The 109,741-nt window shown below is 43.6% G+C and carries 134 protein-coding genes, 7 tRNA genes and 3 pseudogenes (2 of these 144 only partly in view); 98 read left to right on the forward strand and 46 right to left on the reverse strand.

The genetic code is table 11. The features are described from left to right. From WDV75_RS14780 to glnB, 5 genes are all read left to right on the forward strand, one after another. Positions 1–328: the 3' end of a sensor histidine kinase gene (locus WDV75_RS14780; protein ID WP_273559426.1), read on the forward strand. The gene continues 1,112 nt to the left of window position 1, outside the view; only the last 328 of its 1,440 coding nucleotides appear in the window; its start codon lies off the left edge, out of view; its stop codon occupies positions 326–328. A 5-nt stretch (positions 329–333) separates the two neighbouring features. Further along, a complete protein-coding gene (qseG, locus tag WDV75_RS14785; protein WP_273559428.1) occupies positions 334–1,206 on the forward strand; it encodes a two-component system QseEF-associated lipoprotein QseG in 873 nt (290 codons plus the stop codon). A gap of 2 nt (positions 1,207–1,208) precedes the next feature. Next, on the forward strand, positions 1,209–2,546 hold the full coding sequence (gene glrR, locus WDV75_RS14790) for a two-component system response regulator GlrR (protein ID WP_273559430.1): 1,338 nt from the start codon (positions 1,209–1,211) through the stop codon (positions 2,544–2,546). 107 nt (positions 2,547–2,653) lie between these two features. Then, complete coding sequence (locus WDV75_RS14795) at positions 2,654–4,276, forward strand: NAD+ synthase (RefSeq protein ID WP_273559432.1); 1,623 nt, start codon at positions 2,654–2,656, stop codon at positions 4,274–4,276. A 15-nt stretch (positions 4,277–4,291) separates the two neighbouring features. Continuing rightward, complete coding sequence (glnB, locus tag WDV75_RS14800) at positions 4,292–4,630, forward strand: nitrogen regulatory protein P-II (RefSeq protein WP_010847155.1); 339 nt, start codon at positions 4,292–4,294, stop codon at positions 4,628–4,630. Between the two features lie 109 nt (positions 4,631–4,739). Here the strand turns inward: glnB and WDV75_RS14805 are convergent, their stop codons facing one another. Beyond that, positions 4,740–5,492 carry a M48 family metalloprotease gene (locus tag WDV75_RS14805; RefSeq protein WP_273559438.1) on the reverse strand — a complete coding sequence of 251 codons (753 nt, stop codon included), beginning with the start codon at positions 5,490–5,492 and terminating at the stop codon, positions 4,740–4,742. A gap of 439 nt (positions 5,493–5,931) precedes the next feature. Further along, on the reverse strand, positions 5,932–7,122 hold the full coding sequence (gene hmpA, locus WDV75_RS14810; protein WP_273559440.1) for an NO-inducible flavohemoprotein: 1,191 nt from the start codon (positions 7,120–7,122) through the stop codon (positions 5,932–5,934). A gap of 360 nt (positions 7,123–7,482) precedes the next feature. Between hmpA and glyA the strand changes: the two genes are divergently transcribed. Together glyA and WDV75_RS14820 are read left to right on the forward strand one after the other, a co-directional pair. Further along, complete coding sequence (gene glyA, locus WDV75_RS14815; RefSeq protein WP_273559442.1) at positions 7,483–8,736, forward strand: serine hydroxymethyltransferase; 1,254 nt, start codon at positions 7,483–7,485, stop codon at positions 8,734–8,736. Positions 8,737–8,822: 86 nt separating this feature from the next. After that, positions 8,823–10,064 (forward strand): 3-phenylpropionate MFS transporter, encoded by a 1,242-nt coding sequence (locus WDV75_RS14820; protein ID WP_273559444.1) that lies wholly within the window; start codon positions 8,823–8,825, stop codon positions 10,062–10,064. Between the two features lie 62 nt (positions 10,065–10,126). On the opposite strand, the gene suhB is transcribed toward WDV75_RS14820, so the two are convergent. Next, positions 10,127–10,930, reverse strand: coding sequence for an inositol-1-monophosphatase (suhB, locus tag WDV75_RS14825; protein ID WP_273559446.1), 804 nt, complete (start codon positions 10,928–10,930; stop codon positions 10,127–10,129). A gap of 125 nt (positions 10,931–11,055) precedes the next feature. Between suhB and trmJ the strand changes: the two genes are divergently transcribed. The 20 genes from trmJ to der all read left to right on the forward strand — a co-directional run bounded on the left by trmJ (position 11,056) and on the right by der (position 30,177). Continuing rightward, entirely contained in the window at positions 11,056–11,787 is a 732-nt protein-coding gene (gene trmJ / locus WDV75_RS14830) for a tRNA (cytosine(32)/uridine(32)-2'-O)-methyltransferase TrmJ (protein WP_273559448.1), read from the forward strand. Positions 11,788–12,116: 329 nt separating this feature from the next. Next, a complete protein-coding gene (gene iscR, locus WDV75_RS14835) occupies positions 12,117–12,617 on the forward strand; it encodes a Fe-S cluster assembly transcriptional regulator IscR (RefSeq protein WP_099132109.1) in 501 nt (166 codons plus the stop codon). Positions 12,618–12,680: 63 nt separating this feature from the next. Next, positions 12,681–13,895, forward strand: a complete 1,215-nt coding sequence (locus tag WDV75_RS14840; protein ID WP_189759905.1) for an IscS subfamily cysteine desulfurase — start codon at positions 12,681–12,683, stop codon at positions 13,893–13,895. A 24-nt stretch (positions 13,896–13,919) separates the two neighbouring features. Beyond that, on the forward strand, positions 13,920–14,306 hold the full coding sequence (gene iscU, locus WDV75_RS14845; protein WP_074019771.1) for a Fe-S cluster assembly scaffold IscU: 387 nt from the start codon (positions 13,920–13,922) through the stop codon (positions 14,304–14,306). Positions 14,307–14,383: 77 nt separating this feature from the next. Next, positions 14,384–14,707 carry an iron-sulfur cluster assembly protein IscA gene (iscA, locus tag WDV75_RS14850; RefSeq protein ID WP_273559450.1) on the forward strand — a complete coding sequence of 108 codons (324 nt, stop codon included), beginning with the start codon at positions 14,384–14,386 and terminating at the stop codon, positions 14,705–14,707. Positions 14,708–14,749: 42 nt separating this feature from the next. Then, a complete protein-coding gene (hscB, locus tag WDV75_RS14855; RefSeq protein ID WP_273559452.1) occupies positions 14,750–15,271 on the forward strand; it encodes a co-chaperone HscB in 522 nt (173 codons plus the stop codon). A gap of 66 nt (positions 15,272–15,337) precedes the next feature. Continuing rightward, a complete protein-coding gene (hscA, locus tag WDV75_RS14860) occupies positions 15,338–17,185 on the forward strand; it encodes a Fe-S protein assembly chaperone HscA (protein WP_273559454.1) in 1,848 nt (615 codons plus the stop codon). A 3-nt stretch (positions 17,186–17,188) separates the two neighbouring features. After that, the gene (fdx, locus tag WDV75_RS14865; protein WP_074023187.1) at positions 17,189–17,524 is read left to right on the forward strand and encodes an ISC system 2Fe-2S type ferredoxin; all 336 of its coding nucleotides are present in this window, start codon (positions 17,189–17,191) and stop codon (positions 17,522–17,524) included. A gap of 14 nt (positions 17,525–17,538) precedes the next feature. Continuing rightward, entirely contained in the window at positions 17,539–17,733 is a 195-nt protein-coding gene (gene iscX, locus WDV75_RS14870; protein WP_273559457.1) for a Fe-S cluster assembly protein IscX, read from the forward strand. A 130-nt stretch (positions 17,734–17,863) separates the two neighbouring features. After that, positions 17,864–19,159 (forward strand): aminopeptidase PepB, encoded by a 1,296-nt coding sequence (gene pepB / locus WDV75_RS14875; protein WP_273559459.1) that lies wholly within the window; start codon positions 17,864–17,866, stop codon positions 19,157–19,159. Positions 19,160–19,260: 101 nt separating this feature from the next. Further along, positions 19,261–19,689, forward strand: a complete 429-nt coding sequence (locus WDV75_RS14880; protein ID WP_273559461.1) for an enhanced serine sensitivity protein SseB C-terminal domain-containing protein — start codon at positions 19,261–19,263, stop codon at positions 19,687–19,689. A gap of 863 nt (positions 19,690–20,552) precedes the next feature. Beyond that, positions 20,553–20,981, forward strand: coding sequence for a nucleoside-diphosphate kinase (gene ndk / locus WDV75_RS14885; protein WP_273559463.1), 429 nt, complete (start codon positions 20,553–20,555; stop codon positions 20,979–20,981). A gap of 220 nt (positions 20,982–21,201) precedes the next feature. Continuing rightward, positions 21,202–22,380 carry a bifunctional tRNA (adenosine(37)-C2)-methyltransferase TrmG/ribosomal RNA large subunit methyltransferase RlmN gene (locus WDV75_RS14890; protein ID WP_273559465.1) on the forward strand — a complete coding sequence of 393 codons (1,179 nt, stop codon included), beginning with the start codon at positions 21,202–21,204 and terminating at the stop codon, positions 22,378–22,380. A 128-nt stretch (positions 22,381–22,508) separates the two neighbouring features. Continuing rightward, positions 22,509–22,880 carry a fimbrial assembly protein gene (locus WDV75_RS14895; protein ID WP_273559466.1) on the forward strand — a complete coding sequence of 124 codons (372 nt, stop codon included), beginning with the start codon at positions 22,509–22,511 and terminating at the stop codon, positions 22,878–22,880. Between the two features lie 116 nt (positions 22,881–22,996). After that, positions 22,997–24,013 (forward strand): cytoskeleton protein RodZ, encoded by a 1,017-nt coding sequence (rodZ, locus tag WDV75_RS14900; RefSeq protein ID WP_273559525.1) that lies wholly within the window; start codon positions 22,997–22,999, stop codon positions 24,011–24,013. Between the two features lie 91 nt (positions 24,014–24,104). Continuing rightward, positions 24,105–25,226, forward strand: a complete 1,122-nt coding sequence (ispG, locus tag WDV75_RS14905) for a flavodoxin-dependent (E)-4-hydroxy-3-methylbut-2-enyl-diphosphate synthase (RefSeq protein ID WP_273559468.1) — start codon at positions 24,105–24,107, stop codon at positions 25,224–25,226. 206 nt (positions 25,227–25,432) lie between these two features. After that, entirely contained in the window at positions 25,433–26,710 is a 1,278-nt protein-coding gene (gene hisS / locus WDV75_RS14910) for a histidine--tRNA ligase (protein ID WP_273559470.1), read from the forward strand. A gap of 14 nt (positions 26,711–26,724) precedes the next feature. Beyond that, positions 26,725–27,345 carry a YfgM family protein gene (locus tag WDV75_RS14915; RefSeq protein WP_273559472.1) on the forward strand — a complete coding sequence of 207 codons (621 nt, stop codon included), beginning with the start codon at positions 26,725–26,727 and terminating at the stop codon, positions 27,343–27,345. A gap of 16 nt (positions 27,346–27,361) precedes the next feature. Next, positions 27,362–28,534, forward strand: a complete 1,173-nt coding sequence (gene bamB / locus WDV75_RS14920) for an outer membrane protein assembly factor BamB (protein WP_273559474.1) — start codon at positions 27,362–27,364, stop codon at positions 28,532–28,534. A gap of 149 nt (positions 28,535–28,683) precedes the next feature. After that, a complete protein-coding gene (der, locus tag WDV75_RS14925) occupies positions 28,684–30,177 on the forward strand; it encodes a ribosome biogenesis GTPase Der (protein WP_273559476.1) in 1,494 nt (497 codons plus the stop codon). 308 nt (positions 30,178–30,485) lie between these two features. On the opposite strand, the gene WDV75_RS14930 is transcribed toward der, so the two are convergent. The 11 genes and pseudogenes from WDV75_RS14930 to WDV75_RS14980 all read right to left on the reverse strand — a co-directional run. Next, on the reverse strand, positions 30,486–31,946 hold the full coding sequence (locus tag WDV75_RS14930; protein ID WP_273559478.1) for an amidase: 1,461 nt from the start codon (positions 31,944–31,946) through the stop codon (positions 30,486–30,488). 257 nt (positions 31,947–32,203) lie between these two features. Beyond that, entirely contained in the window at positions 32,204–32,425 is a 222-nt protein-coding gene (locus WDV75_RS14935) for a protealysin propeptide domain-containing protein (RefSeq protein ID WP_273559480.1), read from the reverse strand. A 329-nt stretch (positions 32,426–32,754) separates the two neighbouring features. Beyond that, on the reverse strand, positions 32,755–33,813 hold the full coding sequence (locus WDV75_RS14940; RefSeq protein WP_273559481.1) for a M4 family metallopeptidase: 1,059 nt from the start codon (positions 33,811–33,813) through the stop codon (positions 32,755–32,757). Positions 33,814–34,046: 233 nt separating this feature from the next. Then, positions 34,047–35,117, reverse strand: a complete 1,071-nt coding sequence (locus tag WDV75_RS14945) for a M4 family metallopeptidase (protein ID WP_273559483.1) — start codon at positions 35,115–35,117, stop codon at positions 34,047–34,049. 248 nt (positions 35,118–35,365) lie between these two features. Then, a complete protein-coding gene (hemF, locus tag WDV75_RS14950; RefSeq protein ID WP_273559485.1) occupies positions 35,366–36,274 on the reverse strand; it encodes an oxygen-dependent coproporphyrinogen oxidase in 909 nt (302 codons plus the stop codon). Between the two features lie 382 nt (positions 36,275–36,656). Beyond that, a complete protein-coding gene (locus tag WDV75_RS14955; RefSeq protein ID WP_273559487.1) occupies positions 36,657–37,052 on the reverse strand; it encodes a DUF1240 domain-containing protein in 396 nt (131 codons plus the stop codon). After that, positions 37,049–37,300, reverse strand: a complete 252-nt coding sequence (locus tag WDV75_RS14960) for a hypothetical protein (RefSeq protein ID WP_273559489.1) — start codon at positions 37,298–37,300, stop codon at positions 37,049–37,051. The genes WDV75_RS14955 and WDV75_RS14960 overlap by 4 nt, the downstream gene beginning before the upstream one ends. A 141-nt stretch (positions 37,301–37,441) precedes the next feature. After that, on the reverse strand, positions 37,442–37,837 hold the full coding sequence (locus WDV75_RS14965; protein WP_273559491.1) for a DUF1240 domain-containing protein: 396 nt from the start codon (positions 37,835–37,837) through the stop codon (positions 37,442–37,444). A gap of 166 nt (positions 37,838–38,003) precedes the next feature. After that, positions 38,004–38,402: a hypothetical protein gene (locus tag WDV75_RS14970; RefSeq protein ID WP_273559493.1), complete on the reverse strand. Its 399-nt coding sequence runs from the start codon at positions 38,400–38,402 to the stop codon at positions 38,004–38,006. A gap of 1 nt (position 38,403) precedes the next feature. Next, positions 38,404–39,579 carry a hypothetical protein gene (locus WDV75_RS14975; protein ID WP_273559495.1) on the reverse strand — a complete coding sequence of 392 codons (1,176 nt, stop codon included), beginning with the start codon at positions 39,577–39,579 and terminating at the stop codon, positions 38,404–38,406. Positions 39,580–39,868: 289 nt separating this feature from the next. Beyond that, a pseudogene (locus WDV75_RS14980) lies at positions 39,869–40,327 on the reverse strand (Hcp family type VI secretion system effector); the annotation flags it as partial. 1,113 nt (positions 40,328–41,440) lie between these two features. On the opposite strand from WDV75_RS14980, the gene WDV75_RS14985 reads away from it, so the two are divergent. Beyond that, positions 41,441–41,863 (forward strand): GNAT family acetyltransferase, encoded by a 423-nt coding sequence (locus WDV75_RS14985; RefSeq protein ID WP_074019750.1) that lies wholly within the window; start codon positions 41,441–41,443, stop codon positions 41,861–41,863. Between the two features lie 197 nt (positions 41,864–42,060). Here the strand turns inward: WDV75_RS14985 and WDV75_RS14990 are convergent, their stop codons facing one another. Continuing rightward, positions 42,061–42,303: a hypothetical protein gene (locus tag WDV75_RS14990; RefSeq protein ID WP_273559497.1), complete on the reverse strand. Its 243-nt coding sequence runs from the start codon at positions 42,301–42,303 to the stop codon at positions 42,061–42,063. A gap of 391 nt (positions 42,304–42,694) precedes the next feature. On the opposite strand from WDV75_RS14990, the gene WDV75_RS14995 reads away from it, so the two are divergent. The 6 genes from WDV75_RS14995 (at position 42,695) to cysM (ending at position 48,343) form a co-directional block, all read left to right on the forward strand. Continuing rightward, complete coding sequence (locus WDV75_RS14995) at positions 42,695–43,270, forward strand: RpoE-regulated lipoprotein (protein ID WP_273559498.1); 576 nt, start codon at positions 42,695–42,697, stop codon at positions 43,268–43,270. A 255-nt stretch (positions 43,271–43,525) separates the two neighbouring features. Then, positions 43,526–44,563 carry a sulfate ABC transporter substrate-binding protein gene (locus tag WDV75_RS15000; protein WP_273559499.1) on the forward strand — a complete coding sequence of 346 codons (1,038 nt, stop codon included), beginning with the start codon at positions 43,526–43,528 and terminating at the stop codon, positions 44,561–44,563. Further along, a complete protein-coding gene (gene cysT, locus WDV75_RS15005; protein ID WP_420497516.1) occupies positions 44,563–45,393 on the forward strand; it encodes a sulfate/thiosulfate ABC transporter permease CysT in 831 nt (276 codons plus the stop codon). Before WDV75_RS15000 ends, cysT begins: the two co-directional genes overlap by 1 nt. Then, entirely contained in the window at positions 45,393–46,226 is an 834-nt protein-coding gene (gene cysW, locus WDV75_RS15010; RefSeq protein ID WP_273559501.1) for a sulfate/thiosulfate ABC transporter permease CysW, read from the forward strand. Before cysT ends, cysW begins: the two co-directional genes overlap by 1 nt. A gap of 14 nt (positions 46,227–46,240) precedes the next feature. Continuing rightward, positions 46,241–47,329 (forward strand): sulfate/thiosulfate ABC transporter ATP-binding protein CysA, encoded by a 1,089-nt coding sequence (cysA, locus tag WDV75_RS15015; protein ID WP_273559503.1) that lies wholly within the window; start codon positions 46,241–46,243, stop codon positions 47,327–47,329. Between the two features lie 132 nt (positions 47,330–47,461). Beyond that, positions 47,462–48,343: a cysteine synthase CysM gene (gene cysM, locus WDV75_RS15020; protein ID WP_273559505.1), complete on the forward strand. Its 882-nt coding sequence runs from the start codon at positions 47,462–47,464 to the stop codon at positions 48,341–48,343. 148 nt (positions 48,344–48,491) lie between these two features. Here cysM and crr read toward each other — a convergent pair whose 3' ends face one another. The 5 genes from crr to cysZ all read right to left on the reverse strand — a co-directional run bounded on the left by crr (position 48,492) and on the right by cysZ (position 53,862). Further along, on the reverse strand, positions 48,492–49,001 hold the full coding sequence (gene crr / locus WDV75_RS15025) for a PTS glucose transporter subunit IIA (protein WP_047767273.1): 510 nt from the start codon (positions 48,999–49,001) through the stop codon (positions 48,492–48,494). A gap of 45 nt (positions 49,002–49,046) precedes the next feature. Beyond that, positions 49,047–50,774, reverse strand: coding sequence for a phosphoenolpyruvate-protein phosphotransferase PtsI (ptsI, locus tag WDV75_RS15030; RefSeq protein WP_273559509.1), 1,728 nt, complete (start codon positions 50,772–50,774; stop codon positions 49,047–49,049). A gap of 124 nt (positions 50,775–50,898) precedes the next feature. Beyond that, complete coding sequence (gene ptsH, locus WDV75_RS15035; protein ID WP_099116595.1) at positions 50,899–51,156, reverse strand: phosphocarrier protein Hpr; 258 nt, start codon at positions 51,154–51,156, stop codon at positions 50,899–50,901. A gap of 442 nt (positions 51,157–51,598) precedes the next feature. Next, positions 51,599–52,552, reverse strand: coding sequence for a cysteine synthase A (gene cysK, locus WDV75_RS15040; protein ID WP_273559510.1), 954 nt, complete (start codon positions 52,550–52,552; stop codon positions 51,599–51,601). 533 nt (positions 52,553–53,085) lie between these two features. Then, a complete protein-coding gene (gene cysZ / locus WDV75_RS15045; RefSeq protein ID WP_273559512.1) occupies positions 53,086–53,862 on the reverse strand; it encodes a sulfate transporter CysZ in 777 nt (258 codons plus the stop codon). 220 nt (positions 53,863–54,082) lie between these two features. On the opposite strand from cysZ, the gene zipA reads away from it, so the two are divergent. The 5 genes and pseudogenes from zipA to WDV75_RS15070 all read left to right on the forward strand — a co-directional run bounded on the left by zipA (position 54,083) and on the right by WDV75_RS15070 (position 59,690). After that, positions 54,083–55,018: a cell division protein ZipA gene (gene zipA, locus WDV75_RS15050; RefSeq protein ID WP_273559514.1), complete on the forward strand. Its 936-nt coding sequence runs from the start codon at positions 54,083–54,085 to the stop codon at positions 55,016–55,018. Between the two features lie 63 nt (positions 55,019–55,081). Further along, entirely contained in the window at positions 55,082–57,100 is a 2,019-nt protein-coding gene (ligA, locus tag WDV75_RS15055) for an NAD-dependent DNA ligase LigA (RefSeq protein WP_273559516.1), read from the forward strand. Between the two features lie 170 nt (positions 57,101–57,270). Then, entirely contained in the window at positions 57,271–58,467 is a 1,197-nt protein-coding gene (locus WDV75_RS15060; RefSeq protein WP_273559518.1) for a NupC/NupG family nucleoside CNT transporter, read from the forward strand. 97 nt (positions 58,468–58,564) lie between these two features. Further along, positions 58,565–58,780 carry a DUF3820 family protein gene (locus tag WDV75_RS15065; protein ID WP_189760475.1) on the forward strand — a complete coding sequence of 72 codons (216 nt, stop codon included), beginning with the start codon at positions 58,565–58,567 and terminating at the stop codon, positions 58,778–58,780. A 155-nt stretch (positions 58,781–58,935) separates the two neighbouring features. Beyond that, a pseudogene (locus tag WDV75_RS15070) lies at positions 58,936–59,690 on the forward strand (SDR family NAD(P)-dependent oxidoreductase). A gap of 127 nt (positions 59,691–59,817) precedes the next feature. On the opposite strand, the gene WDV75_RS15075 reads toward WDV75_RS15070, so the two are convergent. From WDV75_RS15075 to gltX, 3 genes are all read right to left on the reverse strand, one after another. Continuing rightward, positions 59,818–59,893 (reverse strand) — tRNA-Ala (locus tag WDV75_RS15075). 67 nt (positions 59,894–59,960) lie between these two features. Further along, positions 59,961–60,036 (reverse strand) — tRNA-Ala (locus tag WDV75_RS15080). Positions 60,037–60,237: 201 nt separating this feature from the next. Then, positions 60,238–61,653 (reverse strand): glutamate--tRNA ligase, encoded by a 1,416-nt coding sequence (gltX, locus tag WDV75_RS15085; RefSeq protein WP_273559520.1) that lies wholly within the window; start codon positions 61,651–61,653, stop codon positions 60,238–60,240. A 270-nt stretch (positions 61,654–61,923) separates the two neighbouring features. On the opposite strand from gltX, the gene WDV75_RS15090 reads away from it, so the two are divergent. The 5 genes from WDV75_RS15090 to WDV75_RS15110 all read left to right on the forward strand — a co-directional run bounded on the left by WDV75_RS15090 (position 61,924) and on the right by WDV75_RS15110 (position 62,458). Next, positions 61,924–61,999 (forward strand) — tRNA-Val (locus tag WDV75_RS15090). Between the two features lie 34 nt (positions 62,000–62,033). After that, positions 62,034–62,109 (forward strand) — tRNA-Val (locus WDV75_RS15095). A gap of 45 nt (positions 62,110–62,154) precedes the next feature. Continuing rightward, positions 62,155–62,230 (forward strand) — tRNA-Val (locus WDV75_RS15100). Positions 62,231–62,276: 46 nt separating this feature from the next. Next, positions 62,277–62,352 (forward strand) — tRNA-Lys (locus WDV75_RS15105). Positions 62,353–62,382: 30 nt separating this feature from the next. After that, positions 62,383–62,458, forward strand: a tRNA-Lys gene (locus WDV75_RS15110). 14 nt (positions 62,459–62,472) lie between these two features. On the opposite strand, the gene WDV75_RS15115 is transcribed toward WDV75_RS15110, so the two are convergent. From WDV75_RS15115 to WDV75_RS15180, 14 genes and pseudogenes are all read right to left on the reverse strand, one after another. Then, on the reverse strand, positions 62,473–63,630 hold the full coding sequence (locus tag WDV75_RS15115; RefSeq protein ID WP_273559530.1) for a site-specific integrase: 1,158 nt from the start codon (positions 63,628–63,630) through the stop codon (positions 62,473–62,475). Beyond that, positions 63,513–63,860: a helix-turn-helix domain-containing protein gene (locus WDV75_RS15120; protein ID WP_273559521.1), complete on the reverse strand. Its 348-nt coding sequence runs from the start codon at positions 63,858–63,860 to the stop codon at positions 63,513–63,515. The genes WDV75_RS15115 and WDV75_RS15120 overlap by 118 nt, the downstream gene beginning before the upstream one ends. A 292-nt stretch (positions 63,861–64,152) precedes the next feature. Further along, positions 64,153–64,794, reverse strand: a complete 642-nt coding sequence (locus WDV75_RS15125) for an MT-A70 family methyltransferase (protein ID WP_338860052.1) — start codon at positions 64,792–64,794, stop codon at positions 64,153–64,155. Next, on the reverse strand, positions 64,791–65,009 hold the full coding sequence (locus WDV75_RS15130; protein WP_273572400.1) for a hypothetical protein: 219 nt from the start codon (positions 65,007–65,009) through the stop codon (positions 64,791–64,793). The genes WDV75_RS15125 and WDV75_RS15130 overlap by 4 nt, the downstream gene beginning before the upstream one ends. A gap of 107 nt (positions 65,010–65,116) precedes the next feature. Then, complete coding sequence (locus WDV75_RS15135; protein WP_273572399.1) at positions 65,117–65,485, reverse strand: hypothetical protein; 369 nt, start codon at positions 65,483–65,485, stop codon at positions 65,117–65,119. Continuing rightward, complete coding sequence (locus tag WDV75_RS15140) at positions 65,478–66,038, reverse strand: hypothetical protein (RefSeq protein WP_338860025.1); 561 nt, start codon at positions 66,036–66,038, stop codon at positions 65,478–65,480. The genes WDV75_RS15135 and WDV75_RS15140 overlap by 8 nt, the downstream gene beginning before the upstream one ends. Then, the gene (locus WDV75_RS15145) at positions 66,038–66,367 is read right to left on the reverse strand and encodes a zinc-finger-containing protein (RefSeq protein ID WP_338860054.1); all 330 of its coding nucleotides are present in this window, start codon (positions 66,365–66,367) and stop codon (positions 66,038–66,040) included. The genes WDV75_RS15140 and WDV75_RS15145 overlap by 1 nt, the downstream gene beginning before the upstream one ends. Before the next feature lie 98 nt (positions 66,368–66,465). After that, a pseudogene (locus tag WDV75_RS15150) lies at positions 66,466–66,921 on the reverse strand (SAM-dependent methyltransferase); the annotation flags it as partial. Positions 66,922–67,190: 269 nt separating this feature from the next. Further along, positions 67,191–68,264: an AAA family ATPase gene (locus WDV75_RS15155; RefSeq protein ID WP_338860056.1), complete on the reverse strand. Its 1,074-nt coding sequence runs from the start codon at positions 68,262–68,264 to the stop codon at positions 67,191–67,193. Continuing rightward, positions 68,261–68,533 (reverse strand): hypothetical protein, encoded by a 273-nt coding sequence (locus tag WDV75_RS15160; protein ID WP_273572356.1) that lies wholly within the window; start codon positions 68,531–68,533, stop codon positions 68,261–68,263. Before WDV75_RS15160 ends, WDV75_RS15155 begins: the two co-directional genes overlap by 4 nt. Further along, positions 68,530–68,946 (reverse strand): hypothetical protein, encoded by a 417-nt coding sequence (locus tag WDV75_RS15165; protein ID WP_273572355.1) that lies wholly within the window; start codon positions 68,944–68,946, stop codon positions 68,530–68,532. The genes WDV75_RS15160 and WDV75_RS15165 overlap by 4 nt, the downstream gene beginning before the upstream one ends. A gap of 48 nt (positions 68,947–68,994) precedes the next feature. Beyond that, positions 68,995–69,396, reverse strand: coding sequence for a hypothetical protein (locus WDV75_RS15170; RefSeq protein ID WP_273572354.1), 402 nt, complete (start codon positions 69,394–69,396; stop codon positions 68,995–68,997). A 3-nt stretch (positions 69,397–69,399) separates the two neighbouring features. Beyond that, positions 69,400–69,615 carry a hypothetical protein gene (locus WDV75_RS15175; RefSeq protein WP_273572353.1) on the reverse strand — a complete coding sequence of 72 codons (216 nt, stop codon included), beginning with the start codon at positions 69,613–69,615 and terminating at the stop codon, positions 69,400–69,402. A gap of 350 nt (positions 69,616–69,965) precedes the next feature. Further along, entirely contained in the window at positions 69,966–70,208 is a 243-nt protein-coding gene (locus tag WDV75_RS15180; RefSeq protein ID WP_338860022.1) for a hypothetical protein, read from the reverse strand. A gap of 129 nt (positions 70,209–70,337) precedes the next feature. On the opposite strand from WDV75_RS15180, the gene ghoS reads away from it, so the two are divergent. Beyond that, positions 70,338–70,622, forward strand: coding sequence for a type V toxin-antitoxin system endoribonuclease antitoxin GhoS (ghoS, locus tag WDV75_RS15185; RefSeq protein WP_337927194.1), 285 nt, complete (start codon positions 70,338–70,340; stop codon positions 70,620–70,622). Here the strand turns inward: ghoS and WDV75_RS15190 are convergent. Then, positions 70,619–70,828 carry a hypothetical protein gene (locus WDV75_RS15190; protein ID WP_273572387.1) on the reverse strand — a complete coding sequence of 70 codons (210 nt, stop codon included), beginning with the start codon at positions 70,826–70,828 and terminating at the stop codon, positions 70,619–70,621. The two genes, ghoS and WDV75_RS15190, sit on opposite strands and share 4 nt — an antisense overlap. 148 nt (positions 70,829–70,976) lie before the next feature. Here WDV75_RS15190 and WDV75_RS15195 point away from each other — a divergent pair, with 148 nt between their 5' ends. Then, on the forward strand, positions 70,977–71,480 hold the full coding sequence (locus tag WDV75_RS15195) for a hypothetical protein (RefSeq protein ID WP_273572386.1): 504 nt from the start codon (positions 70,977–70,979) through the stop codon (positions 71,478–71,480). A 159-nt stretch (positions 71,481–71,639) separates the two neighbouring features. Continuing rightward, entirely contained in the window at positions 71,640–72,050 is a 411-nt protein-coding gene (locus tag WDV75_RS15200) for a hypothetical protein (protein WP_338860021.1), read from the forward strand. A gap of 64 nt (positions 72,051–72,114) precedes the next feature. Here WDV75_RS15200 and WDV75_RS15205 read toward each other — a convergent pair whose 3' ends face one another. Both WDV75_RS15205 and WDV75_RS15210 read right to left on the reverse strand, forming a co-directional pair. After that, the gene (locus WDV75_RS15205) at positions 72,115–72,426 is read right to left on the reverse strand and encodes a hypothetical protein (RefSeq protein WP_338860060.1); all 312 of its coding nucleotides are present in this window, start codon (positions 72,424–72,426) and stop codon (positions 72,115–72,117) included. Positions 72,427–72,766: 340 nt separating this feature from the next. Beyond that, on the reverse strand, positions 72,767–73,420 hold the full coding sequence (locus tag WDV75_RS15210) for a S24 family peptidase (RefSeq protein ID WP_273572081.1): 654 nt from the start codon (positions 73,418–73,420) through the stop codon (positions 72,767–72,769). A gap of 83 nt (positions 73,421–73,503) precedes the next feature. Here WDV75_RS15210 and WDV75_RS15215 point away from each other — a divergent pair, with 83 nt between their 5' ends. Continuing rightward, positions 73,504–73,689 carry a Cro/CI family transcriptional regulator gene (locus WDV75_RS15215; protein ID WP_273572083.1) on the forward strand — a complete coding sequence of 62 codons (186 nt, stop codon included), beginning with the start codon at positions 73,504–73,506 and terminating at the stop codon, positions 73,687–73,689. 208 nt (positions 73,690–73,897) lie between these two features. On the opposite strand, the gene WDV75_RS15220 is transcribed toward WDV75_RS15215, so the two are convergent. Further along, a complete protein-coding gene (locus WDV75_RS15220) occupies positions 73,898–74,197 on the reverse strand; it encodes a hypothetical protein (RefSeq protein ID WP_273572085.1) in 300 nt (99 codons plus the stop codon). A gap of 189 nt (positions 74,198–74,386) precedes the next feature. On the opposite strand from WDV75_RS15220, the gene WDV75_RS15225 reads away from it, so the two are divergent. The 17 genes from WDV75_RS15225 to WDV75_RS15305 all read left to right on the forward strand — a co-directional run bounded on the left by WDV75_RS15225 (position 74,387) and on the right by WDV75_RS15305 (position 83,365). Further along, the gene (locus WDV75_RS15225; protein ID WP_273572087.1) at positions 74,387–74,554 is read left to right on the forward strand and encodes a hypothetical protein; all 168 of its coding nucleotides are present in this window, start codon (positions 74,387–74,389) and stop codon (positions 74,552–74,554) included. After that, positions 74,547–75,623 carry a replication protein gene (locus tag WDV75_RS15230; protein ID WP_273572089.1) on the forward strand — a complete coding sequence of 359 codons (1,077 nt, stop codon included), beginning with the start codon at positions 74,547–74,549 and terminating at the stop codon, positions 75,621–75,623. The genes WDV75_RS15225 and WDV75_RS15230 overlap by 8 nt, the downstream gene beginning before the upstream one ends. 1 nt (position 75,624) lies before the next feature. After that, on the forward strand, positions 75,625–76,998 hold the full coding sequence (locus tag WDV75_RS15235) for a replicative DNA helicase (RefSeq protein WP_273572091.1): 1,374 nt from the start codon (positions 75,625–75,627) through the stop codon (positions 76,996–76,998). A gap of 108 nt (positions 76,999–77,106) precedes the next feature. After that, positions 77,107–77,469, forward strand: a complete 363-nt coding sequence (locus WDV75_RS15240) for a hypothetical protein (protein ID WP_273572093.1) — start codon at positions 77,107–77,109, stop codon at positions 77,467–77,469. 243 nt (positions 77,470–77,712) lie between these two features. Then, a complete protein-coding gene (locus WDV75_RS15245) occupies positions 77,713–78,048 on the forward strand; it encodes a hypothetical protein (RefSeq protein ID WP_273572094.1) in 336 nt (111 codons plus the stop codon). Then, complete coding sequence (locus WDV75_RS15250) at positions 78,048–78,506, forward strand: phage protein NinX family protein (RefSeq protein ID WP_273572096.1); 459 nt, start codon at positions 78,048–78,050, stop codon at positions 78,504–78,506. Before WDV75_RS15245 ends, WDV75_RS15250 begins: the two co-directional genes overlap by 1 nt. Continuing rightward, a complete protein-coding gene (locus tag WDV75_RS15255; RefSeq protein ID WP_273572098.1) occupies positions 78,503–78,718 on the forward strand; it encodes a Lar family restriction alleviation protein in 216 nt (71 codons plus the stop codon). Before WDV75_RS15250 ends, WDV75_RS15255 begins: the two co-directional genes overlap by 4 nt. Beyond that, on the forward strand, positions 78,696–78,935 hold the full coding sequence (locus tag WDV75_RS15260) for a hypothetical protein (RefSeq protein ID WP_273572100.1): 240 nt from the start codon (positions 78,696–78,698) through the stop codon (positions 78,933–78,935). The genes WDV75_RS15255 and WDV75_RS15260 overlap by 23 nt, the downstream gene beginning before the upstream one ends. A 12-nt stretch (positions 78,936–78,947) precedes the next feature. After that, entirely contained in the window at positions 78,948–79,391 is a 444-nt protein-coding gene (locus tag WDV75_RS15265; RefSeq protein ID WP_273572101.1) for a hypothetical protein, read from the forward strand. Beyond that, the gene (locus WDV75_RS15270) at positions 79,388–79,636 is read left to right on the forward strand and encodes a hypothetical protein (protein WP_338860066.1); all 249 of its coding nucleotides are present in this window, start codon (positions 79,388–79,390) and stop codon (positions 79,634–79,636) included. The genes WDV75_RS15265 and WDV75_RS15270 overlap by 4 nt, the downstream gene beginning before the upstream one ends. Beyond that, complete coding sequence (locus WDV75_RS15275) at positions 79,608–80,204, forward strand: recombination protein NinG (RefSeq protein WP_338860067.1); 597 nt, start codon at positions 79,608–79,610, stop codon at positions 80,202–80,204. The genes WDV75_RS15270 and WDV75_RS15275 overlap by 29 nt, the downstream gene beginning before the upstream one ends. Beyond that, on the forward strand, positions 80,201–80,392 hold the full coding sequence (locus tag WDV75_RS15280; RefSeq protein ID WP_273572405.1) for a hypothetical protein: 192 nt from the start codon (positions 80,201–80,203) through the stop codon (positions 80,390–80,392). Before WDV75_RS15275 ends, WDV75_RS15280 begins: the two co-directional genes overlap by 4 nt. Then, positions 80,389–80,880 carry an antiterminator Q family protein gene (locus WDV75_RS15285; protein WP_273572406.1) on the forward strand — a complete coding sequence of 164 codons (492 nt, stop codon included), beginning with the start codon at positions 80,389–80,391 and terminating at the stop codon, positions 80,878–80,880. Before WDV75_RS15280 ends, WDV75_RS15285 begins: the two co-directional genes overlap by 4 nt. Before the next feature lie 508 nt (positions 80,881–81,388). After that, entirely contained in the window at positions 81,389–82,288 is a 900-nt protein-coding gene (locus WDV75_RS15290) for a hypothetical protein (protein WP_338860070.1), read from the forward strand. Beyond that, positions 82,285–82,548, forward strand: a complete 264-nt coding sequence (locus tag WDV75_RS15295; RefSeq protein WP_273572361.1) for a hypothetical protein — start codon at positions 82,285–82,287, stop codon at positions 82,546–82,548. The genes WDV75_RS15290 and WDV75_RS15295 overlap by 4 nt, the downstream gene beginning before the upstream one ends. Then, complete coding sequence (locus WDV75_RS15300) at positions 82,541–82,957, forward strand: hypothetical protein (RefSeq protein ID WP_338860073.1); 417 nt, start codon at positions 82,541–82,543, stop codon at positions 82,955–82,957. The genes WDV75_RS15295 and WDV75_RS15300 overlap by 8 nt, the downstream gene beginning before the upstream one ends. A gap of 228 nt (positions 82,958–83,185) precedes the next feature. After that, the gene (locus WDV75_RS15305; RefSeq protein ID WP_273572363.1) at positions 83,186–83,365 is read left to right on the forward strand and encodes an Rrf2 family transcriptional regulator; all 180 of its coding nucleotides are present in this window, start codon (positions 83,186–83,188) and stop codon (positions 83,363–83,365) included. On the opposite strand, the gene WDV75_RS15310 is transcribed toward WDV75_RS15305, so the two are convergent. Next, positions 83,342–83,611 (reverse strand): DUF1883 domain-containing protein, encoded by a 270-nt coding sequence (locus WDV75_RS15310; protein ID WP_337927192.1) that lies wholly within the window; start codon positions 83,609–83,611, stop codon positions 83,342–83,344. The genes WDV75_RS15305 and WDV75_RS15310 overlap by 24 nt on opposite strands. Before the next feature lie 161 nt (positions 83,612–83,772). Between WDV75_RS15310 and WDV75_RS15315 the strand changes: the two genes are divergently transcribed. Genes WDV75_RS15315 through WDV75_RS15325 form a run of 3 tightly spaced genes read left to right on the forward strand, consistent with a single transcriptional unit; the run spans position 83,773 to position 84,949 of the window. After that, complete coding sequence (locus WDV75_RS15315; RefSeq protein WP_422399054.1) at positions 83,773–84,093, forward strand: phage holin, lambda family; 321 nt, start codon at positions 83,773–83,775, stop codon at positions 84,091–84,093. After that, positions 84,093–84,497, forward strand: coding sequence for a structural protein (locus WDV75_RS15320; RefSeq protein ID WP_273572336.1), 405 nt, complete (start codon positions 84,093–84,095; stop codon positions 84,495–84,497). Before WDV75_RS15315 ends, WDV75_RS15320 begins: the two co-directional genes overlap by 1 nt. Continuing rightward, a complete protein-coding gene (locus WDV75_RS15325; RefSeq protein ID WP_273572337.1) occupies positions 84,494–84,949 on the forward strand; it encodes a lysis protein in 456 nt (151 codons plus the stop codon). Before WDV75_RS15320 ends, WDV75_RS15325 begins: the two co-directional genes overlap by 4 nt. A 68-nt stretch (positions 84,950–85,017) precedes the next feature. On the opposite strand, the gene WDV75_RS22175 is transcribed toward WDV75_RS15325, so the two are convergent. Next, a complete protein-coding gene (locus WDV75_RS22175) occupies positions 85,018–85,224 on the reverse strand; it encodes an ECs_2282 family putative zinc-binding protein (protein ID WP_420497575.1) in 207 nt (68 codons plus the stop codon). Positions 85,225–85,568: 344 nt separating this feature from the next. On the opposite strand from WDV75_RS22175, the gene WDV75_RS15335 reads away from it, so the two are divergent. The 22 genes from WDV75_RS15335 (at position 85,569) to WDV75_RS15440 (ending at position 102,181) form a co-directional block, all read left to right on the forward strand. After that, a complete protein-coding gene (locus tag WDV75_RS15335) occupies positions 85,569–86,156 on the forward strand; it encodes a BRO-N domain-containing protein (RefSeq protein WP_273572339.1) in 588 nt (195 codons plus the stop codon). Continuing rightward, positions 86,153–86,353 carry a hypothetical protein gene (locus tag WDV75_RS15340; protein WP_338860076.1) on the forward strand — a complete coding sequence of 67 codons (201 nt, stop codon included), beginning with the start codon at positions 86,153–86,155 and terminating at the stop codon, positions 86,351–86,353. The genes WDV75_RS15335 and WDV75_RS15340 overlap by 4 nt, the downstream gene beginning before the upstream one ends. A 137-nt stretch (positions 86,354–86,490) precedes the next feature. After that, positions 86,491–87,150 (forward strand): hypothetical protein, encoded by a 660-nt coding sequence (locus WDV75_RS15345; RefSeq protein ID WP_273572404.1) that lies wholly within the window; start codon positions 86,491–86,493, stop codon positions 87,148–87,150. A gap of 212 nt (positions 87,151–87,362) precedes the next feature. Next, a complete protein-coding gene (locus WDV75_RS15350) occupies positions 87,363–87,794 on the forward strand; it encodes a hypothetical protein (protein ID WP_338860079.1) in 432 nt (143 codons plus the stop codon). A 237-nt stretch (positions 87,795–88,031) separates the two neighbouring features. Next, the gene (locus tag WDV75_RS15355) at positions 88,032–88,214 is read left to right on the forward strand and encodes a hypothetical protein (protein ID WP_273572376.1); all 183 of its coding nucleotides are present in this window, start codon (positions 88,032–88,034) and stop codon (positions 88,212–88,214) included. 123 nt (positions 88,215–88,337) lie between these two features. Beyond that, complete coding sequence (locus tag WDV75_RS15360; RefSeq protein ID WP_338803588.1) at positions 88,338–88,928, forward strand: RNA polymerase subunit sigma-70; 591 nt, start codon at positions 88,338–88,340, stop codon at positions 88,926–88,928. Next, entirely contained in the window at positions 88,894–90,873 is a 1,980-nt protein-coding gene (locus WDV75_RS15365; RefSeq protein ID WP_337927184.1) for a phage terminase large subunit family protein, read from the forward strand. The genes WDV75_RS15360 and WDV75_RS15365 overlap by 35 nt, the downstream gene beginning before the upstream one ends. A gap of 7 nt (positions 90,874–90,880) precedes the next feature. After that, entirely contained in the window at positions 90,881–91,135 is a 255-nt protein-coding gene (gpW, locus tag WDV75_RS15370) for a gpW family head-tail joining protein (protein ID WP_273571858.1), read from the forward strand. Next, positions 91,135–92,778 carry a phage portal protein gene (locus WDV75_RS15375; protein WP_420497559.1) on the forward strand — a complete coding sequence of 548 codons (1,644 nt, stop codon included), beginning with the start codon at positions 91,135–91,137 and terminating at the stop codon, positions 92,776–92,778. Before gpW ends, WDV75_RS15375 begins: the two co-directional genes overlap by 1 nt. Continuing rightward, on the forward strand, positions 92,775–93,626 hold the full coding sequence (locus WDV75_RS15380) for a S49 family peptidase (protein ID WP_273571859.1): 852 nt from the start codon (positions 92,775–92,777) through the stop codon (positions 93,624–93,626). Before WDV75_RS15375 ends, WDV75_RS15380 begins: the two co-directional genes overlap by 4 nt. Before the next feature lie 2 nt (positions 93,627–93,628). Then, positions 93,629–94,201, forward strand: coding sequence for a hypothetical protein (locus tag WDV75_RS15385; RefSeq protein WP_273571860.1), 573 nt, complete (start codon positions 93,629–93,631; stop codon positions 94,199–94,201). Beyond that, positions 94,201–94,593: a head decoration protein gene (locus tag WDV75_RS15390; protein ID WP_273571861.1), complete on the forward strand. Its 393-nt coding sequence runs from the start codon at positions 94,201–94,203 to the stop codon at positions 94,591–94,593. The genes WDV75_RS15385 and WDV75_RS15390 overlap by 1 nt, the downstream gene beginning before the upstream one ends. A gap of 68 nt (positions 94,594–94,661) precedes the next feature. Next, positions 94,662–95,708: a major capsid protein gene (locus WDV75_RS15395; RefSeq protein ID WP_273571862.1), complete on the forward strand. Its 1,047-nt coding sequence runs from the start codon at positions 94,662–94,664 to the stop codon at positions 95,706–95,708. Between the two features lies 1 nt (position 95,709). Beyond that, positions 95,710–96,036 carry a hypothetical protein gene (locus WDV75_RS15400; RefSeq protein WP_273571863.1) on the forward strand — a complete coding sequence of 109 codons (327 nt, stop codon included), beginning with the start codon at positions 95,710–95,712 and terminating at the stop codon, positions 96,034–96,036. Beyond that, on the forward strand, positions 96,036–96,371 hold the full coding sequence (locus WDV75_RS15405) for a head-tail joining protein (RefSeq protein ID WP_273571864.1): 336 nt from the start codon (positions 96,036–96,038) through the stop codon (positions 96,369–96,371). Before WDV75_RS15400 ends, WDV75_RS15405 begins: the two co-directional genes overlap by 1 nt. Continuing rightward, positions 96,368–96,907, forward strand: a complete 540-nt coding sequence (locus WDV75_RS15410; protein WP_273571865.1) for an ATP-binding protein — start codon at positions 96,368–96,370, stop codon at positions 96,905–96,907. Before WDV75_RS15405 ends, WDV75_RS15410 begins: the two co-directional genes overlap by 4 nt. A gap of 4 nt (positions 96,908–96,911) precedes the next feature. After that, the gene (locus WDV75_RS15415) at positions 96,912–97,100 is read left to right on the forward strand and encodes a DUF2635 domain-containing protein (protein WP_273571866.1); all 189 of its coding nucleotides are present in this window, start codon (positions 96,912–96,914) and stop codon (positions 97,098–97,100) included. Then, the gene (locus WDV75_RS15420) at positions 97,100–98,590 is read left to right on the forward strand and encodes a phage tail sheath subtilisin-like domain-containing protein (RefSeq protein ID WP_273571867.1); all 1,491 of its coding nucleotides are present in this window, start codon (positions 97,100–97,102) and stop codon (positions 98,588–98,590) included. Before WDV75_RS15415 ends, WDV75_RS15420 begins: the two co-directional genes overlap by 1 nt. Positions 98,591–98,597: 7 nt before the next feature. Further along, positions 98,598–98,966 carry a phage tail tube protein gene (locus WDV75_RS15425; protein ID WP_273571868.1) on the forward strand — a complete coding sequence of 123 codons (369 nt, stop codon included), beginning with the start codon at positions 98,598–98,600 and terminating at the stop codon, positions 98,964–98,966. An 8-nt stretch (positions 98,967–98,974) separates the two neighbouring features. Beyond that, on the forward strand, positions 98,975–99,271 hold the full coding sequence (locus WDV75_RS15430) for a phage tail assembly protein (protein ID WP_338860086.1): 297 nt from the start codon (positions 98,975–98,977) through the stop codon (positions 99,269–99,271). A 117-nt stretch (positions 99,272–99,388) separates the two neighbouring features. Continuing rightward, positions 99,389–101,395 carry a hypothetical protein gene (locus tag WDV75_RS15435; RefSeq protein ID WP_273572208.1) on the forward strand — a complete coding sequence of 669 codons (2,007 nt, stop codon included), beginning with the start codon at positions 99,389–99,391 and terminating at the stop codon, positions 101,393–101,395. Between the two features lie 300 nt (positions 101,396–101,695). After that, positions 101,696–102,181, forward strand: a complete 486-nt coding sequence (locus WDV75_RS15440; RefSeq protein WP_273572210.1) for a hypothetical protein — start codon at positions 101,696–101,698, stop codon at positions 102,179–102,181. 59 nt (positions 102,182–102,240) lie between these two features. On the opposite strand, the gene WDV75_RS15445 is transcribed toward WDV75_RS15440, so the two are convergent. Further along, the gene (locus WDV75_RS15445; RefSeq protein ID WP_273572212.1) at positions 102,241–103,002 is read right to left on the reverse strand and encodes a BRO-N domain-containing protein; all 762 of its coding nucleotides are present in this window, start codon (positions 103,000–103,002) and stop codon (positions 102,241–102,243) included. 166 nt (positions 103,003–103,168) lie between these two features. Here WDV75_RS15445 and WDV75_RS15450 point away from each other — a divergent pair, with 166 nt between their 5' ends. Further along, a complete protein-coding gene (locus tag WDV75_RS15450) occupies positions 103,169–103,549 on the forward strand; it encodes a helix-turn-helix domain-containing protein (protein WP_273572214.1) in 381 nt (126 codons plus the stop codon). A 15-nt stretch (positions 103,550–103,564) separates the two neighbouring features. On the opposite strand, the gene WDV75_RS15455 is transcribed toward WDV75_RS15450, so the two are convergent. Then, the gene (locus WDV75_RS15455; protein ID WP_273572216.1) at positions 103,565–103,939 is read right to left on the reverse strand and encodes a helix-turn-helix domain-containing protein; all 375 of its coding nucleotides are present in this window, start codon (positions 103,937–103,939) and stop codon (positions 103,565–103,567) included. 3 nt (positions 103,940–103,942) lie between these two features. Continuing rightward, positions 103,943–104,245: a type II toxin-antitoxin system HigB family toxin gene (locus tag WDV75_RS15460; RefSeq protein ID WP_273572218.1), complete on the reverse strand. Its 303-nt coding sequence runs from the start codon at positions 104,243–104,245 to the stop codon at positions 103,943–103,945. Between the two features lie 66 nt (positions 104,246–104,311). Here WDV75_RS15460 and WDV75_RS15465 point away from each other — a divergent pair, with 66 nt between their 5' ends. The 7 genes in view from WDV75_RS15465 to WDV75_RS15495 are tightly spaced (at most 49 nt apart) and all read left to right on the forward strand, a layout consistent with a single transcriptional unit that may run on beyond the window. Further along, positions 104,312–105,721, forward strand: coding sequence for a DNA circularization protein (locus tag WDV75_RS15465; protein WP_338860091.1), 1,410 nt, complete (start codon positions 104,312–104,314; stop codon positions 105,719–105,721). Beyond that, positions 105,718–106,824, forward strand: coding sequence for a phage baseplate assembly protein (locus WDV75_RS15470; protein ID WP_273572226.1), 1,107 nt, complete (start codon positions 105,718–105,720; stop codon positions 106,822–106,824). Before WDV75_RS15465 ends, WDV75_RS15470 begins: the two co-directional genes overlap by 4 nt. Further along, positions 106,811–107,395: a phage baseplate assembly protein domain-containing protein gene (locus tag WDV75_RS15475; RefSeq protein ID WP_273572228.1), complete on the forward strand. Its 585-nt coding sequence runs from the start codon at positions 106,811–106,813 to the stop codon at positions 107,393–107,395. The genes WDV75_RS15470 and WDV75_RS15475 overlap by 14 nt, the downstream gene beginning before the upstream one ends. Then, positions 107,392–107,838 (forward strand): phage GP46 family protein, encoded by a 447-nt coding sequence (locus tag WDV75_RS15480; protein ID WP_273572230.1) that lies wholly within the window; start codon positions 107,392–107,394, stop codon positions 107,836–107,838. Before WDV75_RS15475 ends, WDV75_RS15480 begins: the two co-directional genes overlap by 4 nt. Continuing rightward, complete coding sequence (locus WDV75_RS15485) at positions 107,828–108,967, forward strand: baseplate J/gp47 family protein (protein ID WP_273572232.1); 1,140 nt, start codon at positions 107,828–107,830, stop codon at positions 108,965–108,967. The genes WDV75_RS15480 and WDV75_RS15485 overlap by 11 nt, the downstream gene beginning before the upstream one ends. Beyond that, on the forward strand, positions 108,964–109,560 hold the full coding sequence (locus WDV75_RS15490; RefSeq protein ID WP_273572234.1) for a YmfQ family protein: 597 nt from the start codon (positions 108,964–108,966) through the stop codon (positions 109,558–109,560). Before WDV75_RS15485 ends, WDV75_RS15490 begins: the two co-directional genes overlap by 4 nt. Before the next feature lie 49 nt (positions 109,561–109,609). Then, positions 109,610–109,741: the 5' portion of a hypothetical protein gene (locus tag WDV75_RS15495; protein WP_338860094.1), read on the forward strand. 1,035 nt of this gene lie beyond the right edge of the window; the window shows 132 of its 1,167 coding nt (coding positions 1–132); the start codon lies at positions 109,610–109,612; its stop codon lies beyond the right edge, outside the window.

The raw sequence follows: 109,741 nt of genomic DNA on the forward strand, positions 1-109,741 counted from the left end.
GGTGATTGATAATCTCTATTCCAATGCAGTGCACTATGGCGCTGAATCCGGTAACATTTGGATCGCGAGTCGGCAAGTGGGGAAAAACCTTCAAATTGACATTGCCAATACAGGAACGCCTATCCCAGAGTTAGAGAAAAGTATGATCTTCGAGCCATTTTACCAAGGAAAACTGCAACGAAAAGGCGCAGTTAAAGGAAGCGGTCTTGGTTTGAGTATCGCGCAAGATTGCATTAAACAAATGCAGGGGGCGCTTTGCCTGGTAGAATCCGAATTTGCTGATGTATGTTTTCGAATTGAACTGCCATTAACCGCAGAGAATGACTAAATAATATGTATAACAGGTTTACTTACCGCTTTATGACGGAGACGGAACAGCAAAATATTGTGACTAACCCAATGAAAAAAATGGTGGTCAGGCCATCTATCTTGGTACGTGCTTCGGCCCTGCGCTTGCGGGCGATATTGCTATTGTGCGTTCCCTATTTGCTGGCAGGATGCGTTAAAACGAGTGGTTCAGACAATTTGACAACCCTGGCGCAGTCTATCCTGCCAGAACAAAATGTTACCGATTATCGTCTTAAGGATTGTGATGTAATCTGGGATATCACAAAGCCTGCGGCGATGGAAAACGGACTTTATTGGTTGAGATTTATCGATTGTACGGATCGGTTGACTTCGTCAGAAGCTCGTGAGACGGCGAAACGGTTTGCTCCAGAGACGCCGACTGATTGGCAGCAAGTGCTTAAGCAAAGTATTTTAATTGGCAGGGCGACTTCTGTATTAGCTGAACGCCGGAAAACGGTGGAAAACTTTAATCAGTATAGTGCACAATTTCCTATCGGTTTACGGCCATTACTTCAACTGTGGCGTGAGCAGCAATATCTGAAAATTAATCTTGCTGAAGAAAGAGCCAAATTCCAGCGCTTCCAGTTTGACAGTGATAACAAAATTGATCGTCTGAAAGAAACACGAGCACGTTTAGAATATGAGCTTCATTCAATGTCCCGCAAACTCGAAAATTTAACCGATATTGAACGCCAACTTTCCTCCCGTAAACAAGAACAAAGTAGCGTTGCTACTCCTAATACGAACACGTCACCGGATAATAAAGCAGAACTGAAAGAGAAACCCGCCACAAACGCGGATACTAAAGCGGAAGCCAATCCTTCAGAAGAAAAATTAGAAGAAAAAGGAGCTGAATAATAATGACAGTACGCAATTCCGCCCATCTTCTTTTAGTTGATGATGATCCCGGCTTGTTAAAACTATTGGGAATGCGTTTGACCAGTGAAGGCTTTCGTGTCACGACCGCAGAGAGTGGTCATGAAGCGTTACGCATACTGGCGAGAGAAAAAGTAGATTTAGTGATCAGTGACTTACGCATGGATGAAATGGATGGTATGGCACTGTTTGCTGAGATCCAGAAACAGCATCCCGGTATGCCGGTCATTATTCTGACTGCGCATGGTTCTATTCCTGATGCGGTGGCAGCAACGCAGCAAGGTGTATTTAGTTTTCTGACCAAGCCTGTTGATCGTGACGCACTTTATAAAGCGATTGATGATGCGCTGGAACTCTCAACGCCAGCCATTGATGGGCAATGGAGCGAGAAAATTGTTACCCGAAGCCCTTTGATGTTGCGTTTGCTGGAACAGGCAAAGATGGTGGCTCAATCCGATGTGAGTGTTCTGATTAATGGGCAAAGCGGAACCGGTAAAGAGGTATTGGCGCAAGCTATTCATCGGGCAAGTCCCAGAGCGAAGAAGCCTTTTATTGCTATTAACTGTGGCGCCTTACCTGAGCAATTACTTGAATCTGAATTATTTGGTCATGCCAAAGGCGCGTTTACAGGCGCGGTCAGCAGTCGGGAAGGGTTATTTTTAGCGGCGCAAGGAGGAACATTATTCCTTGATGAAATCGGCGATATGCCGATGGCGTTGCAAGTTAAACTTTTGCGAGTGCTACAGGAGCGCAAGATCCGTCCATTGGGGAGTAATCGGGATATCGACATTGATGTCAGAATTATTTCGGCAACCCACCGTGATCTGCCTAAGGCCATGCAACGTAATGAGTTTCGGGAAGATCTCTATTATCGATTGAACGTTGTTAATTTGAAAATTCCTGCCTTGAACGAACGCGCAGAAGATATCCCTCTATTGGCTAATCATCTGTTACGTGACGCTGCCAAACGCCATAAGCCTTTTGTGCGCAGTTTTTCCACTACGGCCATGAAATGCCTGATGGCAGCAAGTTGGCCGGGCAATGTTCGTCAATTGGTTAATGTCATCGAACAGTGTGTGGCATTGACGATGGCTCCGGTCATCAGTGATGCTCTGGTTACTCAGGCATTGGAAGGGGAAAATACGGCATTGCCGACATTCGTGGAAGCCCGTGGTCAGTTTGAGCTGAATTACCTGCGTAAATTGTTGCAGATAACCAAAGGTAATGTGACCCATGCCGCTCGTATGGCAGGGCGGAACCGGACAGAGTTTTATAAATTGCTGGCACGCCACGAGCTGGATGCTAACGATTTTAAGGAATAACTTTTCTGCTCCCGCAGAAATTCTTACACTGAGTAGAAATAAATTGCTTTGCTGCTAAGACCCAGTAAAGCGGATAGATGATTTATGGCCCAGGAGAGCCGCATTCTATGAGTCGTACTCTTAATATCGCTCTTGCCCAGTTAAATTGGTTGGTAGGAGACATTGAAGGTAACAGCGAACGTATGTTGCAGACAGTTCGGGAGCAGCAGGCAAAAGGCGCTGATCTGGTTATGTTTTCTGAGCTGGCGCTGTCTGGCTATTTTCCTGAAGATTTGTTATTCCGTTCTGATTTACATCAGCGTTGCCATGAACAATTGGTACGTTTGCAACAGGCAAGCGCTCAGGTTGGTATCTTGGTAGGGCATCCGTGGCAACAGGATGGCAAACTTTTCAACGCACTTTCCCTGTTTTGGCGAGGGGAAATTGTGGCTCGTTACTTCAAACAGTTATTGCCAAACTATGGCGTTTTTGATGAAGAGCGTTATTTCGACGCGGGTGATCAAAACTGTGTTATCCCATTCAAGGGTTATAACCTTGGTTTGTTGATTTGTGAAGATTTGTGGTTTGATGCCCCCATTGATGCCTTGAAACAGGCGGGGGCAGAAATCGTCTTGTCGATTAATGCTTCTCCTTATAATCGTGAAAAACCGAATATCCGTAGTACATTAATTAAATCCCACTGCCAGCGTACTCATTTGCCAATTATTTATCTTAATCAGGTGGGGGGGCAAGATCAGCTTATCTTTGATGGTTGTTCTAAGGTCTTTGATGCCAATGGTGAAATAACCCATCGCATGGCGGCATTTGAGGAACAGGTTGAACAATGTCGTTTCAATGAAATGAACATTGAACCTATGGCAAATCCGATCCCTCAATTGCCTCCTTTGGCGCAAATTTATAAGGCGTTAGTGCTTTCTGTACGTGATTATGTGCAAAAGAACGGTTTTAAAGGCGCTTTGCTTGGTTTGTCAGGTGGGATTGATTCAGGGTTGACATTGGCAATTGCTGTGGATGCTTTGGGTAAAGATCACGTGCAGGCGGTCATGATGCCATTCCGCTATACCTCAGAAATAAGTATCCACGATGCCAGAGAACAAGCAGAATTGCTGGGGGTTGAATTTGACGTTGTTTCCATCGAACCCATGTTTGATGCGTTTATGGCACAGCTTGACCCCATGTTTGCGGGAACAGAAAAAGATACGACAGAAGAGAATTTACAGGCACGTTGCCGTGCAGTGATTTTAATGGCAATGTCTAACAAGCGTCGTCGCCTGGTATTGACCACCAGTAACAAAAGTGAATCGGCAGTAGGGTACTCAACCCTGTACGGCGATATGGCGGGTGGCTTTAATGCATTGAAAGATGTTCCTAAAACGATGGTATTTGCATTGGCTAAATATCGTAATACCGTATCTCCGGCAATCCCTCAGCGTGTGATTGATCGCCCACCGTCAGCGGAGTTGGCACCAAATCAACTGGATCAGGACAGCCTCCCTCCCTATGACATTCTGGATGCGATTCTCGAAGGGTATGTTGAAAAAGATAAATCAGTGGCTGATCTGGTATCCGAAGGTTTTGATGAAGCCATTGTACGCAAGGTGATCCGACTGGTTGATATTAATGAATATAAACGTCGCCAGGCACCTATTGGCCCACGCATTACGCCGCGTGATTTTGGTAAAGATCGGCGCTACCCGATTACATCTGGTTTCGGGCGTAACAATTGGTAATTACAGGAAAACTTGATGAAAAAGATTGATGCAATTATCAAACCTTTCAAGCTGGATGATGTGCGTGAAGCGCTGGCTGAAGTGGGTATCACTGGTATGACGGTGACAGAAGTGAAAGGGTTTGGCCGTCAGAAAGGGCATACTGAACTGTATCGCGGCGCAGAATATATGGTGGATTTTCTGCCAAAGGTAAAAATAGAAATTATCGTACCGGATGATATTGTTGATACCTGCGTCGAAACAATCATGCAGGTTGCACAAACAGGCAAAATTGGCGATGGCAAAATTTTTGTTTTCGATGTTGCCCGTGTTGTACGTATCCGTACCGGTGAGCAGGACGAAGAAGCGATTTAATCAAGTCACTAAAATCATCTGAAAAAAGTGATAACGGCAATATTACCGGTTAGCCCATACCCATAATGGGAGATGACATGTCGGTTCTAGCCGTTATCACTTATCTTTATTATTTCTTATCTGCGGCGATACGATCGCGAACGTGTTGAGCACGTTCCTGTGACGGTGGGTGTGAATCAAACATGCTGGTTTCACCGCTGCCCAGTTTAGCCAGTTTCTCGAAGCTGGTTGCTAAACCTTCAGTTTTGATATTGCGTTTTTTCATCAGATCATAAGAGAAGTCATCAGCCTGACTTTCCTGATGTTGTGAGAACTGTGAGTTGATCAGCTTTTGACCCAGAGCTGCGAGCTGAGAATCGCTCAGTTGTGCGGCGACACCACCGGCTGATGCCGCTGCGGTACGTGCAGCAACGGTCGCATAAGCAACCTGCATTGCTTTACGGGTGTGACCCAGTGCAACGTGACCCATTTCATGGCCCAGAACACCTTCGACTTCGTTGTCGTTCATCATATCCATCAGGCCGCTGTATACACGCACACAACCATTAGCCATTGCCCATGCATTCACATCCTTAGTCAGATAAACTTTATAGTTAACTGATGTACCGTTAACTTCGCTACCTAATGCTTTGGCGATTTTGTTCAGACGTTTAGTGTATTGGCTGGATGCCGGCGCAATTTTATTCTGTGCATCCATATCCTTACATGCTTGGTTAGATAACTGTTTGACATCAGAATCACTTAGTGTTGCTGCCTGGAATAATTGCATTCCAGAATGAGCCAGCATTCCCTGATCAATATTCTTACAACCTGTCAGAAGTGCAGCAGAAACAGCGACTGCAACAAGAGCCTTAATTTTCATAATATGGTTTTTCCTTTGCAATACATGCAACTATAGTTTTTTAACAGCGTTAAAAGACTATGAATTTTGCTAAAAATAACAATAGGAATAAACGCTAATATTTATGATTATGTGAATGCGGTAACATTTTTTTAAAATAATCAAATCATAAGTAAAATAATTTAGTTTATACGCATTAAACTTCAAGTTGTAATTTACAACACGATATAAAACCGGATTTCCCCGCTTAGCGGAGAGAAATCACACGTATCTTGAAATTAGATTGGTATAAATTATTTTACTAAAATGGCAAAAATCATCGACATCACAAAAACTTCAACTAATTTGTCCATAGCCTGTTCTTTTTTAGATCGACATTTTATTAGTCAAAAATATTGATCCTGGAACAGGCTTTTAGTTCAACTTTTTATCCAGAATTCGGGTGTATTAGAAAACCGTACTAAATGACTTTATGCGGGCCGAAACATTCATAATGGATATGTTGTTCATCAATACCCATTGCCAGCAATTGCTTGGCGATATGTTGCATGAAAGCCACAGGACCACAGAAATAGAATTGCATCCCTTCCACTGCTATTGCATCCTTCACGAGCGATAGATCCATCAGCCCAATATGCTGGTAATGTATGCCTTTCTGATCTATATCTCTGGGTTCACGATACCAAACTTGTGCATACAAATTAGGCATAGATTGGGAAATTTCATTCACCTTATTGGCGAAAGCATGATGGCCGCCATGCTCTGCGGCGTGGAACCAATTTACTGCGCCAATATGATGTTGGTTATGTAGGGCTTGCAGCATACTCATCATCGGTGTCAAACCAACTCCGGCAGAAATCAGTGTAACTGGCATATCAGGTTGCACATCAAGGAAGAAATCACCGTGTGGTGCAGCCAGCATCACAATATCCCCTTCCTGTACCTTATCGTGCAGATGGTTTGAAATTTTGCCCTGAGGTTCACGCTTGACGGCAATTTGGTAACTGGTTCCGTTTGGCGCGGCAGTCAGTGAATATTGGCGGATTTCACGGTTGTCAAATGTGGGATCTTCTACATAGATTGCCAAGTATTGCCCTGGTTTATAATCCATAACCTTGCCACCATCAACAGGCGAAAACTCAAAGCTAGTGATAACATCACTTTGTGGTTGTTTCCGGCTAACACGAAACTGACGTAGATCACGCCAACCTCCTTCCAGGGATTCACCGCTTTGATAAATTTCCTCTTCTCGATTGATAAAGACATTAGCTAATACGTTGTAAGCTTCTCCCCAGGCGTTGAGAACTTCGTCACCAGGATGAAACATTTCATCAATCGTTGCCAGCAGGTGCTTACCTACAATTTGATAATGCTCAGGTTGAATACTGAGGCTGGCATGTTTATGGGCGATTTTTTCTACGGCAGGTAAGAGTGCTGACAGATTATCGATATTGCCAGCATAAGCACAAAGAGCATTGAAAAGCGCTTCCCGCTGGTCACCGTTGATCTGATGACTCATATTAAAAATATCTTTTAATTCAGGGTTATGCTTGAACATGCGCTCGTAAAAATGCGCAGTTAGCTTAGGGCCTGTGGAAACAATTAATGGAATGGTCGATTTTATGGTTGCGATAACCTGACTATCTAGCATGGGGATCTCCTGAATTTTTCTCACATAATGCTGAAATCTATAAATTGCATTTTAAATGCAACTTATAGGGTTTGGGAATGTATCAGATTGAGAAAAGATAATTATCTTTCCTTAAGTCAAAAAAATAGAATTTAAATTAACGTGGATCACGACCAGGATCACAAATCTCAGTAATAAATCCATAATCATTAGCGAAACAGTAGGTTATTTAGTTTCTAATGGGTTACCAGGATGAAGTGCAAACGTTTGCGTAATTTATTTTGTCAAGACTATCTCATTCGATAAAAAGAGTTTACACTGTGTGCCATTCTGGCCCTCAGGGGTATTTTTTTAGAGATGTAGCTGAGTCAGGAGAACCCAATGTTAAAGCGTGAAATGAATATTGCGAATTACGATCCCGAACTGTGGCAAGCGATGGAACAGGAAGTTTGTCGTCAAGAAGAACACATTGAATTGATTGCTTCTGAAAACTACACCAGCCCAAGAGTAATGCAGGCACAAGGCTCTCAGCTGACTAACAAGTATGCGGAAGGTTACCCGGGTAAACGTTACTACGGTGGCTGTGAGTATGTTGATGTGGTTGAGCAGCTTGCGATTGACCGCGCCAAAGCATTGTTTGGCGCAGATTATGCTAATGTCCAGCCACACTCTGGTTCTCAGGCAAATGCTGCGGTGTATATGACACTGCTAAAACCCGGCGATACGGTTTTAGGGATGAATCTGGTGCACGGTGGCCATCTGACTCACGGCTCCCCAGTTAACTTCTCTGGCAAACTTTATAATATCGTGCCTTATGGTATTGATGAAAATGGCAAAATCGATTACGACGATATTCGTAATCAAGCGCAAAAACATCAGCCTAAAATGATCATCGGCGGCTTTTCTGCCTATTCTGGTGTTGTCGATTGGGCGAAGATGCGTGAAATTGCGGATGAAATCGGTGCTTATCTGTTCGTTGACATGGCTCACGTAGCAGGTCTGGTTGCCGCAGGGGTGTATCCAAACCCAGTTCCTCATGCACATGTTGTCACAACCACAACGCACAAAACATTGGCTGGCCCACGTGGTGGCTTGATTTTGGCGAAGGGGGGTGATGAAGAGTTTTACAAGAAACTGAATTCCTCTGTTTTCCCTGGTTCCCAGGGTGGGCCGTTAATGCATGTTATTGCTGGTAAGGCAGTTGCATTGAAAGAAGCGATGGAGCCTGAATTCAAAGCCTACCAACACCAAGTTGCCAAGAATGCGAAAGTGATGGTAGAAGTATTCCTGCAACGCGGTTACAAAGTGGTTTCTGGAGAAACCGAAAACCATTTGTTCTTGCTGGATCTGGTGGACAAAGACATTACGGGTAAAGATGCTGATGCGGCCTTGGGACGTGCCAATATCACCGTGAACAAAAACAGCGTACCTAATGATCCACGCAGCCCATTCGTCACCTCTGGTATCCGTATCGGCACGCCTGCAATTACCCGCCGTGGCTTCAAGGAAGCAGAATCCCGTGAACTGGCTGGCTGGATGTGTGATGTGCTGGATAACATCAATGATGAAGCAACCATTGAAAGTGTTAAGCAAAAGGTATTAGATATCTGCGCAAAATATCCGGTCTACGCATAATTTAAATAAAATGTAGTTTAGTAATAAACCCGACTCATAACGTCAGTTTTGAGCGGGTTTTTTGTATCAAAAACGGGGGCATTTGGATGGTTGTTCCATCGACATTTTGGTTGGGCCTGGGTTATTTCACCTATTTTTTCTCTTACGGTATATTCTTACCTTTTTGGTCTGTCTGGTTAAAAGGTGAAGGCATTGATGCCTCAATGATAGGGATCTTGCTAGGTGTTGGAATGGTAGCTCGCTTTGTCGGCAGTCTGGTTATCTCTCCTACGGTAAAAAACCCCGCTAAATTAATTAATGCATTACGTCTTCTCTCATTATTGGCCTTGCTTTTTGCCATTGGCTTTGTATTTGGTAGCCATTGGACATGGCTTTTCTTTATCATGGTTGGTTTCAATTTATTCTTCTCACCATTAGTCCCCTTATCAGATGCTTTAGCGGGAACATGGCACAAGCAGTTTACGTTTGATTATGGCAAGGTAAGGGTTTGGGGTTCGATTGCATTTGTTATTAGTTCTTCGTTGGCAGGCATATTGATGTCTGCCAATGGGATAAATTTCTCAATCAGTAGCCTGAATTTTGACTGGAATATATCGTTTGATCGTTTGAATAATTGGATCGGTCATGAGTTATTTGGTACTCACCATATCATTCTTGCTTTCTTGCTATTCAGTGTTACAGCCATGTTACTGGGTATGATGTTGAAACCCTCCATCATGCCAGTAGGTAAGATTAAAGCCGCCAATACCAATGCTGTTTCTTTTAAAGAACTCTTATCTGAAAAATCAGTGTGGCGGTTTTTACTCTGTGTCACTTTATTGCAGGCCGCCCATGCGGGATATTACAGCTTTGGTTCCATTTATTGGGAGCAAGCGGGTTATTCCTCATCAACCATTGGTTATCTCTGGTCCTTGGGTGTAGTGGCTGAAGTTGTTGTCTTTACTTTTAGTAAACAATTATTCCGTCGTTGGAGTGCCCGTAATTTACTATTGTTGTCGGGGATTTGTGGTGTCGTTCGTTGGGGGCTTATGGGAACCTCAACCGAGTTACCGGTGTTGATTATTATTCAAATCCTGCATTGTGGAACTTTTACCGTTTGCCATTTGGCCGCAATGCGTTTTATTGGCGCCAGAAAGGAAAACGAAATTATCCGGTTGCAAGCAACTTACTCTGCTTTAGCGATGGGGGGCGGTATTGCTGTCATGAGTATGGTTGCCGGCTTCATGTATGAGCAGATAGGAAGTGGCATATTTGGGGTAATGGCGCTGGTTGCTTTACCGGCCCTGTTCTTAAGACCAAAAGTTGAAGCCCATTCACTTTCGCGCTAATAAAAAAACGAAGATAAGAAAAAGGGCACCTGATAGGTGCCCTTGAAGTCAATAATAACGAATTAACGTTTCAATGCTTCAGTCAATTCTTCACGCATTTCAGACAGAATGTCTTTAACGATACGTGGGCTACCTGCAACGATATTGCCAGAGCTGACATAGTTATGGCCACCAACGAAATCAGTGACAATACAACCTGATTCACGTACCAGCAATTCACCACCCAGGAAATCCCAAGGTTTTAAGCCAATTTCAAAGAAACCATCGACACGTCCAGCAGCGACATACGCCATATCCAGAGCTGCAGAACCTGTGCGACGGAAATCTGCACAGCGTTCAAATAATTTACCCAGCACATTCATGTAAGGGATAGTGTGCTGCTTAGCTTTGAATGGAAAACCCGTCGCAAGGATAGTGCCATCCAGATCACGGGCATTAGCGCCACGCAGACGATAACCGTTCAATTGAGCGCCTTGGCCACGAGTTGCGGTGAACAGTTCATTGCGCATTGGATCGTAAACCACAGACACTTCTGTGCGGCCTTTAATGCGTACGGCAATGGAAACAGCAAAATGGGGAAGACGTTTGATAAAGTTGGTGGTGCCATCCAGTGGATCGATAACCCATTGGAAGTCATCTTCTTCTCCTATGTGATTACCACTTTCTTCGGTGATAATCGTATGCTTAGGGTAAGATTTACGGATGATGTCAATGATCAGCTTCTCTGCTTCACGATCAACATTGGTAACGAAATCATTACTGCCTTTTTGGCTTGCTTCAACAGCATCAGGAGTTTCGTAGCTTTTGGCAATGTAGTTGCCGGCCTTACGCGCAGCGCGTATAGCGATGTTTAGCATCGGATGCATGGGGTATCTTCCACTAGGATTTTAAAGAACGGGAAATAAATTGGCGCGCATTATAGCAGTAGTTCGTCAAAATGACTAATGCTGTGTTAAGATGTTCGGCTCTTATACTGAATTTAAAAGCCGTCATGTTAGAGAATATCCGCATTATTCTGGTAGAAACCTCCCATACGGGGAACATGGGATCAACCGCCAGGGCCATGAAAACAATGGGATTGACCAACCTGTATCTGGTGAATCCGCTTGTCCAACCTGATTCTCACGCTATCGCACTTTCAGCCGGTGCAAGTGATGTTATCGGCAATGCAACGATTGTGAATTCGTTGGATGAAGCATTGGCCGGGTGTGAGTTAGTCATTGGCACCAGTGCCCGTTCCCGAACCCTATCCTGGCCGATGGTTGAGCCACGTGAATGTGGTGAACGCAGTGTCGAAACCGCCAGCCACTCACCAGTTGCTATTGTCTTTGGCCGTGAACGTGTTGGCTTGACTAACGAAGAGTTGCAAAAGTGTAATTATCACCTTTATATCCCAACTAACCCAGAATATGGTTCATTGAATTTAGCAATGGCGGTTCAGTTGGTTAGCTATGAAATTCGCATGGCATACCTTGCGGCTCAGGAGTTAAAAGAAGCAACGTCTCCAGAGCACGAAGTAGAGTATCCCCCTGTTGAAGATATGGAGCGTTTTTATCAGCATCTTGAACAGGTATTGAAAGAGTCTGGTTTTATTCGCAAAGCGCATCCGGGCCAGATAATGAATAAATTAAGACGTCTTTACACTCGTGCCCGGCCAGAAACTCAAGAGCTGAATATCCTGCGTGGTATACTGACTTCCATGGAAAAGTGGGATAAAAAATAAATTGATACAGTATGCCAATCTAACTTCAAGATACGTGTGTTTCTCCCCGCTTCGTCGGGAAAAATCAGGTTTCATAGCGTGTTGTAAATTGCAATTTGAAGTTTGATGCAGATAAAAACTGTAGCAGAAAGTAACAGGAAGCAGTCGCTAGAAAATACAATGTAACGGGATAATAGATAACTGGACAATAGCGGAAAACAGGCGGGATAGGTAAGTGAAAAAGTGAAAGAGTGTCAAATAATAGTTGAGTAAATTACTCGGTTAAATAGTTGACTAAAATACTCAGGAATGCCACAATTTCACCCATATTTCACCACGGAGTTTTTGTTATGAGACTGACATCAAAAGGACGTTATGCGGTAACAGCCATGTTAGATGTGGCGTTGCATTCACAAGAAGGGCCGGTGCCGTTAGCCGATATTTCTGAACGTCAGGGGATTTCCCTTTCCTATCTTGAGCAGTTGTTTTCCCGCCTGCGTAAAAATGGTCTGGTTTCTAGCGTCCGTGGTCCAGGTGGCGGCTATTTATTGGGCAGAGATGCCGGTAAAATTTTCGTTGCCGAAGTGATTTCAGCTGTTGATGAATCTGTTGATGCCACTCGTTGTCAGGGGCGAGAAGGTTGTCAAGGCGGCGATCGGTGTTTGACTCATGCTTTGTGGCGTGACCTCAGTGATCGCATCACGAGCTTCCTGAGTAGTATCAGTTTAGAAGAATTAGTGAATAACCAAGAAGTATTGGATGTTGCTGATCGTCAAGACGGCGATAAGCGTCGTACCCCTGGCCCTAACGGCAGACTTCAAGAGACGATTAACGTTAATCTGCGTGCGTAACTTGCGGCAAATACTTGTGTGGCAATGAAAAGTATTAAAAGTGTCTTACGGAGCATGTGAGCAATGAAATTACCCATTTATTTGGACTATTCAGCAACAACACCAGTTGATCCACGTGTTGCTGAAAAGATGATGAATTATTTGACTATTGACGGCGTCTTCGGTAACCCAGCTTCCCGTTCACACCGTTTTGGTTGGCAGGCTGAAGAAGCGGTTGATATTGCGCGCAATCAAATTGCTGACTTGATTGGCGCGGATCCACGTGAAATTGTGTTCACTTCAGGTGCGACAGAATCAGATAACCTGGCAATTAAAGGTGCTGCAAAATTTTATCAGAAGAAAGGCAAGCACATTATCACCAGCAAAACTGAGCATAAAGCGGTTTTAGATACTTGTCGTCAGCTGGAGCGCGAAGGTTTTGAGATCACGTATCTGGCGCCAATGAGCAATGGCCTGATTGATCTGAAAGAGTTGGAAGCGACCATGCGTGAAGACACCATTCTGGTTTCTATCATGCACGTTAACAACGAAATTGGTATTGTTCAGGATATCATGACTATTGGTGAATTATGCCGCAGTCGTGGCATTATTTTCCATGTTGATGCAACCCAAAGTGTTGGTAAAGTGCCTGTCGATCTCAGCCAGCTAAAAGTGGATTTGATGTCCTTTTCTGCCCATAAGCTTTATGGTCCGATGGGGATTGGTGCGCTGTATGTTCGTCGTAAGCCTCGCGTACGCATTGAAGCTCAACAACATGGTGGTGGTCATGAACGCGGTATGCGTTCAGGTACATTGCCTGTTCACCAGATTGTTGGCATGGGTGAAGCTTACCGTATCGCGAAAGAAGAGCTGGAATCAGAAGCAGAACGCCTGCGTGGTTTACGTCTGCGTTTGTGGAACGGTATTAAAGATATTGAAGAAGTTTACCTGAATGGTGATTTGGAACAGGGAGCGCCACACATTCTGAATGTTAGCTTCAACTATGTTGAAGGTGAGTCATTGATGATGTCATTGAAAGATCTGGCAGTATCTTCTGGCTCGGCATGTACTTCAGCGAGTCTGGAGCCTTCCTATGTCCTGCGCGCACTGGGTATGAATGATGAACTGGCGCACAGTTCTATTCGTTTCTCTTTGGGGCGTTTTACCACAGAAGAAGAAATAGACTATGCAATCAAACTGATCCACAACGCGATTGGTCACTTGCGTGATCTTTCTCCATTGTGGGAAATGTTCAAGCAGGGTGTGGATCTTAGCACCATCGAATGGTCTCATCATTAATCAGACGGTTTCAGGAGTAACGATATGGCTTACAGCGACAAAGTAATTGATCACTATGAAAACCCACGTAATGTTGGTTCATTCGATAACGAAGATCCAACAGTGGGTAGTGGCATGGTAGGAGCACCCGCTTGTGGTGACGTCATGCGACTGCAAATCAAAGTCAACGATGAAGGTATCATTGAAGACGCACGTTTCAAAACCTATGGCTGCGGCTCGGCCATTGCATCCAGTTCTTTGGTAACAGAATGGATGAAAGGTAAATCGTTGGAACAGGCTGAGGCAATTAAAAACACGCAAATTGCTGAAGAATTAGAACTGCCACCAGTGAAAATCCATTGCTCGATTTTGGCAGAAGATGCTATCAAAGCGGCTATTGCTGATTACAAGAGCAAGCGCCAAGCCAAATAATTTTTCATAAAAAGAACATAATTCTGGTGGATATTGTAGCAATATCCACCTTTACTAGTTTTAAAGTGAGGTGTTGTATGTCAATTTCCCTGACAGAAAGTGCAGCCCAACGTATTTTGGCTTTTCTGACCAATCGAGGAAAAGGTGTCGGGTTGCGCTTGGGAGTGAGAACATCCGGCTGCTCTGGTATGGCATATGTGCTTGAATTTGCTGATGCAGTAAATGAAGAAGATCAGGTTTTTGAAGATAAAGGCGTGAAAGTCATCGTTGACGGTAAAAGCATCATTTATCTTGATGGTACTGAGTTGGATTTCGTTAAAGAAGGTCTGAATGAAGGCTTTAAATTCAACAACCCCAATGTTTCCAGCGAATGCGGTTGTGGAGAAAGTTTCCACGTTTAACCCCATTTTTTGCCCCGCATTTTGCGAAACTAAGAGTAACTTATGGACTATTTTGCTTTATTTGGGCTGCCTGCACGTTATGCGATTGATCGCGAACAGTTGGCGACCCGTTATCAGGAATTGCAACGCCAGTTTCATCCTGATCGTTTTGCCAACCAGCCAGAACGTGAAAAAGCGCTGGCACTCCAACAAGCTGCTACCATTAATGATGGTTATCAGACACTAAAACATCCCCTGAAACGCGCAGAATACATGCTATCTCAACAAGGGTTTGATCTATCCAACGAACAGCACACGATGCAGGATACGGCTTTTTTGATGCAGCAGTTGGAATTGCGTGAAGAGCTTGATGCCATTGAACATCGCGCAGATTCAGAGACAGCCTTGAACGATTTTTCCTCTCGCTTGCATAAAATGATTAAAACACGCAGTGAGCAGATGGAACAGCAACTCAATGCTGCCGAATGGTCAATTGCAGCTGATACCGTCCGTAAGTTACGCTTTCTGGATAAATTGCAACAGCAGGTTGAACAACTGGAAGAGCGGTTGTTGGATGATTTTTAGCGGATTTTTGGCTGAATGCATTTCAGTTGAGTAAATTTCGGCTGATATAGATTTATAGGGGCACATATGGCTTTATTACAAATCAGCGAACCAGGTTTATCTGCCGCACCGCACCAGCGCCGTCTGGCTGCTGGGATTGATCTTGGCACAACTCACTCTCTGGTTGCGACCGTCCGTAGCGGTCAGGCGGAAACATTGGCAGACAGTGATAACCGTCACTTACTTCCTTCTGTTGTACAGTATCGTAAAGGAGAGATTCAAGTTGGTTGGCAGGCGCGTCAACAGGCTGCGTCTGATCCTGCCAATACAATCAGTTCAGTCAAGCGGATGATGGGACGCTCTTTGGCTGACATTCAACAGCGTTATCCTAACCTGCCATATCAGCTTCAGGCCAGTGAAAATGGTTTGCCATTGATCAATACTGTGGCGGGGCTGGTAGATCCTATTCAGGTTTCTTCTGAAATATTGAAATCGTTGGCGCAACGGGCAGAAGAAACCTTGGATGGTAAACTTGATGGTGTTGTGATCACAGTGCCTGCTTATTTCGACGATGCTCAGCGTCAGGGCACTAAAGATGCTGCTCGTTTAGCGGGCTTGCATGTTCTGCGTCTCTTGAATGAACCTACTGCGGCAGCCATTGCTTATGGTCTTGATTCCGGCCAGGAGGGGATAATCGCTGTTTACGATCTTGGCGGCGGAACATTTGATATTTCTATTCTTCGCCTTAGCCGAGGCGTGTTTGAAGTGCTGGCAACGGGGGGAGATACCGCTCTTGGTGGTGACGATTTTGATTCGTTGTTAGCAAATTGGATACGTGAGCAGGCTGGGATCAGTGATAACGGCCACGGATTACAGCGTCAATTGCTGGATGTTGCTACCCAAACCAAAATTGCCTTGAGTGAAGCTGAGAGCGCAGAAATCAATATAGCTAACTGGCAGGGCAGCATTACTCGTACCGAATTTAACGAATTGATTGCCGCTTTAGTTAAACGCACATTACTCTCCTGCCGTCGGGCGCTGAAAGATGCAGGCGTAACGATTGACGAGGTTTTGCAGGTCGTCATGGTTGGTGGTTCAACACGCGTGCCGTTGGTACGCAGCATGGTGGGAGAATTCTTTAACCGCGAACCATTAACGTCTATCGATCCAGACAAAGTTGTCGCAGTGGGTGCTGCAATTCAGGCCGATATTCTGGTGGGTAACAAACCAGATAGCGAAATGCTGTTACTTGATGTTATCCCGCTGTCACTTGGCCTGGAGACAATGGGAGGGTTGGTTGAAAAAGTCATTCCACGCAATACCACCATTCCCGTTGCTAAAGCGCAAGAATTTACCACTTTTAAAGATGGTCAAAGTGCGATGAGCATTCATGTGGTGCAAGGCGAGAGAGAACTGGTCAGTGATTGCCGTTCACTGGCGCGTTTCACACTGCGTGGTCTTCCGCCATTACCGGCTGGTGGTGCACACATTCGTGTGACCTTCCAGGTCGATGCGGATGGCTTGCTAAGTGTCAGTGCATTAGAAAAGTCCACGGGTGTTGAGGCTTCCATTCAGGTGAAACCTTCCTACGGTTTATCGGATGAAGAAATTGCCCATATGCTCAAAGATTCTATGTCTAATGCACAGGAAGATGTTCAGGCCCGCAAATTAGCTGAACAGAAAGTAGAAGCCGCTCGAATGCTGGAAAGTTTAACCGGTGCATTGGAAAAAGATGCGGATTTGCTGGATCAAGAAGAGCTGGCAGCAATTGATGCTGCTGCACATGTATTAATTGAAAGTGCTCAGGGAACCTCCCCTGAGGCAATTGAAAGTGCAATAAAACAACTGGACAAGCAAACGCAAGAATTTGCAGCACGCCGTATGGATACATCAATCCGCCGGGCTTTGGCGGGTCATTCTGTGGATGAGATTTAATATATGCCGAAAATTGTATTTTTACCTCATAACGAACTTTGTCCTGAAGGGGCAGTCTTGGAAGCGAAGGAAGGCGAATCCATTCTGGATGTTGCATTACGTAATGGCATTGAGATTGAACATGCCTGTGAAAAATCCTGTGCGTGTACCACTTGTCACTGTATTGTCAGGGAAGGCTTTGACTCACTGGAAGAAAGCTCTGAACTGGAAGATGACATGTTGGATAAAGCATGGGGTTTGGAGCCTGAAAGCCGTTTGAGCTGTCAGGCTAAAGTTACCGATGAGGATTTAGTCGTTGAAATCCCCAAATACACCATTAACCATGCGCGCGAACACTGACAGGAGAACAGAAAATGAAATGGTCTGACAGTCGTGATATTGGCGAAGCACTGTATGATAAATTTCCTAATTTAGATCCAAAAACAGTGCGTTTCACCGACATGCATGAATGGATTTGTGAGTTGGAAGGGTTTGATGACGATCCGCAGAAATCCAACGAAAAAATACTGGAAGCTATTTTGTTGGTGTGGCTGGACGAATATGAATAACGTGTAATTTCACCGATTCTTGCTCAATAGCTTGGCATAGTCTGTATTTAGTGGAAAACTGGCAATTGCCAGTTTTTTTATAAACCCTCACTGTGTAACAGTGAACAAATAAGATAAGAAGTGAGAAAAAATGACAAAACAAATCATGCCTATAACACTGTCTTATGAGCCAGCTAACGCTTGCTGGGGTGAAAAAGCACTAATTAGTTCAAATGAGCAAGGGATCACAATCCACTTGGAAGGTAATGGCAAGCTGGGCGCAATTCAACGTGCTGGGCGTAAAATTGACGGACAAGGAATTCGCCATATTGCTTTAGTGGGTGATGGCTGGGATCTGGAAAAAAGTTGGTCATTTTGGCTGGGCTTCCGTTCACCTAAAGGATTACGCACAATTGAATGGCCACAACTCCCTGCGGTGGAAAAACAGGAACTAGAAAGAAGGATCAAATTCATTGACTGGGTGCGTGATACCATCAACCTTCCAGCAGAAGATTTGGGGCCAGACCAGCTTGCTCAGAGAGCTATTGATTTATTGCGTGGAGTAGCGGGTGATGCCGTTAGTTATCGCATCATCAAAGGAGATGAGTTGCGTAAACAGGGATATGCAGGGGTATATACTGTCGGCCGTGGCTCTTCTCGTGATCCTGTGTTCCTGGCATTAGACTTCAATCCAACAAAAGATGCAAAAGCACCTGTCTTCGCCTGCCTGGTTGGTAAAGGCATTACTTTCGATTCCGGTGGATACAGCATCAAACCTTCCCATTTCATGGACTCTATGAAATCAGATATGGGGGGATCAGCGACATTAACGGGAGCACTGGCTCTGGCAATCAGTCGTGGCTTAAAACATCGTGTAAAACTGTTCCTGAGTATTGCAGATAATATGGTGAGTAGTAATGCGTTCAAATTGGGCGATATCATTCACTACCGCAATGGTAAAACGGTTGAAGTGATGAATACGGATGCGGAAGGGCGTCTGGTTCTGGCTGATGGTTTGATTGATGCTAGTGCAGAAAAAGCACAACTTATTATTGATGCTGCTACGTTGACTGGCGCAGCGAAAACAGCAGTAGGAAATGATTACCACTCAGTATTGGGTTTTGATGATCAACTGGTATCTGATTTAATGGCTGCGGCCAATAATGAAAATGAATTGTTCTGGCGCTTACCGCTGGCTGAATTCCATCGTAACCAGCTACCATCCAACTTTGCTGATCTGAACAACATTGCGTCACCGGCACATTCGGCAGGAGCAAGTACCGCAGCAGCATTTTTGTCGCACTTTGTTGAAAATTACAAAAAAGGTTGGGTACATATTGATTGTTCAGCAACTTACCGTAAATCCGCTGTTGAACAGTGGGCGGCGGGTGCAACGGGATATGGTGTACGTACCATTGCCAATTTATTGCTGACAAAAGCGAAATAAACTGAAATATCTTGCTTAATAGCTCCTCTTCTTATGGGGAGCTATTATTGAATTTTTCGATGACCTTATCTTCAATTTAAACAGTACCATCGGGGATTTTCATGAACTTATTAAATGGATCTATCGCTACTGAAATAGAGGTTCCTGGCGGAAGTCTCATTACTCTAAGCCAGCCAGAAGAACAGCCAACTCAGCTTATTGAGTCATTAATTGAATTATTTAAACAACATAAACCTGTTCGACAGGCTTTTTTAATTATGGCCCATAATAAGAATATAGATGAAAAACCCAATGTATTAATTGGCTTGGAACTCAGTGTGACACTGGCAGAAAACGAAATTAACTTGTTAATTCAAGAAGCGGGTGAACTGGCTTGCAAATATCTTGATGAAGAGGAATCTGTCGATTTTTGCCTGCTTGATGAACAAGAAGGAGGCATCAGCCATTTCTTGATTCATCATACCCAACCCTTTTATCAGCGAAAATTAGGTAGCTGGTTGCGTGATACTATCCCGATTATTAATCAATAACTTTACGATGACACTATTTTCTTCAGCATGAAACATTGGAATTCAAAGACGATTAGAGCAAGTCAATAGCATAGTGGTTATTATTAATTCAACGTGAACAGTGAGGAAAAAAGATGAAAATTTTTTCATATGTTTTGCTGTTGGGTACATTTTATACCAATCCAACTTGAAGTTTAATGCGTATATATACCTGCTTTGTTTGCTGATACATCAATAACGAATAGACAACAGGGATCTCTTCGTCAAGAGAGTGTACAGACTATTACCGACGGGACACAAATATACTATCAGTATTATTGGTACGTCAGATAAACCCCCCCAAGATCCTAAAGAAAAGTTCACCGGAGAATTTATCGTCTCTGATGAAAGTAAACAAGATATAAGCAAAGAAAGGGCTGACGAAATTAAGCCTTTTATTCAATGTGTAACAGAGAAGGTTTTATAATTGTCATTGAGTGAAAAATACGAATTCAATGATCCTGGTCAGTATGCCTGTTTGGGAATTCATCGCCTGAACGGGCATTATTTTATAAAATGATTATTTTCATCGTGTATACCAATCTAACTTCAAGATGTTCCCGCGAAGCGGGGAGAAATCAGGTTTCATATCGTGTTGTAAATTGCAACTTGAAGTTTAATGCGTATATAACGAAGCAAAAATGTGATTTATGCTAAAAAATGATATTTTCGCTAAGAAAGTTTTAATAAAATGTTATGTTTTTTGTAGGCAAGCAGAAACTCTCCTCCTATAATCAACGCCTATTTTTATCCCTGTCAGATACAGGGTTGAGCAGCCCTTCAGTTTTGTTTGGGGCGTAAAAATTAAAATGAATCATCGCTGAAAGTGCCAAAGAGGTTACGCAATGACAATTGAACGTACTTTTTCCATTATTAAACCCAACGCAGTGAAGAAAGATGCTATCGGTTCTATTTATGCCCGCTTTGAAAGTGCTGGGTTTAAAATTATCGCCGCCAAAATGTTGCATTTGACGCGCGAACAGGCGGAAGGTTTTTATGCTGAACACAAAGGCCGCCCTTTCTTTGATGGTTTGGTGGCGTTCATGACCTCTGGCCCAATTATGGTACAGGTTCTGGAAGGTGAAAATGCCGTTCAACGTCACCGCGATCTAATGGGGGCTACCAATCCTGATAATGCGTTGGCTGGCACTCTGCGTGCAGATTATGCCGACAGCTTTACTGAAAATGCGGTTCACGGTTCAGACTCTCCTGAATCTGCAAGTCGTGAAATTGCTTACTTTTTCAGTGACGATGAAATTTTCCCACGTTTTTAAAGTTCTTCACTTAAGTAGCATATAAATAGTAAAGTTTGTACAATGATGCGCCCCACTGATTTGGTTCAGCGGGGCGTTTATTATTTTATTTCAATGTCCATTCAATATGGCTCTGATTAAAAGAGAGAATGAACATTGAATTGGCAGTCACCGCATGAAAACTTAATGCTGAAATCAGATCAGCATAGAGCCGAAAGTGTAATAACGAGGCGATGTAACAATGTCCCAACTTAACGAAACCGTACCACCTGCAACTTCCGCCGTATCCGTCACGCCTGAAAAGAAAAACGGTAAAGTCAATTTGCTCGATCTTAACCGTAAACAAATGCGTCAGTTTTTTGTCGATATGGGAGAGAAACCTTTTCGTGCCGATCAGGTCATGAAATGGATTTACCATTACTGCTATGACGATTTTGAGCAGATGACCGATATCAACAAAGTGCTCCGGGCAAAATTACAACAAGTTGCTGAAATCAAAGCACCTGAAGTTGCAGAAGAGCAACGCTCTGCTGATGGCACAATCAAATGGGCGATTACTGTTGGTGATCAACAGGTTGAAACGGTTTATATCCCAGAAGATGATCGTGCGACACTGTGTGTTTCATCTCAGGTGGGGTGTGCTTTAGAGTGTAAATTTTGTTCTACGGCTCAGCAGGGCTTTAACCGTAATCTGCGAGTTTCCGAGATTATTGGTCAGGTTTGGCGTGCTGCCAAGATTATAGGATCACTGAAATCCAGTGGTCGTCGCCCCATTACCAACGTAGTGATGATGGGAATGGGGGAACCATTACTCAATTTGAATAATGTCGTGCCAGCAATGGAAATCATGATGGATGACTTCGGCTTTGGTTTGTCGAAACGCCGTGTAACATTGTCAACGTCTGGTGTTGTTCCTGCGCTGGATAAACTGGGGGATATGATCGATGTTGCACTGGCAATTTCCTTACATGCACCCACTGACGACATTCGTGATGAAATTGTGCCAATTAACCGCAAGTACAATATTGAAGAGTTTCTGGCGGGAGTACGTCGTTACCTGACAAAATCCAATGCTAACCAGGGACGTGTAACGGTGGAATATGTGATGCTTGATCATGTCAACGACAGCGTTGAGCAGGCTCATCAGTTAGCCGAATGCCTGAAAGATACCCCCAGCAAGATCAACCTGATCCCGTGGAACCCGTTCCCAGGTGCACCTTATGGACGCAGTTCAAATAGCCGCATCGATCGTTTTGCCAAGGTCCTGATGGGATACGGTTTTACAACCATTGTGCGTAAAACGAGGGGAGATGATATTGATGCCGCATGTGGACAGCTTGCCGGTGATGTCATTGACAGAACCAAGCGAACCATGAAAAAACGCCTTGCAGGTGAACCTATTCAGGTAAAAACAGTCTAATTTTTTGTTTAATATCGATTAATGGCTAAAAATCTGGCAAAGTTTAACATATCCTTATAAATGAAGATGGTATGATACGGAAATCAATAATTTGGTCTATAGTTTGTTTTGGCCTGTTAACGGGGTGTGTGGAACAATCAACGCATCGCACTCATCAGGTTGTTGCCATAGATACACGATTGCAGCTAGGGAAAGCTTATTTGGCGGAACGAAATTTACCGGCCGCTAAGTATCATTTTCAAAAAGTCTTGCTGGCGGAACCTCATCATCCAGAGGCACATCTGGGTATGGCACTGCATGAACAATATGCAGGCCGTCCAGAAACCGCCAGTCAGCATTATAGAATGGCTATGCAGTATGCAGCTGAAAGTGATACCGTAGTACATCACTACCATATTTTCCTTTGTGAACAAAAGCAGTATGAAAAAGCTGAACAATTGATCATGGAAAGTAGGGTAAGCGTGAAAAGCGACACAGCTCGTTATCGCTGTGATGAATGATGTTTGGCGTTCAACGCAGTATTTAGATGATTTCGCTACACAAATTAAGTGATATGTTCTATTCATTTAATTTGCGTAAATTCTTTAACCCAGAACAGTACCAGTATCCCTTGCTAATGAAGACTGAAACTTATCCAGAAGAAGCTAATCTGACAACAGGTCAGATTCTGCGTCAGGCTCGTGAAAAACATGAGCTTTCTCAGCAAACTGTGGCAGATCGCTTGTGTCTTAAACTGTCCACTGTTCGTGATATTGAAGAAGATAATATCCCGTCAAATATTTCACCGACATTCATTCGTGGTTATATTCGCGCCTATGCAAAATTAGTTCAGGTGCCTGAATCTGAAATCTTGAGTATCCTGGATAAACAGATCCCCTCTAAGGCCATAAAAACGGCACCTATGCAAAGTTTTTCCGCGGGAAAAAAGCGCAAGAAACGTGACGGGTGGCTAATGAAAATAACATGGGTTGTTATTGTTTTGCTGTTGGGGATGACATTCCTGTGGTGGTGGCAGAACTATAAAGTACAACAAACAGAACTGTCTTCAATGGCCACACAATCAAACGTCCAAAATAGCCAGGTAGCAGGTTCTGAAAATGACCGACAGGCGGCAAGTGTCGGGGAGAATGATGTAGCGCCTCTTAAAGAAAATCAATCCGAAGCGACTGTTCAATCTGGTGTTTCCCCGGAAAAAACATTGTCGGCAGAGGCAAAAGGCACAGAAGGAAACAGCAAGGCTCCCGTGTCTTCCGGCGCGCCGGTATCCACAGCAACAAATCAGTCTGCAACTAATGCAACGCCAGAAAATACAACTGCGGTTGCCAATGCAGAGGTGAATAGTGCTGTTGTGAGTCCGTCATCGACTGATGTAAATAGTATCAGCACTGCGAACAACGATGAATTAGTGATAGATTTCAGTGGTGAATGTTGGCTGGCAGTCAAAGATGCTAAAGGTAAAGTATTGTTTAGTGGCATAAAAAAGAAAGGGGATAGCCTAAAACTTTCCGGTGATTTACCTTACTCGGTGAATATTGGCGCACCAGCCAAGGTTAAAGTCCAGTTCCGGGGAAAACCCGTGGATCTCAGTTCCTTTGTGAAGAAAGGTGTCACGGCTAAACTGACACTGAAATAAAGGTTCTAACCGTTTTGGCAAAGTTATTCACCACAGCATAGTTGTAATTCTTATAAACAAAAATACAGGGATGTAGGGGAGTAATGTAAAAATGCATAATGAGTCACCGATAAAAAGACGTAAATCTACACGTATTTATGTCGGTAATGTTCCCGTCGGGGATGGCGCACCGATTGCAGTGCAATCAATGACTAACACACGAACAACTGATGTTGAAGCAACAGTCAACCAAATTAAGGCGTTAGAGCGTGTAGGTGTTGATATCGTTCGGGTGTCTGTTCCAACAATGGATGCAGCCGAAGCGTTCAAGTCCATCAAACAGCAAGTCAATGTCCCTCTTGTTGCCGATATTCATTTCGATTACCGCATAGCCTTGAAAGTTGCAGAATATGGTGTTGACTGTCTGCGCATCAATCCTGGCAATATTGGTAACGAAGATCGTATTCGTCAGGTTGTGGATTGCGCCCGCCACAATAACATTCCAATTCGCATTGGGGTTAATGGCGGATCGTTGGAAAAAGATCTACAGGAAAAATACGGTGAACCCACACCAGAAGCGTTAGTTGAATCAGCAATGCGTCATGTGGATATTCTTGATCGCCTGAACTTCGACCAATTTAAGGTCAGCGTCAAGGCTTCTGACGTTTTTCTGGCGGTTGGTGCATACCGTTTACTGGCGCAAAAAATAGATCAACCGTTGCATTTGGGGATTACGGAAGCAGGCGGAGCCCGTGCTGGTGCGGTGAAATCTTCGATTGGTCTTGGCATTTTGTTGTCAGAAGGTATTGGCGATACGTTGCGTATTTCGTTGGCCGCAGATCCAGTAGAAGAAGTTAAAGTTGGTTTTGATATTCTGAAAGCATTGCGGATCCGTTCACGGGGCATTAATTTCATTGCTTGTCCAACTTGTTCACGCCAGGAATTTGACGTTATCGGTACGGTTAATGCGCTTGAGCAGCGTCTTGAGGATTTAATCACCCCGATGGATGTTTCGATCATTGGTTGTGTTGTGAATGGGCCTGGGGAAGCCGAAGTTTCAACGCTTGGCGTAACGGGTGCGAAAACAAAAAGCGGCTTTTATGAAGATGGCATTCGCCAAAAAGAGCGTTTTGACAATAACAACTTGATTGATCAACTTGAGGCGAAAATTCGGGCGAAGGCAGCTATCCTTGATGCTAAAAACCGAATCAGCATCAATCAGCTTGATGAGTAATTTATTGGGGATATAAGCATATATACCAATCTAACTTCAAGATGCGTGTGATTTCTCCCAGCTTCGCGGGGAGAGATCAGGTTTCATATCGTGTTGTCAATTGCAACTTGAAGTTTAATGCGTATAGATTTGCTTGCAGATTGAACCTTGCAAGTATTCGCTTTTATAATCGGTGGCATTGTATAAATATTAATAAGAGATAAAACGTGACAAAAAATATCCCAGCTATTCGTGGCATGAACGATTGCCTTCCTGCTGAAACGGCCATCTGGCAACGAGTTGAATCGACGGTAAAGCGTGTGCTGTCAGGTTACGGTTTTAGCGAAATTCGGACACCGATTGTAGAGCAGACCCCGTTATTCAAACGTGCAATTGGGGAAGTCACTGATGTTGTTGAAAAAGAGATGTATACCTTTGACGATCGCAATGGTGAAAGCTTGACCCTGCGCCCAGAAAATACCGCAGGATGTGTCCGCGCCGGTATTCAGCATGGTCTGCTGTACAATCAGGAACAGCGCTTATGGTATATCGGGCCTATGTTCCGTTATGAGCGTCCACAAAAAGGTCGTTATCGTCAATTCCATCAGTTAGGGGCTGAAGTGTTTGGCTTACAAGGGCCAGATATTGATGCTGAACTTATTTTAATGACAGCACGTTGGTGGCGCGAGCTCGGTATTGCTGATCACGTTACACTTGAATTGAACTCGATTGGTTCATTAGAAGCCCGTGCCAATTATCGTGAGGCATTAGTAGCCTTCCTTGAACAACATAAAGAGAAATTGGACGAGGATTGTCGACGCCGCATGTATACCAATCCACTGCGTGTATTGGACTCTAAAAACCCTGAAGTTCAGCAACTTTTGAATGATGCACCGGAGCTGTTTGATTATCTTGATAGCGAATCAAAAGAGCACTTTGATGGACTGTGTCAGCTACTTGATAGCGCCGGGATCAAATACCGCATCAACCAGCGTCTGGTTCGCGGTCTTGATTATTATAACCGTACGGTTTTTGAATGGGTGACATCGGCGTTGGGTGCACAGGGAACCGTCTGTGCCGGTGGTCGCTACGATGGTTTGGTTGAACAATTGGGCGGTAAGGCAACACCAGCGGTTGGTTTTGCCATGGGCATGGAGCGTATGGTCCTGTTGGTGCAGGAGGTCAATCCTGACTTTGTTGCTGATCTGGCTGTTGCTGATGTTTATTTCTCTTCCTTTGGTGAAGGTAGCCAGCAAGCGGCATTGATATTGGCCGAAAAAATCCGTGATCAACTGCCAGAATTACGTCTGATGACCAATCATGGCGGCGGTAACTTTAAGAAACAGTTGACGCGTGCGAGTAAACACGGTGCCAAAGTTGCCTTAATTCTGGGTGAAGATGAAATTCAGGCAGGCAATATTTCAGTGAAAGATTTACGCAACGGTGAACAAGAAACCTTGTCACAACAAGCGGTCGCAGCGCGTTTGAGCGAACTGTTAGGCTAAGGAGGGAGACTCTAGTGCAAGTCTATACTACAGAAACTGAACAAGTTGACGCGATCAAGCGTTTTTTCTCTACCAACGGTAAATACCTTGCTGTTGGTCTGGTGTTAGGCATTGGTGTTTTGTTGGGGTGGCGTTACTGGCAGACTCATCAAACCAACCAGTTGCATAATACGGCGGCAGTATTTGAAGATTTGAACAAATCACTGGCGTCGGGATCGAAAGAAAAAGTTGTTGCCGTAGAAAAATTCGCTAATGAGACGGACAATGTCTACGGTGTTATGGCTGATCTGGAGCTGGCAAAACAGGCTGTTGCTCAGAATGATCTGGCTCAGGCAGAGAAAAATTTGCTAGCCGCATCCGGTAAAGCCAAAGATGAGAATATGCAAGCAGTGTCTAACCTTCGTCTGGCGCGGGTTCAATTGGCGGAAGATAAAACAGATGTTGCATTGAAAACGCTGGATTTGGTCAAAGGCAAAGGCTGGCAGGTTATGGTTGAGGATATTCGCGGGGATATTCTGGCTAAAAAAGGGGATATTGCTGGCGCACGTGCAGCCTATTCTACAGGGCTTGGACTTGATGGCCCGCAGGTAATTAAGGATTTTATGAAAATCAAACTTAATAATTTATCCAACTAAGGGAGCCAACTTCATAATGCAGCTGCGAAAAACACTCTTGGTTGGATTGGTTGCTTCTGTTCTGCTGGCAGGTTGTTCAAGTGAACAGGATTCGGTAACAATGTCACCGTTACCGAAGGTTGAAAATCAATTCAAACCTCGTATCGTTTGGGATAAGTCCGTTGGGAGTGGTACGGGGGAGTATTACTCTCATTTATCACCAACCTGGCAAGGTTCAACAGCTTACGTTGCTGACCGTCATGGTATTGTCAAAGCATTTGATATAGACAGCGGCAAAGAAATATGGGCAACGGATCTGTCAGAAAAAGCAGGTTTATTGTCATCCCGTTTACCCGCACTGCTTTCTGGTGGCTTGACTGTATCCGGTGATCGTCTGTATATCGGAACAGAAAAAGCAAAAGTCATCGCACTGGATGCAACGAACGGTAAGGTTGAATGGGAATCGACAGTTGCTGGCGAAGCGTTGTCCCGTCCTGTAGTGAGTGATGGTTTTGTCTTGATTCATACCGGTAATGGTATGTTGCAGGCATTAAACGAAACGGATGGTCATATTGCCTGGTCAGTTAACCTGGATACACCTGCATTATCTGTTCGTGGTGAATCCGCTCCTGCCGTAGCCTATGGTGCAGCTATTGTCGGTAGCGACAATGGCCGCATTAGTGCGGTGTTGTTGTCTGAAGGGCAACTAATTTGGCAGCAGCGAATTTCTCAGGTAACAGGTTCTACCGAAATAGATCGCTTGAATGATGTCGATATGACTCCGGTCATTTCTGACAATGTTATTTACGCGATTGCTTATAACGGCAATTTGGTGGCAATGGATATGCGTTCAGGCCAGATCATTTGGAAACGTGATCTGGGATCAGTGCATGATATGGTGGTCACTGACAGCAATATTTTTGTTGTTGATCAAGATGATCGTATTTTGTCCCTACGCAAGGGTGATGGTGTGACATTATGGTCGCAAAATGATCTCTTGCACCGTCACCTGACAGCCCCAGAAATGTACAATGGCTATCTGGTTGTTGGTGATGCTGAAGGTTACTTGCATTGGTTGAATATGGCTGATGGCAAATTTGTAGCGCAGAACAAGATTGATAGTTCTGGTCTGTTGAGTCGTCCGGTTGTTGCCAGCGATAAACTGATGTTACAAGCGAAGGACGGGACAGTTTATCTGTATACCCGCTAACTTCGAACGTGTTTTAAATAACACGGAATTATACGGCTCCTGGACAATAACAGGGGCCGTTTCGTCTTTTTAGTATCTTGTATCTTGCAGTGGTGAAAGTTGCTTTCAGCAGGATATCGATTTAAATCTAGTCATGAGGCATCAAAAAAATGATACCTGTCGTTGCGCTGGTTGGGCGCCCCAATGTTGGAAAATCTACCTTATTTAACCGATTAACCCGAACCAGAGATGCGCTGGTAGCGGATTTCCCTGGCTTAACCCGTGATCGTAAGTATGGACGGGCAGAGGTTGAAGGGCAGGAATTCATCATCATTGATACGGGTGGTATCGATGGTACAGAAGAAGGCGTAGAAACGCATATGGCTACGCAATCTCTGATGGCCATAGAAGAGGCGGACATTGTTCTGTTTATGGTTGACGCCAGATCGGGATTGATGCCTGCTGACCATGCGATTGCCAAGCATTTGCGTAGCCGTGAAAAAGCAACTTTTCTGGTGGCGAATAAAACCGATGGTATCGATATTGATACCTCGATAGCTGAGTTTTATTCACTCGGTTTAGGTGATGTTTATTCCATCGCGGCTTCCCACGGTCGTGGTGTGACCCAACTGATTGAACGTGTGTTGTTGCCATATTCTGATAAAGAAGAAACGGAACAAGTTGAGTTAACTGAGGAAGAAGCTAACGCGGCTTATTGGGCCGAAATGGAGCAAGCCGAATTTGATGCTTCTGCTGAACAAGAAAAAGAGGAGGAGGCATTTGATCCCACAACATTGCCTCTGAAACTTGCGATTGTTGGTCGTCCTAATGTGGGTAAATCCACATTAACCAACCGTATCCTCGGTGAAGAGCGTGTTGTCGTTTATGATATGCCAGGAACAACCCGTGACAGCATTTATATTCCTATGGAGCGTGATGGCCGTGAATATATTTTGATTGATACAGCGGGTGTGCGTAAGCGTGGAAAAGTCACTGAAACAGTTGAAAAATTCTCTGTGATTAAAACGCTTCAGGCGATTGAAGATGCCAATGTTGTGTTACTGGTAGTGGATGCCCGTGAAGGTATTTCTGATCAAGATCTCTCCCTGCTTGGTTTTATTCTTAACAGTGGTCGTTCTCTGGTTATCGCCATCAACAAATGGGATGGCATGAGTCAGGAAGACAAAGATCACGTTAAGGATATGCTTGAGCTGCGTTTGGGGTTTGTTGATTTTGCCCGTATTCACTTTATTTCTGCGTTACATGGCAGTGGTGTTGGGAATTTATTTGAATCAATTCTGGAAGCCTATGAAAGTGCCACCCGTCGCGTGAGCACTTCCTTATTGACTCGTATTATGCGCATGGCAGAAGATGATCACCAACCGCCAATGATCCGTGGTCGCAGGGTGAAAATGAAATATGCTCATGCTGGTGGATATAACCCACCTATCGTGGTTATCCACGGTAATCAGGTCACAGATTTACCTGATTCCTATAAGCGTTATTTGATGAATTATTTCCGCCGCTCTTTGAAGGTCATGGGAACACCTATCCGCATCCAATTTAAAGAAGGGGCTAACCCTTATGCGGATAAGAAAAATACATTGACAGCATCTCAGCTCCGTAAACGTAAGCGTTTAATGGAACATCTGAAAAAGCGGTAATTGTTTAAAAATATTGATATAAATGAAAGGGCTATTCTTAGCCCTTTATTATTTTCTGTATTCAAAGAATAGCTTAACCATCATAAAAACAGAATATACCAGTCTAACTTCAAGATGCGTGTGATTGCTTCCCGCGAAGCGGGGAGAAATCAGGCACATTATTTAACGTAGAAATACCGCTTGCAGCTTAATGACTGAGACGGTACTGAGCTTTGCTTAAAAAGGGAACTAAAGTATCTCAGGCATGCATTGTATCGTGCTGTCTGTGATCGCGAGTTTTTGCCCGTCTGCATCGGCTAGTCCTTTTGTTAAAAAGCCAAAGGACTTAACTTGTCAAACCATGGCCTTGCTTGCTCCAATTGAAAGGCTAGCCGGAATAACACATCTTCACGCCCTGCATCGGCTGCAAATTGTACGCCAATAGGTAAGTTATCTCTGTTCCAGTACAAGGGGACTGACATGGCAGGTTGCCCGCTAGCGTTAAAATATGGCAAGAATGCCGTAAATTGCAGTGTATCGGAACGATGAGTCACATAGTCCCGATTTGCCGCATAGCGACCGATTTCAACGGGAGGAGAGGTAAGTGTAGGGGTTAGAAGTACATCATAATTTTGCATGAAAAATCCAAGTTTGCGGCCAATTTGATGTATCAGTGCAACAGCATCGGTGTAATCTACAGCTGAATGTTTTTTTGCAAAATCAATTGCAGTGAAAATGGATATTTCCAGAAGGTCAAGATTAGGTGCCGTATTATGTATGGCGCAACCTGCCCGCACGGCTTGTGCAATGCTTGCCGCAACGATCAGACGCATGGCATGGCCAAAGTCCGCATAATTAATATCAGGCAATTCTGTCGGCATGATATGATGACCCAATGTTTCACACAATTTCGCAGCATCTTCAACGGCTGCAAGGCAATCGGTGTGAACGGGTAATCCGGAAGGGGATTTTGTCACCAGACCTATGCGTAATGGCTGAAGTTCTGTCTTATTTAAATCCTGATAGCGACCTGTAAAAATAGGTGCACAGTAGGGAGCCCCGATGTCCCTACCATGTGTCGCATCCAGAACAGCTGCACTGTCACGTACTGACCTCGAAATGACGTGTTCCACGCCAAGACTGCCCCAGCCTTCACCTGCAATCGGCCCTGTTGGATTGCGCATTCGGGTTGGTTTAAGACCGAAGAGACCACAGCATGAGGCGGGAATTCGGATGGAACCGCCACCATCAGAAGCATGGGCGACTGGCAAGATACCGGCCGCGACTGCCGCCGCCGCCCCGCCTGAAGATCCGCCTGAAGAAAGAGCGGTATTCCAAGGATTGCGCGTTGGTTCCCCATAAAAAAGAGCTTCAGTCGTGCAGTTCGCACCAAATTCAGGTGTCTTAGATCGCCCGAAAAAATTAAACCCAGCTTTGCGAAGACGCAAGGCCAATTCATTATCTTGACTGCTTTTGTCGCCTTTAAAAAGGCGTGATCCATTGGTGAGGATAAATCCTTTTGCCGTTATACCGAGGTCTTTCAGCAGCATTGGAACGCCAAGGAACTGACCTTTGAGTGTTTCCTTGTTCGATTGCAGGGTTTGGTGCATTTGCTTTGCCTGATCGCGCGCCAAGTCGAGTTCAGACCAGCATACGGCATTGATCGCAGGCTGGATCCGTTCCATCTGGGTAATGGCGGCATCCAACAGTTCTTCCGGGGTTATTTTGCCCTTTCGTACAAGTTCTCCAAGACTCAAACCGTCATGCTGAATATAGTCTTCATGCTTCATGAAATCCCCCCCGATTCTGCTCTGCTAATTGGTGCAAGCGCTTTTTGAAAATGACATCTTCACTCTGGTGTTTTCTTTGATAAAAACTTTGATCGTGCCTTAGACACTGAGTTCCTTTCTTAAGCGAAGCTCACGTTAATTAGCTTTGAAAATCTGTCAAACTTATTAATGGGTTTATTGTAAATTTAGTTTTTATAATTAAGTTTCTTATTATCTTAAAAATTATGTAAATCAGAGGGTAAGACTGTTTTTTTTAATTAATAACTATCTTCTGATTTAGGGTTTTTCCTATTTTTATATAATAAAGGATTATTTTCAGAGTCTAAGGTGTCTTCTTTGGTTGATTGCTTCATGAGTTTATTAACATGATCTAAGGTTTTCAAAACATACTTCTCATCATTAGCATCACAGTTTTTTGCAATATATTCTAATAAATAAGGGGGAATGATGTTTTGTTTTCTTGCTCTATTGTCAATCATGATAATGCCCTATTTTATATGTATGTTATGGTGTTGGTGTATATTTGATCTAATCTGAATAGTAGCTAAACTAACCATGTTAGTCACTACTAAAAATGTAAATTTTTTATTATAAATAGCGTTTCAAAATGATAGGAGTATTCCTTACCCCGCGCTCTGCGCGGGGTAAGGAACTCCAATATCTGATACTCTCAGTATTATGAAAACCTATTTATGACTTTTTATGATATGGCATGAAGGGATAAGATGATTAATTAAATTAAAGATAAATATATAAATGTAATCAAGACCTTCCCTGGTCCTGAATAATTAGAGAGATACTACAACTTTTAGAGTAAAGTTCCGACTTGTTTCCATGAATGAGTCACAATATCTGAAATTTTCTTGCCAAATAATTTGTTAGCATTATCAATGGTTAGCTGTGCAAAATCATCAAAGCTGGCTTTGTGGGATAATCGTTTGTCCAATAATGTATTATACCAAATTTTTCCCGCTTGCTCCCAAGAATACCCTCCCAACTCGGTTGCCAATAAATAGAATGCCTTATTAGGAATACCAGAATATTTGTGAACACCTCCGTTATCATCTCTGACGGATAAATCCTGATATTGATCCATATGACTAACTTGATTATCCTTCGGGTTTGCTGATCCAGGATTTTTAAATGAGCGTAAGGCAACATTAGGGTCATTGTTCGGATTAAGTGCTGGGCCAAATATTCCCTGGCCTATCAACCAATCAGATTCATTAACTTTTTGGTTATTTGCATATTGTTTTACCATAATACCGAATACATCTGAGATTGATTCGTTTAATGCACCCGATTGATAGGCATAGTCAAGATTTGCTTCACTTTCAGTTACTCCATGAGTTAATTCATGCGCAGTAATGTCAATGCAGGAAGTGAAACAGTTAAAATAAGGTGCATAACCATCACCGAAGACCATTTGATTATTATCCCAAAATGCATTCATATAGTTTTTTTGGTAATGTACAGTAGCAACTAATTTAAGACCTTTGTTATCAATTGAATTACGGCCAAAAATTTTCTGATAAAACTCATATGTTTTACCAAGATAATTATAAGCGCCAGTGGCTGAAATATCATCAATCATAGCCATGCCCTCGCATAAAATTAATTTATTCCCTGGGTATTGATCATTATATTCAGCATTGTAAATAGTTCTATTTAATTTATTATCAAAACCTGGTTGATATCCATGAATTAATGCATCCATTTCAGCAGAGCTATTCATCATATTGAAAACATGATCTAATGTTTTCAATATGTACGCTTTGTCGACTTGGCCGCAAATTTTAACAACGTATTCCAATAAAGATGGTGGGATGATACCAGATTTATTTAATTTATTTTGATGGTTGCGCATAATGATACCCCCGCTTTTTAGGTGTTATGCATATTTTTATCTCTAGGGACTTTAATTAATTATTAGTCTAAGTGATGATATTTTCTACTAATGGAAGGTGTTTTTGTTGGGTTCAAAAATATTAATTTATAAATATGATAAAGGGTTATCCTTAACCCTTTATCATTTATTTTAGGATTATCTTAACGTTACTGACCAAAATATGAATTGGTATTTTATTAATGGTTATTTCATTATTCTTTGGAAAGTAGAACACCAACTTCTTTCCAACCATGACTAACAATCTTTGATGTTTTTTTGTTGAATAATTTCTCAGCATTATCAATCGTCAATTTGGCAAAATCCTCGAAATCTGCATCTGAAGATAGACGTTTATCCAGTAGCGTTTCATACCAAATCTTTCCTGCTTTTTCCCAGGCATAGCCTCCCAACTCCATCGCCACTAAATAAAATGCCCTGTTAGGAATGCCTGAGTGTATGTGAACGCCTCCATTATCAATTATGAAGGGAAGGTCTTCATATAGATCCATATGACCAACTTGCTTATCTCCAGAAAATGCACTTCCGGGGTTAATAAAGGTGCGTAAGCTAACATCGGATTTATTTTCTGGATTAAATTTTGGCCCAAGTAAACCTTGGCCTAATAGCCAATTGGATTCATCGACTTTTTGGTTATTAACATATTGTTTTACCATAATGCCAAATACGTCTGCGATGGATTCATTAAGTGCACCAGACTGATAGATATAATCTAGTCCAGCTTCGCTTTCGATGACACCATGGGTTAACTCATGAGCTATAATATCAATGGCAGAAGTAAAACGATTGAAATATTTTCCATCTCCATCACCAAATACCATTTGTTTTCTAGTCCAGAATGCATTCAGATAATTTTTTCCAAAATGTACTGTAGCAACTAACTTGATTCCTTTATTATCAAGAGAATTGCGGCCGAAAACTTTTTTATAGAATTCATGAGTCTTGCCAATATATTCATAAGCCTCATTAACTGAATCATCTAAACTCTCTGACATACCTTCACTGCGAGATAACTCTTCTCCTGGGAATTCCTCTTTATTTTTAGCATCATAGATAGTGCGATGCAGTTTATCGTTCACCTCTTTTTTAGTTTCTTGTTTATCCTGTTGAGAAACAGTGTCTTCAGCAGGAGTATTCATCAATTGATAAACATGACCTAATGTTTTTAATACATATTGATTAGTATATGCATCACAATCATCAGAGATATGTTCCAGCACAAATGGAGGAATTAAGCTATATATGTTGGTTTGATTATTGCTCATAATAATACCCTGTTTTGTTGTTAGATGTTGTATTCGTTTTTTTGGGCCCGGATTGAATACTAGCTGTAATTAATAGGCGAGTCATTAGTGTAAGTATTGACTTTTTATGGCAGGGTATTGCTAATGAAAAATAATAAATGTTTTTATCAGTATTATGATAAATAATCCATCTGTTTTAGGTTAATTTTTTTATAAACAAGGAGTAAAACAGGAATAAAGAAACTGCCTTGTATTCCTGTTTTGAATTGTCATACCCAGTCTTTTTTTATCAGAAATGAAGTATATAATTCAGATTCAGGAGAATTAGCTTCTGGAGAATAGTTATATTCCCAACGTACTAATGGGGGCATTGACATTAATATAGATTCAGTTCTTCCACCGCTTTGCAGGCCAAACAGTGTTCCTCTGTCCCAAACAAGATTGAATTCAACATAGCGGCTACGACGATATAATTGGAATTGTCTTTCACGATCACCCCAAGTGATATCTTTTCTTCTTTCTACAATCGGTAAATAGGCTGATAAAAATCCATTTCCGACAGCTTGCGTGAAATTAAAGCAGGTATCAAAATCAGGCGTATTTAGATCGTCATAAAACAAGCCACCAATGCCACGTGGTTCATTGCGGTGTTTAATAAAAAAGTAATCGTCACACCATTTTTTATATTTTGGATAAATATCATCGCCAAACGGTTGACATAAATTTTTGGCAACGGTGTGCCAATGAATAGCATCTTCTTCAAAACCATAATAAGGTGTGAGATCAAAGCCACCGCCAAACCACCATACAGGAAGTTCCCCTTCTTTTTCAGCAATAAAGAAACGTACATTTGCATGGCTGGTTGGGACATAGGGATTAAGAGGATGAATGACAAGCGAAACTCCCATCGCCTGATAACTGCGACCTGCTAACTCAGGACGATGAGCTGTAGCCGAAGCGGGCATTGAAGCTCCGGAAATATGTGAAAAATTCACACCGGCTCTTTCAAAAACCTTACCTTCCGTCAACACCCTGCTTCTTCCGCCACCACCATCTTCTCGTTGCCAGCAGTCTTCCATGAAGGTTGATTGACCATCAATTTGTTCTAGTTGCTTGCAAAGGTGATCCTGTAATGAGAGGAAAAAATTCTTAACTTGATATAGATTAGGTGTATTCATGTTTAAAATTTAACCATTTGATGTTATTAAAATAAATCTCACTTTTTAACGAATTTGTTCTTTTTGTTTGTACATAGCCGCTGAACAAATCTATAAACAAAACATAAGATAAGAACAATGTGAGAGAAAAGAAAGTATAAGTTTGTGAGTGGTGAAACGAAATCAGTGGGTTAAACGTTCAAAAGCCAAACGCTACCTAAACAGGTTTTCATAACACTGAGAGTATCAGATGTTGGCGTTCCTTACCCCGCACGGGGTAAAGAATACTCCTATCATTTTGAAACGCTATTTAACACTGTGAAAATAGTAAAAAAGCCTCTAAATTTAGAGGCTGAATATGAGGGAATGTAGGAATGTAGGAATGTAATATTTGCGAAAATTTCTATTTACACAGTGATAAATTTTTCACGTAGGTTGTTGGTGACATCCACGATATTTTATCACACGTAATATAACCCTCGCTTTTTAATTTATAATCAACATACAAAGAGATCGGGAAGCTGATAATAAATGAGGCAATCATCAGTCTGGTCAGGTATTTAATAATTATATTGTTATATTTTGGCAGTCTATCAAATAAAAAGAAAAAGATAGAACCTGATATAGAATAAAACAATATAGGAGAAGATATAAAACCTATGACAACGCTACTAGAAAATGTTATTTCATCTTCCATAAAGATTAATGAAAAAACGCCTTTTCCCACAAGGTATATCATAAATGAGAGAAATAATAGAAGTATTAATCCAGCTAATGCTTTTAGATATTTATTATTCACTTAATTCTTCCCATTGTATTGAGAAAATATTGTAAGTCAGTTTCCTGTGTTCTTGGTTTTCTTCTTATCTCTTCTTTTATAAATGCTATTACTTTATCACTTATTCCATATTGTTTGTCAAGAACATCTAAAAAAGTCCGGTTACAAGGGAAAACAGTGATAGCGTTGGTGACTGGCATCTTCTTTACCCCATTTTTTACGCAATCAGTTTGCTGACAAAATCCGAATTTTACTTCCATCACCGCCATCTAATTCTTCTGAAAAAATAGCTATTATACACAACTATGAATACGTGATCCCGTAGTTAACACTGTGAAAATAGTAAAAAAGCCTCTAAATTTAGAGGCTAAATATGAGGGGATGTAGGAATGTAATATTTGCGAAAATTTCTATTTACACAGTGATAAATTTTTCACGTAGGTTGTTGGTGACATCCACGATATTTTATCACATGTAATATAACCCTCGCTTTTTAATTTATAATCAACATACAAAGAGATCGGAAAGCTGATAATAAATGAGGCAATCATCAGCCTGGTCAGGTATTTAATAATTATATTGTTATATTTTGGCAGTCTATCAAATAAAAAGAAAAAGATAGAGCCTGATATAGAATAAAACAATATAGGAGAAGACAAAACCCCTATGATAACGCCACTAGAAAATGTTATTTCATCTTCCATAATGAATAATGAAAAAACATAACTAATTACTAAAATCATAATGGGTGTAAATATAATCAATAATATTAACCCACCCAAAGCCTTTAAATATTTGTTATTCACCTAATTCTTCCCATTGTATTAAAAAAATATTGTAAATCTGATGTTGGTGTTCTTGGCTTTCTTTTCATCTCTTCTTTCAAGAGCGCGATTAATTTTTCACTTTTGAAAGTTTATTTAGTATACGAAAATATAAAAATGGCGACTTAAATCGCCATTTTGCTAATGGCTATTTATTTTTTACTTTTATAGTGTAGATTTTATTAAATTCCTCGGGGCTTTTAAACATATTACTATAGATAGCTCCATGTATATTAATTGTTGCCGTTCCTGCCTTGGCAGGAATACCACTTATTATGATGCAGTTATTATCCTTTGTTGATATAGTGTTTTTTGTTATCACCTCTTTAGGTAATTCACAATGTTGAGCATGTAGTCCTAAATCGTCTGGTCTTACACTATTACCAGCTAGCATCCCTATAACACGTCCACCCTCTATATTTATAGTGCTATAATACAACTTACCTACTTTAGCATCTGGTAATTCGTTTTCTTTAGGGGAAAACGAAACTGAATTACCACAGGCAGTGAGAAAGAAAAAAGCTATTATCATTAAATGCTTATTCATTTTATTTTAATGGTTTAAAAACCACTCCTCCGAATAGTTGTTTCAAAAAGGAATCCATTGTAGTATTGCTTTTTATCTGTTGATATGTATCACCCCATGAAAATAATTCAAGTTCAACTTGTCGTTTATTTTCTTTTACTACTCCATTCCATACAATCCAATGACTTTTATATGTAACACCATTATTTCGTCCCTTTCTTAACATAGTGTCAGATATCAATGTAATTACTTTATATTCTTGTGATGCGTAATCATTTAGAGCTATTAAATCATTTATATTACAATGAGATAATCCGACGTTACTAAAAACTTTTTCATAACCAGCCTTTTCAAACCACTCTGTTAACTTTCCCCACATTGTAATACCAGCAACCTGATCGTCTATTTCATCATAACTAAAAATGATATTTTCTGAATCTCGTAAACTCGCTAATGTCAACCAGTCTAACCCAGATATTCTTGTACCATACTGATTATAAAATGAACCTTTAGGGTGCAGACAACCATCACCCGGCTTAATCTCTAATTGCCCAATTTTAGTTCTTCCATGCACCCATAACTCGCGGGCAGCCTGCTCATAAATATCTGGTCTGTCCATTTGTAAACAATAAAAAAATGCCGCAGGACCACATAAACTTGCACCGCCCTGATCGGGAACGGATCTTTTAGACAGTCTGCTTTGAACCTCCGATTCAAATTTATTTTTCTCAAATGGATCATCAGGATGACCAATTGGATATTCTTTCGCAATAAATGCCCTTTCAGGGATAGTAATTTTTAATTCAACCGTATTATCACCTTCGCTGATCGGTTTTGTTTCAATCGTACTTTCAAAATAACAGGCATTTTCTCGTTTTTTATCTGAATAGGATTGACCTGCGACGAACTCCCCAAGGGTATACATTTTTTTAAACGGAGTTTGCAATGCTTGAATTGTATTTGAACCATGTTTGCGATAAAGCATGATTTGCATAATATATATCACGGAAAGATCATCATCTGTTTCCTGAGTAATATGGTGTTGAGTTTCATAATTACTCTGTAATTGTCCCTGTGCAACATCAAGCAATACATGATAATTTCCTGCTGTATCTTGACGATAAATAATCAAGTCGTAAAGCAATTTTTCGGCAGGCACATTCGATTCAATTTTGGTGTAAACAGTATAAGTTGGCATGGTATTAATCCTTTAAAATATGAAATTCAAGTTTCTTTTTGTCATCAGTGAGATGCCATTGGGTGTAACCCTGCTTATCGGTTTTTCCTTCTTTTATCTGACCATTTGGCAGGTAAACCCGATATTTGCGTTCGGTTAAAAGATTACTGTCATCATCCACACAACGATAACGGGCATGATGTTTAGCGGGTTTTACAGGCGTCTCTGTAACCAGCGGGTTCTTAAGTGGCTTAACATTCGAGAACCCAGACAAGAGTGGTTTGCCTTCTTCACGCCCAGATAATTGCGTAATGCTATAACCCGATGTGCCTGCGGTAAGATGCCTGCAGGAAATAGACTTATAATCAATCTGCACCGTTTCATACGGTATCTGGTCATTACTGTCTATCGAATGAGGATAATGACAGGTAAAATCAACAATGGTTGCTCCTGTCAGTTTGATTTCATAAAAGGCTTCCAATTGCCCCAATTGACTGGTTCGGTAGCACAAAAAAACGGCTTCTAATAATTCATTACCGTCAATTGCCATTGCTAAGAGCGGCGAGGATTTATCAATAGGCTTGGAAAAACTAACGGGATGATGATGCGCGTTCTGGTCACGGCTCACTGAATGGCTGATATTCAATATCTGTATTTCGTCTTCCCGACCTGCCTGATAGCGGTTTCCAATGGATTCAGGCGTTGAGCACCCGGCTGAAATTAATCCCTGTTTCTTGCCTTTGAGTGACAAGTAAATAATATGCGACATCTTGTTCCCTGTGATCTGATTTCAGAAAAATATTGAATAAATGAAGCAGAATACAATAGTAATATTTATCTATTCAAGCTTGAATGAAAAGGCAGTAATAAATTTGAGATTACTTTCTGTTTTTAAAGTAAATCAGAAGATTACATTGCTTAAATTTCTGGTAACACCAAATCAACCTAAAACCTTATTTTACGTCTTTTGATTTATCTGGCTTTTACTTGCCTGCCTGAGATACCTCTCTATAAATCTTTTTTCCTCTGCTCAGTTATACCCCCTTTGTATAACCTCTGAAAGTTTTGCTACAACTGGGGTTGTTGTAATTAATATAATATTCATTGACTGTATCCTCTATTTACCCCCTTTTTTATCCCAATGAAGAGAATGTATATACGCATTAAACCTTAAGTTGCAATTTACAACACTATTGAAACCTAATTTCTCTTCGCTTCGCGGGGAGCAAATCACAGGCATCTTGAAGTTAGATTGGTATAGTTGATATATAGCTAAAAAATAACCATATACCTGTTATTTTAAATACAGATAGATATTTAAAATGGTGAGTGGAATGTAGACCTAACCCCCAAAGCCCTATATAGCATAGTTAATTGCTTCTACGTTCAGGTGGCGGTAGCCATTTTGGGGCTTCTTCCCGTAACTCAATAAGAGCAGTCTTTATTGAGGTTCATATCAGGATAGCAGCCATGGTAAGGTGATTTAACTTTTTACCATCGAGCCGATAGTTTCTTCTTCTTTTTCGTATAGGGTTTTAAGTTTTTTGCCACTAAGTTTGTTGAGTTTAACAGCCATAATCATCCTAAATATTTATACAAATGTTTATACGTATACGCATTAAACTTCAAGTTGCAATTTACGACACGATATGAAACCTGATTTCTCCTCCGCTTCGCGGGGAGAAATCACACGCATCTTGAAGTTAGATTGGTATATACAGTTTAATGTGTTATTAATTATTTGATTTTAATATAAAAATAAAAATCATGGACAAACATAGAAACATAATAGTAGCAATAAACGCATTTTCATATTGATTCCAAAATAAAAGCAGTGATAATTAACATTGATTCAATTGCTTATTAAATAGGCGTGCTAACTATGGAAATTCGGGTATTTCGGCAAGACGACTTTGAAGCCGTTATCACACTTTGGGAACGTTGTGATTTGATTAACTCTGGTGATGATCCAGAAATAGATATTGAGCGTAAACTGACTCATGACGCTGATTTATTTTTGGTTGCTGAAGTTGCGGGAGAAGTGGTTGGTACAGTGATGGGCGGTTATGATGGACATCGTGGTCATGCCTATTATCTTGGAGTGCACCCTGAATTCAGGGGCAGGGGAATAGCCAATGCATTGATCTCCCGCCTGGAAAAGAAATTATTGGCCAGAGGTTGCCCCAGTATTTTAATTGTGGTTCCAGAAGAAAATGATGCAACAATTTGTATGTGCGAAAAGATGGAATATGATTATTTGGGCCAAGAAAATGTCATGTTTAGCAAGCGATTGATTATTGATTAAATGAATCGTTAGATAAATATACAAGCCATGAAATGGTTGAATAGAATTATTCTATATGCATTAAATTTCAAGTTGTAATTGACAACACGATATGAAACCTGATACCTCCCCGCTTCGCGGGGAGCAAATCACATGCATCTTGAAGTGAGATTGGTATATTTCTATACTCTCTATTTAGCCATTATCTTTTTCAACTATTACTTTTTTGATGAAACATGAATAGAGTGTGCCCATCTTCTCATGTATTTGTTTTTTATAACAAGAAGATCTTTTGACATTATTGGTTTTTCATCGTCAATGTAAAGCATTACTTTAATATTCCCATTCTCATCCTTGGATAGAGAATAATGCTCAGGTATAGAGTATGTGGACTTTCCTTGTAATACAGTCCAGTTAGAAGGATGTTGATGATTAACATGATATAGATAAGGAATATTCATAATTTCTTTCCTGAGTTACATCACCTGGCCAGGTAAGAATGAAAATTTATAATACTATTTGATCATACAGTTTGTTTTATAAATAGATGAGCAATACTTGATAAATAATATCTTTTAAACATAGTTTTTATGTTTCTGTTGATGAATGGTTTGTATATTTACAATTGAATGTTTTTTTTAGAATGTGGTCTGATATACCAATCTCACTTCAAGATGCGTGTGATCTCTCCCCGCGAAGCGGGGAGAGATCAGGTTTCATATCGTGTCGTAAATTGCAACTTGAAGTTTAATGCGTATAGATATCAAATGACAACGCCATAGAATCGAAGGTAAGAAAATAGCGATGGATAAATTTTTTGCATTTAATGTCTGTTCTAAACGGAAGAGAGTTATGGCTGCCAGCAGCTTAGTCGGATGCTCACTCTTGTTGACGGCTTGTGCCGGAACTTTAAGAATGTCATGGCCTGCTTTGTCACCTTTTAATTGGTTTGGCAGTTCCTTAAGTGTTTCCGAGCAGGGTATAGGAACAATCAATAAACAGACGGAGATGTCTCAATCTGCAATCGAAAAAGGGTTGGAGGGAAAATATCGTCTGCGTAGTGGCATGGAGATGCAAGATGGCAAGTTAGTGAGTGTTATTCAGGGCATGGAAGAAGGTCAGGTAAAACTGGAATTTCACGGTCTGGTCAATGGTAAAGTTAATCGTATTGACGTGTTGGATGATGAGGTTAAAACCGTTTGGGGAACGAAAATAGGTACACCTTTCTCCAGTCTCTATGACCAGGCATTTGGAAAATGTCACCGTTCCCATGATCTCACTGCATCGCCTACAGTTATTTGTACTGCTCCGCAAAGTCAGCATGTCAGCTATGTTTTTACCGGAGTTTGGGAAGGCCCTGAAGGGTTAATGCCTTCTGATGATGTTCTGAAAGGCTGGAAAGTTTCGCGTATTATTTGGCAATCCTGATAAAAGCCTACAAATCGCTTTATATCAAGTCAAAAATCTTTTAATCCACTTGCATGATAAGGGCAGAGTGCCAGAGTTCAGTTACTTGATAAGCGGCTGGCACCTGTAACCTGATATTTTCTACACCTTATCGTTTTTCATCATTTCTCATAAAAATTCGGTATATAAAACAGTAGCCAGTAAACTACCCTGTTATAAAGATTCTGGATACAGTAGAGAAATTGTTGTCAAATAGTGTGAAGAATAAGGTGTTGGATGAAAATAGTGGCAATAAAAAATAAATTATTAAACGGAGTGACTAGTCTGTTGTTTCTGGCTTGTCTCAACGTTTATAGCTCTAGCGCCTTAGCTGTTGAGTTGCTGAATAGTTCTTACGATATTGGGCGAGAATTATTCTTGCGCTTGAACCCGGAATTTGAAAAACAATGGAATGAACAGAACCCGCAGGATAAATTGACTATCAAACAGTCCCATGCCGGTTCATCTAAGCAAGCATTGGCCATTTTGCATGGATTGCGGGCGGATGTTGTCACTTATAACCAAGTCACAGATATTCAGATCTTGCACGATCGCGGCAATCTCATTCCTGCTAATTGGCAGCAGCGTTTGCCGAATAATAGTTCTCCATATTATTCCACTATGGCGTTTTTGGTACGCAAAGATAATCCTAAGAATATCCAATCTTGGGAAGATTTGGTGCGAAATGATGTGAAATTAGTTTTCCCAAATCCAAAAACATCAGGTAATGGACGCTATACCTATCTGGCTGCATGGGGCGCTTTTCAGCAAAAAAATCCGCATGATCCCGCGAAGGTTCGCCAACTGATGCAGCATTTTTTACAGAATGTGGCGGTGTTTGATACCGGAGGTCGTGGCGCAACAACTTCCTTTATTGAACGGGGTATAGGGGATGTACTGATTAGTTTCGAATCTGAGGTCAATAACATTCGCAAACAGTATGGGGCAGATAATTACCAGGTCATTGTACCTCCGGTAAATATTTTGGCTGAATTCCCTGTGACCTGGGTGGATAAGCGTGTTCAGAAAAATGGTACAGAAGCGGTTGCCAAAGCGTATTTAAATTATTTGTATAGTCCGTCAGCCCAGCAAATCATAGCCAGTTTTCATTATCGTGTGATTGATCAAAATGTGATGAAAACACAGCACTCCCATTTTCCTGTAACTAAACTGTTTCGCCTCGAAGAACAATTCGGTAGCTGGCCTCAAGTGATGAAAACTCACTTCAATACTGGCGGTACGCTTGATCAGTTATTGGAAGAAGGGCGCAAATAATGCGGGTATTTAGCAAACGTGTCTTGCCCGGATTTGGGCTGGGTTTAGGCTGTAGCCTGTTTTATGTCTGCCTTATCCTGTTATTGCCATTAAGTGCTCTGGTAGTACAGCTTTCGAGTATGACATGGGAGCAATATTGGCAGGTCATCGCTAATCCGCAGGTTGTTGCCGCTTATAAGGTGACATTATTGGCGGCAGCGATTGCCAGTTTGTTCAATATGGTTTTTGGTATGTTGATGGCCTGGATATTAACGCGCTATCAATTTCCCGGGCGCAGTTTATTAGATGGTCTGATGGATTTGCCATTTGCTTTACCGACGGCAGTTGCTGGTCTAACGCTAGCGACACTCTTTTCTGCAACTGGGTGGTATGGGGCCTGGCTGGGCCATTTCGATATCAAAGTCGCCAATACCTGGCTGGGGATTGCGGTCGCAATGGCATTCACGAGTCTGCCGTTTGTTGTGCGTACTGTTCAGCCTGTGCTTGAAGAACTGGGGCCTGAATATGAGGAAGCGGCACAGACATTGGGAGCAAGCCGTTGGCAAACTTTTCGGCGGGTTATATTACCAGAAGTTTCGCCGGCATTGATTGCCGGAACTGTGCTCTCTTTTACGCGTAGCCTGGGGGAATTTGGTGCCGTGATTTTCATTGCAGGCAATATTGCCTGGCAAACCGAAGTCGCTTCTCTAATGATCTTTGTCCGCCTGCAAGAGTTTGATTATCCGGCGGCTAGTGCAATTGCTTCAGTTATTCTCGCAGCGTCGTTATTACTGCTGTTTAGCGTCAATATATTGCAAAGCCGCTTTGGTAAACGGATAGGGGGACAGTAATGACTGAATTTTCAGCACACACAGTGGCACAACGTCCCACTGTAAATTGGGGAAAATGGTTACTGATCGGCACTGGTGTACTTTTTTCCCTTTTGCTGTTGGTTATACCGGTAGCATGGATTTTCTTGACCGCTTTTTCCAAAGGAATCGACATGGTTGTCCAGAACCTTTTCGATCCCGATATGCTGCACGCTATCTGGCTAACAGTGATGATTGCGCTTATCACTGTTCCTCTTAATTTGGTTTTTGGTGTGATGACGGCATGGTTAGTGACGCGTTTCCAATTCCCCGGTAGGCAATTATTACTGACATTAATTGATATTCCGTTTGCGATTTCGCCGGTTGTAGCTGGATTACTTTATCTGCTGTTTTATGGTGCAAATGGCTGGTTAGGAAGTTATGACATCCAATTGATGTTCTCATGGCCTGGTATGGTCTTGGTGACTGTGTTTGTGACATGTCCGTTTGTTGTCCGTGAATTGGTGCCGGTGATGTTGAGTCAGGGCAATCAGGAGGATGAAGCGGCCATATTGTTGGGTGCCTCTGGCTGGACGATGTTCTGGCGTGTGACATTGCCAAATATTCGTTGGGCATTGTTATATGGCGTCGTTTTGACCAATGCGCGGGCGATTGGGGAATTTGGTGCTGTGTCTGTGGTATCGGGGGCAATTCGTGGTGAAACCTATACGCTGCCTTTGCAGGTTGAGTTGTTGTATCAAGATTATAATACGGTTGGCGCATTTACGGCTGCGGCTTTATTGGCGGTGATGGCGATTATTACTCTGATTGTCAAAAGTGCATTGCAATGGCGTTTAAGCCGCCAGCAAGGCTAGGTTAGGAGCGGGATATGAGTATTGAAATCAGTAAAATCAGTAAATCTTTTGGTCGATCTCAGATACTGAATGACATTTCACTGGATATTGAATCTGGTGAGATGGTAGCTCTGCTTGGTCCATCGGGTTCTGGCAAGACGACATTACTGAGGATTATCGCCGGGCTTGAGCAGCAGAGTGCCGGCCAATTGAAATTTCACGGCCAGGATGTCAGCCGATTACATGCAAAAGATCGGCATGTTGGGTTTGTATTCCAGCACTATGCCTTATTTCGCCATATGACGGTATTTGATAATGTGGCTTTTGGCTTGACGGTTCTTCCTCGTCGCCAGCGTCCCAGTGCTGAGGCATTGCGTAGTAAGGTCATGGCATTGCTGGATATGGTGCAACTTGCTCATTTGGCAGAACGTTATCCATCGCAGCTTTCTGGTGGACAAAAACAGCGTGTGGCATTAGCGAGAGCATTGGCGGTTGAGCCACAGATCCTCTTATTAGATGAGCCGTTTGGTGCATTAGATGCTCAGGTTCGCATGGAGTTACGTCGTTGGTTGCGTCAGCTGCATGAAGAGTTGAAGTTTACCAGCGTGTTTGTCACCCATGATCAGGAAGAGGCAATGGAGGTGGCTGACAGGGTGGTACTTATGAATCAAGGATGCATTGAACAGGTCGGCACCCCTCAGCAAGTATGGCATGAACCGGATAGCCGCTTTGTCCTTGAATTTATGGGAGAAATAAACAAACTGAGTGGTGAAATTAAAGGTTCCCAACTTTGGATTGGTGGGAAAATTTTTCCATTGAATATCACACCGCTACATCAAGGAAATGTTGATGTATTTTTCCGGCCTTGGGATATGATGCTTAGTGCCAGGCAAACACCTGTTTGCCCTTTGCCAGTGCAAGTTGTGGAAGTGAGTCCGCGCGGTCATTTTTCCCTCTTATCTGTTCAACCGCTAGGATGGGGCGATGAATACCTGTCTGTGATTTGGCGGGATGATTCATCTATACCAGTTAGGGGAAGTGACTATTTTATTGGTGGCACAGGTGCTCGCTTGTACGCGGGGAATTTGCCATTAAAAGTGTTGCGATTTGCTGAATCTGCCTGATCTAATTCATCTTTATATTGAATCCCTATTTCCCGTCATGCAAAGGAGTAGGGATTTTTTGCTTAATGGCTTGCTACAGTTTCCTTAATATGATTATTTGTTTATCCATTCTCATACGAACTAGGTAATGCTGTGGCAAGCTTGGAAGAATTTATAGGTAATACACCGCTGGTAAAATTACAACGAATTACAAAAGGTGTTGATGCTGAGATTTGGGTGAAGCTGGAAGGTAATAACCCTGCGGGTTCGGTAAAAGACAGAGCTGCGCTTTCGATGATCCTGCAAGCGGAATTGCGTGGGGAAATTGCTTCGGGCGATGTTTTGATTGAAGCAACGAGTGGTAATACGGGGATTGCGCTGGCGATGATCGCGGCGGTAAAAGGATATCGCCTAAAATTATTGATGCCTGAAAATATGAGCCTTGAGAGACAGGCATCAATGCGGGCTTACGGTGCTGAATTAATTTTAGTCAGTAAAGAATTGGGAATGGAAGGTGCGCGGGATTTGGCGCAAGAAATGGAGAAGAATGGGGAAGGAAAAGTTCTGGACCAATTTAATAATACGGATAATGCGCTGGCACATTTTAATACTACTGGCCCAGAAATTTGGCAGCAAACACAGGGACGCATCACACACTTTGTTTCCAGTATGGGAACAACAGGCACGATTACGGGAGTAAGCCGCTATTTGAAATCTCAGTCTGACAGAGTGAAGGTGACTGGATTACAACCGGCGAAAGATAGCCATATTCCTGGTATTCGTCGCTGGGCTCCGGCGTATATGCCCGGAATCTATCAGGAAGAGCTGGTGGATCAGATCCTGGATATCACCCAAACAGAAGCGGAAAATACCATGCGTTTGTTGGCCAAAAAGGAAGGTATTTTCTGTGGCGTCAGCTCTGGTGGCGCCGTTGCTGGCGCGTTACGCATCGCAGCCGAAAATCCTGGGGCAGTCATTGTAGCGATTATTTGTGATCGTGGTGACAGGTACTTGTCCACAGGAGTATTTAATTAACTTTTTATCATCCATAAAAAAATCGCCCTGTTTTATCGAGCATTCTACTAACTAGCCTGATAAAGCAGTGGCGATTCACCGGCAGGTCATCAATTAAAATGAATCGGTTAACAGAAAAAGAGGCAAATATCCCTCAATGATTTTTCTGTTATTTTTTGATTCTCATGATGACTGACTCACCTACGACTACGGAGCCATTGACTTTCGTTAACTCTTTAATTTCATCCATGTTAGAAATAACAACAGGAGTTAAGGTTGATTTAGCCCTTTCTTCCAGAAATGCCAGATCAAACTCTAAAACCAAATCACCTTTTTGTACCCGTTGACCTTCTTCGGCAATGCGTTTAAAACCTTCACCTTTCAGTTCAACGGTATCAATACCAAAATGGACGAATAGCTCAATGCCACTATCAGATTCGATAGAAAAAGCATGATTAGTTTCGAAGATCTTACCAATGGTGCCATCAACAGGAGCGACAATTTTATTGCCAGTTGGTTTAATCGCGATACCATCACCAACGATTTTTTCGGCAAACACAACATCTGGAACATCTTCGATGTTGACTATCTCACCTGACAATGGCGCGATAATTTCAATACTGCCACTATTTTTTTTATCGTCTGAAACCAGAGATTTCAATTTATCAAGCAGACCCATGAATCTTCTCCTAATTGTTTAATGGGACCGTATTCTGGCTAATTTTTAGCAGAGTGTTTTTTCTCTGGTAAAGGTGTCAACCAAATCCATCAATTCCTTTGCTGTTGGCTGAGTCAAAGCCTGCTCTGCCAGTGCTTTTGCATCATCATAATTAGTATTACGGATGATCTTTTTAATGCGTGGAATTGATATTGCACTCATGCTGAACTCATCCAATCCCATGCCCAAGAGCAACAGCGTGGCGCGCTCATCACCGGCAAGTTCTCCACACATGCCCGTCCATTTACCTTCTGCGTGTGAGGCATCAATAACCTGCTTGATTAAGCTCAACACTGCTGGTGACATTGGGTTGTAGAGATGAGAAATCAGCTCATTACCACGGTCTACCGCAAGAGTATACTGAGTTAGATCGTTTGTCCCAATACTAAAAAAGTCAACTTCTTTTGCAAGATGATGAGCAATGGTTGCAGCAGCAGGCGTTTCAACCATGATGCCAACTTCAATCGATTCATCAAATGCTTTGTTTTCATTGCGTAATTGCTCTTTGAGTAACGCAAGCTCAGTTTTCAATTCCCGTATTTCTTCAACAGAAATAATCATTGGGAACATAATGCGCAGTTTACCAAATGCAGAAGCTCTCAGGATAGCACGTAATTGAGAATGTAAGATCTCTTTACGGTCAAGGCAAATACGGATCGCACGCCAGCCAAGGAATGGGTTCTCTTCTTTTGGCAGATTCATGTAAGGTAAATCTTTATCGCCACCAATGTCCATTGTACGAATAATGAAGGCTTGATTACCAACTGCTTCTGCCACTGCTTTATAGGCCTCAAACTGTTCATCTTCGGTCGGCAGAGAATCACGATCCATAAACAGAAATTCAGTACGGTATAAACCAATACCTTCGGCACCATTGCGTTCAGCGCCAGCGATGTCACGTACCGTACCGATATTGGCGCAAACTTCAACTTGATGTCCATCCAACGTGATGGCCGGTAAGTCTTTCAGCTTCGCCAGTTCGGTTTTTTCTGTCAGATACTCACTTTTCGCGGTTTTTAGTTTCTCGATTTCGGTATCAGATGGGTTCACATAAATGTGATTATTGACGGCATCCAGAATCAGGTAATTACCATTTTGGATTTGCCTGGTCGCATTGGTTGTACCAACAATCGCTGGTAATTCCAGAGAGCGAGCCATAATGGACGTGTGAGAAGTTCGGCCACCAAGATCAGTGATGAAACCTAATACCTTGTCCAGATTGAGTTGTGCGGTTTCTGATGGCGTCAGGTCACTGGCAACCAGGATGACTTCTTCTTCAATGGAACCTAAGTCGATAATTGGCATATCCAGAATATTTTTCAGTAAGCGCTTACCAATATCACGCACATCGGCGGCTCGCTCTTTCAAATATTCATCATCCAGTTCTTCCAGCGCATTGGCCTGATCTTCAATAACGGAATGAACGGCTGCATCTGCTGTTAACAGGTTTTTTTTAATAAGTGTGATAATTTCCTGCTCTAGCTCTTCATCTTCCAGCAACATAATATGGCCTTCGAAGATTTCAGCTTTTTCTGCACCCAGATTTTTTTCGGCTGTTTCTCTAATGATCTCTAATTGTGCGGAAGATTTGTCACGGCCTTGCTTAAAGCGGGAAATTTCTTGTTCAACTTGTTCAGGAATAATTTTTTTATGATTGATAATGATGGGATCTTCTTTCAGTAATAACGCTTTACCGAAAGCAATTCCTGGTGATACTAAGATACCTGAAATCATATTATATGACCTTACTACGGGTGATTACCTTTCATTAAGATTTAGGGGGAACCCTAAATATCCCCAGATTTTATTGATCTGGGGATAAGCTGAATGAAATAGACTGGCTTGATTGAACGGACGATTATTCCAATTCACCCATTAATTTAACTAAATGTTCAACAGCCTGTTGTTCATCTTCGCCTTCAGCAGAAATCGTTACAACTGTACCTTGAGTCAATCCCAGCGTTTGTAATTTGAACAGGCTTTTTGCGCTGGCAGACTTGCCCCCAGAAATCAGAGTAATGTCAGAAGCAAAGCCTTTTGCTTCTTTAACAAATTGTGCCGCAGGGCGAGTGTGGAGGCCGTTTGGTGCAGTAATAGTAACTTCTTGCTGGAACATAATATTTCCTCAATAACTTAAATATGCGTTGATAAGCGAAGAGAATTCCATTGGTTATCGCTGAATCCCCTGCGGCTTATACAACCGTTAAAATGATAATGAAGTAAAGCGTACTCCCTTCACTTTTCAAGTTATTGTGTTGCTAATTTTAACTTGAAATTTAGTGGGATTATAATAATCATTATCAAATAATTAACATACTTGATGCACTCAATTGTTGATTTGGTGTTAATACACGTTATCTGAAGAAGGCTTTAGTTTGAATAACCTTATTTGCCGTCTGGTTGGCGATTAATTTCGTGCATCAAAATAATTACTGGTTAAATACTAAAGCTACTTGAATAAATCATCTAGGAAAGTTTTAAACTTTGATCTGATGCACAAAAAAGCACCCTGAAGGTGCTTTTTTGTCAATAGAGTGAAAAATTCTATCGAGTGATTTTTACTCACTGAGTAAGTCAGCAAACAGTGCTGTACTGAGATAACGTTCCGCCGACGAAGGCAAAATTACCACGATATTTTTATCCTGGTATGCTTCTTCTTGCGCTATTTTGATGGCCGCAGCAACAGCAGCACCGGAAGAAATTCCCGCAAGAATACCTTCTTTTTCAGTGACTTCACGTGCAATCTGCATCGCTTCTTCATTGCTGATTTTAAATACGCGGTCAACTAATGTTAAATCTAAGTTATCAGGAATGAAACCAGCGCCAATTCCCTGAATTTTATGTGGGCCTGGTTTAAGTTCTTCACCCGCCAATTTTTGGCTGATAACAGGTGAACTTTCTGGTTCTACCGCAACGATAGTGACTGGTTTGCCCCGCGTATTTTTTAAGTAACGGGCAACACCCGTAATTGTGCCGCCAGTTCCTACACCAGCAACAAAAACGTCTACATTACCGTCAGTATCTTCCCAAATTTCAGGGCCAGTGGTTTTTTCATGGATTTCAGGATTGGCGGGATTGCTGAATTGTTGCAGGAGTATATAACGGTCAGGATTACTGTCATGGATTTCGTTAGCTTTCTCAATCGCGCCTTTCATGCCTTTTGCACCTTCGGTCAGCACCAAATTTGCGCCAAGTGCTTTCAACAACTTACGTCGTTCAAGGCTCATTGTTTCAGGCATGGTCAATGTCAGCTTATAACCACGGGCAGCTGCAACATAGGCAAGTGCAATCCCTGTATTACCACTGGTTGGTTCGATAAGTTCTTTATCTTTGGTCAGAATGCCCCGTTTTTCGGCATCCCAGATCATATTGGCACCAATGCGGCATTTAACACTGAAGCTGGGGTTACGGGATTCTACTTTCGCCAGGATGCGACCATTCGCGAAATTTTTTAAACGTACTAGCGGAGTGTGACCAATAGTCAACGAATTATCTTCATAAATTTTGCTCATTGTTCGTTTGCCCCTAACATACCGTAAATACTGGTTAACCATACGCTAACATCATATTTATGGAAATAAGGTTTCAGTCTATTCTTATTATATAAAAGAATAATTGATGGACATTTTATATCAATCTAACTTTAAGATGTGTGTGATTTCTCCCCGAGAAGCAGGGAGAAATCAGGTTTCATGTCGTGTTGTAAATTGCAACTTGAAGTTTAATACATATAAATAACGTTTCAAAATGATAGGAGTATTCCTTACCGCGCGGAGCGCGGGGTAAGGAACGCCAACATCTGATACTCTCAGTATTATGAAAACCATTTATATACCAATCGTCTTTCAAGATGCGTCTTATATCTCCCCGCTATGCGGGGAGATATAAACAATTACATTGACTTGCAAGCTGCAACTTGAAATTCATTGGGTATATTCTTCTGAGTATTTAAGATGAGCATAAATTTTTAAACAAAGCCTCCTGACATGCTTGTCACCTGTCAGGAGGCGTGTAGTCGGCAAAAGGGAGTAAACAGAAGATCAAATTAATTTGATGATGTGCGATTCAGGGCATGTTGAGCACGGTAGCGATCAACCCACATCGCAGTTGCGCCACAAACCGCAACGGGCATGATAAACAGGTTCACAATCGGGATCATGGTCAGAATGCTGACTGCTGCACCGAATTGCAGGTTATCTATTTTATTTTGGCGTAATGTATTGCGCATAGTGGTAAAACTGACTTTATGGTTATCAAATGGAAAATCACAATATTGGATTGTCAGCATCCAGGCACTGAAAATAAACCAAAGGAAAGGAGCGACGGTTTGGCCTATTCCTGGAATGAAGTAAAGTAACAATAGGACAAGTGCACGCGGAATATAGTAAAGAATTTTCACTATTTCGCGTTTCAGAATACGGGGCGTATCTTTGAGTAAGTCAATAACCCCAGTATCGGGTGCCGGAATGCCTGTTAAGTCAGCCTCCAATTTTTCTGCCAGCAACCCATTGAATGGTGAAGCGATAAAATTAGCCAGTGTACTGAAAAAATAAGTAAAAACCAGTAAGATAGAGATAACCGCAAGTGGCCAAATTAAATAGCTTAACCATTGCATCCAGTCTGGTATTTTATCGAGAGCCCATTGTATCCAATCCCCTAATTTATGATATAGCCACCAAAATGAACCACCTAGCAATAAGATATTAGCCAATAAAGGTAATAGAACGAACCTCTTAATGCCAGGGCGGGTTATGAATTGCCAACCTTGGGCAATATAATGGAATCCATTCGCATGTTTTGGCAACCTTGTCGAATTCGTCATATTTTCTTATTCTCTCTTAGATGATTGAGACGGTATGATATAGGCAGGATTTTCTACTGACCAGTCGTTTTATGAGTAAAAAACATCCGAAAAAACAGAGGAAATCTCTCATTATGGTAAGAAAAGTATGTAGAGACTTGCACTTGTCCTATTTGACAAATACTCTTATCTAAAGAATATTCCGCCGTGATGGCAATTAATTTAAACAACAGAGATAGCAATGATGCAGGATTTGCGTCTGATATTAATCGTTGTTGGTGCGATAGCCATAATAGCTTTGCTATTACATGGGTTGTGGACCAGCCGTAAAGAGCGTTCATCACTCTTTCGTGATCGCCCAGTTAAACGTCATAAACAGGGGCGTCAGGAAGAGCCAGAAGATGATGATGGCGAAGAGCTGTTTGATAATACGCCAAAATCGAATGTTCAGGAGTCGACGCAACCGCAGGCTGAACATCGTGCAGGGCCGGTTATCGAACGTTATGCGCCTGAATCGTCAGCCATAGTGCCTGATGATGGTACAGATCCTTTACTTACAAGGCATCAATCCGATGCTTCTACAGTCAAGGTGAAAGGTGTCGATGATCAACAAGAAGAACCACAACTTGGCTTGTTTGATCCGATTGAATCCGCTGAATCAAAAGAAGCCAGAGTTGCAGAGTCAGACTTTGACATTGTGGACGGGCAATCAAAGACAGCGAAAAATGAAGCACAGTCTAAATCTGAACAGACTAAAAAAGAGACCGTGTTGGTGTTGCATGTTGCCGCTCATCATGGGCAAGAACTGAATGGTGAAGTGCTGTTCCAAAGCATTTTACAGGCAGGCTTCCGGTTTGGTGAGATGAATATTTTTCATCGCCATCTAAACCCATCGGGTAGCGGTGCTGTGTTGTTCAGTTTAGCTAACATGGTAAAACCGGGTTCGTTTGATCCAGACCAAATGGTCGATTTCACTACTCCTGGCGTTTCCATATTTATGCTTGTACCTTCATATGGTGATTCCAATCAGAACTTTAAACTGATGTTACAGGCGGCGCAGCGCATTGCTGCTGATGTGGGAGGCGTTGTTCTGGATGGTGAGCGCAAGTTGCTGACACCACAGATGATCGAACTCTATAAGGCGCGTATCCGTGATACGCTCAATGTCAGTGAATAACCCCTCTTTTTATTAGTATCAAGCCCCCGCTAGTCGGGGGTTTTTCATCTCTGGTGAGAAATCATGGAAAATATCATCCAAAAAATCAAAGAATTAAGAACAACATTACGTCATCACGAATATTTGTATCATGTTATGGATGCACCAGAGATCCCTGATGCAGAATATGATCGTTTGATGCGAGAATTAAAAGTGCTGGAAGAGCAGTATCCAGAACTGGTTACTGCGGATTCTCCTACCCAGCGTGTGGGTGCAGTGCCGTTAACAGTATTTGAGCAGATACGCCATGAGATCCCGATGTTGTCTTTGGATAACGTATTTGACGAAGAAAGCTATCTGGCGTTTGACAAACGCGTACGTGATCGTCTGAAAAACAGCCAGGATTTAGTGTTTTGTTGTGAATTAAAACTTGATGGTTTAGCGGTCAGTTTGCTGTATGAAAATGGGGAATTGGTACAGGCTGCGACGCGTGGCGATGGGACAACGGGGGAGAATATTACCGCCAACGTCCGTACCATTCGTGCTATTCCTTTGCGTTTGAAAGGGGACAATATTCCTGCCCGCGTCGAAATCCGTGGTGAAGTCTTTATGAAGCAAGCTGGGTTTGAAAAATTCAACGAAGAAGCGCGTCGCACAGGCAATAAAGTTTTCGCCAACCCCCGTAATGCGGCGGCTGGATCGTTGCGTCAGCTTGATCCACGTATTACTGCCAAACGTCCACTTACGTTTTATTGTTATGGGGTTGGTGTGCTGGAAGGCGGAGAGTTACCAGCGAGTCACTATGAACGTCTGATGCAATTCAAGCGCTGGGGGCTGCCTGTCAATGACAACGTGAAGTTATGCCAGGGTACTCAACGAGTGATGGATTTCTACCATGACATTGAGCAGAAGCGGCCGACACTGGGCTTTGATATTGATGGTATTGTCGTTAAGGTCGATTCCCTCGAATTACAAGAAAGGTTGGGTTTTGTTGCCCGAGCGCCACGTTGGGCGACGGCTTTCAAGTTTCCGGCCCAAGAGCAGATAACTATCATCCGTGATGTCGAGTTTCAGGTAGGGCGTACTGGCGCCATTACTCCGGTTGCTCGTTTGGAGCCGGTATTGGTGGCCGGTGTTACGGTGAGTAATGCCACGCTGCATAATGCAGATGAAATTGATCGTCTGGGATTGCGTATTGGTGATACGGTGATTATTCGTCGTGCCGGAGATGTTATCCCACAAGTCGTGAGCGTCGTTCATGAAAACAGGCCAGCAGATACTCAGGAAGTGATTTTTCCCATACATTGTCCGGTTTGTGGCTCAGATATAGAGCGTGTTGAAGGTGAGGCGGTTGCTCGTTGTACCGGAGGCTTGTTCTGTGGAGCGCAGCGTAAAGAGGCACTGAAACATTTTGTTTCCCGCCGTGCCATGGATGTTGATGGCATGGGTGAAAAAATTATTGAGCAGCTTGTAGATAAAGAGTATGTCAAAACGCCGGCAGATCTTTTCCGACTGACAGCCGGAAAATTAACAGGTCTTGAGCGAATGGGGCCTAAGTCTGCGCAAAATGTCATTAATGCCTTGGAGAAAGCGAAGAAAACCACTTTTGCACGCTTTATTTACTCTTTGGGTATTCGTGAAGTGGGTGAAGCGACTGCCGCCAATCTGGTTGCTCATTTTGGCACGTTAGAAAAATTACGTGCAGCGGACATTGAAGCCCTGATTGCGGTGCAGGATGTAGGAAGTGTTGTTGCCAGCCATGTTGTGAATTTCTTTAATGAGCCACACAATCAGGTGGTAATTGATGATCTAGTTAACAATATTGGTATCCATTGGCAATCGACTGAAAGCCTGAACCTTGATGAAATCGACAGTCCATTTGCTGGTAAGACAGTCGTATTGACGGGTTCATTGAGCCGTTTATCCCGAGACGAAGCTAAAGATAAGCTGACAGCCTTAGGCGCAAAAGTGACAGGAAGTGTATCTAAGAAAACAGATCTGGTTATTGCAGGTGAAGCTGCGGGTTCCAAGTTAGCTAAAGCCAATGAACTGGGAATTGCTGTGATTGATGAAGAGGAAATGCTCCGTTTATTGGGGGAATAATACGCATTCCACTTAGGGAGACGATTATTAAAATGTGATCGAGTTAGCTAAATAGAGATTTGTAGTCACTTGAATAGTAAATTAACGTGATAATCATCAAACTTTACTGTCATGTGTTACATAAAATACAGATCTAAATTTGCACAGAATCGTGTTTGGAGCTCTTCTTTATGACTACGTCTCATATTTTACATTTTTTACTCGCTTTGGTCGTCATTGGCGGCCTGGCGGTTTTGGCGAGTAATAACCGGAAGGAAATTAAGATTCGTTATATTATTCAGTTGCTTATAATCGAACTCTTTCTGGCATGGTTCTTCCTGAATTCTAACGTGGGTTTGGGGATAGTTAAAGGATTTGACGATTTATTTGTCCATCTATTATCTTACGCTGCAAAAGGTACCAGCTTTGTTTTCAGTGGCATGATAGAAGCGAACCTGGCCTTTTTCTTCCTGAATGTATTGTGTCCTATCATTTTTATTTCCGCCCTGATTGGTATTTTGCAACACATCAAAGTGCTACCCATTATCATTCGTGTGATTGGTACTGTGCTGTCTAAAATTAACGGTATGGGTAAACTGGAATCATTTAATGCGGTGAGTTCATTGATTTTGGGGCAATCAGAGAATTTTATTGCTTATAAAAATGTGCTGGGCAAGATGTCTGAACGCCGGATGTATACGATGGCGGCGACGGCAATGTCTACCGTATCTATGGCTATTGTCGGTGCTTACATGACGATGCTGGATGCAAAATATGTAGTCGCGGCACTGATACTGAATATGTTCAGCACTTTTATCATCTTATCTCTCATTAATCCTTATTCTGTTGAGAATGAAGAAGATATTCATATGAGCAACCTCCATGAGGGGCAAAGTTTCTTTGAAATGCTGGGCGATTATATTTTGGCGGGCTTCAAAGTTGCTTTGATTGTCACTGCGATGTTGATCGGTTTTATTGCCTTGATTGCAGGAGTTAACGCAATTTTCCATCTGGTCTTTGGTATTACTTTCCAGGAGTGTATGGGATATGTGTTTTATCCGTTTGCATGGATCATTGGTATTCCAAGTGATGAAGCGCTGAAAGTCGGCAGTATCATGGCAACCAAGTTGGTTTCCAACGAATTTGTGGCGATGCAGAGCTTGCAAGAGATATCTGCTCAACTAAGTGAACATTCGAAAGGGATCCTGTCCGTATTTTTGGTTTCTTTCGCTAACTTTGGCTCCATTGGGATTATTTCTGGTGCGGTTAAAGGGCTGGATGAACAACAGGGTAATGCTGTTGCGCGCTTTGGCTTGAAATTACTGTTTGGTTCAACGCTGGTGAGCTTCCTGTCCGCAGCAATTACCGGGCTGATTTTGAGCATCTAATCTGTTTCATTGGGTTTGACAGAAGACAATAGAAAGTGGCGTTCTGGAAGCAGGCGCCACTTTTTTATACTCATAGTGAGGTAATGAGGTTGATATGATGAACAAAGAAAACTTGTTGGAAATAGCGAATACAGCTATGCCATTTGGTAAATATAAAGGGCGAATGTTGATTGACTTGCCGGAAGAGTATTTACTTTGGTTTGCGCGCAAAGGGGAGTTCCCACAGGGAAAACTGGGCGAGTTGATGGAGATAACGCTTGCAATTAAAATTGAAGGATTGGACTCTCTGGTAAAACCGTTGAAAGGCTCCTGATGGATAAAACTTTTTTATTTATGATGATTAAATCAGTGACATAAATCGCTTAACCATTTCCCTGATAGCATTAATATCCTGCGTGATTAATTAAAATATTGGGTGGTTTCCAATCACATGCATCTATATGGAGAGCCACATCCATACGGAGGATTATGATGAACTATTTTGACGGGAAAATTGCGATTGTTACAGGTGCGACAACGGGCGTTGGCGAGGGCATTGCAGAAGAACTATTCCAGCGCGGAGCGACGGTAATTATTACTGGGCGTCAATATTCCCGTGCTAAACAGAAAGCAAAACAGCTTGATCCCACCGGGCAATATGTGATCCCAATGGAAACAGATATCAGGGATCATCTTTCAGTCAAGGCATTGATTGACAACACAGTAAAGCAATTTGGTGGATTGCATATGTTGGTCAATAATGCGGGTATTACTGGGCCGCATGGTATCACTATTTGTGATTATTCCATTGATGATTGGAATGATGTGATTAATACCGATCTCAGCGGAACATTTTTTGGCTTGAAATATGGTATTCCGGCTATCCTTCAAAGTGGAGGCGGAGCTATTGTTAACCTTTCTTCCTCTAATGGGATTGTAGGCATTCCTGGTATTGCACCTTATACAACGGCTAAACATGGTGTGCTTGGTTTAACGCGTTCGGCTGCCCTGGAGTTTGCAGATAAAGGTGTTCGCATCAATGCAGTTGGACCAGGTTATGTTGATACTCCGTATATGCAAACCCTGCCAACAGACATCAGAGAGTGGATGGCAAATAGTCACCCAATGAAACGCATGGCAACCAGAGAAGAAGTGGCAAAACGGTAGCATTTCTATTGTCTGACGAAAGCTCATTTACGACTGGCGCATTTTATGCGATTGATGGGGGCTATACGGCGCAATAGGGAATACAATAAGTGATGAAAGTTACGCCAAATTTTTAATAATTGACTTTATATCTTGATTGGATGGTTAATACGGATAGATAAGAAAAATCCCTGAAAACTTGCGTTTTCAGGGATTTCAGAATCTTGGTGGAGCTAAGCGGGATCGAACCGCTGACCTCTTGCATGCCATGCAAGCGCTCTCCCAGCTGAGCTATAGCCCCACGAATGTGGTTCGGACTTTGAATGCCAGATACTGTTTATCTCTGATGAGTAAATAAGATAAGTATTTGGTGGAGCTAAGCGGGATCGAACCGCTGACCTCTTGCATGCCATGCAAGCGCTCTCCCAGCTGAGCTATAGCCCCAAATCAAAATCCTGTAGAACGGGGCGAATCATATGAAAACCGGAGAATTCTGTCAATGAATTCATTAATATTCCCCGTGTAAACGCTGAAAAAGCCATCAATGACCCATTGGGAGGGCAAAAATAAAGGCACTGCAATAATTGAGTGCCTTTCATTTCATTATTCACGCCACATTATGACGTAACATCGATAAATGACGATTTATTGCGCTTCACGCTGAGCAATATAAGCCAGGGCTTTATCAATACGAGATAATGAACGAGCTTGGTTAATAGCATGGATCGTTACATCAACACTTGGAGACTGACCCGCACCTGTTACCGCAACACGCAGTGGCATACCTACCTTACCCATCCCAACTGCCAGTTCGTCAGCCGTTGCCTGAATGGCGTGATGGATATTTTCAGGTGTCCATTCAGTAATGGCTGCCAGTTTCGCACGGGCAACTTCTAATGGCTGGCGAGCAACAGGACGCAGATGTTTTTTCGCCGCATCTGCATCAAATTCGGCAAATTCTTCATAGAAATAACGGCAAGATTCAGCCATTTCTTTCAGCGTCTTGCAGCGTTCACCTAACAGTTTGATCAAATCAACCAGTTCAGGCCCCGTGCGAGTATCAAGACCTTGTTGTTCAATATGCCATGCTAAATGTACAGCAACTTTTTCCGCTGGCAGGGTATTAATATAATGATGGTTCAGCCATTGCAGTTTTTCTGTATTGAATGCACTGGCAGATTTGCTGATGGCATCGAGACTAAACAGCTTAGTCATTTCTTCAACGCTGAAAATCTCCTGATCGCCATGTGACCAACCCAGACGAACCAGATAGTTCAACAGTGCTTCTGGCAGATAACCATCATCACGGTATTGCATTACGCTGACTGCCCCGTGGCGCTTGGACAGTTTTTTACCATCGTCGCCGAGGATCATCGAAACATGGGCATATTCTGGGACAGGTGCACCAAGCGCTTTCAGGATATTGATCTGACGTGGGGTATTGTTGATATGGTCTTCACCACGAATAACATGGGTGATTTCCATATCCCAATCATCAATGACCACACAGAAGTTATAAGTTGGTGAACCGTCGGTACGGCGGATGATCAAATCGTCCAGCTCCTGGTTACTGAATTCAATCGGGCCACGGATACTGTCGTTAAAAATGACAGAACCTTCTTGTGGGTTGCGGAAACGCACAACATGTGGCTCATCATGACTATGCTGGCACTCGCTATCACGGCATTTCCCGTCATAACGTGGTTTTTCACCATTAGCCATCTGAGTTTCACGCAATTGTTCCAAACGCTCTTTAGAGCAATAGCAGCGGTAAGCCGTACCTTGCTCTAACATTTCATCAATAACCTGGTTGTAACGGTCGAAACGTTTGGTCTGATAATAAGGACCTTCATCCCAATTCAGATTTAACCAGTTCATCCCGTCCATAATTGCATCGATGGCATCTTGGGTAGAACGTTCCAGATCAGTATCTTCGATGCGAAGAACGAATTCACCTTGATTGTGGCGACTGTATAACCAGGAATAAAGAGCAGTACGCGCACCACCAACATGCAGATAGCCAGTAGGACTTGGTGCAAAACGGGTTTTAATTTTACTCATCAGGAATTGCCTTAATTACGTTTCTCTTTATTAGAGAGCGTGTTGGATGATTGAAGTAACAACAGTGGGAGTTATTTTATCACTGCACTTCAATTCCTCAATGGCGTTAACGGCAGGTTATTAAGAAAAGCTAAAATAACGTATCTAAATGATACCATATCGTGATTATAATTGTTTCATTCTGTTTAATTTTACGACGAACGATTGTTTTAGTGATAAAAAGCGTTGACTCACTTCGAACTATCCCTATAATGCGACTCCATCACGACGGGGCGATTAGCTCAGTTGGTAGAGCATCTCCCTTACAAGGAGGGGGTCATCAGTTCGAATCTGGTATCGCCCACCATATTTCTCGTAGTGATAAAAATGATTTTATGATTGGGCGATTAGCTCAGTTGGTAGAGCATCTCCCTTACAAGGAGGGGGTCATCAGTTCGAATCTGGTATCGCCCACCAATCATGAATCAGTGGTATTGATGTCGGTAATAGTCATCGTGAAGTGGGCGATTAGCTCAGTTGGTAGAGCATCTCCCTTACAAGGAGGGGGTCATCAGTTCGAATCTGGTATCGCCCACCACTTCATCGGGTTGTTTCGTCTCCAGTATCACATTGATATTTAGAATGGGTCGTTAGCTCAGTCGGTAGAGCAGTTGACTTTTAATCAATTGGTCGCAGGTTCGAATCCTGCACGACCCACCATTTAAATATCAAAATCAAAATTATCTAATTGGGTCGTTAGCTCAGTCGGTAGAGCAGTTGACTTTTAATCAATTGGTCGGGAGTTCGAGCCTCCCACGACCCACCAATTAAATCAATAGGTTACATGCTTATTTCTCTGTCACTAACTGCCACTTGGGACGCAGATGAGACGTGACTGTTAAAAATCGTATCTATTTGTTTCGCGTGCTCGGTTAAATGGTTAGGTGCTAGATGGGCGTAACGTCTAACCATTTCGATTGACTCCCAGCCTCCCATTTCCTGTAAAATGGATAATGGAACACCTGACTGCACCAACCAGCTAGCCCAAGTGTGGCGTAGATCGTGAAACCGGAAATCTTCTATCCCTGCCCTTTTCAATGCAGAATTCCATGATCTATTATTATCAACACGCATTTTTCTGATTGTTGGCGTCATGGTTCCATCACTTCTCATTGATGCTGTTTTGTGCACAAACACCCATCGGTGGTGATTACCAATCTGATCTCGAAGAACCTGACAGGCAGTGTCATTTAAAGCGACCCCTATCGCTTTTCCTGACTTACTGTCTTCGGGGTTCACCCACGCCACTTTGCGTTGCATATCAATTTGCTGCCATTCCAAGTTGATGATATTTGATCTCCTTAGTCCTGTTGCTAGTGCAAATCTGACAACAGATTTAAGGGGTTCAGGGCATTCAGATATCAATCTAACAGCTTCGTGTGGCTCCAGCCATCGGATGCGCCTACCTTTTGGCTGGTTTACTTTTATGATTGGAGCCTTATCAATCCACTTCCATTCCCGCTCAGCGGCTCTGAGAATAGATTTTATTAGTGCCAAATATGATGATTTAGTGGACTGCGCCGCTGGTTTAGGAACATAAGCAGGGATATCCTTCCCTTTTCTGATGCATGTCTCTTTTTTTGCCAGCCATCTCGCTAATGTTGCTCTATTCTGTAATTTGCTAACAGCGGCATAAATTTTCGCTGACGTAATATTCTTTAATAAACATCCCGAAAAACACTCCAACCAAAAACCCATCAAGCTCTTATCAGTATCAAGAGATTTTTTATCAGACTTTTCCTCCAGCCATCTGACGCAGGCCTCCTCAAATATGACGTCAGGATAATCCCCCAGTTTATCAACTCGCCATAAGTCAGACCTTAATTTGTCGTGCAGTTCCTGCGCTTGCAGCTTGTCCTCTGTGCCAAGAGACTGTTTAATTCTCTGGCCGCCCGAGATCGTGATGTCGGCGTACCAAGTCTTGTTTCTGCGGAATATTGACATTTGTTACCTTCCTTAGCGTCAACCGCGCTCACGGTTACAGTGTGGATCGGATTGTTTAATGCGGCAATGCAATTTTGACGAGTGATAAGATAGGGGGATTGTTTTTTAGTTGGGTCTTTTCTGGCTGCCACTAATCGGCCTGTTCTAATCCAATTCCGTAATGTTGGTGGTGAGACCCCAACAAAATTACATGCTTCCGCAAATGTCAGGGGATATCTATCCATCCTTCATCTCCTTCTGAATCATCCGCACATAATACGCCAGCACTGATTTAGCGCTGAATTTCATGTGGTTGAGTGGTTTAAATTTGGGGGTGTATTTATCGAGAATTGCGGCGACTGCGACATCGTCGTATTTGGGTAGGTTGTTTAACTCATTCAGGCACTCCCTCGCCACCTGTCGTCGTCCGTTCTCGAATGATTGGTTATTCATGATGCTCGGTTGACAAATTCGATTTAATTTGCAAAACGGTTGACGCTAAATAGTCAACCGACACTCTTTCCGTTCTCGAATTTGTTAGTCATTGGTGGTGAATTTAACCTCACTAATAAATTCGATATTATTTTGGGGTGACTCATTACCCCATAAATCCCAGCCCTCGACTGTCTCACGGGCAAATAATTCAATGCGTGGTACATCACCGTATAATTGCTCTAATCGGTAGTGAGCTTCTCGCGGCTTTTGCGAGTGTTCACCCAGACACGAATAAATAACCTGTTTCACGCTGGCGCTTTGTCGTGGCAGTCCATTACCACGAACGGCGATCAATACATCCTCGGTGTTGCTGCGGGTGTAGTTGCCGCCGTTCATCCGTGTTTCGGTGTTGAGCAGTTCCATAAAGTCATGAGCATCGAACAGCCTTTCTTCCCGAATAGCCTTATTGATACGTTCCATCGCTAACTTATTCAGCTTTATCCACGTGAACAGCTTCATGGTCTTAACTGTAAATCCCCATGCCTCAGCCAGCTTAATAGCTTCCAATGCAAAGTTCCCCGTGTACCACATGCAGAGTACGGAATTTTCAGCGGCTATTTGTTCTATGGGTAATCGGGTGAGGGAATAAAAATCGGTAGTAGAGTAGTGGTTATTGGCGGCTCCGTTGCTGGCTGCGTTATTATATTGCCACAGGGGATCAGCTACGATGAGGCTGTATTTCATTCTCCATCCCTACTGTTACTTATATTAAATGGCAATCCATCTGCCTCCATAGGGTTAATATTTGCAAAATCACATGGAATAATGAGACCGCCAAACTCTTTAACCATCATTAATGCTTGTTGGGCTTGAATCGCGATAATATTTTTTGGTAACACTAATTGATAAGTTACTCCATCAATTAAGACCAAAGTCGTCATTGCTTGAACTTGTTTCATGGCTATATTCTCGTTATTTGTTTGGGTGGCGGTATAGATTTACTGCAAATATGCTTTTGTTATCACCTATATCATCAATGCTTTTATAAACCTTACCATCAGCTAAATTATATAGCCACAGGCGCCATATTTTCATATTCAGATACTTTCGATTGCAGCTTGACAATTCCATCAACTAATGCACATATAATAGCACCATTTATGTCAGCCAATTTATGCCAGTCCGCATCATCCTGATGGTACGCATTAATAATAATCTCATATTCAGCGAGCTTTTCTACTGCTTCGCAAAGTGTGATTAACTTCTTAGGTGCTCTCATTAAATCAAGATAATCAATCGCTGCTTGGAATTTAAATCTATCAGCATCGCTGTTTGATTTCATAAAACTATCGTATGCTAACAACGCTAATTCACTACGTTTTTTCATTTCCCGCGCCAACTCAAACGCTTCTTTGCATAAATCTGAATTAGTCATTATCATCACCTGTATATTTAATTTTACCCGTCAATATCCCATCAATTAGTGTGCGCATTTCCCAGCACCAATAGAAAGATTCGACATAAACAGATAGTTGTTCGTAGTTATGTTGCTTGCGCTGAATAAATTTTTCGGCAGCTTCACGGGTTAAATGCGTGTTTACGGTTCTGTAGTCATATTTCCAGTGGAAAACATAGGCATCCTCTAATACAAATATTATGCATTCAGCTTTGTCGTGATCATCTAATTCTGACCAATCAGATAAATATTCCTCTTGGGCGTGTTTAAATATTCTTTCTTTCTGTGTATCTTCAAAACTATCTAATGCCGCCTCAATGGAGTAATATTCCCAACAATCGCAATATATGCCTATCTCATCATCTTCGAGGCCAACAACTTTAACTCGTTCTCTCACTGTGAATGATGGGTTCGTTGTAAAATGCTGGTCAACGCCAGCCCCTTTATGTTGATATTTGAGGCGATTAACAAAATCATTCCATGTTTCACGGGATAATTCGCCGCCGTCTGCCAGTGATGTAAAATCAGTCATTATTTAAACTCCCTGCATATATTCGCTGCCCGTTCGCACATATCAGTATCAAACCAGCCGAAGTGGCATTTGCTAGGACTAATGTCTAGCTGTTTTGCTAACCAATGGTACGCCTCCGTGCGCGCCCAATTCCATTTTTCTCTGACGTAATCGAAATGCTGATGGGCTGATAGACGCGCTATCCGTGTCGGTTTATCCGCCAGTGACCCCATCGGGATATCCGTTCCCTGATGCATGCTGACACGCGCACCACATGTCCAGCAGTGGTATAACCACGGCCAGCGGTTGTCATGGATACGTTTAAATACATTCAGATGATGCTCAATCATCACGTGCCTGCCACAATATCGGCAGTGTGTCGGAATGGGGTAGAGGTCGTTAACTCTGAGAACTGCTTTTGGATTTGGGTTCCATGGGGTGTATTGCATGAGGGACTCTCCTTCATGAATGCCACCCAATGTGTATTTGCCCTTTTTCCTGACGGGTGGCCAAACAATGGTGATTGAGATACCAGCGCTAATATTTCACTGGTTTTGATTTGCGTTTCATTCCATTTAAAAATCAGTGTTCCTGCTGGGCGTAATACTCTAAATGCCTCCCTGAATCCCTGTGCTAAATCATCGCGCCAATTATTTTTATCCAATATGCCGTATTTCTTCCGCTGCCAACCGTTTTCACCTGCTCGTTCCAGATGAGGCGGATCGAATACAACTAACTGAAATGAATTACTGGTAAATGGCAGGGCGCGGAAATCACAGATAATATCCGGTTCAATATTCAACTCCCTGCCATCGCATAAAATATGACGCTCTCGCCGGATATCGCAAAAAATAACATTGGGATTATTGCGGTCGAACCAAAACATCCGGCTGCCGCAACACATATCCAATATGGTTGGTGACACAATAATCCTCCCGCCGCATAGCAGCGTAGTGATGAAATGGTTTTGATTATTTAGTTAATATTGGGATTGCCGAGCACAAATACCCGGTGTTGAAAATCGGTGGAATGGTATAATCTGGGTTTCAGCTTTTCCCCTGTTTTTGCCTTTCCGCATACTCTTTAGCCCATTTACGATTACAGATAACGCATTTTCCATTTGCTACAAACCTCTCCGTATGTCCATGCGGACAGGGTTTCCCCTGAAAATATTTACTGGACTCCTTGATCATTAGTTTGTGTCTCCATAATCATGGATTTTATTTTCCCAAACCCCTGTTTTAATACTTCGCTATTCATCCCCTCAATAGCTGTCCAGCTCCGTGTGGCAAAAATGTTTTCCATAACGTCCAATCGCTGTTCTTTAGCTTCTTTGCTGTTCCCATCCAGCCCCAATTTTACGAATAACCCCTTTATTTCCTCGCACATGATTTCTCTTTGGCGCCTTTCGTACTGAAAACCATCATCCGTGATTTCGTTAACAAACAGCATTGAGCTGTCATGCTGCTCCATTGAATCAAAGTGCTTTCCGCCGATGTTGAGAAAATCAAAATGTGGAGCGAATGTCTGGAAAGTAGGGAAGTCGAACTCTTGTCCATTGAGCCTGTCAGTGCGATCCTTCTCTACCAGCGCCCTGTTAATGATTCTGCCGTTTTCTCTGTGCTTAATCATTTCGATGAGTAGCGATGGTTCATATCCCATCTCTTTCTCGGTTGCCATTTTTGTACCGTTAGTGATGAGTTCCATCTTTCCTGTTTCATCATTTTTTTGGTACTCATAAATAGAACCTGCACGACCACAAACTATTGCGTGGATCTTTGAAGAGAGGAATAAGTCGGTAAATTCAGCCCACTTGGCTTTGATAGGCTTCCAGTGATGGAATTCAAGCTGATAAACAGGTTTTGCACGTGGATTATTCTTTTGGCGTTGAGTATTGAGTTGCTTTAGATAACTATCCTGACAATCTTTCCATACGTGAGTAATTGAGTCTGCAATGATAATGGAGCATTCCTGTTCCGCTTCCCGCCAAAATCCCATCAAATCTTTAATTGCTCGGCTCTCGTCATAAACTAAAAATTCAATACCAACAGCCTCAAAAAACGGAATTATGTATGTTGCCGCTGGTTCTGTATCGAACATAGCAACAGGTTTTTTGAGATTATATGTTTTCCATAACCCTACAGCTATTTCCGTTGCTGTTCTGGTTTTCCCTGACCCCGCATCACCGTAAATTCCAATTTTTGCAAACGCCTGCTTCCGCTCGGCTTTCTTCAAATAACTTTTCATGCTTGTCTCCTCTGCACCTGACACAAACATAATTTGCGTAGCAGGTCATTAACCATCTCATCGACCTCATCGCCCGCATCGAACAGTTCACTGAATATCTCATTCATCCGTGGTGAGAAAATAGAGCATGTCCCTTCTGGTAATGAGTTATATAATCTGTGAGCGTCGTTTTCTTGTTGTTCCTCTACAGCTTCCTGATAGGCTGCCTCTTCCATTCTGCGCTCATATTGCTCATCCTGAGCACCGTAGGGGTTGTAATCGAATCTCATGCCGCCTCCCGATGTAATTGCCTGTTCAATTCCATTGATATTTTGCGCCCCATCCCTGATTTGATAATCGCCTCAACCAAACTCACCTCATCACAGTTATTCACGAGATGAGTTATTATTTCGCTAGGGTCTGGATTGGAGCGTTTGGTGAACTCTGAGAATGTCATGTCAATTTGCAGGTCTGCGGGGTCTTTGAATATTACCTGTGTGCGTCCATGCAGCGTCTTGCTGGTCGTTTCCGCATAGGTATAACTGAGCGTGATTGGATACATGATTACCTCTGTTAAATCGGAATAAATACAGTTAATGAGATGAGAAAGAGAGTAATTCGGCGCTTCCATGCGCCGCCGGTTCCTAACTGCTTGCGGTTTTGTGGGTACGACCGCACACCCGTCGAACATGTTGTTACGCATGTAACAGTCCCTCGTTAGTGAAAACGATTTGTGATTTTCGAGTTTGGATTATTTAGAGGTCAGCGCAATCAGCGCTTTGGCGTGCAGTTCGGCGGATTCGAGGTCGAGGTGGATTAGTCCGCGTTGTAGCCAAGTGATATCATCTATGCCTCCATCCCAAAGCATAATTTCTTCAGAATCTGCGTAAATATCTGGAAGGTAATAATGTGTTAGTTCAGGCAACGGCTCCCTCACTGGCTCAGGAACATCATATACCCCAATTTTTATAGTGCGGGGTTTTAGTCGGTACATCAAATGGATATCAAAATTGATGGCGCGATCGCAATCTGTCCAGATGACATTATCAACACAGTTAAATGCACCATATTGAAAATGCTCCCACGGTTTATCCGTTTCCTGAGCTAATTTCGCGTATTCCATAATTAAATCGGCGTGAATGTGTTTAGGCATTGTTTATCTATCCTCCAATGGCATCGCACCGTCTTCTGGGTAATCAGTGCAATAGACACCCAGTTGTTCTATATAAAAACCACCGTCATCCTGAATTGCTAAATTAGTGCCAATAGTAAATTCTTCGCTTAATCTTATTTCTTCTACTTTCTCGTAGGGGATTCCTACGAAATCACAAATGCGCTGAAATTGTTTAATTGTTAGTGTGATTTTACTCATTATCATTTTCCTATATTCAGGTAATAAAAAGCCCCGCATTGGCGAGGCTGGTGATTATTATTTAAAATTTTATGCCATACATAATAATGTTATCGTAGGGACTAATAATGCTAACGCTATTAGCACGCATATAAATTTAACTATTTTGTTCTTAGATGTGCATCCTATATACATAGATAACACTCCAACTGGAAGCGTTAACCACCAACACATCAAAAACATAAATTTGAACCATTCAAGGCTATACATTTCTGCTACTAACACACATATTCCCTCATGAATTCATTGTCGAATCCATGAATATATCAGAGTCACTCACCACAGCCCACTCGGAAATGAGCTGGAGTTAGTTAATTTCCACCGACGGTTAAATCGAATTCTCTTTTAGTAATGGCTGGCTGCAACCCATTTGCAATGGGTATTTCATTTTCCGGTTCTGGTGACTTTATAAAACGCCAGCCTTTGAATAATCTCCCTGTGTAAATATTATCCATGTAACCTGGAAAGCAGCCTATTTTATCCCGCAAAAATTCCAGTGCTGCCATTCTTTCTGAGATATCCGATTTCATCCGATTAAATTCATAATCAGTCATTACACCCTCACTATTAGTTATTATTGCGCCTGAATATTTAACCACCTCAGGCGGCAGTGGTTCCTCGCTTTCCACAGTCAAGGAAAAATGATAAGTTGGCTATTCCACAGTCAAAAAGGAATAAGAAAAATGGCAAATTTCACTGTTCGCGTTGAGTTGCACAATGCAAACTCCAAGGATTATGATAGGCTGCATGAGAAAATGGAAAATGCAGGGTTTGAACGCGCGATCACCACTGAAAGCGGCAGGGTTTTTCAACTGCCAGATGCGGAGTACTCAATTTCTAGCACAAAATCCACACAGGAAGTTTGTGATTTAGCGCGAGATACAGCAAAGAAAATAAAATCTAATCCATCTATTCTTGTCACTAAATCAAACGGAACCAGAAGATGGTCTGGTTTGGATGAAGACTAATCTTCAGCTTCAGGTTCATCATCACCATCTCCTCGTTTTGGGTTTTCTGTTTCAAGAGCGATAAAACTATCTCTAATATTCCGGGCGATGTATTTCGCCCTATCATTATCGATATAGCAGCGAGACTCCATTTCTATATTAATTACATTTACCAGAGCTTCCCGCGCTGCTTGTTGTGATTCAAGTGTCAATTCTTCAAATTTCATGTCTATCTCCTGTTGTTTAACATTTCGCTGTTACTGTTGTTGATTTGATGTGCCTGCTTTTAACCACATCAGGCGAGGTGGTTCTGCTACTCCCCAGCAACAAAATCGTTTATAATTCAATCTCCCCAGCAAACAAAAAGGACAAATAATGACCACGCCATCAGAGAGGCAAGATATGATTATCCGCGCAATGAATGACAGAGAGTATTTAATGAGTCCGATAAGCACTGAAAAATTTCAGTATCTTACTGATGAGCTTGGTGAGGAAAAATTAGCGAAAGATCTGAGTTACCTTCAATCTATTGGATTAGTTCAATTAGGTGCGGTTGAGATTGGCACTACCGATGATGAGCCTTATTCATTTAATCTTAACAAGATGGCATTAACTGCTGCGGGTGTTGACTATGCCAATATGGACACCATCGGAAATAAAATCAACACGGTAACTATCAAGATTCACCAAAATACCCTTGAGCAGATTGAAACCATTATTATGTCTGCTAATTTGCCTGAGTCAGAAAAGAAAACCCTTTTGCAATTGGTGAAAGAAAAGGGTGCTGAATCTGTTGTTGGCAAGTGTGTTGATACACTATTTGCTAATGCTAGCGCTGCAACACAAGTTCTTTCTGAGTTGGCGAAGAGTGTATTCTAAACCCTCGCACTAACCCCGCCGCTTTCTAGTCTACGGCGGGGATATTTTTAAATATGCCTGCATATTTAACCACCTCAGACGGCAGTGGTTCTTCGTATTCCCCAACACAAAGAAATCGGCTATTATTCAATCTCCCTAACACTAAGAAGGATTGAATTAATGGATATAGGTTTATTTATTTCTTCTGTCAAAAATGCCCTTGGTACTCTTTCGACTATTCAAACGAACGAGGTACTCAGAGAGAGAATCACTTTCATCTACGAGCAAATTGAAGTAATTCAAAAAGCCAATGAAGCGACCGAGAAAGAACTTGCCGAGCTTAAAATAAAGAACTGCGAACTTGAGAAGGAAGTAGCGAGTTATCGGGAAAAGGATCAATTTATCCAGCACATGGGAGCGACCTTTAGAAAAGATTCCTCTGGCGGCTACATTAGGGCTGTGTATTGTCCCAATTGTCTTAAAGCGGTCGGTAGTGGATTCCCTAATTTTCCTTACCATTGTGGCTCCTGTGGTTGGTCATCTGAATTTGAGGGTGGAGATCTTGAATCAATAATGAAAACCCTCCCATAACTTACTCCTCATAGCCCACTCATCGAATGGGATATAATTAGCATTTGAGTCAGCCGCATAAGTGTTAAACCCTCGCACTCACCCCGCCCGATTCCAATCTACGGCGGGACTTGGTTTTGGTTGAATAAAGTGCCACTTCACTCATGCAGCAAGATCCGCTGCCGTTGTCGTTCTTAGTATCTTTCTTCAACTCAATCATTAATTGTGCCAGTACATCAATTTCATCTACTGGCTTAATGATTGAATCCCAAATTTCTTCCACTGAGCGGCTTTGGAGTTTCTGCGCTGTCTCCTGTTGTTTCTTTGCCAAGAAAGCCGCTCTACGCTCATAACGACGAGCTGCGTAGTCACTCCGTATAACGGTTACTGTTGTCATATCGCCTCCGTAAGTAAGTTTTGGTGGTGTAGTCGTTCACCTTATTTCCACTACACCCCAAAACCTACTCAGTGGTGGTTGATTCAAGAATGCCTGAATCTGTTCCATAATGTTAAAGAGCGGTGTCGAGTCATCCAGTTCTTCTTATGCCACTGGCGGCTACTTCGTGGGCGTCCTGCCTGTTCGATGTAATTAATTTAAGATATCTTAAATTTAAAGTCAATAGTGAGTTTAAGAAAACTATAATTTAATTACAGTGAATTCCGTATAGTAATGAATTAAAGGGAAATTAAGATTGATCTCAGATAGCCACCTTAGCGGTGGCCTTCAAGGTGAGGGGTTAAAAATCTTCGCAGTTATCTATATATCTAACAGCTTTTACGATGGCACTGACGTATTGGATTTTGTCTATCTCTGAGCGCTCCATAGTGATGGGCCTATGATCGCTATTTATACTGCTAAACTGATACTTTCCATCTCGTGTTTCACCGAATATTTTTATCATATTGTGCCCATTTTTAGTTCTAACAAATACCTCATCGCCATGATGTACTGGTGTGTTTGGTTCTACAACAACAAACTCACCAGACTGAATGCGAGGCCACATACTATCCCCTTTTACCTTGAGGCTATAGGCATCCCTATCATCGCTGTAAATGCGCAGCCAACCGTTATGTTCTTCCACCATATCAACTGCACCATCTAAACCTAGTACCGCTTCACCTACAACTTTGACTAATCCATTTTTTAATCTTCCTGCATACTCTAGATCGGGCTTTTTCTGGGGTTGTTCCTCTCCTTTTAATATGTAATGAGCTGAGCATTGAAGCGCCGAGGCTAAGGATAGAAGATTGTCCCCTTTAGGTTCCGTCTCCTCTTTTTCCCACTGCGAAATAGCACCGTGCGAAACCCCAACTAACTTAGCTAGTTGTTTTTGGGTGAAATTTAACTCTTTCCTGCGCAACCTAATGCGGTGACCGATATTCGTTTTCATAATTAAGATATCTTAAATCCCATTGACTTAAGATTCCTTTAATCTCATAATTATAGAGTTCTTGAAAAATGGAGGTTTAAAAAGTGCTCAAAGATGAAGCAATAAAATTTTTCGGTAGTCAGAGAGCTATAGCTGAAAAACTGAACGTGTCCGACGCCGCAGTTTCTCAATGGAAAGAAATCATTCCTGAGCGTGCTGCTCTCAAATTAAACAAGATCACTAACGGTAAACTGAAATACAAGCCGAACTTATATAGTAAAGCTGTGTAGTAACAAGCTCTTTAACATTACAGACCGCTCTAGGCACTCTTGGAGCAACTCACTATCACCTATCTCAGGATAGTTGATCTCTCTTTTTATTTTCTAAACAAAGTCTAACTGTCATTTCACTTTAGGAATTTTACGGATGAGAAAAGTAATGAACAAAGTATCAATCAACTATGACGGGGAAACAATCGACATTTCCCCGATAAAGATGTCAACGGCTGCGGAGATAATCAGCCGCTTTAGCGCTGGCAAAATATCTGCGACCTTCGGAATTGACCCCCTTTTCATGACGACGACAGAAATCGACGAAACTGTTGGTGCTCTCTGCATATGCCCGAACGACGATTACGCCACTGCTTTCCGTTTTTTGAATGAGTTTCTCATTGAGTTGTTCCCATTCCTCGAAAGTCGCGGGAAATCCTTGTGCATCAGTAAAGATATTTAGGAATTCATGATATTGCGATTCGTCTTTGTAGCAAAAAACACCAGCAGCTTCTACCTGCATAGACATGTCGAACCTCCTTCGGTTCTTAGTTGTGGAAAACCAAGAATAAATCGAATGATGGTTCGGCACCAGTGACAAAAAGAAAAACCCCAGTTGCGCGAACAACTGAGGTCTCTGAAATGCAACTTGAGATGTCGATTTAACGACACGAGGTATGCAAGCCCCTCAAAACAACATTTCACAGGAGAATTATACATGAAAAACAAATTTAATCACAGCGGCGTGCATAAAAATAATGCGCGTGACCAGGTAGCCCGTCAGGTTACTGAGCAGGGAGTTAAAAAACTGCGGGGTGCTCTGGAGGATGCCAAGTTGCGTCTGGAGCATCGTGAGGAACTGACCGGAGGCGCACGCCATGAGTAACGTTGCAAGGCTTGATGACTATCGGCCTCGCCCTGAGGCGATGGAGAGGAAAGTGGCTGATGTTGACGATGGATTCACACGGATAGCCAATGAATTACTGGAATCTATAGCGAGTTCAGATCTTACAGCCAGACAGTTAAAAGTCATGCTGGCAATTATCAGAAAGACATACGGCTTCGGTAAAAAATCTGATCGTATTGCTGATTCTCAAGTGGCAGAAATCACAGGCTTATCCAGACAAAATGTGAACAAGGCAAAAAATGAATTAATTTCAATGCGTTTTTTGATTATTGATGGTAACAAAATAGGGGTAAACAAAGCCACAACAGAGTGGATTAATCAATCTAGAGACAGTGTCTCTAATTTGAAGACAAAAAATGTCTCTAACTTAGAGACAGACGATGTCTCCAATGTAGAGACACACAAAAGAAATACTTTAAAGAAAAAAGAAAAGATCCCCCTAACCCCCACAGGGGAAGAAAATCTCGCTCTCGAAATATTGGATTATTTTAACCAGCTTACCAACTCACGATTTCAATCAACGACTCCAATCCTGAAAGCGCTCTCCACTGTGAAGAGCAAAGGGGAGTGCTACACGCCAGATGAAATCAAGTTGGTCATTGAATGGGCGGTAACCCAATGGAAGTACGGAGAGAAACTAAAACCTGAAAACCTGTTCCGCATGACCCGATTCGATGGCTACCTATCAGACGCGGTTAAGTGGAAAGAGCGAATTGACAGAAACCCTACTGACTGCCCTCATGCAGAACTCATCACCCTCTGGAATAACAAGATCCCTGCTCGAAGCGTCGATGCTCAGGAATGGACATCACGCAGGCCTGCCTACCGGAATCTGGAAACCGTGTGGAACGGTAAAACCAACAAAGGGAGCTGGCGAGAGGTTCAGCACATGGCGACATGCTTTGAGCTGATCAGTCAGTCATCCCTGTTCAGCCAACTGGAGGAGAAACCGTGGCTAACACTGGATTGGATACTCAAGCCAGAAAACTGGCCGCAGGTTTACGAACAGGCAAAACGGGAACATATCGCACGACGCAACGGGGGTTAACATGGACAAATTTTCTGATATTTACACAGAGCAGGCGGTCATTGGCAGTATTTTGATTTCTGGTGATGAACATGCTGACGCGGCAATCAGTGCAGTGGAATCACTGACTGAAAATGATTTCAGTTCTGTCGCTCACAGGCTGATCCTGAGAGGGTTAAAAAAACTCAATGTAACGGGCAGTAAATTTGATTTGGTTTTGCTAAACAGCGAGCTGGAGCAAAGCGGTGATGCGGGTCACTGTGGAGGATTTGCCTACATCGCTGAATGCTCAAAGGGCGTACCCAGCCTGCAACTACTGCCTAACTACATCGATAAACTCAAGCAACTATCAATGACCCGCCAAATGTTGTCGGTTTTGCACACGGGTATCGCCAGAATCACTGAGGGTGGAGTGAATGCGGTTCAGGATATTGTCGGTGATATTGAGAACCAGATATCAAATATCGGTAGCGCGAATGATGGTGGAACCGCTCACATCATGGAGGGGGTGGAGGAATCGATAGAAATCATTGAATCGATGATCAATGGTGATATCTGGAAACATAAAACTGAGTTTGGGATGCCAGATATTGACCGAGCGTTTGGTGGATTTAACAACACCGATTTTATTGTGATTGGCGGTCGTCCCGGCATGGGTAAGACCATGATGAGCACAGCAATAACGAAATCGGTCGCATTGAAAAACCGTAAGCCAGTGATGTTTTTCAGTTTGGAAATGCCCAAGTGGCAAATATCAGAGCGTATTGCATTTCATCATGCGCGTGTTTGTAAACAAGATTTATTGGGTGAAAACTGCTCAAAGGAAATGATGAATGAAGCGTGGGCAAAACTGGCTCATGCACTAGATGATGTTCAAAAATCATCAATACATACCAATGACAAATCGTCTTTGAGTATCAACCAGATACGAGCAGAAGCCCGACGGATGCACAAAAAGACTGGCGGCCTTGGACTGATTATTGTTGATTACCTGCAAAAAATGAAAATGACCAATCCCGACAACATGAACCAGTCAGTTGGTGAGATCGCTACAGGGTTAAAAAATCTGGCTAAGGAACTAAAATGTCCGGTTGTTGCTCTGGCTCAGTTAAACCGTAATTTGGAGCAGAGAACCAATAAACGGCCTGTTAACGCAGATCTGAGAGAGTCGGGAATTATTGAGCAAGAAGCTGATGTTATTTTCATGGTGTATCGTGATGATAAATATAATCCCAATACGGAATTGAAAGGAATTACTGAGATTATCTGTACCAAATCACGTCACGCTCCCGGTGCTGAAAAATCGTATTATTTTACAAACGCGCACGGAGGGTTAGATCCCGCTGACCTCACTAGAGTTAAATCCGATAGGTATCAAGAAGACATTGAATTTTAACCTTAAAAATCTATTGTTATGAATGCTCTAAAACATCACATTAGGTACATGTTAATATGAAAATGAACTACAAGATATTTGGGTTAAGTCAATAAAACAGGGGTTGAAATGGAAACAAGAAAGCGCGAATTACTTAAGCTAACCCACAAATACAAAGAGTTAAAAGAGCGAATTGAGGAAACATTTGAAAAGGGAAATAAAACTCCTCAGAAATGGCTTGATGAAAAACTTGCTCTTCAAGATGAAATTTGTGATTTAACTAATTCAACGATAACAGATGAATTAATGGAGAGGGAATCAATGACAGATGAGGCACTGATTTATTTTTTGAAGGAAAAATTACTTATAATTACGGCTCAATTAGCAACGGTTAAATGTGATTTTTATCCTGATCAAGAGCGAATCGATAAGGCCATCAGAGCGTCAGCTTATGCCGTTGATACGATAGAGCGACACCTTCAAAAATTCTAACCTCCTTCGCCTGCTATATGCAGGCTTTTTTAACCCCACCGTAAGGACTTTTAGCATGAAAAAAGCCAAAAAAGGAGCAAAAAATATACTAATTCGAATATCAATCGCCGCGTTTGTTTTAGTTCCCCTCTCTGTAATTATTCTTATCACGTGGCCTATCCAACAATTAAACAATCTCTCCAATTGGTTATTCCAGAGAGTTTATAAATTTGTGGTAACTAACTATTTCGAAAGGGTAAAGTAATGAAAATCAAACAGCTACAACAACAGATTCACCAACAAAATATCGCCGCCGGTTGGTGGGATAATCCCCGTGAACGCGGAACATTGCTCTGTTTAATCCATTCCGAAATCAGCGAGGCAATGGAGGGTGAACGCAAAAATCTGATGGATGATCATTTACCTCATCGCCCTATGGCTGAGGTGGAACTGGCTGATGCTGTCATTCGTATTTTGGATTACGCAGAGGCATTTGGTTATGACATTGAGGGCGCGATTGCTGAAAAATTAGCATACAACCGGCATCGGGCAGACCATAAACGAGAAAATCGCGCCAAATCTGGCGGTAAGGCATTTTAATGAAAATCAAAACATCGGAACTAACGGGACGGGCGTTGGATTGGGCTGTGGCGTTGGCGATTGGTATGGATATTTATATATGCGGTCGTTCTCGTGATGATGAATATGGATGGATTGGTAATTATAACGTCGCCGCGGCGGCATTTAAGAAACCGATTATCACCGTTAGCCTCTGTGGTGATGTTCATATTGAATTTCAGGCAGAGGTAAAACTGTATTCTCCATCTACCGATTGGTCACAATGCGGACAGTTGATTGATGAATATCTAGATAGCTTAACCCGCATGAGCATTGATTCCCCTTGGGTGGCGTCTTGTAAAGCGGTAACAGTGGATGACTTTTCCATTTGGAAAGTGCAAACAGGTGACGCGCCTAAAATCGCCATCTGCCGCGCTGTGGTCGCTGCAAAATTAGGCGACGAGGTTGAGATACCGGATGAGCTGGTGGAGGCAAAATGACAGATAAACTCAAATCGTGCCCGTTTTGTGGTAGCGACGATTTATGTCCAGATTATGAGGACAGGGACTCACTTTTCGCATCTTGGATTAATTGCGGGAATTGCGGAACTGATGGCCCATTATCGAAATGGGAGGATAGTTACGCGGCGGCGGAATCGGCAGCAATTCAGGCATGGAACCAGAGGGCGAATGACGATGAGGGATGCAATTGAACGACTGAACAACTCAGCAGGCCATGATTACCAGTGGTCAGCTATGTGTCGGGTTCACATCTGTAAAAAATGCGGCACAGCAGAGCACCGCAGCGGTTGGTATTGGTGGGCGGGACATAAGTCAAAGCAAGAACCGCCATGTGCATACAATCCGCAAATTGATAGCGCAGAAATGCGGAACTGGTGTGCAGAAAATGCAACTTATGAGGGGTTATGACGGGGGTTAGGCATGGATAATTTCTGCCTACATGAATCGAATAAAAAACTATTTTACGACAACCTGAAACAACTACTCGCCACTCACGAAAAACTCAGTATCTCAGTCAAACCCTACAGAAAAAAACGCTCACTATCTCAGAATGCCCTATCACATAAATGGTACGGGGAGATTAGCGCATATTTGGTTAAATCAGGTCGCGATTACTGTACTCCAGAATGGGTTAAACGGAATCTCAAGAAGACCTATCTGGGTTACGCTGAGGTGGAATACGTTGATTTTGTTACTGGTGAGATTGAAACACATCAAGAATTGCGCCACACGTCAGATTTAGATACTGGCGATATGTATTACTACATGAGCCAAATTGAGGCGTGGTGTTTTCATGCTGGTATTGAGTTAACCACACCAGCTGACAGCGAGTACATGAAACTCAAACAGGAGCAAGAGCGGTGAACGAAATCAGAAAACCGGTGGATAAATTACCACGTAATTACGGATGGAACAGATTAAAGCTGGCTCAACATAGTTACGCCGATTTAGAGCGACTCCGAATTGACGTTGAGGAAAACCATGCGTGTCAGGATGGTATCCATCTCATTGATACGAAAGGCCGGAAAAAGCTGGATGCAATAGATTGGGCGATATACAACAAACAAAAGGCGGAAAGGGATGAAAAAGCTAAGACGGCGGAAATGTAAAGAGTGTGGCGAGCAGTATGAACCAGAACGGCAATTACAAAATACCTGCTCAATCCAGTGTGCAATAGCCAGAGGTAGGAAACAAGAACAGAAAAAACGAGAGGAACTGGAACGACGACGAAAGAAAGATAATAAAATTCAGCAGAAGCTAGCCCGCGACAAACTCAAAGCCCGCAAACTCTCAGTAAAGCCCCGCAGTTATTGGATTCAACAAGCTCAACGAGCAGTTAACTCATATATCAGAGAGCGAGACCGCGATTTACCGTGCATTTCCTGTGGTACGTATACATCTGCTCAATGGGATGCGGGTCATTACCGGACAACGTCAGCAGCGCCTCAATTGAGATTTGATGAACGGAATATCCATCGCCAGTGTGTTGTCTGTAACCAGCATAAATCGGGGAATCTGGTTCCGTATCGGGTGGAGTTAATCCGGCGTATTGGCCTGGAACCGGTTGAGGCTATCGAATCGAATCATGACCGCCACCGATGGACGATTGAGGAATGTAAGGCGATTAAATCTGAATTTCAGGAGAAATTAAAAATACTGAAACGGGAGGCGGCATGAGTATCTTCGATGATTTTTATGAGGCTCTTGAAGATGCCAGACATAAAAAAGAAAAGTACGGCAAAGATTACAACATTATTCAGAAAAGAGACCGCGCTATTGTCGTCGGGGAAGTGATGCGCGGTGTCAGGGTGATGTTTAGCACTGCCAATGATAAATATCACACAGTATTGCCGGGGGTGAAATGAGTAGCATCAGGGAAAAACAGCTCACTAAAGAGCAACAAAACTGGATTGAACGATGGTTAAATTTGTGGGGAGCATGGGTTTACAGTGGCAGGATTGATAAGCGTCAGGTGAACATGATTTACCAGTTCATGGTGAGCGTAGAACCCCGTAAGAGACAAGACAGGCCAATATGCAATGATGATGATGGGATGTTGATTTCTCAGGTTGTTGATTCCGTCATGTGCATTGACCAGCGTGCGTACGGTATTTTACTGAGCTACTACGCCCACGGCGCCTCGAAACTGGCAATCGCATCTTACTATCACCGAGTTACAAATCCACGCAAAATGATGACCCGTTCTGGGGGGCGATTTAAAAAACCGTCTCGCGGTACATGTCGTCGTGAAGTTGATGAGATTTTAAACGCGAGTGTCTACCTGTTATATCAACCTCTACAAAATGCGTTTAATTCACGTAAACGTGTAGAGAAAATTAAAAAGATTGCATAGAACATGTTGACATCAATGAGCAAATGAACAATACTTTCTGATAAAGTCGCCGTAAGTGTTTCTTAGGTGCTTTTCCAGAATATCTAAGCCTCGCCATCGTGCGGGGCTTTTTGCTATCTACCCGTAATAAACTCAGAGTTTACACCCCCGATCGGGGTTAGAGATCACCCCCATGCAAGATGAATTCGATGGCTTTATCCAACCATCGGGTAATTCCGGATAGTTCAAATTACCCGATATCGGATTTCCGACATCGGAACAAATTCAATCGGTTATAAATTCAAGGCTGCGCGTGTGAAGTGACCCCTTATGTTGGTTGTCCAACTATTTCATGATAACGACAAGGTAAGCAGCACTTGTGGCAATTCAGCAGTCTTAATATAACTGGATGAAATTAATTGAATCTTTCTGTGTGTGGAGTCAAATTTACAATTAAGAAAAATAGCTTAAGTGAGCTAATTACCGTAGAATTCCGACCATCTTATATAATGGGTGGAGTCTTATAGCAATGGGGAATAAATCTCAATCAGTTAGTATCATTTACAAAGGGAAAGCTCTTGATAATCACAAGATGGATATTTTGGCATTTGCTAATAGCCTTCAAGGATTAGGGGATGCTATTTATGACGCTAATAAAATTATTAATGGCGGAAATGATATCCAAGTAAATGTGGATGCAAAACTGATAGCAGGGTCATTTGGCTTTGATATTGAGGTTATTCAGAGTGCCGCAAGTGCTAAAGACATCATTCAAATTTTAGGGTTATCCTCGATTCCTCTAGCTATGGGTGGGGCAACTGTGCTGGAAGTTTTAAAAAAACTAAGCGGAAAAAAGGTTGACATTGTCGAATCAGAGACAAATAACAATCTAGTGAAATTAAGAGTTGATAATGAAGAGATCATTTGCACAAAGGATGTTGAAAAAATTGTTAACTCACCTGAAATTCGCAAATCTATTGATTCTTTCGTCAGAAAGCCACTTTTAATTGATGGTGTTGATAATTTTGTTGTAAAGGAGTTCCGTAGTTCTGAAAAGAACATTCTCGACATAGATCATAATGAAGCTGAAAAATACAAAGCACCAAAAGTATTATTTGAAACCAAAGAAGAAGTAGATGAGATTGATACAACAGTTACTTTTATCTCAGCACATATGGACAAGAAGAGTGGTTGGCGGGTAGAGTTAGATGGTGAAAAACGGAATGTCAGAATGGAAGATGACCAATTTATCACATTAGTAACCGGCGCTGATGCCCCCAAAATCTTTGGTGAGTTATTTGCTGTAAAAATGAAAAAAATTATAAAAAATACTAACGGTGTAGTGGACGAGAAACTATCCATTACAAAAGTTGGTAGACATTTCGCTGATCAGGCGAGAAAAATCATAACTAATGCGAATAAAACATGATGCCAGACATAAGTTTATTGAGTTCGCTGGGATTGCTGGCGGCCTTTCCCGCTATATTTATTACTACGAGGGTAGCTATTAGATGGCTGCTCAATAAACTATTGCCTGAAACAAAAGTTCACATCAAATATACTGATGTAAATAAAAACACTTATAAAACTACTATTTATATCAATAATGATGATGAGTTAATGAAGCTCATTGATGACATAGCAGAAAAGAATAAAAATGAGAGGGGGAGAGCAACCCCTCATGTCTGAACAGAAAAAAGCGAGCAGTAAATTATTAAGTGTTGCCGGAGGTGGAGGCATAGGGATGTTTCTTATGAAGTTGCCACTTTTCTCTAGTAATCCTGTATTAAGGGATGCTTATATGGCTGCTGTCCCCCTGATCTCTATTGCGCTAAGTGAGCTATTTTCTTTTGCATGGACAATATTTGCGATAGACCCCCATGAAGTCAGGCTCAGAAGAAAACTAAGACACATAAAAGTTCAACTGAAAAGTAACTTAGATGATGAAAGCAACTCAATGTCACCAGATATGCGCTTGAAAGCACAAAAACGCTATGACACTATCTGTGGTATAGAAATGGGAATTTACCCATTATCTATAATCAGTGATCTAGATGGGGTAGCATCAACAGGCACTCGTTCACAAGAAAGTAGTTGATTATTGCGTTAGATGGCTACTTTACAAATAGAAATATTTTCTTAAAAGATCGCTCAGGCGGTCTTTTCTAATTCTGCCACCGCAATCACTCCCAGAACCTCAGTCTCTCCTATTGCGGCTGGCAACCTTGACTTGTGAGCCTGACAATACAAGTGGTAATAGTTAAAACAGATTCTAAGTTTGTTTAAAATTGGGTTAAGTTTGCAACCATACATCCGAGGTGAATAAATGAAAGTATCCATCGAACTTAACGGCGAAATACTCTGGTATCGTGATGAAGAGAAAGGCGAGGGAATGGCTTCAACTGGATACGTAAAGGACGGCACACAGCAAAAAATCATTACCGCCCTTAAAGCTGCGTTATCTCAGGCTAAAGCTGAATCTTTATGCTGGGATAACCGAGATTGAATGTCGGATCTTTGCTGAACCTCCTCCTAAATCAATTGTGACATTCCAATACCCACTATAAGGAACGCCTAATCTTGCTGGGAGTTGTCGGAAAAAACCGCCCCCACCATGATGCTGAAATCCTCGGCGGTTCTTATAGTTATTAAAATTACTATCTGTCATTAACAAGATATTACATTGGTGTGAGCAATCAACCACAACGATATCGCCTTGATTGAGATGCATTCTTTTATGCAAGAACTGCATTATTTCCCCTTTTTAGAGGTAATCAGCCATCCCTCTAATTGCTGGTTAATCTTTGGCTGACCTAACAGCTTACCTTAACTATCAACCCATTACTTTTAACCTACTCACAGGGGTAACCATCGTTCACCCCACGGACGCCCATTGTTCTAATGGGGTGGAATATGAAGATGAAAGAAAATCCTGATTTATGGGCTGACTTACTCAACGGCCTAAAAAACTCGTGGCCGCAAATATCCGGTTCTGCTTTGGCAATAGCCATTTGTTACGGCCGACTAATTTACGACGGTGTGGAGCGGAAGAACCGCTGGGTAGAGGCGCTGCTTTGTGGGGCCTTATCATGGAGTGTATCCAGTGGTCTGGAGATGTTTGGCATTCCTATCAATTTTGCACCGGCTATCGGGGGCGCCGTTGGTTTTATTGGCGTTGAGAAAATCCGCGAGTTTGCTGTTCGTGCGATTAACAAACGGTTGGGAGATAAATAGTGAGCAGAGGCATTCGCAATCATAATCCGGGTAATATTGACTATAACCCGAAGAATGACTGGCAAGGTCAAGTTGGAATCGAGACAGGTGCAAAAAATCCTCGGTTCTGCCTGTTCAAATCGCCGGAGTATGGCATCAGGGCACTGATGAAGTTGTTAATCAACTACCACAAAGGCGGGCATAACAGTGTCTCTAAAATCATTAATCGTTATGCACCCAGCAATGAGAACAACACCACGGCTTACATTAACGGTGTTTCTGAGGCGGTGAACGTAGACCCAAATCAGGTTCTGGACATCAATAAACCGACGCTGATTGCACTGGCAAAAGCCATTATCCGGCATGAGAACGGCAATCAGCCGTATTCTGAGGCAACGTTTGAGAAAGCGTTTGAGATGCTATGACCGCCTACGAGAAGGTAGTACTCGTTATTATAGCCGGACTCATTGCTTGGTCTAGTTGGTTGATGGCATCGTTAAACGAAGTAAATGATTTAAATAAAAAACTAACGACTGACTTCAATGAACAAGTTGCTATCAACACTCGGCAGCAAGAACGGATCCAGCAACTCCACGAGCTGGACACCAAACACACTCAGGAACTCGCCCATGCCAAGACTGAAATCGATATTCTTCGGGCTGATGTTGCCGCTGGTCGTCGCAAGCTGCGTATCAAAGCCGCCTGCACCGTGTCTGAAACCGTTACCTCCAGCAGCGTGGGCGCTACAACCGCCGTCGAACTCACTGGAGAAACTGGACAAGCTGTTCTCGATATCCGAGAAGGCATCATCAACGACCGGGCAAAACTGAGCTATTTGCAGGAATATGTTAGGACTGAATGCGGAGTAACGAAATGAAAGATCCAATACTGGCATCAATAAAATTTGATACCAGCAAGTTAGATAAAAAAATAGATGAATTAAAATCAGCGTTTCCTAAAGGCATCCTTGAGCATATTGGCGACATAATCACCAGCTTGTTTAGTAATGTCATTTTTACTGATTGCTCTACCACAAGAAGCGCATTTGGTTCCTCTGAGGTCGTCTATTTTCTTGATATCGACGCTGGAGCGTACAACGAGATCCTTACGACAGTTAGGGCACTTAAAACTAAGCTTACTCATCAATAACATTCCTCATCTGACTGTGGAATGACCAAGATATCAATTTTCCTTGACTGTGGATAGCAGGAAACCACTACTGCCTGAGGTGGTTAAATATGCAGGCTTTTATTTCTCTACCCATTCCCTGAGTGGCTACAGGAATAACCCATGCTGCCACCCGTTCCTATCGCGTACCCAGCGCTCACGGGCTGGTGGCATTTTTGTATCTGAATTTCACCGTGCATTCACACGCATACCAATAAAAACGCAGAACCTTACAGAAAGTCGAGCCTGAGAAAACCGTTATTAATAGGGTATTTCTGCGGGCGGTTTTTCTGTGTGAGCAGGTTCGATTTTCTATAAGGAAATATCCGATGAGTACAGCATTAACTTTCAAAGAAAAAGAAGTTATCCCTTTTGATAATGGTGACGGGAAGATCTGGTTTACCGGCAAGCAGGTTGCACAATTGCTTGATTACTCTAAAACCAAGTCAATAACCAATTTGTATAACGCTAATTCTGATGAGTTTACTCCAGCCATGACCGAGGTCATTACAACAGTGACCTCGAAAGAATCAAACACTTACAGCAATTTGAGGACAAAAGTTCGTATATTTTCACTTCGTGGTCTTTATCTGTTGGGAATGCTGGCTGACACTCCTGTTGCAAAGGAACTACGTAAATGGGTGCTGGATTTAATAGAAAAGGAAAGCCAGCCACGAGATTTGTCCTTGATGGATATGGAGAGCCTCAAAGAACTGACCATCGGTGAAATGCAAAATCGTCTGGTTGCTGCCAATAAGTGGTCATATGAGAACTTTGGGCGTAAAGGCAGCGATCTGATGAATCTGCGCAAGCGTCACCTCAAGAAAATCCGCAAGGCTGAAAAGGCCATTCTTGAGTTATCACAGCTTACATTGCCCGGACTTGATGAGTTCCCCGATGGGGGAGATCCCGCATGAACCACGAACAATTTATCGAGAAGAACGTACAGGCCGAGTTAACCAAGCTCGGCTTTTCTTCATCTATAGCGGGGATGGCGAGTGACCGTGCAAAAGAACATTACCGCCGTTCAGCATCAGCGAGCAGGAAAGGTAAGCTGTTTGATGACTGTCTGAGTATCGCTAAGGCATGGGCGAGCAAGTACGAAAGACGATGATTTTATAAAATGCTGTAAACGTCATTCTAGGAGTGGCGTTGATAGAATTTTGTATAGGTTTTGGTCACTCGCGGTCTCGAAAATTGTCGGGGTTATATCAACCCGAGTAGTTATTTATTCTGATTTATGGGAAAAAGATGGCTACATTAAATGATCTAACCAACCGCCTGACCACAATCAGAAAACAAATCCCGTTCGCCGTGGCTCAGGCACTCACTCAGGTCGCGCGTGAGATAGAAAAAGCCCAGAAAGTGGCATTTGAACGCAAACTGGAAAGCCCAACACCATTTACGGTTAAGGCGGTAAGAAGTAAAGGGGCGCGTAAGGATGATCTGACTGCGAAAGTGTATGTATTGCCAACGGCTGCCGGTTATCTGGAACCGTTTGAACAAGGTGGCGTGCATAAGCTGAATGGCTCTGCCTTGCTCAACCCTAAGAACGTCAAACTCAACAAGTATGGCAACTTACCGCGTAACAAACTGAATCAGCTAAAAGGCAAAGAGGATACCTTTATTGGTGAAGTCTCTACACGGTACGGAGAAGACGTTAATGGCGTATGGCAGCGTAAGAAAGCTAAGAAAGTGAAAAAGAACAAGAGGCGGTTAAAACGCTCACCGAATGGCACCCGCCGACCGAGGCAGAAACAGCGACCGCCAAAACTGCTTATTCGGTTTGGCGATGCCCTGCCAGTTGAACCGGTACTCGGTTATCAGGAACGTGCGCAACAAATGGCTCAGGCACTAATGCCGCGAGCGATAAGCAGGGCATTGAGTGAGGCAATCCGAACAGCGAAATGAATTGAGACCGCGGTCCCAACTAGATGAGGTTGAACTATGGGAATGATAATCTCGGTAGTCATAACATTGATAGTCGTCATATTCATTTTAATTACGTCGAATGGTTCATATCCCGCCAATGTGTCCTGTCCACCACCACGACCAAAAAGACGAGTTGATGAGGCTGAGACCGCGGTCCCAACTATTACCCATAAAAACAGGGAATAAATATCATGATACACAGTTACATACGGCAACTAACCTTGTTGAAAACACAAATAGAGTCATTATTGCGATATATTGAGTCTATTCAAAGCAAAGAAGCCGAAGCAGAATCTGCAGCAGAAAATGATTTGAAATCATTACTGACCTATCACCTACAGGAATTAGATATTGCACCATCACTCGATAAGCAGCGGATGGAGGAGAAAGCAATACTGAGTAGAGCATGCGGCTCAAAGAAACACCCAGTGACGTGGATTATTCAGCTGGGTGCGGAAAATGTACTATTCAGTCGTGTGATAAACGGGCGCATAGATGAGAGCTACGTATCCGTTAATAGACAAAAAGCTAACGTTTATGCAGCAGCTATTCTGAATGATCTTGAACCACCAAAACATCTTCAGAAGTCCGATAGACCGACTGTGAAAATTCAATCTGAATAATATCTTCACTGGTTCGTTTCACGCGAGAAAAGTCCAACCCACTGAATGATACTCGTGTGTCGCGAGGTAAATCCTTGAGTTGGTCTAACAGCTCTCCAAGCTCAATCGTATGACTGTAAATAATCTCTTTACTTGGCATTCATTTACTCCTGTTTGTGTAATGGGAAAGAGAATATACAGCTATGAGCGGGATAAAAAATCGACATGAGTGGCAACCAGAGTATTCAAAGAGGTAACATGAAAAAGACGCAAATGCAACTAGCACAAGAAGCTATCGCTCGCCTGAACGCAATGAGTAGAGAGGAACTGCTATCTGTATTGATAGAAGCTGGAGTTGCAGAGCCTGATTCAGATAGTGGTATCAGCGGTTCTTCTTCTCATTGTCAATACTCCACGCTACAAGGAGAGGAAAGTGAGTGATGATACAGATAAATATTTTGGGTCCTTCTGAAAACCTTTATAAATCATGGGCATTGCGCGCCGCGTTTTTTCACTAGCTATCAACTTTTGAAATTTGGGTAACAGGTAACACAGAGGTAACAGATGAACCAGTCCGAATTTGCCAAATTGCATGGGGTCAGCCGTAAGACCGTCACCACGTGGAAAGCTCGTGGCTGGCTGGTTATGACGGATGACGACATCGATGTTGAAGCGTCAAACGCCAACATTGAACGTTACCGGAAAACTGTTACCCGCAACGAAAAAAAGCCCAAAGGTAACACGCAGGGTAACAACAAGGGTAACGGGTCAGGTAACAAACAAGGTAACACGCCTGAAGTGGACACACCGGCAAAAATTGTGGAGCGTATCCTCACGGAACGGGGCGCAGACATGACACTGGATGAAGCCCGCACCATGAAGGAAAACTATCTGGCGTTGCTGACCCAGCATGATTATGACCTGAAATCCGGTCAGGTGTTACCGTGGCAAGATATGATCGAGGCTGTCGGACAAGAATACTCACGTATGCGTACCCGCTTGATTGCTATCGCGCCCGAACATGGTCCCCGATTGCGGGCATTGGCGACTACCTCAACGGATACGGAGTTTGTGGCAGCCTTGCAGGAAATCATTCATGAGGCGATGGAGGAATTAAGCCTTGATAACAGTACACACAGGGCAGAGGGGGGATAATGCATGGCAACACTTCACCCGTGCACTGGTTCAGAAACGTGCTGATATCAGACCTCCAGAGCCGTTATCTTTAAGTGAGTGGGCTAATAAATACGCGGTATTGTCTAAAGAAAACAGCGCCCAGACGGGTAAATTCCGGTCGTTTAAATATCAGGATGGCATGATGGATGCCATCACCGATCCCTCAGTCACCCAAGTCTCTGTCATGAAATCAGCCCGTGTCGGGTACACCAAGATACTGGATCACGTGGTAGGTTATTATCTGTCACATGACCCATCACCCATATTGGTGGTACAGCCCCGCGTAGAGGATGCGGAAGATTACAGCAAGACTGAAATTGCCCCGATGCTACGGGACACGCCGGTATTGAAAGATATCGCCGGCGAAGCGAAAGCTAAAGATTCTAACCAGACCATCCTGAAAAAGACCTTTTCCAACGGGGCTAACCTGACATTGGTCGGGGCGAATTCACCGGGCGGATTTCGGCGTATCACCTGCCGCATCATTCTGTTTGATGAAGTAGACGGCTATCCCTCCGGTGGCGCCGGAGCGGAAGGTGACCAGATTGCGCTGGGTATCAAACGAAGTGAAACATTCTGGAACCGGAAGATTGTGCTGGGTTCAACGCCGACAGTAAAAGAAACCAGTCGGATAGAAAAAGCGTTCTGTGACAGCGATCAACGTTATTACTATGTGCCGTGCCCGCATTGTGGTGAATATCAAGTGCTGGAATGGGGCGGCCCTGATACCCCGTATGGCATAAAATGGGAAAAAGATGAAAGCGGCAACGGGTTACCAGAGACTGCCTATTACGTCTGTCGCCATCACGGTTGTGTCATTCAGGACAGCGACAAGCCCGGCATGATTAAACAGGGTGAATGGCGCGCGAGTAAACCGTTTAAAGGCCATGCGGGCTTTCATATCTGGGCGGGTTACAGCCTGTTCCCCAATGCGGCATGGAAACATCTGGTCGCAGAGTGGTTACGGGTCAAAAATGATCCCCTGATGCGACAAACATTCATCAACCTTGTGCTGGGTGAACCCTACGAAGACCGGGGCGAAAAAGCCCTGAGTGAACGTAAGATGCTGGAGCGTTGCGAGGTCTGGGCGGCAGAGGTTCCTGACGGTGTGGCTGTGTTAACCGCAGGTATTGATACTCAAGATGGCCGATTTGAAATTGAGGTTGTAGGTTGGGGACGAAATGAGGAAAGTTGGTCAATTTCGTTTGATGTCATTGAGGGGGATCTGGAAACTGACGAACCGTGGCGGAGGCTGGATGCCTATTTAAAACAGGTCTGGCGACGTGCCGATGGTTATGGTTTTACCATTATGGCGGCCTGCATGGACTCCGGTGGTCACCATACCCAGCGGGTCTATGATTTTGCCCGCGAACGGTTGGGTAGGCGGATTTGGGCGATTAAAGGGGAATCGGCACGAGGCGGCGCACGCTCACCCATCTGGCCGACCAAACGCCCAACCCCTCGCAGTAAATCCAGTTTCAAACCGATTATCATTGGCGTCAATGCGGCTAAAGATGCTATCCGTGCCCGGCTGCATATTGAGCCACCCGAAGCGGGTGAGCCGGCTCCGGCCTATATGCATTTCCCTGTTGACCGGGACTTAAATTATTTCAGTCAGTTACTGGCGGAGCGATCGGTAATTAAAATTTCTGGTGGTCAGCGTTACCGTATTTGGGAACAAATCCCCGGACGCGCGAATGAGGCGCTCGATTGTCGGGTCTACAGCTATGCTGCGTTATGTGGCCTGCTGTATCTGGGATTAAAACTCAATGTCCTGGCAACCACAATTGAGGCCAATCCCGGCAGGCTGAAACCACCTCCAGCTGAACCGGAAACCAAAATCAACCTGCAATATCCCGGCGTGGTTATTCAGGAGCCGGATACACCCCAGAAACGTAAACCCATTTCACAGATGTTGCCATAGGAAAATTATGTTTAAACGCAATACTGGTTTACTGGCAGGCATGAGCCGTGCCCAGCTTTTGGCTGCGCTGGAAACCGCGCAGGCCGCATACATTGATTTAGCGACAGGTAATAAAGGTGTTTCGTTTTCCTATTCTCAGGGCGACGGGACGCGTTCAGTGTCCTATCAACCCACAGATTTAGGTCATCTGCTGGCGCTGATCCAGATGATACAGATGCAGTTAGGTATCAGCACACGACATCCTGCGAGGTTTAGATTCTGATGACCATTCAAATATTGGGACCGGACGGCAAACCGTTAGCACCGTCCCGTCCCCGTTATTCCATGCTGACGGGCGGTAGCCGCGTTCCCTACGATGCCGCCGATTCGTTCAGTGATCAACTGGCAAATTGGCAGCCTGCACTGTGGTCGCCGGATAACGAAATCAATATCTATCGTGACCGCATTGTGTCGCGCGTTCGGGATTTGGCGCGTAATGACGGCTGGGCGGCAGGTTCCATTACCCGTGTACTGGATAATGCTATCGGCGCGAATTTTCGCCCTATTCTGAAACCCGATTACCGAATGCTGGCATTGTTAACCGGTAATAAATCATTTGATGTCACATGGGCAGCAGAATACCGCAAAGTCGTTGAGGCGCACTGGCGTTCGTGGGCTGATGACCCCGGACGCTACTGTGATGTGGAGCGTAAACAAACCGTCTCCCAGATGATGAGATTGGCATTTCGTCACAAACTGCTCGACGGTGACGCACTGGCGGTTCTGCAATACCGGACTGATCGGTTAGGTCAGGGGCGAGGGCGTTATGCAACCACTATTCAGATTGTCGATCCCGATCGTCTCAGTAATCCGCAGGAAATGATGGATATGGAGTACGTGCGCGGCGGCGTGGAAATCGACAGTGACGGCGCACCCATTGCCTATCATATCCGCGAGGCACATATGGGGGATTGGTGGAGTGGTAAAAAAACCATGACGTGGGAGCGTATTCCGCGTGAAACCTCGTGGGGGCGACCGCACGTGGTCCATGATTACGACCATGAACGTGGGGCACAACACCGCGGAAATGGGATGTTAACCCCGGTTGTTCAGCGTCTGAAAATGCTCATCAAATACGACCAGAGCGAACTGGAATCGGCAATACTCAATTCCATCTTTGCCGCCTATATCGAATCGCCCTATGACCCCGCAGCAGTCGAGGCGGCATTGGGTGATACGGGGATGAGTGACGACCCTAATCTGGGGGCATATCAGAGCGGTCGGGTAGAGTTTCATAACGAACGTCGGTTATCCCTGCAAAACGGGGCACGAATGCCAATTCTGTATCCGGGAGAAAAAATCACGACCGTCAATGCCGCCAGACCGCACAGCAATTTTGAGATATTTGAGAGTGCGGTACTGCGCAACATTGCCTCGGCAACCGGATTATCAACCCAACAGGTTACACAGGATTGGTCGGATGTGAACTACAGTTCTGCCCGTGCAGCGATGCTGGAGGCATGGAAAACCCTGACCCGTCGTCGTGACGATTTTTCTATCGGTTTTTCCCAGCCGATATTGAGTGCATTCGTCGAGGAACTGCACGACACCGTGGAATTACCATTACCCAATGGTGCACCGGATTTTCTGGACGCACGGGCGGCGTATTGTCGGTCACGTTGGATTGGTCCCGGTCGGGGCTGGGTTGACCCGGTAGCGGAAAAAGAGGGCGCTATTATGGGGCTGGAAGCCGGTTTATCGACACTTGAAATTGAGATTGCGGAAAACGCCGGTGGTGACTGGGAGGAGTTTATGGATCAACGGGCGCATGAAATACAAGTGTGTCAGGAACGCGGATTGCCGCTACCCAGCTGGGCGCAATCCCGCCTGACAACCGACAGCAAAACAGAGGAATTCAACCCATGAATTTACCCCATTTAGCCCAGCGGTTATTTAATGTGCCGCTGGCAATTCATCCGCGCAAAGCTGAGGTGGTTATGGCCGCGCTGACAGACCGCTTTGGTATCACCCAGATTCAGGCTGGAATGGACTGGGATGATGAGGGCGATTCATTTTCCCGTCGTAGGCGTGATACGGGTTATGACGTTTTAGAGGGAATTGCCGTTATTCCAGTACAAGGAACGTTGGTGCAAAAACTCGGTACGCTGCGGCCATATAGTGGTATGACGGGCTATGACGGGATTCGTCAATCATTTTTGACAGCGCTCAATGACCCTGATGTGAATGGAATTTGTCTGGATATCGATTCGCCCGGCGGCGAGGTTGCTGGTTGTTTTGATTTGGTCGACCTGATTTATCAGTCACGGGGTGAAAAACCGATTCATGCCATTTTGACGGAAAATGCCTACTCCGCTGCCTATGCCATCGCCAGTGCCGCGGATAAAATTACCGTGCCGCGCACCGGTGGTATGGGTTCAGTGGGAGTGATTGTGATCCATTGTGACTGGTCACAGAAAATTAAACAGGACGGATTAACCGTCACGATAATTACCTATGGTGATCGTAAAGCCGAGAGCAACCCGTATGTAAAATTAAGTACGGAGGCGCAGCAGGCTATTCAATCGGATGTTGACACAATGGGAAAATTGTTTGTCAGCACCGTCGCTCGTAACCGCGGGATGACAGAAAAAACAATACGTGACACACAGGCCGCCTGCTATCTGGCGGCTGAGGGTGTTCAGCTGGGGTTGGCTGATGTTGTGGCTACACCTGATATCGCATTTCAAACACTAATGAAAGAATCTGGAGTTTAACGATGTTTAAATTTGCACATTTGTTAGGAACCAAAGCTCGTGCCACTGATGAGCGCGAGGAAGACGAAAAAGCACGCAAGGCAAAATCTCGCGCGGAAGAGGAAGAAGACGAGAAAGACGCCGAAGAAGATGATCCGGATGCAGAAGACGAAGATGATGAAAAGGAAGGCAAAAAGGCGAAAAAAGCGAAAAAGGCTGAGTCAGAAGACGATGACCCAGACGCGGAAGACGATGATGATGCCGATGCTGGCGAAAACGAGAACGTCAAAAAAGGCCGTCGCGCTGAGCGCAAACGCTGCGCCAGTATCTTTGGCAGCAAATATGCAGCAGGTCGCCCTGATATAGCAGCACATTTGGCGTTCAATACCAAAATGTCAGCGAGTGAGGCTATCAGCACATTAAAAGCGGTGGGGGCAGTTCAGCCTGCACCTGCCAGAGTGTCACTGGACAGCAGAATGCGCACCGAACAACAGGTGCGATTGGGTCCCGATGCTCAGCAGCCCGCGAAAGGCTCTGCGGCTGCACTGGCGCAGCAGATGACGGGTTTATACAACACCAATAGAGGAACAAAATAATGGATCAATTTTCCAATAACCCATTTCAACCGGGTGTCCGTCAGTCGGTTTATGTGCCTGACCAGCTCATTGCAGGGCAACTGCAATTAGTTACTGATACCGCGACCATTGCGAAATCCGGCATTCTGAAGCGCGGTACGGTGCTGGGTCAAATCACCGCGACACGTGAGTATGTGTTCAGTAAAAAATCCGCAACAGATGGTAGTCAAATCCCATGTGCCATTCTGGTAGATGATGTAGACACGACAGACGGTAGCGCTAGCGGTGGTGTTTATTTGATGGGTGAATTCAATCAGAACCGCATTATTTATGATGAGAGCTGGAAATTGCCCGAATTAACCACCGAACTCCGCAAACTCTCTATTTTCCTGCGCGACAGCGTAACCGCCTAATTTAATTCCAACAGACGTCCTGATGCGGTCACCGTAGGCACTGTGACGTCTATTTAACGAGAGAATGTATGAATATTTACGATACCAACGTTTTAATTCAGGTTGTCCCTAACCTGATAACCAGTCAGAACTGGTTGCTGGATAAATTTTTCCCGAACGTAGTAGAGTCCGACACCGAAGAAGTGGCGATTGATGTGGATGTCGGCCTGCGCCGTATGGCCCCGTTTGTTTCCCCGCTGGTGCAGGGTAAATTGGTTGAATCCCGTAAATTCCAGACCAACACGTTCAGGCCTGCCTATATCAAAGACAAGAGGGCGCCAGATTTGCGTAAACCGATTCGTCGACAAATTGGTGAGCGTATTGGCGGTCAATATACCGCCGCTGAGCGTGAGATGTTAAATATCCAATTTGAGTTAGCCGACCAGATCGACATGATTAACCGCCGTCTGGAGTGGATGGCAGCCAGCGCACTGACAACCGGCACTATCACCGTTTCAGGCGAAGGGTATGAAACGAAGATTGTCAATTTCGGTCGCTCCGCCGAATTGACTGTCACTCTGAGCGGGAGTGATAAATGGCCAACACGGGTAGATGCAGGCAAAACCAACAGCCAGCCAACGCAGGATATTGAGGAGTGGTCGCAGCGCATTCTGGAAAATTCTGGTGCCGTTCCTACTGATTTGGTATTTACCACTAAATCGTGGAATGCATTTCGTCTGGACACCACAGTCGAAGATAACGCCATCACGTTCCCAGCTCTCAACCCCTACGGTAACCAGATTAACCCGGGTACGCAGGTGCAGAAAGGCGCCGTCTATAAGGGGCGTTGGGGGCAGCTTGATTTGTGGGTGTATAACGACTGGTTTATTGACCCTGTGGATGGCAAAAAGAAGCCCATGCTACCGGATGGCACGGTCATTATGTCTAGCGCGGATTTGATGGGGACGCGGGTATTTGGTGCGATACTCGATCCTGCATTTAATTACGGCCCAATGGCGTATGCGCCTAAATCGTGGTTACAGGAAGATCCTGCGCAGCGTTTTCTGATGGTGCAGTCTGCGCCGCTGGTTATTCCTAGCCGTGTTAATGCGGCATTATGCGCAACGGTGGTGTGAGATGGCGAAAAAAACTCAGTCGGGCGCTCAGACAGACGATTTGGGCGGATTACCGCCTGAATTGCAGACAGACCCGATTCAACATTCCGCCCAGCCAGCGGTTCAACCTGAGACAGAATCTATCAAATTAGATGATGACGACGAGCCAGCCTCTGAATTTGTCGTTGTTAACGGTCGAACTGTCCGGCATAACGGGATCGATTACCCTGAGAACACGTTGATTGAAGTCTACGGTGAGGATGCTAACCGATTGATTCAGTTGGGCGTTATCGTGAAATTGGATGACCTGAAATCACAGTTATTATCCAACAATCAACAGGGGGCGTAATGCCAATCGACTGGGATAAACATTTGCTCGCACCGCTGCATAAACAATTTGCCGAGCGTGTGAACTGGCGACCTCAATCTGGCGAACCTTACGACATTATGGGCGTGTTTGATCGCGCCTATACTCAGCAGGTGGAATCGCTGGACGGGGACAGCAGTATCAATACCACCAAACCCCTGTTAGGTGTTCGTGATGCGATATTCAAATCCCCGCCTCAACAGCATGACCGTGTGTTTGTGTACAGCATCAATGCTGAATTTACCGTGAGTGACGTGCAACCTGATAGTCACGGTGGAACACATTTGCAACTCAACAGGGTTAAACGTAAACAATGAACGCATCAACTATACGTAATTTGGTCGTTTTGGCACTCATCGGTAAAACGGATGCGAAATCCCGTGTTTATTCCCCGCGCGACTGGTCAACGCGGGGGCGTGACTATCCGTGTATATTGGTGCAAACGCCGTTTGATCATAAAAAATCGCTGGGCCGTAATATTCCGCAGTTTAATACCGTAACCACCGTCAGGGTCACAGGCAGAATAGAGGAATTTGACGACGATACTGATAGCGGTGCGGAACAGGCAGAACTGGCACTGGAGGCATTGCGGGAGCAAATCGAGCGGGCGGTAATCAACAGCTATGACCTGACAAAAGAAGTCCAACAGTTTGCTGAAATTCGGTCACAAATTGATATCGATGCCAGTGGCGAGGGACATTTTGCGCAGCTCCTGATGGACATTGATATCGAATACTATCAGGGACCGGAGGATTTTTACCCCATTGAGGCAAATCCGCTGGCGAGCATAGACATCACTGTCGCTATGCCTGAGCACACACCAGAACCCCATATTCATATTAATCTGGAGTAATTCCATGCTTGTAAAACCCGTTGCTGGGCGGCGTGTTCGCTGCCCGGTCAGGGGCGAGTTTTTGCCCGAATCCGGTGCAGATGTGCCGGATAATTTGTTTTGGCATCGCCGATTAAGAGATGGCGACGTCGAAATTTATCAGATGGTTGCTGAAACCAAAGTTGCCAAAAAAGGCACTCAGGAGACTGAATAATGGCAATTCCTTTTTCCCGAATTCCCAATAACCTCAGAACGCCACTGTTTTTTGTGGAATTCGATAACTCGATGGCGAATAGTGCCACAGCAACCCAGCGCTCGCTCATTATCGGGCAAATGCTGGATAATGCGGCGGCAACGCCAGATATTCCGGTACGTATTTCCTCCGCAGAACAGGCTGCCTCACAGTGTGGTCACGGCTCATTACTGCATGGTATGACCGCCGCGTATCTGGCAAACGATCAGGCCGCGGAGTTGTGGGTGCTGCCCCTGAAAGACGGCGATAATTTGCTGTCTGCCAGAGGGTCGATTGAGATCACCTCCCAGTCAACCCATGCGGGCGTGATTTCACTGTATATAGCCGGACAGCGTGTGCAGGTCACGGTCATGGCAACGGATAAAATGCCGCAGATCGCCGAGTCTCTGGCTACCGCAATTAACCGTAAAATTGCTCTGCCAGTGACCGCAACCGCGGCCAATAACACGGTCACATTGACCGCGAAAAACAAAGGCGTACACGGTAACGGCATGGATATCAGCCTTAATTATCGGGGGCAGGCAGGCGGTGAGGAAACTCCAGTAGGTATGGCGTTACGTATCACCCCAATGGCAGGCGGTGCGGGCGCCCCAGAGTTGAAAAATGGACTGGCTAACCTCAGCGATCGGGCGTTTGATTTTATCGTCAACCCGTATACTGATACGACGTCACTCGATGAACTCAAATCATTTTTATCCGATACCGGTGGGCGTTGGTCATGGGAAAATCAACTCTACGGCCATTCATTCAGTGCAGTGAGTGGCACCTACGGGGAACTGGCAGATACTGGTGAACGCCGGAATAACCAGCACGAATCGCTGCTGGGGGTCACCAAATCCCCATCCCCCAATTACATTTGGGCGGCGGCAATCGCTGGCGCAACAGCACCGAGTTTGCGTAATGACCCCGGCAGGCCGCTGCAAACATTGCCTGTCATGGGTGTATTGCCTCCCGCAGCAGAAAATCAGCTCGACCTGATTGATCGCAATAACCTGCTGCACAGTGGGATTTCGACGTTTACGGTGGCTGATGATGGCACGGTACAGATAGAAAACGTAATCAGCACCTACCAGAAAAACCCCTACGGCGACAATGACGACAGCTATTTGCAGATAGAAACGTTGTTTTTGCTGATGTTCGTCTCGCGCTATATCCGCACGCAAATTACGTCAAAATTTGGGCGAATGAAACTGGCAAAAGACGGCACCCGTTTTGCACCCGGTTCTGCCATCGTCACGCCTAATATTGTCCGAGCGGAACTCATCGCTCAGTACCGGACACTGGAATATAACGGCTATGTGCAGGACGCTAAATCATTTGCAGACGGACTGCGAGTCGAGGTGAACGCACACAACCCGAACCGTCTGGATGTCCTCTGGACAGGCACCTTGATCAACCAGTTGAGAGTGTTCGCACTGCTCAATCAATTCCGTCTGCAACCGACGTCATGAGGTAACTATGGGAAATACAAGTAGAAGGTTGGCGGGTACAGCCTACGTCACGGTAGATGGTATGTCCATTATGGTTGTGGGGGATTTTACCTACAGCCCCTCAACCGTCACCCGCGAGACATTAACCGGCATGGATTCTGTGCATGGGTATAAAGAAAAACCCAACGTGCCGTATATTTCCTGCCGGGTACGTGACAGTGGTGGGACCACGGTCGCAGATTTTAACAACCAGACCAATGCCACCATTGTGGCAGAGCTGGGGAATGGCAAAACCATCATCGGTGAAGGCATGTGGACGGTGAACACGCAGGAAGTGCGCAGCGAAGATGCGGAGTTCGAGGTTCGTTGGGAAGGTGTCTCGGTGACTGAAAACTAGGAGTTAACGTGGAAAAGACAAAAATTATACGGTTAGATACGCCAATTGAAGATAAAGGCCAAAAGATCACTTACGAAGAGCTTCATTTGCGGGAACCCTGCCTAATAGAAGTTGAGCAGTTTTACGATGCACAGGCGAAGAATCTTAATAGCTCTCTTCCAGCAATGCGTCGGTTGATCGCTTTGGTGAGCGGAGCCACAGAAACCGCATTAAACCGGATGTCTATCTCTGACTTCAATCAATGTCGGGAGTTTCTTTTAGTTTTTTTGTCGGGAAAGCCGGACTTCAACAGTGGCAGCGACTAGCGGCAGAGGTCACGTATTTTTATAAATGGGGGCCACAGGCTGCGTGGCTCCTGAGTCGGTCACGTCTCAATTGGTGGGCTGAACAGGCAGAACGAATCATGAATGCAGGGGGAGGCAATGGCTAATGTATTTGATTTTCAAATGAATGCGGATGAAAACGTCACCAAAACGATTGCAGAAATGGAGATGCAGCTAAAAAATCTGTATCCATCATTGAGAGGCGTTCGGGAAGAGTTACGTTTTGGCGGTAGTGAAACGCTGGATAATGTTGGCTCCGTCAGTGATAAATTGCGCGACATGTCGCAATTTGCCAAAGATAACGTTCAGCACATCGGGGCGATTATTCCCCCATTGAAAAATGTCGGAGAACTTACCGTTAAGTATGGCGGTCTAATGAAAAAATATGGTGGGATCGTCGGTGGTGTTGGCGCTATCGGGTATGGAGCAACAAAACTGTATCAAGGTATGCGGGATGCCGGCAAGGAAGCCATTACTCGCAGTACAAGAGCAAAGAATGCCGGAATGAGTGTAGCGGATTTTACCCGTCTATCTGGGGCTATGCAGATTTCTACCGGGTCTTCAATGGATGAGACGGATCAGTCTGTCGAATCACTGTATTCCGTGCTGCAAAACGCCCTCACAAACAGAAACAGCTCAACAAAAACTCAGCTGAATGAAATTGGCGTAGAAATAGCAAAGAATAAAAATGGTAACGCGGATGTTTACAAGACAATGAAAAACCTCGCGGCAAAATGGAACAACATAGTACCAGAAACGCAAAATACGCTACGTGAGCATTTGGGGTTAGATGACAATACCTTATCATTCCTGAGAGATGGCGGACAGAAAATAAATGGCAAGCTAAAAATAGAGGAATTACTGGATAAATCCGAGCAGTTTGGACTAACTATACAAGATAAGGCCAATGAACAAATTGAAGCCGTCGGGGCGCGCATCAATGAAGCCGAAGCCAGAGTCGCAGGTACGTTGAGGGACTGGAAAAATGATATGTTGCTGACGAGCGTTGGTCAATGGGACAAGGCAAAAGCAGCGGCTCAAGATAAGAATCCGGTTCATGGTTTTTTGGCAGGAACAGGCACATTCTTTAATCCGCTCGGCTTTAATAACGGTGGCGACCAGCTAGCATTACTGAAAAAAGCAAAAAAAGATGATGAATTCAGGAAGACACTGGGCTTTAAAGAAAAAACGGATTTATTGCTTGAATATGCGTCAGAAGACTTAATCAAAAAATTAAATGCGTATTATTTCCCGAATGAAAAACCCAGTCATGTGGGTGAGAAAGTGCCTGATATGCCTGCGGTAAAAACGCCTGACTATCCGAATCCCAATCAGCGTAAAAAAAACGGCAAAACCACTCGCGGTGAGCGGAATAAAAACCCCGGCAATCTACGAGATGCCTCTAATACTATTGGTAGGGATGGTCCTAATCCTAAAAATAGTTTTGTCCAATTCAGAACGATGCATGATGGATTATCAGCCATGAGCCGCCAATTAATGCTCTATGGTGATAGAGGGATTGATACGTTAAACCGTATTATCCATAAGTATGCACCTACATTAGATAATAATGACACGTTTGGTTATATTGATTTTGTGTCTAAACGGACGGGGATTAACCCGAATGAACGGTTAAATATGCATGACCCCGCACTTATTGAACGACTTATGAAGCCCATGATTTTCAAGGAAAGTGAGTTGCAGTTTAGCTCTGAAACATTACAAAGTGCAATTATGGACTCAATTCATGATCCGCGCTGGGCGGGATTACGGTCAAAGGAAAATCTGCAACGCCAACGGCTCTGGTACGAGTATAACCATGAACAACCGCCCGTTTATAGCCAGAACAGGGTAGTTGAAAAGAACGAGGAAACAATCAATAAAAAACAATCGGAACAGCCAGCGACACCCCTACTCTACAGTCAGGACAAACGGGCTGAATACGATGAAGAATCCGCGAGAAAGATAGCGAAAGCCGTTCAGGACGCTATAGGAACCAAGCCGTTTCAGATAGAAATTACTCTACATGGTGATAAAACCGAGCAGCGTCAGCAGATTAAGTTAAATTCTGCCGGAAAAGTCACAACCTCCATGCGTTATCCTTGAAAATGACTTATATTTCATCATTAATGTGATTTTCATCATCATTATTAATGAGGTTATAAATGCATAGATTTGGGCGTTTTCTATTACTTATTGGTATTATCTGGCTGGTTGTGGCTCTAAACATGGGAACTACTGTCTCTTCTTATGGTGAAACTGTTCATAACATAGGGTTAGTATCAAGTAAGCAAAACCACGTTATTATAGGGTGTTTTATTATCCTTTATGGGTTGTTGGTTACTTTGTTCTACAGTAAAAAGTGATGTTACCCAATATGCAGTATTTTATTGATAAGGTCATCTCATGAGGAAATTATTTCTAACATTATTCTTTATGCCATTTATGGTAAATGCAGCTTGGATTACAAATGTAGAAGAAAGCATTTTTGGTGATAATAGTGCAATTCTTATAGGAGAGCTCAAAAACACTAAATCAGGCATCGTATTCAAATGCGATAGTAATGATCTATCAGTTTCTTATGTTGAACTAATAGACGATAGCGATATTAGGTCTGTGCCTGCGACTTTTTTAATGAAAGTTGATGGCAATCAGGTGATTGAGTTTAACGCAATGCTACAAAGAAGAAACTCTGATGCAATAGAAGCTAAAAGCACTGATAGAGAAAAGATTTTGTCGTTATTAAAGCAGTTAAGTTCAGCAAAGCAAAAAATTTTAGCGGGAATTTCTGTTGATGAAGTCGATTATAAACAATCTTTTTCAGGAAATGCATCCGGTTCAACTGTTGCCGTTAATAAATTTGCTAAGGCATGCAATTTGAATATCAAGTAGAACAGATAGTGCGAAACAGCCCCTTACGGGGCTTAATTAAGGTACTCTGGCTTAAGAATTTACCATTGGTTAACTATTTTAGAAAAACTCTCTTTATGAATAATGAGATATCCTGCTCTTTGTGCCAGTTCCATGAATGTGTTTAGAGTCAGTACGTGACTATTGGGATCTACCGTTTGGTAATCCTGTATTTGCCTGTTTCGGAGTGTGACTAATATCTTACCGTTGTCGGGTAGTACATTTGTGTCAAGTGATGGCTCTGCTTTGCCAAGATATTCACCCTCCATTGCCATCTTATGAACATACTCAACAGCCAGAGGTAATTGCTCAACAGTCAGTTCATCAATACTCTCTACATTGAACCTTTGGTGAATGAGTGAGTAAGCCTCTGGGTACATGATGCTCTTTTTGCTTACCAGTAAGTTAACAGCGTTCTTTAATGGATTACGTTGCTGGACTGTGGTTTTGGAAGAATGGTAACTTCCGGTTTTTCTAATTGATGGCAAGACCTCAGATGTTACCCATTTACGAACTCGATAAGGTGTAGTTCCTTGTTTAACAGCATCACGACAGCGAAGTATTAAGGTATACATACCTGACTCTGAAATGATATTAGCATCACCTTGACGCCCTAACTTAAAGTTAGATCGTTCATTTTCATCTAATACCTTCAATGCCTTGGATGGGTTTTGTAAATTCAGAACATTGCAGAGGTCTACTGCTACAAACCAAGGCTCATTGTCTTTTTTAACAACACGAACATCTTTGCCATCGAATTTGAATGTTGTGAATTCACTACTCGTTTTTGCTATACTAGTCATGTCTATATTCCTTGCTTTGATAGTAGACAATTAGAAGCCCTAACTATCCCCACGATGGTTGGGGCTTCACTATTTTGAGTTAATGATTAATCATAAGTCTTTATTGGTCATGGCCAATCATGTACTATAATAGTATATATTAAAATCAAAAGGGTCAATAGTGGTCATGAACAAAAATAATTCCATAGCAGCAAGAATAATTGAAAGGCGAGCAATGCTTGGATTGTCTCAGAATGCTCTTGCTCAACAATCAAATGTTGCTCCTGCACAAATTTCTCGTTATGAAGCAGAAAAAAGAAAACCTAGCGCACAAGTAATAAGCAGGCTAGCTAGTGCATTGTATGTTCCGTTCGAATGGTTGGCATATGGTGATACAACTAACTTTCCAAAGACTGATATCGCAGAAAAAGGCGGTGTTGAGCTGAATGTAAGTATTCCTCAAGAGCTGCATGACCAGCTAAAAATAGAGGCTGATAGATTAGGAAAGAAAATTGAGGATATAGCGGCTGGATACATTTTGCGAGAGTGGCACAAAAGCAAGAATTAAATCGCAAATAGCCCCCTACGGGGCTATTTTGGTTGGTTTTATCAAAACATCTGCGGGAATACCGAACATGCAATGTAGGTTGCGGATCATGGGTAATGTCAAGCTACGCTTACGGTTCAAAACCTCATAAACGCGGTTCGATTTACCGATAGCGGGTTCCAAGTCTTTAACTGTCAGACCGGATTGCTCCATTCTAAACTTGATAGCCTCAATGGGGTCTGGCGGGTCTATTGGATAATGCTCGGATTCATAGGCTTCGATTAGCAGCATCATGACCTCCATAAAATCAAATTCAGGCGTGCCAATTTCGGGTTGGTTATCGAATAATGGCGCAATGACTTTCAGTGCATCCTGATAGTCTTGCTCTGTTCTAATGGGTTTAATATTCATTATTTACTCCGGCTCTACAGTGTTGGCATCTACAGCATCATATTGTTTATGTGTACCTATAAATTTGATGTACACCCAGCCCGCAGGATAAAAGATGGAGACGATTAATCGATAATCATTTCCTTTAATGTTGAATACCACACGATTGTTTTTCAGTATGCTCGCATTGCGATATTGAGCCTTGATGTCAGCAGGCGTCTTCCATATGGCTTTTTTGGCCTCATCAAACCAAGCTCTTAGTGGTTGTTCTGCGTCGGGGTGTTTTTCCCAAAACGCTTTCAGTGATGCAACGGATATTATTTTCATAATTTAATGATAGTCCCATAATGGGACTTGCGCAAGTGACAGTAAAATTTTTTCAAGAGGGTTCATATGGCCTTTATTAAAGATGCCATTTCCTCATTGCTGGGGGGTGGCAGCGATGCGTCATGGAACTGGGTTGAGCATTTGCGCCCAGCGTCATTTCGTGGTGTACCATTTGCCGTCGTTTCTGGTGAGAGTGTATTTGGTCGGCGTCAGGCTGTACATGAATATCCCTACCGCGATACAGCATGGATTGAAGATCTAGGTCGGGCAACCCGCCGAATTACACTGAGAGGTTTTATTATTCAGGATAGCGTGATCTATAACGCACCGGATGTCATTACCCAACGTAAAAATCTGGTCGCGGCCTGTGAGACGGGTTCAACAGGCACGTTGGTACATCCGACGCTGGGCGAACTGACGGTCAGTGTGACGGAGAGCGGGTTACGCATGACGGAGAGCGTGGAATCAGGGCGGGTATTTGAGTTCACGTTGACGGTAATTGAATCCGGCCTGAAAGTTTTCGCGGTCACCAATAGCTCTAAATCCGCGACCGCGGTCGGTCAGAACTGGCTACGAACGCACACCACGATGTTAGCAAAATACATCTCAATGGTGCGGGGTGAAATTCGCTCCGTGGTGCAGGGAATACGAATTATTAGACAGACTGCGGATCAATGGATAGGTATGGTCACCCGTTCGGTGAATGAGGTCACAAACCTGAGTGATATGCTGAAAACCACGTTCGGCAGTGAACGTTACGGACGCTATCAGCGTGGGAAAATTGGTGGCACGGTCTCAGGAGCAACGGGTATCCGGTCACAGGATGATAAACCGCATAATGACGCTGAGGTAGTAAAAAAAACCACAGCCAATGTGGTGATGGGGCGCAAGACCATTTCCGATAATATTGAGAAATTGACGACCGCATCGACTGTAGAGGCATTCAGCGAGGCGGCAGGCAATGTCGTGATGGCAATTATCCATTCGGCGGGCAGCATCGATGAGAAAGTGGCGATTTTTGAAAATCTGTCCGCATTTCAAAATACTCGTTACCAGAACGGTGCAGTTGATCGGCACGTTACCGAAATGACGGTTTTATTGTTGGTAGTGTTGTCCGCGGGCGCAATGGCACAGGTCGCCAGTGAATTTACCCCGGCAAATAATCAGGAGGCGCATGATTTGCTGACGCGTGTGTGTCAGGCGCTGGATACCGCGCTGGTAATGGCCGGTGATTTGGGGGTAGACGAAATTTACGATTCTCTGCTGTCATTGCGGGATGAGTTTATCACCAGTGCCACACTGAAAGGCGCAGAGGCCGGCCGGTTAGCTCAATTCGAATTACCCACTACATTACCTGCACTGAATGTGGCCAACCGGATTTATCAGGATGCCGCTCGCAGTGATGAACTGGTTCAGGCTGCCAATCCTCGTCATCCGGCATTTATGCCAACGCGATTCAGGGCATTGAGACAATGAAAAAATCAGATGAATTGTCACTGGTGATAAACGGCAAACGTATTTATGGCTGGGACAGTGTGCGTGTGACGCGAGGTATTGAACGGTTGCCGTCCGATTTTGAACTGATGTTGATGGACTATTATCCGGGTAGCAGTGAAAAACAACTGGTCGAGGCTGGACAATCCTGTCAGGTATTGCTAGGCGATGACCCTGTGATTACGGGGTATATCGATATCTGGAACGCGTCCATAAACAAAAATAGTCATCAAATACGGGTGACCGGTCGCAGTAAATGTCAGGATTTGGTCGATTGCTCAGCCAAATGGCCGCAAAACGTCATTACCTCAGCGACGGCGCTACAAATCGCCCAGAAACTGGCGAAATGGTACGGCATTGAGGTGACCTCCGACGTGACTGATATGAAATCCGTGCCGCAATTTACCCTGAATTGGGGGGAGTCCTCGCAGGAAATCATTGATCGCATCACACGCTGGTCAGCTCTGCTCTATTACGACACGCCGGACGGTAATTTATTTTTGACTCGTGTCAGTGACAAATTGGCGGCCAGTGGTGTGGCACAGGGGAAAAATATCGAGCTGGCCGATTACCAATCCTCCATGAATGAACGATTCTCAGAGTACAGCGGCCTGTCAATGAATGTCAGCGGACTGAGTGAATTATCAGCCGGAAGAGGTTACGACGTGGTGACCATTGCCACGGCGAAAGATCCGGAAGCCGAAAAAATGCGTTATCGCAATTACGTCACCATTATCGAAAGCACACTGCATACATGGGGAAAGGAGCAGGACTCGATTAATTGGGAAATGAACCGCCGCTACGGGCGCTCTAAGGTCCTCAAAGTGCTGGTTGACAGTTGGCGGGATGTTGGCGGAACGTTGTGGACACCCAACACCCTGATACCGATACATTTACCCGTGTTTGGGCTGGAATCTGAACAGTGGCTGTTATCTGAAGTGTCGTATGTTCGTAATAAAGACGACGGCACGCGGGCAGAACTCACATTAATGCCCCCTGCGGCATTTACCGTACAACCGTATGAGTTCTATAGCGCCATTATGGAAACTCGAAACGGAGGATATAACCCAAATGGAAATCACTAAAAATTTATATCGACGGGCCATGATGATGCTCGGTTTAGGCAGGGTAACGACGTGTAACGATACAGGCGTTATCCAGCAGGTACAGTATCAGACTGCGATGGAGGTTCGGGATAATACCAAACGCGTCGCCGAGTTTGGATTCTCGTCAGGATTGCCCGCCAATACTGATGTGGTGCTGGCGTTCCTAGGGGGAGATCGCTCCAATGCCGTGGTGATTGGCAGTAATCATCAACACTATCGGCACAGGGGATTAAATCCCGGTGAAGTCGTGGTTTATAACCAGTGGGGTTTGCATATCCTGCTGACTGAATCGGGGATTACGGTGGAGGCTCAGGGACAGCCTGTTACAGTCAATAATGCCGCTCAGGTAACGGTTAATGCCTCAACGGAGGTTTTGCTGAATACACCCGTGTTACGAGTTTCTGGTGATATTATTGATAACTGTAACAGCAACAAAACCACGATGAAACAGCTACGGGATTCATATAACAGACATACCCATCCGGTTTCCGGTGTGAAATCAGGCGGTTCTACCGTGACCAGCCAGGTTACAGGAGAGACTGTCAAATGAGTGACATAACATCATGGTGGGATGTGAAAAATATCCATGCTGACTGGTCGATTGGGCGCGGGGATTTGATGACCGGAAACGACCTGCAAACCGCCATTATTATCAGTTTATTTACGGACCGACAGGCGCGGGCGGATGATGAAATTGACGGCACAGATCGGCGTGGTTGGTGGGGTGATAGTGAGTCCGATTATCAGATAGGGTCACGGTTGTGGCTGCTCCATCGGCAAAAATTAACCACTGCTGTAGCGTTGGCCGCCGAGGACTATGCACGGGAGGCGCTGCAATGGATGCTGGACGATGGTGTCGCAGCCTCTATTGATATCCGTACCCAGATTGTCTGGCCAAACCGGTTAAACATGATTATTCGTTATCAGCGTCCGGGGCGGGATAACGAGGATTTGCGTTTTTTTTGGGTCTGGGAGCGAGAAAATGCCGTTTAAACGAAAAACCCTCACCGAACTACGGGCACAGAACCGCAGTTATTTGCAGTCAGAATTGCAGGAGGCCGGACCGTTATTGCGTTTTTCCAATATGGGCGTACTGGCTGATATGGATGCGGGGATGGCTCATTTGCATTACGGCTATCTGGATTATATCGCCAAACAAACTACGCCGTTTACGTCCACGGATGAATGGCTGGCAGGCTGGGCGGCATTAAAAAAAATTTTCCGCAAACCGGCGATGGCAGCCGCGTGTGAACAGTATCAGTTCACGGGCGTAGCAGGCACCATTATTCCTGCTGGTACGATATTGAATCGAGGTGATGGTTACCAGTATAAAACACTCATTGAAACACGCATTGATGCCAGCGGACACGGCAATACCCGCCTGATTGCATTATTACCTGCGAGTACAGACGATGACGCCGGAGGCGGTGCAGCAGGCAATGCACCAGCTGGTACGGTATTAACATTGGATCAGAGTATTGCCGGTGTGGATGTGGAGGGGCGGGCAATTGTCGCAATAACCGGTGGGACTGATATTGAGCGTGAATCAGATTTTCGCTCCCGTATGCTCCTTGCCTATCAGGGTTCACCGCAGGGCGGTTCTGATGACGATTATAAACAGTGGGCGCTGGCTGTATCAGGAATTACCCGTGCATGGGTCAGACCCAGAGCGGCGGGCGCTGGGACGGTCGGTATTTACATTATGTGCGACAACAACGGACAGGGTGGTTTTCCCATCGGGACGGATGGGGTTTCATCTCACGAGTCATACGCTGTTCATGCCACAGGGGATCAGTTGCGTGTCGCTGATTACATCTATCGGTTACGGCCAACTACCGCATTAGTTTGGGCGTTATCACCAATAAAACGCACCATCAATTTTACCATTAATGGTATTGCGCATGTTGGAACGGACGTAACGGGTAAAATTGCGGCGGCAATTGATAATGTGCTGTTTGAACATGGCAATCCTGATGGAACAGGACGGATATTCATATCCGATTTGCAATACGCCATTGCGGATGTGCCAGGAACAGCAGGTTTTGTCATCACATCACCAGCAACCAATATTGAATTATCAGTAGGGCATTTGCCGATTAGAGGTGAGGTGCGATACACGTGAAACAATACAGTGTGAATAATTATACCGTTGCGCTGAATGGGTTATTACCAACAGGCATGGCATGGACGCGTCAGCCAAAATCGATAATGCGTGTGGTTATTCGGGCTATGGCGCGTAGTTATCAGCGGAGTGATCAGGACAGCCATTTGTTGTTAGAGGGCAGTTTCCCTGCGACGGCGACCATTATGTTACCAGAATGGGAAAAATCTCTGGGGCTGCCTGATGACTGCGCGATTGGGGAAATTGACAGTATTTCATTGCGGCAAAAATCCGTTGTTTCTAAATTGCTGCGAACGGGCGGCCAGTCGAATGAGTATTTTATTGGTTTAGCGGCTGAGCTGGGATTTAAAATAACGATCACCGAATTTAGGCAGGCGCGCGCGGGCATGTCCGCATGTGGGGCGGCGATTAATGGCGATGACTGGCCGTTTGTCTGGCGTATTAATGCGCCGACAACAACGATTAATTACGCCGTTGCAGGTGGGAGTTATTGCGGTGACCCATTGCGTTCGTGGGGAAATAAAAAACTCGAATGCCAATTCCGAAAAATTAGTCCATCTCATACCATTCTACAATTTGGTTATAACCATTAATTAATAATCAATTCAATTTATTATCACCTTAACTGAGTGAGGATTTTCTATGCAAAAAATAGGTGACGTGACAAACACCGCTGACAGCAATGGTGAATTCACGAATGGGAACGTGGCTGCAGGTGTGCCACCGACGTTGTTAGAGGCGCAGTGGTTTAATAGCGTCCAGCGAGAAATCATT

Source organism: Xenorhabdus griffiniae, assembly GCF_037265215.1.
Lineage (GTDB): Bacteria > Pseudomonadota > Gammaproteobacteria > Enterobacterales > Enterobacteriaceae > Xenorhabdus > Xenorhabdus griffiniae.

Excerpts from the sequence above, each read along its gene's own strand:
- WDV75_RS15345 (WP_273572404.1), top strand. The coding sequence starts at position 86,491 with ATGGCTACATTAAATGATCTAACCAACCGCCTGACCACAATCAGAAAA.
- WDV75_RS14995 (WP_273559498.1), top strand. The coding sequence starts at position 42,695 with ATGGCTGCCAGCAGCTTAGTCGGATGCTCACTCTTGTTGACGGCTTGT.
- ispG (WP_273559468.1), top strand. The coding sequence starts at position 24,105 with ATGCATAATGAGTCACCGATAAAAAGACGTAAATCTACACGTATTTAT.
- WDV75_RS15220 (WP_273572085.1), bottom strand. The coding sequence starts at position 74,197 with ATGTCTATGCAGGTAGAAGCTGCTGGTGTTTTTTGCTACAAAGACGAA.
- WDV75_RS15275 (WP_338860067.1), top strand. The coding sequence starts at position 79,608 with ATGAAAAAGCTAAGACGGCGGAAATGTAAAGAGTGTGGCGAGCAGTAT.
- WDV75_RS15480 (WP_273572230.1), top strand. The coding sequence starts at position 107,392 with ATGAGTGACATAACATCATGGTGGGATGTGAAAAATATCCATGCTGAC.
- WDV75_RS15155 (WP_338860056.1), bottom strand. The coding sequence starts at position 68,264 with ATGAAAAGTTATTTGAAGAAAGCCGAGCGGAAGCAGGCGTTTGCAAAA.
- WDV75_RS15065 (WP_189760475.1), top strand. The coding sequence starts at position 58,565 with ATGAACAAAGAAAACTTGTTGGAAATAGCGAATACAGCTATGCCATTT.
- rodZ (WP_273559525.1), top strand. The coding sequence starts at position 22,997 with ATGAAGACTGAAACTTATCCAGAAGAAGCTAATCTGACAACAGGTCAG.
- WDV75_RS15170 (WP_273572354.1), bottom strand. The coding sequence starts at position 69,396 with ATGCCTAAACACATTCACGCCGATTTAATTATGGAATACGCGAAATTA.
- glrR (WP_273559430.1), top strand. The coding sequence starts at position 1,209 with ATGACAGTACGCAATTCCGCCCATCTTCTTTTAGTTGATGATGATCCC.
- WDV75_RS15400 (WP_273571863.1), top strand. The coding sequence starts at position 95,710 with ATGGCGAAAAAAACTCAGTCGGGCGCTCAGACAGACGATTTGGGCGGA.
- glnB (WP_010847155.1), top strand. The coding sequence starts at position 4,292 with ATGAAAAAGATTGATGCAATTATCAAACCTTTCAAGCTGGATGATGTG.
- gltX (WP_273559520.1), bottom strand. The coding sequence starts at position 61,653 with ATGAGTAAAATTAAAACCCGTTTTGCACCAAGTCCTACTGGCTATCTG.
- WDV75_RS15175 (WP_273572353.1), bottom strand. The coding sequence starts at position 69,615 with ATGAGTAAAATCACACTAACAATTAAACAATTTCAGCGCATTTGTGAT.
- WDV75_RS15240 (WP_273572093.1), top strand. The coding sequence starts at position 77,107 with ATGGAAACAAGAAAGCGCGAATTACTTAAGCTAACCCACAAATACAAA.
- hemF (WP_273559485.1), bottom strand. The coding sequence starts at position 36,274 with ATGAATACACCTAATCTATATCAAGTTAAGAATTTTTTCCTCTCATTA.
- WDV75_RS15260 (WP_273572100.1), top strand. The coding sequence starts at position 78,696 with ATGACGATGAGGGATGCAATTGAACGACTGAACAACTCAGCAGGCCAT.
- bamB (WP_273559474.1), top strand. The coding sequence starts at position 27,362 with ATGCAGCTGCGAAAAACACTCTTGGTTGGATTGGTTGCTTCTGTTCTG.
- WDV75_RS15425 (WP_273571868.1), top strand. The coding sequence starts at position 98,598 with ATGGGAAATACAAGTAGAAGGTTGGCGGGTACAGCCTACGTCACGGTA.
- WDV75_RS15485 (WP_273572232.1), top strand. The coding sequence starts at position 107,828 with ATGCCGTTTAAACGAAAAACCCTCACCGAACTACGGGCACAGAACCGC.
- WDV75_RS15135 (WP_273572399.1), bottom strand. The coding sequence starts at position 65,485 with ATGACTAATTCAGATTTATGCAAAGAAGCGTTTGAGTTGGCGCGGGAA.
- WDV75_RS15360 (WP_338803588.1), top strand. The coding sequence starts at position 88,338 with ATGAACCAGTCCGAATTTGCCAAATTGCATGGGGTCAGCCGTAAGACC.
- WDV75_RS14945 (WP_273559483.1), bottom strand. The coding sequence starts at position 35,117 with ATGAGCAATAATCAAACCAACATATATAGCTTAATTCCTCCATTTGTG.
- WDV75_RS15295 (WP_273572361.1), top strand. The coding sequence starts at position 82,285 with ATGATGCCAGACATAAGTTTATTGAGTTCGCTGGGATTGCTGGCGGCC.
- WDV75_RS15255 (WP_273572098.1), top strand. The coding sequence starts at position 78,503 with ATGACAGATAAACTCAAATCGTGCCCGTTTTGTGGTAGCGACGATTTA.
- WDV75_RS15465 (WP_338860091.1), top strand. The coding sequence starts at position 104,312 with ATGGCCTTTATTAAAGATGCCATTTCCTCATTGCTGGGGGGTGGCAGC.
- WDV75_RS15455 (WP_273572216.1), bottom strand. The coding sequence starts at position 103,939 with ATGAATATTAAACCCATTAGAACAGAGCAAGACTATCAGGATGCACTG.
- WDV75_RS15145 (WP_338860054.1), bottom strand. The coding sequence starts at position 66,367 with ATGATTGAGCATCATCTGAATGTATTTAAACGTATCCATGACAACCGC.
- WDV75_RS15410 (WP_273571865.1), top strand. The coding sequence starts at position 96,368 with ATGAACGCATCAACTATACGTAATTTGGTCGTTTTGGCACTCATCGGT.
- WDV75_RS15325 (WP_273572337.1), top strand. The coding sequence starts at position 84,494 with ATGACCGCCTACGAGAAGGTAGTACTCGTTATTATAGCCGGACTCATT.
- glyA (WP_273559442.1), top strand. The coding sequence starts at position 7,483 with ATGTTAAAGCGTGAAATGAATATTGCGAATTACGATCCCGAACTGTGG.
- WDV75_RS15280 (WP_273572405.1), top strand. The coding sequence starts at position 80,201 with ATGAGTATCTTCGATGATTTTTATGAGGCTCTTGAAGATGCCAGACAT.
- WDV75_RS15205 (WP_338860060.1), bottom strand. The coding sequence starts at position 72,426 with ATGACAACAGTAACCGTTATACGGAGTGACTACGCAGCTCGTCGTTAT.
- WDV75_RS15405 (WP_273571864.1), top strand. The coding sequence starts at position 96,036 with ATGCCAATCGACTGGGATAAACATTTGCTCGCACCGCTGCATAAACAA.
- crr (WP_047767273.1), bottom strand. The coding sequence starts at position 49,001 with ATGGGTCTGCTTGATAAATTGAAATCTCTGGTTTCAGACGATAAAAAA.
- iscR (WP_099132109.1), top strand. The coding sequence starts at position 12,117 with ATGAGACTGACATCAAAAGGACGTTATGCGGTAACAGCCATGTTAGAT.
- WDV75_RS15380 (WP_273571859.1), top strand. The coding sequence starts at position 92,775 with ATGAATTTACCCCATTTAGCCCAGCGGTTATTTAATGTGCCGCTGGCA.
- fdx (WP_074023187.1), top strand. The coding sequence starts at position 17,189 with ATGCCGAAAATTGTATTTTTACCTCATAACGAACTTTGTCCTGAAGGG.
- WDV75_RS15415 (WP_273571866.1), top strand. The coding sequence starts at position 96,912 with ATGCTTGTAAAACCCGTTGCTGGGCGGCGTGTTCGCTGCCCGGTCAGG.
- WDV75_RS15335 (WP_273572339.1), top strand. The coding sequence starts at position 85,569 with ATGAGTACAGCATTAACTTTCAAAGAAAAAGAAGTTATCCCTTTTGAT.
- WDV75_RS14820 (WP_273559444.1), top strand. The coding sequence starts at position 8,823 with ATGGTTGTTCCATCGACATTTTGGTTGGGCCTGGGTTATTTCACCTAT.
- iscU (WP_074019771.1), top strand. The coding sequence starts at position 13,920 with ATGGCTTACAGCGACAAAGTAATTGATCACTATGAAAACCCACGTAAT.
- WDV75_RS15305 (WP_273572363.1), top strand. The coding sequence starts at position 83,186 with ATGAAAGTATCCATCGAACTTAACGGCGAAATACTCTGGTATCGTGAT.
- WDV75_RS15385 (WP_273571860.1), top strand. The coding sequence starts at position 93,629 with ATGTTTAAATTTGCACATTTGTTAGGAACCAAAGCTCGTGCCACTGAT.
- hscA (WP_273559454.1), top strand. The coding sequence starts at position 15,338 with ATGGCTTTATTACAAATCAGCGAACCAGGTTTATCTGCCGCACCGCAC.
- cysK (WP_273559510.1), bottom strand. The coding sequence starts at position 52,552 with ATGAGCAAAATTTATGAAGATAATTCGTTGACTATTGGTCACACTCCG.
- WDV75_RS15125 (WP_338860052.1), bottom strand. The coding sequence starts at position 64,794 with ATGAAATACAGCCTCATCGTAGCTGATCCCCTGTGGCAATATAATAAC.
- WDV75_RS15300 (WP_338860073.1), top strand. The coding sequence starts at position 82,541 with ATGTCTGAACAGAAAAAAGCGAGCAGTAAATTATTAAGTGTTGCCGGA.
- WDV75_RS15250 (WP_273572096.1), top strand. The coding sequence starts at position 78,048 with ATGAAAATCAAAACATCGGAACTAACGGGACGGGCGTTGGATTGGGCT.
- WDV75_RS15180 (WP_338860022.1), bottom strand. The coding sequence starts at position 70,208 with ATGACTGATTATGAATTTAATCGGATGAAATCGGATATCTCAGAAAGA.
- WDV75_RS15435 (WP_273572208.1), top strand. The coding sequence starts at position 99,389 with ATGGCTAATGTATTTGATTTTCAAATGAATGCGGATGAAAACGTCACC.
- WDV75_RS14985 (WP_074019750.1), top strand. The coding sequence starts at position 41,441 with ATGGAAATTCGGGTATTTCGGCAAGACGACTTTGAAGCCGTTATCACA.
- ptsH (WP_099116595.1), bottom strand. The coding sequence starts at position 51,156 with ATGTTCCAGCAAGAAGTTACTATTACTGCACCAAACGGCCTCCACACT.
- WDV75_RS15230 (WP_273572089.1), top strand. The coding sequence starts at position 74,547 with ATGAGTAACGTTGCAAGGCTTGATGACTATCGGCCTCGCCCTGAGGCG.
- WDV75_RS14940 (WP_273559481.1), bottom strand. The coding sequence starts at position 33,813 with ATGCGCAACCATCAAAATAAATTAAATAAATCTGGTATCATCCCACCA.
- zipA (WP_273559514.1), top strand. The coding sequence starts at position 54,083 with ATGATGCAGGATTTGCGTCTGATATTAATCGTTGTTGGTGCGATAGCC.
- WDV75_RS15470 (WP_273572226.1), top strand. The coding sequence starts at position 105,718 with ATGAAAAAATCAGATGAATTGTCACTGGTGATAAACGGCAAACGTATT.
- ligA (WP_273559516.1), top strand. The coding sequence starts at position 55,082 with ATGGAAAATATCATCCAAAAAATCAAAGAATTAAGAACAACATTACGT.
- WDV75_RS14930 (WP_273559478.1), bottom strand. The coding sequence starts at position 31,946 with ATGAAGCATGAAGACTATATTCAGCATGACGGTTTGAGTCTTGGAGAA.
- WDV75_RS15475 (WP_273572228.1), top strand. The coding sequence starts at position 106,811 with ATGGAAATCACTAAAAATTTATATCGACGGGCCATGATGATGCTCGGT.
- WDV75_RS15375 (WP_420497559.1), top strand. The coding sequence starts at position 91,135 with ATGACCATTCAAATATTGGGACCGGACGGCAAACCGTTAGCACCGTCC.
- WDV75_RS15460 (WP_273572218.1), bottom strand. The coding sequence starts at position 104,245 with ATGAAAATAATATCCGTTGCATCACTGAAAGCGTTTTGGGAAAAACAC.
- hmpA (WP_273559440.1), bottom strand. The coding sequence starts at position 7,122 with ATGCTAGATAGTCAGGTTATCGCAACCATAAAATCGACCATTCCATTA.
- WDV75_RS15450 (WP_273572214.1), top strand. The coding sequence starts at position 103,169 with ATGAACAAAAATAATTCCATAGCAGCAAGAATAATTGAAAGGCGAGCA.
- WDV75_RS15000 (WP_273559499.1), top strand. The coding sequence starts at position 43,526 with ATGAAAATAGTGGCAATAAAAAATAAATTATTAAACGGAGTGACTAGT.
- trmJ (WP_273559448.1), top strand. The coding sequence starts at position 11,056 with ATGTTAGAGAATATCCGCATTATTCTGGTAGAAACCTCCCATACGGGG.
- WDV75_RS14975 (WP_273559495.1), bottom strand. The coding sequence starts at position 39,579 with ATGCCAACTTATACTGTTTACACCAAAATTGAATCGAATGTGCCTGCC.
- WDV75_RS15190 (WP_273572387.1), bottom strand. The coding sequence starts at position 70,828 with ATGAAATTTGAAGAATTGACACTTGAATCACAACAAGCAGCGCGGGAA.
- WDV75_RS14970 (WP_273559493.1), bottom strand. The coding sequence starts at position 38,402 with ATGAATAAGCATTTAATGATAATAGCTTTTTTCTTTCTCACTGCCTGT.
- WDV75_RS15440 (WP_273572210.1), top strand. The coding sequence starts at position 101,696 with ATGAGGAAATTATTTCTAACATTATTCTTTATGCCATTTATGGTAAAT.
- WDV75_RS15340 (WP_338860076.1), top strand. The coding sequence starts at position 86,153 with ATGAACCACGAACAATTTATCGAGAAGAACGTACAGGCCGAGTTAACC.
- WDV75_RS15285 (WP_273572406.1), top strand. The coding sequence starts at position 80,389 with ATGAGTAGCATCAGGGAAAAACAGCTCACTAAAGAGCAACAAAACTGG.
- WDV75_RS15245 (WP_273572094.1), top strand. The coding sequence starts at position 77,713 with ATGAAAATCAAACAGCTACAACAACAGATTCACCAACAAAATATCGCC.
- WDV75_RS15140 (WP_338860025.1), bottom strand. The coding sequence starts at position 66,038 with ATGACTGATTTTACATCACTGGCAGACGGCGGCGAATTATCCCGTGAA.
- WDV75_RS15225 (WP_273572087.1), top strand. The coding sequence starts at position 74,387 with ATGAAAAACAAATTTAATCACAGCGGCGTGCATAAAAATAATGCGCGT.
- WDV75_RS15210 (WP_273572081.1), bottom strand. The coding sequence starts at position 73,420 with ATGAAAACGAATATCGGTCACCGCATTAGGTTGCGCAGGAAAGAGTTA.
- gpW (WP_273571858.1), top strand. The coding sequence starts at position 90,881 with ATGTTTAAACGCAATACTGGTTTACTGGCAGGCATGAGCCGTGCCCAG.
- WDV75_RS15060 (WP_273559518.1), top strand. The coding sequence starts at position 57,271 with ATGACTACGTCTCATATTTTACATTTTTTACTCGCTTTGGTCGTCATT.
- WDV75_RS15420 (WP_273571867.1), top strand. The coding sequence starts at position 97,100 with ATGGCAATTCCTTTTTCCCGAATTCCCAATAACCTCAGAACGCCACTG.
- WDV75_RS15165 (WP_273572355.1), bottom strand. The coding sequence starts at position 68,946 with ATGCGTAACAACATGTTCGACGGGTGTGCGGTCGTACCCACAAAACCG.
- iscA (WP_273559450.1), top strand. The coding sequence starts at position 14,384 with ATGTCAATTTCCCTGACAGAAAGTGCAGCCCAACGTATTTTGGCTTTT.
- iscX (WP_273559457.1), top strand. The coding sequence starts at position 17,539 with ATGAAATGGTCTGACAGTCGTGATATTGGCGAAGCACTGTATGATAAA.
- WDV75_RS15290 (WP_338860070.1), top strand. The coding sequence starts at position 81,389 with ATGGGGAATAAATCTCAATCAGTTAGTATCATTTACAAAGGGAAAGCT.
- WDV75_RS15200 (WP_338860021.1), top strand. The coding sequence starts at position 71,640 with ATGGATATAGGTTTATTTATTTCTTCTGTCAAAAATGCCCTTGGTACT.
- hscB (WP_273559452.1), top strand. The coding sequence starts at position 14,750 with ATGGACTATTTTGCTTTATTTGGGCTGCCTGCACGTTATGCGATTGAT.
- WDV75_RS15310 (WP_337927192.1), bottom strand. The coding sequence starts at position 83,611 with ATGCAGTTCTTGCATAAAAGAATGCATCTCAATCAAGGCGATATCGTT.
- WDV75_RS22175 (WP_420497575.1), bottom strand. The coding sequence starts at position 85,224 with ATGTTATTGATGAGTAAGCTTAGTTTTAAGTGCCCTAACTGTCGTAAG.
- WDV75_RS14990 (WP_273559497.1), bottom strand. The coding sequence starts at position 42,303 with ATGAATATTCCTTATCTATATCATGTTAATCATCAACATCCTTCTAAC.
- WDV75_RS14840 (WP_189759905.1), top strand. The coding sequence starts at position 12,681 with ATGAAATTACCCATTTATTTGGACTATTCAGCAACAACACCAGTTGAT.
- WDV75_RS15130 (WP_273572400.1), bottom strand. The coding sequence starts at position 65,009 with ATGAAACAAGTTCAAGCAATGACGACTTTGGTCTTAATTGATGGAGTA.
- cysT (WP_420497516.1), top strand. The coding sequence starts at position 44,563 with ATGCGGGTATTTAGCAAACGTGTCTTGCCCGGATTTGGGCTGGGTTTA.
- WDV75_RS14890 (WP_273559465.1), top strand. The coding sequence starts at position 21,202 with ATGTCCCAACTTAACGAAACCGTACCACCTGCAACTTCCGCCGTATCC.
- ptsI (WP_273559509.1), bottom strand. The coding sequence starts at position 50,774 with ATGATTTCAGGTATCTTAGTATCACCAGGAATTGCTTTCGGTAAAGCG.
- WDV75_RS15445 (WP_273572212.1), bottom strand. The coding sequence starts at position 103,002 with ATGACTAGTATAGCAAAAACGAGTAGTGAATTCACAACATTCAAATTC.
- qseG (WP_273559428.1), top strand. The coding sequence starts at position 334 with ATGTATAACAGGTTTACTTACCGCTTTATGACGGAGACGGAACAGCAA.
- WDV75_RS15235 (WP_273572091.1), top strand. The coding sequence starts at position 75,625 with ATGGACAAATTTTCTGATATTTACACAGAGCAGGCGGTCATTGGCAGT.
- WDV75_RS14935 (WP_273559480.1), bottom strand. The coding sequence starts at position 32,425 with ATGATTGACAATAGAGCAAGAAAACAAAACATCATTCCCCCTTATTTA.
- cysZ (WP_273559512.1), bottom strand. The coding sequence starts at position 53,862 with ATGACGAATTCGACAAGGTTGCCAAAACATGCGAATGGATTCCATTAT.
- WDV75_RS14960 (WP_273559489.1), bottom strand. The coding sequence starts at position 37,300 with ATGGCGGTGATGGAAGTAAAATTCGGATTTTGTCAGCAAACTGATTGC.
- der (WP_273559476.1), top strand. The coding sequence starts at position 28,684 with ATGATACCTGTCGTTGCGCTGGTTGGGCGCCCCAATGTTGGAAAATCT.
- cysA (WP_273559503.1), top strand. The coding sequence starts at position 46,241 with ATGAGTATTGAAATCAGTAAAATCAGTAAATCTTTTGGTCGATCTCAG.
- WDV75_RS15120 (WP_273559521.1), bottom strand. The coding sequence starts at position 63,860 with ATGGATAGATATCCCCTGACATTTGCGGAAGCATGTAATTTTGTTGGG.
- WDV75_RS15265 (WP_273572101.1), top strand. The coding sequence starts at position 78,948 with ATGGATAATTTCTGCCTACATGAATCGAATAAAAAACTATTTTACGAC.
- WDV75_RS15390 (WP_273571861.1), top strand. The coding sequence starts at position 94,201 with ATGGATCAATTTTCCAATAACCCATTTCAACCGGGTGTCCGTCAGTCG.
- WDV75_RS15355 (WP_273572376.1), top strand. The coding sequence starts at position 88,032 with ATGAAAAAGACGCAAATGCAACTAGCACAAGAAGCTATCGCTCGCCTG.
- cysW (WP_273559501.1), top strand. The coding sequence starts at position 45,393 with ATGACTGAATTTTCAGCACACACAGTGGCACAACGTCCCACTGTAAAT.
- pepB (WP_273559459.1), top strand. The coding sequence starts at position 17,864 with ATGACAAAACAAATCATGCCTATAACACTGTCTTATGAGCCAGCTAAC.
- WDV75_RS15395 (WP_273571862.1), top strand. The coding sequence starts at position 94,662 with ATGAATATTTACGATACCAACGTTTTAATTCAGGTTGTCCCTAACCTG.
- suhB (WP_273559446.1), bottom strand. The coding sequence starts at position 10,930 with ATGCATCCGATGCTAAACATCGCTATACGCGCTGCGCGTAAGGCCGGC.
- ndk (WP_273559463.1), top strand. The coding sequence starts at position 20,553 with ATGACAATTGAACGTACTTTTTCCATTATTAAACCCAACGCAGTGAAG.
- WDV75_RS15195 (WP_273572386.1), top strand. The coding sequence starts at position 70,977 with ATGACCACGCCATCAGAGAGGCAAGATATGATTATCCGCGCAATGAAT.
- WDV75_RS14880 (WP_273559461.1), top strand. The coding sequence starts at position 19,261 with ATGAACTTATTAAATGGATCTATCGCTACTGAAATAGAGGTTCCTGGC.
- WDV75_RS14805 (WP_273559438.1), bottom strand. The coding sequence starts at position 5,492 with ATGAAAATTAAGGCTCTTGTTGCAGTCGCTGTTTCTGCTGCACTTCTG.
- ghoS (WP_337927194.1), top strand. The coding sequence starts at position 70,338 with ATGGCAAATTTCACTGTTCGCGTTGAGTTGCACAATGCAAACTCCAAG.
- WDV75_RS15160 (WP_273572356.1), bottom strand. The coding sequence starts at position 68,533 with ATGAGATTCGATTACAACCCCTACGGTGCTCAGGATGAGCAATATGAG.
- WDV75_RS14795 (WP_273559432.1), top strand. The coding sequence starts at position 2,654 with ATGAGTCGTACTCTTAATATCGCTCTTGCCCAGTTAAATTGGTTGGTA.
- WDV75_RS15315 (WP_422399054.1), top strand. The coding sequence starts at position 83,773 with ATGAAGATGAAAGAAAATCCTGATTTATGGGCTGACTTACTCAACGGC.
- WDV75_RS15350 (WP_338860079.1), top strand. The coding sequence starts at position 87,363 with ATGATACACAGTTACATACGGCAACTAACCTTGTTGAAAACACAAATA.